Raw genomic sequence first — 115,343 nt, 5'->3', positions numbered from 1 at the left:
GCGGCCACCGGCCTGCCCTGGGTGATGCCCTCGGCGAACATGCCGACCCCGGACACCGCGCTGGTCTACCCCGGCACCGGCCTGTTCGAGGGCACGAACCTGTCGGAGGGCCGCGGCACGACCCGCCCCTTCGAGCTGGTCGGCGCGCCCTACCTCGACGAGCGGTTCGCCGCCGGGCTGAACGCCCTGGACCTGCCGGGGGTACGGTTCCGCGACGCGTGGTTCACCCCGGCCTTCCGCAAGCACGCGGGTGTGGCCGTGCGGGGCGTGCAACTCCACGTGCACGACGCCGGGGCGTTCCGGCCGGTGCTGACGGGGCTCGCGATGCTGCACCTGGCGCGCTCGCTGCACCCGGAGGAGTTCGCCTGGCGGCGCGGTGACGCCGGGCCGGGCGAGGAGACCGGGCAGGGCGAGGGGAACGCCGGGCCGGCCGGGGAGAACGCCCGGCCGTACTTCACCGACCTGCTGTGGGGGTCGGACTCGCTGCGCCGCGTCCTGGACGCCGGGGACGACCCGCGCGGGCTGTGCCCGCCGCCGTGCCACCCGGAGGTCTGGACGGGCGGCGACCCGCTCCTCTACCGCTGATCCCGCGGGTCCGCGGGTCACCGGCCCGCGGACCGCAGATTCCACGGATTCCGCGGATTCCGCGGATTCCGCGAACCGGCGGGGCACCGGCCCCGCCGGCCCGTGACCCGCTGACCCGTGACCCGCCGGCCCGTCGCCCTCACCGGCCCGGACCGGCGCCCCTCGGCGTTCCGGTCCGCGGGCCGCCGGTGTTCGGGCCGTTGACATCCGGCCGTCACCGCAGGGTGCGGCGGTAGAGCCAGAAGACCCGCTCGGCTCGCGCGCCCGCCGCCCGGGAGTAGAACCCCAGCGGTCCCACCCAGCCGATCTGCGCGCTCTCCTGGCCCGCCGCCCGCTGCTCGGCCAGGCAGCGGCGCAGCAGCACCCGGCCGACGCCCAGCCCGCGCGCGGCCGGGGCGGTGCCCATCGGGCCGAACCAGGCGGGCCTGGCGCCCCAGGCGGCGAAGCCGATGATCTCCGAACCGCGCACGGCGTAGTGGCAGCCGCCGGCGTGCTCGGCCTCCCAGGCCCAGTTGTCGTTCCAGTGCTCGCGGACGAAGGCGAGCAGCGCGTCGCGGTCATCGGGGCCGGCCGTGCGGGCCTCGCGGAGCTCGACGCCCGACTCCGCCAGCCGGGCGGCGTCGGCGTCGGTGGACAGGTCGGCGTCGGCGGCCAGACCGGCGGTCATGTTCCAGGCGACGTCGTAGCGCTCGTAGCCCATCCTCTCGGCGAGGGCCGCCGCGGGGGTGTAGCGCACGTCGATCCCGGGCCAGGCGTAGCAGGGCGGGTTGCCCGCGAAGCGGGCCTCGGCCGCCCCCTGTCCGCGCAGCCACTCCTCGGCCGCGGCGACCAGCGCGCGGCCCCGCCCGGCGCCCCGCGCGCGGGGGTGTACGGCCAGCAGGTCGATGTGCCCGGCCGACGGGTCGCGTCCGGAGACGGAGGCGAAGACGACGCCGGTGAGGTCGCCGGTGACCAGTGCGGTCCAGCGGCGTTCCGGCGGCGGCGCGGACAGGCTCGCCACCAGGTCCGGGGCCTCGGCCGCGTCCAGGGTGAGCGCGGCGGCGGCCAGCTCGCCGAGCGCCGCCGCGTCGTCCGGGCCGGCCTCGCGGATCCCGGCCCCGGGGACTCCCCGGGCCTCGCCCGGAACCCCGGGGGCGCCCGCCGGGTTCCCGGCCGCGGACGCGCCGGACGTGCCGGGCACGGCGAACGTGCCGTCGCCTCCCACGGGACTCACCATCGCTCTCACCCTCGCTCGATCGGTGTGGCCACGACGTCGCGGCGCCGAGGGTGGAAGCAGGCGTGCTCCTGCGGGAACTCCTCGTCCCGGCCCAGCACCGGCGGCTCGCTCTCGCAGCGGTCGGTGCGGAACGGGCAGCGCCGGGCGAACAGGCAGCCCGCGTCGTGGTGGCTCTCGTTCAGCGCCTCGGTCGGCACCACCGGCTGCTCGCCCGGCCGCTCCAGGCCGTGCAGCACCGGGATCGCCGACAGCAGCGACTGGGTGTAGGGGTGGACGGGCGCGGAGATGATCGTGTCCACGTTCCCCCGCTCGATGACCTGCCCGCGGTAGATGACGTAGAGCTCGCCGTCGTCGCCGATGTAGCGGGCGGTCGCCACGTCGTGGGTGATGAACAGCACGCTCACGCCGAGCCGCTCGCGCAGGTCCTTCAGCAGCGCGAGGATGCCCAGCCGGAGCGAGACGTCGATCATGGAGACGGCCTCGTCGGCGACGAGCATCTCCGGGTCCACGGTCAGCGCGCGGGCGATGACCACGCGCTGCCGCATGCCGCCGGACAGCTGGTGCGGGTAGCGCGGCAGCACGTAGCCCGGGTCCAGCCCGACCAGCGCCAGCAGCTCCTCGGCGCGCTCGTCGACCCACGAGCGGGGCCGTCCGGTCTGCCCGGCGCGCAGCGACAGCGGCGCGTCCAGCGTCTGGTGGATGGTGCGGGTCGGGTTGAGCGCCGAGTACGGGTCCTGGTGGATCATCTGGATCCGCCGGAAGTGCGGCTGGCGCTTCCGGGGCCGCAGCGACGACATCGGGGTGCCGTCGATGGTGATCTCGCCGGAGTCGTAGGTCTCCAGCCCGGCGATGATGCGGCCCAGCGTCGTCTTGCCGCAGCCGGACTCGCCGATGAACGACACCGCCCCGCCCTTGGGGATGGTGAAGTCGACGCCGCGCAGCGCCCTCACCTCGCGGCCGGCGAGCACGCCGCCGCGCTGTTTGAAGGTCTTGGTGATGTTCTGCCCGGTGATCACGGCTGTTCCCCCCGCGTTCCCTGTACCCCGGCCGGCTCCCCGGCCCCTGCGGACTCCGGCGCGTCCGCGGTCTCCGCCGGATGCGCGGCGTCCGGTACGGCGTCCGCCCCGGCCGTGGCCGTACCCGCCGTGGTGTCCGTGTCCACGCCCGCGTCCGCGGCGGCGACCGCGTGGCAGGCCGTGATCGACGGGCCCCGGACGACGACCGGCGGCTCCTCGGTCTCGCAGACGTCCATGCGCAGCGCGCAGCGCTCCCGGAAGACGCAGCCCCGCGCCGGGACGGTGCCCAGCGTCGGCGGGCGGCCGGGCAGGGCCCGGGCCTCGCCGATGTCACCCAGCAGGCGCGGGATGGCCCGCAGCAGGCCCTGGGTGTAGGGGTGGCGGGGCGCGCTCAGCACGTCCGTGGTGGGACCCTGCTCGACGAGCCGCCCGCCGTACATGACGGCCAGCCGGTCGGCGACCTCGGCGACCACGCCGAGGTCGTGGGTGATGACGAGGGTGGTCAGGCCGCGCTCGGCGTGGACCTCGCGGACGATCCGCAGGATGTTCGCCTGCGTGATCATGTCGAGCGCGGTCGTCGGCTCGTCCAGCACCACCAGGTGGGCGTTGAGCACCAGCGCGAGCATGATGCCGACCCGCTGGCGCATGCCGCCCGACAGCTCGTGCTGGTGGGAGTCGAGGACGCGGGCGCCGTCCATGCCCATCCGGCCCAGCAGGTCCTTGGCGTCCCGGACCAGGCCGCGCAGGTCCTCGATCTCGTGCGAGCGGCCCAGGTCGAGGAGCTGCTTGCCGACGGTCTTGAGCGGGTTGAGGGAGTTCTGGGCGGCCTGGAAGACGTAGCCGATGTGCCGGCCGCGCGCCTTGCGCAGGTCCTCGCCGCTCAGCTTCACCACGTCGCCGAGGCCGTCGATCTCCACGCTGCCGGCGCTGATCCTGCCCGGCGGCTGGACCGCGTTGAGCAGCGAAAGCGCCAGCGTGGACTTGCCGGAGCCGGACTCGCCGACCACGCCGGTGATGGTGCCGGCGGGCAGCTCCAGGTCGATGCCGCGGACCGCGGGCAGCTCCCCGGCGGGCGTCCGGTAGACGACGGTCAGTCCGTCGACGCGCACCCCGGGGGCCTTCATCGCGCTCGCCACATTCGCCGTATTTCCAGCTTTCCCCGCGTTCCCGGTTTTCCCGGCGTTCCTCGCGGCGGTGTTCTCGGTGGTGGGCACCCGGTCACTCCTCACGCAGGCGGGGGTTGAAGATCTCGTCCATCGCGTCGACGACGAGCACGATGCCCAGGGTGAGCAGCAGGATCGCCAGCAGCGGCGCCATGAGGTACGGCAGCGCGGCCGGCGACGACATCGCCCCTCCCCCGAACACCGCGAGGTTGAGCATCACGCCCCAGTTGTTGGCGTCGAACGGCAGCACACCCAGGAAGAACAGGCCGACCTGGGCGTACACCGCGCCGGTGACGGAGATGAGCATGTTCATCGCGATGAAGGGGGCCATGCTGGGCAGCAGCTCGCGGCCGATGATGTGCGTGGTGGACAGCCCGAGGCCGCGGGCGGCCTCGATGAAGCCGCGCTCGCGCAGCGACAGGGTCTGCGAGCGCACCGCCCGCGCCACGCCGCCCCAGCCGAGCAGGCCGAGCACCAGGCCCATCTCGAGGGCGCTGGTGAACTTCCACACCGTGGACAGCACCAGCAGCAGCGGCAGGCCGGGGATGGTGAGCTTCATGTCGGTGATCCGCATGAGCACGGTGTCCCAGCGGCCGCGCCGGAACCCGGCGAACAGCCCGATCGCCGCGCCGAGCACCACCGTGATGACCGCGGTGACCAGGGCGGTCAGCAGGACGTAGCGCGACCCGGTGATGAGCAGCGCGAGCACGTCGGTGCCCTCGAAGTCGGTGCCGAAGGGGTGCTCCCAGCTCGGCGGCGCGTACAGCGCGGCGGTGTCGCGGGGCAGGTGGTCGGGGTAGAACATCGGCCCGAACACGCCCATGAGGGCGAACCCGGCCACGATGACCGCGCCGAGCATGCGGCTGGGCTTGCGCCGCAGTACCCGCCAGACGCCGCGCCAGAAGTTGCGGCGCAGGGCCGCGCGTCCGGTGCCCGGACCGGCGCCGCCCGCGGCGCCGCCGGCCGCCGTGATGGTCTGCGCTGTCATGGGGCCCCCTCGCCGCCGCGCACCCGCGGGTCGATGACGGTGTAGAACAGGTCGGCCATGATGTTCGCGACGATGATCGCCCCGGTGATCAGTAGGAACGCCCCGCCCATCAGGGCGTAGTCACGGTTGGTGATGCTGTCGATGAGCATCAGCCCCAGGCCGGGGTAGTTGAAGATCCGCTCGATGAAGATCGCGCCACCGAACAGCGTGCCCAGCGACAGGGCCAGGATCGTGAACAGCGGCAGGATCGCGTTGCGCGCGATGTAGCGGAAGACGATGCCGCGCTTCATGCCGCGCAGTTCGGCGGCGAGGATGAAGTCGTCGCCGAGTACGGTGACCACGCTCGACTTCATCGCCAGGATCCAGCCGCCGTAGGAGGCCAGCGCGTAGGTCAGCACCGGCAGCGTGGCGTACTCGATCAGCGAGCCGATGTAGCCGGCGTTGAGGCCCGGCTCGTACATGATGTCGGCGGTGCCGCCCGCCGGCAGGATCGGGATCAGCGTCGTGAAGACCGCCATCAGCAGCAGCGCGAGCACGTACTGCGGGACGCCGTGCAGCAGCGACCCGGAGATCGCCAGGGCGTCGCCGAGCCTGCCGGAGCGGCGGACCGCGGCGTAGACGCCGAGGATGACGCCGATCAGGAAGCTCAGCAGCGTGCCGGCCAGCACGGGCAGGATCGTCCACTTCGCCGCGGAGAACAGCACGGTGGACACGCCCACGCCCGGGATGGTGAGCGACTGGCCCAGGTCGAGGCGGAACAGGCCGGTCATGTAGTCCACGTACTGCTGCCACAGGCCGCCCGACGGGGCGAAGCCGTAGAGGACCTCGACGGCCCGCTGCGCGGCCTCGGGGGACATGCCCTGCTCGACCAGCTTCTCGTACTTGGCGGCCATGGGGTCGCCGGGGACGCTGCGGATGACGAAGAAGCTGACCGTGGTGACGATCAGGATCATGACGAGCCCGCGGGCCAGGTGACCCGCGAGCCGTCGAATGAGCACCGTCATGCGTTACTGCTTCTTCTTGACCATGCCGAGCTGGATCCACACGCCGGCGGGCTGGCGGAGCAGGTCACTCTCGTTCTCCGGGAAGCCGGTGAAACGGTTGGTGTTGACGAACTGCGTGTTGACGTAGTCCCAGAGCTGGACCACCGGCAGGTCCTGGTTGGCCGCCTTGGCGAGCTTGCCGACGATGGCCTTCTGCTCGTCACCGGAGACGGTGTTCAGCTGGGCGGTCAGCTCACCGGGATTGATCTTCTCGCCGTCGACCTCGATGGTCTCGGGGCCGCCCATCCAGTTGCCGCTCTTGCCGGCCTCGGCGTGCTTGACCTTGCCACCGAGGATCGACCAGCCGTTGGAGGGACCGTAGAGGCGCTGGAAGATGTTGTACGGCGCGGGCCCGAGTGCGATCAGCCAGAACCCGACGTCGTACTTGCCGGCCGCGAGCTCCTCCAGGTAGATCGGGTAGTCGGCGACGCTCAGGACCTCGGCGTCGATGCCGGCCGCGTTGAGCTGGCTGGTGATCGCCTTGGCGCCGGAGACCCAGTCGGAGAACGGCGCCGGGACGTTGATGGTGAACTTCCACGGCTTGCCGTCGGGCAGCGTCCACTTGCCGCCCTCCTTCTTGAGGCCGGCCTCCTTGAACTCCTCCTCGGCCTTGGCCACGTCCAGCTTGTAGGGCTCCAGCTTGCCGAGCTCGTCGCCGAGCCAGTCGGCGGCGGGCTTCTGGTGGATGCCGGTGGTGGTGACGGCCGGGGTGCCGCCCTCGGGAGAGGCGATCTTGGTGATCTCGTCGCGGTTGATCAGGTAGGCCAGGCCGCGCCGCACGTGGACGTTGTCGTAGGGCTTCTTGGACTGGTTGAACGCCAGGCCCAGCGCCACCGGGGAGAAGCCCTTGACGACGCCGTTGCCGGGCGTGGCGGAGATGCGCTTCATCACGTCGGTGGGCACCGCGGTGAACGGCGCGCTGTCGAGCTTGCCGGCGATGAGGTAGTTCCAGATCTGCTCGTTGCCGGTGTAGTTGAGCAGCTTGACCTGGTCGGGGCCGACGTTCGCGGCGTTGTAGAAGTTCTTGTTCTTGACCAGCAGCGCCTCGCCGGGGTTCATCCGCTCCAGCGTGTAGGGGCCGGCGGAGACGTCCTTGGGCGGGGCGAAGGCGAGGACCTTCTCCGCCAGCGCGGTGATCTCCTCGCGGGCCTTGTCGGCGTCGGCGCCCTCGCCGCGGGCGGCCTTGAGCTTGTCCCAGAAGTCGGCGGGCAGCACGCTCTCCCAGACGTGCTTGGGCACGACCGCACTGTCCATGACGCCGCGCACGAACGTGACGCTGGGGTTCTTCATGTCCTGGGTGATCTTGACGGTCTTGTCGTCGACCACCTCGACCTCGGAGGCCGCGCCGGCCGCGCCCGGGGTGATGGCGAAGGCGGTGCTGCCCTGGGTGTAGGCGAGGGCGATGGAGAACTTGACGTCCTCGGCGGTGACCGGCTTGCCGTCGGACCACTTGTTGTTCGGCTGCAGGTGCAGGGTGATCGAGGAGTTGTCCGGCGCGATCTCCCAGCTCGCCGCGATGCCCGGGTAGAACTGGTTCGGGTCGGTCAGGTGGTTCTTCGTCCAGGCGAGCTTCATGACGTTGTAGCCGGCGAACGCGTTGCCCTTGGGGCTCCACGGGTTGAACGGGCCGTTGACGTCGAGGCCGGGCTTGTTGCCGTCGATCGTGGTGTAGAGGCCACCACCCCCACCGGTGCCGCCGGCGGCGGACTTGTCTCCGGTGTTGCCGCTGCACGCCGTGACGGCGGCGAGGCCGAGCAGTGCCGCTACGGCCGCTAGTCGCTTCATGAACCACTCCGTTGGGGCTTACGTGGCCGGGATAGCCGGGGTTGACCGGACCCTATGGTCGCCCCACGAGGGGCGTCAATAATCTCCAGGCGTTGTGAGAATCCTGTAACTTTCCTTCATTGCCCCTCGGGGGCCCTGGAGAGCCTCTCTCTGGCACGGCGCGCCCGCTCCGGCCGCGCGGGGGACGTCCAGGGAGGCTACCCGCCAACGGGTCAGGAAGCGGCAAAGAGCCCGTCAAGTGCGTGAACGGCCCCGCGGGGCGCGGCATGATGCCCGCTCGTGACCGAGACGGAACGCAGCTCACCGGAAAGGGGCCGGCCGTGGCGCAGAAGGTGATCCTGGTCGACGACCTCGACCACTCCGAGGGCACCGACGTGGCGAGGCGGGAGTTCTCCCTGCTGAACCGGACCTTCGCCATCGACCTGTCCGACGACAACCAGCGGCGGCTGCGCGAGGCCCTCGGCCTGATCGAGAAGGTCCTGGAGAGCTCCCGGGAGGTCAGGCAGGCGTCGCGGGCGCGGCGGCCCGCCGACTCCCCCGTCCGCCTGCGCGGGCACACCACCACCGACGTCCGCGAGTGGGCCCGCGAGCAGGGCCTGGAGGTGCCGGTCCGGGGCCGCGTCCCCGAGGAGGTGCTCGACCGGTTCCTCGCCGCCCACCCCGACGCCGTACCGGACCGGGAGGACACACCGGATCGAGAGGACGCGCCGGAGCGGGCGGCCGGGGTGCCGGGACGGCGGGCCCGGACGGAGCGGGACGAGGCGCCGGAGACGGCGTAGGAACCCGCGCCGGGAACCCGCGCTACGCTCCCTTGGGGGAGGTGAGCGAGCTGGTCACAGGGGTCGGCACGGGTGATGGAGGCGGCCTCGACGTGCGCGAGCTGCGCGACGTCGGGGAGTTCGAGGACGCCGTGCGGCTGTTCGACGCGATCTGGCACCCCGATCCGGGCAACCGGCCGATCACGGCGGAGCTGATGCGGGCGCTGTCGCACGCGGGCAACTACGTCGCGGGCGCCTACGAGGGCGGGCGGCTGACGGGGGCGTCGGTGGCGTTCCTGGCCGCCCCGATCGGCCGTGCGCTGCACTCCCACGTCACCGGCGCCCTCCCCGGCCGCGGCGCCGGCCTCGCGCTGAAGCTGCACCAGCGCGCCTGGGCGCTGGAGCGGGGCCTGGACCGCGTCACCTGGACCTACGACCCGCTGGTGCGCCGCAACGCCCACTTCAACCTCGCCAAGCTCGGCGCCCACGCCGAGGAGTACCTCCCGTCGTTCTACGGGGCCATGGACGACGCGATCAACGCCGGGGACGAGTCGGACCGGCTGCTCGCCGTATGGCACCTTTCGGAGCCGCGCGTGCTGGCCGCCGCGCGGGGCGAACCGTACGTCCCGGAGGTGCCCGCGGACGCGGTGACCGGCCTGACCGTCCTGGACGGCCTGCCGTCGCCGGTCCCGGCCGGGGCCTGGGCCGGGGCCCGTACCGTGCTGGTGGCGGTGCCCGAGGACGTCGAGGCGCTGCGCCGGGCCGACCCGGACGCGGCCCGGGCGTGGCGGCACGCCGTACGGGAGGTGCTGGGCGGGCTGCTGACGGAGGGCGCCCTGGTCACCGGCTTCGACCGCCGGGCCGGCTACGTCGTGGAACGGCCCGGACCGGCGGGACGGTCCGGATCATGAGTGAGAGGAGAGGCGGCGCGGGCCGCACACCATGAAGATCACCGGAATCGAGCTGCGGCGGATCGCGATGCCGCTGGTGGCGCCGTTCCGCACCTCGTTCGGCACGGAGACCGAGCGCGACGTGCTGCTCGTGCGGGTCGTCACCCCCGGCGCCGAGGGCTGGGGCGAGTGCGTGGCCATGTCGGAGCCGCTGTACTCCTCCGAGTACGTGGACGGCGCCGCCGACGCGCTGCGCCGCTTCCTGATCCCCGCCCTGCCCGCGCACGCCGACGCCGAGGCCGTGAACCGGGCGATGGAGCCGTTCAAGGGCCACCGCATGGCCAAGGCCGCCCTGGAGACCGCCGTGCTGGACGCGTCGCTCCGCGCCTCGGGGCGGTCCCTCGGCTCGTTCCTCGGCGCCTCCCGCGACCGGGTGCCCTGCGGCGTGTCGGTCGGCATCATGGACTCGATCCCCGAGCTGCTCGACACCGTGGCGGGCTACCTGGACGAGGGGTACGTCCGGGTCAAGCTGAAGATCCAGCCGGGCTGGGACGTGGAGCCGGTGCGGGCCGTGCGCGAGCGGTTCGGCCCCGACCTGCTCCTGCAGGTCGACGCCAACGCCGCCTACACCCTCGGCGACGCCCCCCGGCTGGCCGCGCTCGACGCCTTCGGCCTGCTGCTCGTCGAGCAGCCGCTGGCCGACGACGACCTGGTGCAGCACGCCCGGCTCGCCCGGCGGATCGCCACCCCGATCTGCCTGGACGAGTCGATCGAGTCGGCCCGGCACGCCGCCGCCGCGATCTCCCTGGGCGCGTGCTCGATCATCAACGTCAAGCCCGGCCGGGTGGGCGGCTACCTGGAGGCCCGCCGCATCCACGACCTGGCCCGCGCCCACGGGGTGACGCTGTGGTGCGGCGGGATGCTGGAGACCGGCGTCGGCCGCGCCGCCAACCTCGCCCTGGCCGCGCTGCCCGGCTTCACCCTGCCGGGCGACACCTCCGCCTCGCGCCGTTACTTCGCCACCGACGTCACCGCCCCGTTCGAGCTGCGCGACGGCCACCTCGACGTCCCCGCCGGCCCCGGCATCGGCGTCGACCCGCTGCCCGGCGTCCTGGACGAGGTCACCGTCTCCACGGAGTGGATCCCGCTCTGACCCGGCGGGGAGCGCCCCGATCCACCCCGGTGCGCTCCCCGGAAGCCCGGCGGGCCCTCACTGCTTCGGCGTGCCGGTGCCCAGGTCGGGGACGAACTGGGTCATGCACCCCATGGGGTCGTCCGCCGTGCCGCAGAGGACCGGCCAGGTGAGGAACGGCCCGTACTTGAGCTGCCGGTTGACCCCCCCGCTGGGGTTGAAGGCGCTGTCCGGGCCGTACTTGCCGTGCGTGCCGAACCTGTCGGCGAAGGGCACCGCCGGGCGGTCCTCGGCCCGGTCCGGCCCGGCCGCCCCGGCCGTGCCGCCCCCCTGCCCGGAGGAGGGGGCCGACTGCGACTGGCTCTGCCTGGACGGAGCCTGCCCGCCGCGCTCCTTCGACGCCCCCATCCTCCCCGGACGGCTGCGGCCCACGGCCTCCCGCCCGGCGAACCGCCCCCGTCCCTTGCCGGTCGCCTCCTCGGAGGTGGACGCGTCCTCGTCCCGCTGGGGCGCGGCGGCCTGCCGCCTCGGTGCGGCGTGCCGCCGCGACGCGTCCTGCCGCTCGGCCGAGGCCCTGCCCCGCCGCTCGGACAGCCTCCCGCCCTGCCGTCCTGGGGCCGCCCTGTCCTGCCGGAACGCGGCGTCGTCCCGCCGGGCGCCGGAGCCGTGCGCGCCGGGGCCCCGGGCGCTCGACCCTCGGCCGCCGGGACCGTGGACGCCGGGATCGTGGGCGCCGGGGGCCCGGACGCCGGCGACCGGTTCCCCGGCCGTGAACCCGGCGGTGTCCGCCCGGCAGACGCCCCCCGGCACGGCGAGGAGGGCGGTGCCCAGGGCGGCGAGCGACAGCTTCGCCATTGTGCCCACCGAAGAACTCATAATTAGTCCTTTCCGGACATTTCATCCTATTAATGCGCCACACATCTTCTAAACCGCCGGTCACCAGATACCCGGCCACTTTCTGCGATAACGAGAAATAGTTAATCGTGGCGTTTGATTTATGGATGGAGCCGGAAATTTACCGGTGGAATCAACGGCGATACCGCGTTGTGGTCGTCGCCCTCCGACGCCCAAGGCCGCGCAACGCGCCGGAAGCGGCCCGCCCAAGCGCGCGACGCGCCGGAAGCGGCCCGCCCGGAACGGCGTGGGACGCGGGAGGGGCGGCTCAGCTCCCGAGCGCGGCGGGAAGCCTCTCCAGCAGGCCCTTGAGGTCGTCGGCGTGCTCCTCCTCCTGGGCGAGGAGATCCTCGAAGACGCGCCGGGTGGTCACGTCCCGGTCGCCGAGCCACTGGACGATCTCGGTGTAGGAGGCGATGGCGACCCGCTCGGCCACCAGGTCCTCTTTGATCATTTCGACGAGGTCGAGGCTCTCGTCGTACTCGGCGTGCGAGCGCAGGGTCAGCGTCTCGGGGTTGAAGTCCGGTTCGCCGCCGAGCTGCACGATGCGCTGGGCGAGACGGTCGGCGTGCTCCTGCTCCTCCGCCGCGTGCTCCAGGAACTCCGCGGCCACCGGCTCCGCGTAGAGCCCGGTGGCGGTGTAGTAGTGCCGCTTGTATCGGAGCACGCAGACCAGTTCCGTGGCCAGCGCCTCGTTGCACACCTGGATCACCCGCGGAAGGTCGGCGCCGTAGGCGGACGTGATCGGCCCCTTGCCGATCTCCTGGCGGGCCCGGGCGCGGATCTCCTTGATGTCGGTGAGAAATTCAGCCATATGCCCCCTCTAACCCATCTCGCCCCTTTTATGCCGGTTTTTGCCATTCTCCCGGAGGCCGCCGATCCGGAACGGCTGCCCGGCCGCCGGCCCTCCCCGCGGAGCCCTCCACGCAGAGCCCTCCACGCTCCCCGGACGGTGTCAGGACCGTTACCGGCGGGCCGGTTCGCCGTACGGCTCCCCGGGTAGTCGCAGACGACCATGGGAACCGCGACGGAAGTGCCGCAGACACGGAGCATGAGCGGCGAGCAGCTGTCGGCCGACCACGCCTGGGTCACCCTGCGCAGGTACGGCCGCTGGCACCTCGTGCGTGACTCCTTCGCCAGGTTCAGGTACGGCGAGGGCATGACCAACTCGCGGGCGCTGGCCTTCCAGATCTGCCTGTCGATCATCCCCGGCGCCATCGCGCTGGTGGGGCTGAGCTCGGTGGTCAACCAGGAGCACCTGGGCGAGGTGCTGGAGCTCACCCTGAGCCGGATCGCACCCGGGGCCGGGGCGGACGCCGTCCGGGACGTGCTCTCCGAAAGCCACCGGCAGGCGGGCCACGCCGGGGGCACCGTGGCGCTGTGGCTCGGCCTGTGCACCGCGCTGGTCTCGCTGACCGGCGCCATGGCCCAGGTGGAGCGGGGCGCCAACCGCATCTACGGCGTGGAGCGCGACCGCCCGTTCCACCGCAAGTACGGCAGGGCCCTGGTGATGGCGCTGACCGCGGGCGCGTTCATGACCGCGGGCTTCGTGGTGATGGTGGGCGGCGGCGCGATCGGCCGGGCGCTCGCCCAGGTCTACGACTGGGGTGGGGCCGAGCTGCGGGCGTTCACGCTGGTGCGCTGGCCGGTCGGGTTCCTGCTGGCGGTGCTGTCGGCGTCGGTGCTGTTCCGCGCCGCGCCGCGGCGCAGGCAGCCGGGCCACACCTGGCTCGCGTTCGGTGCCCTGGTCTCGATCGCCCTGTGGACGGTGTTCACGCTGCTGCTGGCGCTCTACATCGAGGGCAGCGGCACCTTCGGCTCCACCTACGGCCCGCTCACCGCCGTCATGGCGCTGATGCTGTGGTCGTTCCTCAGCTCGATGGCGCTCTTCCTCGGGCTGGCCTTCGCCGCGCAGATGGAGGCGTGCCGGGCCGGGAACGCCCGGCCGACCGAGCCGGACCCCGGGCCCACGGCCGAGGAGGAACGCGAGCCGCTGGTGGGCGCCGCCGGGACCGCCGTGGCGGACACCGTACGGCGGGTCACCGGGCTCCTGCGGGAGACCCCGGAGAGCCCTGAACAGCGCGCGTCCCGAGGTCGGGTCCCGGAGAACCCCGAACGGCGCGCGTCCCGAGGGTGAGATCCCGGAGAGCCCCGAACGGCGCGCGTCCCGGGGGTGAGGCCCCGGGGAGCGGGGCCTCCGGCGCCGCTCAGCCGGGCTCCGCCGGGTCGTCCCCGCGCAGGAGCGACCACACCGCCTGGGAGGTGAGCGGGGTGGCGGTGACCCCGGCGGCGATCTCGGGCACGGCCGCCGCCACCGCGTTGCCGATCGCCGCGGGCGGGCCGATCGTGCCCGCCTCCCCCACCCCCTTCATGCCGCCCGGAGTGATGGGCGAGGGCGTCTGGGTCAGGACGACCTCGATGTTCGGCACCTCCCGCGTCGTCGGCGGGAAGTAGTCGGCGGCCGGCTGCCCGTCGGCGGAGTGGACGACCTCCTCGGTCAGTGCCATGCCGATCCCCTGGGCGATCGCGCCGCGCAGCTGGCCCTCGACGATCGCCGGGTTGACGAGCGTCCCGGAGTCGCCGACCACCCAGTACCCCTCGACCTCGACCGCGCCGGTCTCCACGTCTACGGCCACCGCCGCCGCGTGTGCCCCGTAGGCGTAGGTGTAGCCGGCGGGGTCGTGGGTGACGCGCTCCTCCAGCCCCGGCGGCACGCCCTCGGGCAGATCCCAGCCGCGCCAGGCCGACAGGGCGATCTCGCGCAGGGTCCGGCACGAGGCCGGGTCGCCCTTCACCCGGACGGCCCCGTCGTCGATCTCCAGGTCGTCGCCGGAGACCTCCAGCTGGTGGGCGGCGATGGCGACGATCCGGTCGCGCAGCAGCCGGGCGGCGCGGTTCAGGGCGCCGCCGCCGACCACGAGGGAGCGGCTGGCGATGGAGCCGATCGAGGAGTACGGCGTGGCCGCGGTGTCGCCGAGCACCACCTGGACCCGGTCCAGCGGCACGCCCACTCCGTCCGCGGCGAGCTGGGCGAGCGTCGTCTCGATGCCCTGCCCCATCCCGGCCACCCCGGCGTGCACGACGAGCGAGGCGTCGGGCTCCATCCGCACGATCGCGGTCTCGAACCCGCCCGCGGCCTGGCCCGCGGCCTTGAGGCCCATGGACGGCCCCATGCCGGTGGCCTCCACGTGGCAGGAGAACCCGACGCCGCGCCTGCGCCCGTCACGCGGCGGCCCGACCCGGGCCAGCTCCCGCACCCGGCGCAGGGCGGCCGGGTAGTCGCCGCTGTCGTAGGACTGCCGGGTGCGGGTGGCGGCGGGCAGATCGTCAGGGCCGATCATGTTGCGCAGCCGCAGCTCGACGGGGTCGGCCCCCAGCAGCCGCGCCGCCTCGTCCACCAGCCGCTCCCTGGTCCAGGTCACCTCCGGCTGGCCGAAGCCCCGGTAGGAGCCGGTCGGGGTGGTGGTGGTGACGGCGGCGCGCACCCTCGCGCCGGCCCGCTCGAACCGGTAGGGGCCGGGCAGCATGATGGCCGACACGGCGAGCGGGCTGATCCCGACGTTCGACGGATGGGCGCCCAGGTCGCCGAGGATGTCGCAGTGCAGGGCGACGAACCCGCCGTCGGCGGTGAACGCCAGGCGGCCCCGGTGGACGGCGTCGCGGGCCGCCAGGGTGGCGGACAGGTGCTCGGCGCGCGTCTCCGACCAGCGCACCGGGCGGCCGAGCCGCAGGGCGGCCAGGCAGACGAGCGCCTCGTCGGGGTAGAGGTGCTCCTTCGCGCCGAACCCTCCCCCGATGTCGCAGCCGATCACCCGCACCGCGTTGAGGGGCAGGCCCAGGGCCTCGGCCGCGTGGTCGCGCACGTGGTGCGGGGCCTGGGCGGCGGCCCAGATCGTGAGCGTGCCGTCGGAGGGGTCGGCCGCGATCCCGCGCGGCTCGACCGGGCTCGGCGCGGCCCGGCCCAGGCGGAACGTCATCTCCACGACGTGGTCGGCGGCGGCGATCGCCGCCTCGCAGTCGGTGTCGCCGACCTCGAAGTCGGTCACCAGGTTGGTGCCCCAGGCGGGGTACAGCAGTGGGGCGCCGTCGCGGACGGCGCTCTCCACGCCGACCACGGCGGGCAGTTCCTCGACGGCTAGGCCGATCAGGTCGGCGGCGTCCCGGGCGGCCTCCGGGGTCCGCGCCACGACGACGGCGAGCGGCTGCCCGGCGTAGCGGATCTCCTCGTCCAGCACCGGGTAGGAGGACTCGCGCTGCCCCGGCGCGACCGCCACGCACGGCAGCCGCGCGCCCGCCGCGTCGGCGGGGGTGATGACGCCGAGCACCCCCGCGGCGGAGCGGGCGGCCTCGGTGTCGCATCCGGTGAGCCGCCCGTGGGCGACGGGACTGCGCACGATCACCGCGTGCGCGGCGTCCGGCGGCCCGACGCCGCCGACGTATCTCCCGCGCCCGGTGAGCAGCCGCCCGTCCTCGCGGCGGAGGGCCCGCGCGCCGACGTAGGGGTGATGATCAGCCATGGACCCGATTCTGAGCGCCGCCCGCCCCCTCGCCAAGACCGTCGTGCCGTACGGCGGCGCGGCGGCCCGCACCGCCGGCCGTCAGCCGGCCGGGCTGTCGGTCTGCCGGCCCACCTGCGTGGCCAGCCTCTCCAGGCTCTCGTCGAGGGAGCGGTGGACCTCCTCGGCGGGCGGGGCGTGCTCCTCGTCGAAGAACGACAGGTGGATGGTCACCTCGCTCCCCCCGGCGCCGCTGTCGGCGACCTGGAGCCAGCCGCTGTAGCTGGCGTCGTCGCGGGTGCCCCACTCCAGCCGGAGCTGCTCCGGGACGGCCCGGAACAGGCCGCGGGAGTCCTGGCCGGTGTCGTCCTCGTGCACGGTCACCGCCGGCGGCTCCTCGGCGCGCACGTGCAGTTCGCGGGGCAGCCAGTCGTCGAGCCGGCCCAGGTCGCTCACCTCGTCGAACACGATCTCCGCGGTCGCGGGCATGGTGCGGGAACGCTCGTACTCACTCATCGCAATCGTCACTCCCTGTCACGGAAACGTCGAACGGCCCCTTACCCGTCGTCGGCCCGTCCATCCCTGGACCGTCCGTTCCCGGGGCCTCCGCCCCGTGACGCGCGGAGCGCGACGCGCGGGCGTGTAACGGACGGCGCCGTCGCGGGACGGTACCGGTGCGGGGGGCACGGCGGAGCCGGCGGGATCCGGCGGCTCCGTCCCCGGCCCCCGCGGCACCGGCGGACGCCGTCAGGTGTCGGTTCCGCCGGGTACGGGAATCCTCCTGTCCGGGTCGTTCGCTCTCCGGGAGAACGCCTCGGACGCCGGAGCGGGAGGAGAGGGTCGTGGAGTCCTTCGCGGACGGCGGGCTGCCTCCCGACGACGTGGTGGTGGCGGCGCTGCGGGCCGGGGACGAGGCGATGTTCGCGACGCTGCTGGACACCTGGTCGCGCGGGATGCTGTGGCTGGCCCGCTCCCACGTGTCCACCAACGACTCGGCGCAGGAGGTCGTCCAGGACACCTGGCTGGCGGTCATCCGGGGCATCGACGCCTTCGAGGGCCGCTCGTCGGTCAAGACGTGGGTCTACCGGATCCTGGTCAACACGGCCAGGAAGCGCGGCGTCCGGGAGAACCGCGTGGTCCCGTGGAGCAGCGCGTTCGAGCATGAGGGCCCGACCGTCGAGCCCGCGCGTTTCCAGGGCGCCGACGACCCTTTCCCGGGCTTCTGGAAGGACGTCCCGGCGGCCTGGCCCACCCCCGAGGGCGAGGTCCTGGCCGCCGAGGTGCGCGGCCTGATCACCAAGGCCCTGGCGGAGCTGCCTTCCCGGCAGCGGGTCGTGATCACCCTTCGTGACGTCGAGGGGTGCACCTCCGAGGAGGTGTGCGAGATCCTGGAGATCTCCCCCGCCAACCAGCGGGTCCTGCTGCACCGCGCCCGGGCGGCCGTGCGCGGGCGGCTGGAGGAGTATTTCGAGACGGCGGGACGGTCGGCGTAGTGAAAACGGTTCAGGTTCGAGACGGTGAGGCGGTCGGCGCTGTGAAGCGGTTCAGCTGCGACGAGGTGGTGGAACTCGTCACCGCCTACCTGGAGGGCGACCTCGACGAGACCACCCGGTGCCTGTTCGCCGAGCACCTGTCCGGGTGCGAGGGCTGCGCGCGCTACCTCGGCCAGATCCGCGCCACCGCGGACGCCCTGGGCGCCCTCGGCGCCTCCGGTCCCGGCGCGGGCGGGGAGCCGTCCCGCCCGCCGTCCGACGGGCTTCCGCGGAGCGCGCGGGAGCGGCTGCTGGGGGCCTTCCGCGAGCACCGGCGCTCCTGAGGGCCGCCGCGGCCCCTCCCCCGCCCGGGAAATTCATCGCGCCTCCGGTGTAACGCCCGCGCCCCTGCCGGGTCTGTAGTCCCGTACCCGTCAGGCGGGAGGGGCGGCCGATGAACGGTCTGGTGACCGGGGAGACTCCGATCCGGGACGCCGCGGAGGTGGAGGACTTCGCGCGCCGCTGCTTCGGCGGCGGCCCCGGCGACCGGCTGGGGATAGAGCTGGAGTTCCTGGTCTTCGACCTCGGGAGCCCGGCGCGCCAGGTCCCCCTGGACAGGGTCGCCGCCGCGCTGCCGCCGCTGCCCGGCGGGAGCCGGGTGACGTTCGAGCCGGGCGGGCAGCTGGAGCTTTCCGGGCCGGCGGGCCCGCTGCCGGAGGCCGTCGCCCGGATCGCCGCGGACGTCGACGCGGCGCGCGGGGCGCTGCGGGAGGCCGGCCTGGCGCTGGCCGGGGCGGGCCTCGACCCGGTACGGCCCGCCCGGCGGCAGCTCCGCCTGCCCCGCTACGACGCGATGGCGGCGTTCTTCGGCTCGCCGTACGGGCCGCTGATGATGTGCTCGACCGCGTCCGTCCAGGTGAACGTGGACCTGGGTGAACGGCCCGAGGCGCGCTGGGAGCGGGCGCACCTGCTGGGGCCGGTCCTGACGGCGGCCTTCGCCAACTCGCCGCTGCTGGAGGGCGGGCCGTGCGGGTGGATGTCGGGCCGCCAGGTGGTGTGGGAGCGCCTCGACCCGACGCGGACGGCGCCCGTCCCCCTCCGGGGGGATCCGGTGGCGGCGTGGCGGGACTACCTCCTCGACGCCCGGGTGATGCTCGTGCGCGAGGAGGACGGGGACGGCGAGCGGTACCGCCCGGTCGGCGACGGGTCGTCCCTGCGCGACTGGCTGGCCGCGTCCCGGGCCGCCCCCGCCCGCCCGGCGTCGGTCGTCCCGCCCCGCCCCGCGCCCGGGTCGCCGGGCCCGTCGTACGGCTCGCCGCCGCGCCCTGCCGCCTCCGCGGCCTCCCCGGCGCCCTCGTACGCCGGGCGCGGCCTGCCCGCGCGCCCGCCCACCCTGGCGGACCTGGCCTACCACGCCACCACGGTCTTCCCCCCGGTACGGCCGCGCGGCTGGCTGGAGATCCGCTACCTCGACGCGCAGCACCCGGCGTGGTGGCCGGTGTGCGCGGCGGTGACCCACGCGCTCGTGACGGACGACCTGGCGGCCGGCACGGCGCTGGCCGCGGCGGAGCCGTACGCGGGGAGCTGGGCGCGGGCGGCGCGGCACGGCCTGGCGGACCCCGGGCTGCGCGCGGCGGCCGACGCCTGCTTCCGGGCCGCCCTCGCCGCGCTGCCCCGGCTGGGCGCGCCACCCGCGCTGGTCCGCCGGACGGAGGCGTTCGCCGACCGGTACGTGACGCCCGGCAGGTCCCCGGCCGCGGACCTGCTCGACCTGTTCGGCGCGACCGCCCCGGCGGGCCGGGCGGCGGAGCCGGAGAGGAGCCTGGCGGCCTGGCTGGCCGGCGAGGAGGGGTGGACGTACGCGGCGTGACGACCGGCCCACGGGCGCACGCGAACGGCGCGGGCCGTACCGGGCGGCGCGGGCCACCGTACGGGCGGCACGCGGGACGGACGGTGAGGAGGACGCGGGGTGACGAAGGAGATGAGCGGGTTGGGCAGGATGATCGTTGACGGGACCGACGCGGGCCGCCTCAAGGAGCGGATCGCCGCCGAGCTGATCGCGGTGCGCGGCAGGTCGCTGGCCTACACCGACGCCGAGGACGACCTGCTGGTGCGGCAGCACTCGCCGCTGATGTCGCCGCTGGTGTGGGACCTGGCGCACGTCGGCAACTACGAGGAGCTGTGGGTGCTGCGCGAGGCCGGCGGGATCACCCCGCTGCGGCCGGAGATCGACGACCTGTACGACGCGTTCAGGCATCCGCGCCGGGACCGGCCCTCCCTGCCGATCCTGGGGCCGGCCGAGGCGCGCCGCTACATCGAGGGCGTGCGCGGCCGGGTGCTGGACGTCCTGGACGGCTTCGACCCGGGCGACCCCGACCCGCTGCGCCGCGACGGCTTCGTCTTCGGCCTGGTCATCCAGCACGAGCACCAGCACGACGAGACGATGCTCGCCACCCTCCAGCTCTCCGGCGAGCCGGGCCTGGTGCGCGACGCCGAGCTGCCGCCCGGCCGCCCCGGCGGGCCGGAGGAGGTGTTCGTGCCCGCGGGCCCCTTCCTGATGGGCACCTCCACGCTGCCGTGGGCCTACGACAACGAGCGGCCCGCCCATCCGGTGGACCTGCCCGCCTACTGGATCGACCGGTTCCCCGTCGGCAACGCCGCCTACGCCGCGTTCGTCGAGGACGGCGGCTACGACGACCCGCGGTGGTGGAGCGAGGAGGGCGGGCGCTGGCTGCGCGAGAGCCGGGCCCGCGCGCCGCTGTTCTGGATCAGGGACGGCGATGCCTGGTGGCGCACCCGCTTCGGCCGGACCGAGCCGGTCCCCATGGACGAGCCGGTGCAGCACGTGTGCTGGTACGAGGCCGAGGCGTACGCCCGCTGGGCCGGCAGGAGGCTGCCCACCGAGGCCGAGTGGGAGAAGGCGTGCGGGTGGGACCCGGCGGCCGGGCGGGCGCGGACCTACCCGTGGGGCGACGACGACCCCGGGCCCGGCCGGGCGAACCTGGGGCACCGGGCCGCGCGGCCGGCGCCGCTGGGGGCCTACCCCGCCGGGGCGAGCGCCTACGGCGCCGAGCAGATGGTCGGGGACGTGTGGGAGTGGACCGCCTCGCACTTCCTGCCCTACCCGGGCTTCCGCAGCTTCCCCTACCGGGAGTACAGCGAGGTCTTCTTCGGCCCCGGCCACCGGGTGCTGCGCGGCGGCTCCTGGGCGGCCGACCCGGCGGCGGTCCGCGCCACGTTCCGCAACTGGGACCTGCCGATCCGGCGGCAGATCTTCTCCGGGTTCCGCTGCGCCCGGTCGGCGTCCGCGGAGGAGTCCTGATATGTCGGTACATGTTCGTTGGAGGGGCCCGACCCGCCGGCCCGCGGCCCGGGAGGACGCCTGATGTGCCGGCACGCCGCCTGGCTGGGCGCCCCCCGGTCCCTGGCCTCGCTGATCCACGAGCCCGAGCACGGGCTGCTGCGGCAGTCCTACGCGCCCCGCATGCAGCGCCACGGCCGGGTCAACGCCGACGGTTTCGGCATGGGCTGGTACGACGGGTCCCTTCCCGAACCGGTCCGCTACCGCCGAGCCGTCCCGATGTGGACCGACGCCAACCTGCCCGCCCTGGCCCACGCCGCCCGCTCGGGGTGCCTGCTGGCGGCGGTGCGCACGGCCACCGTGGGCATGCCGATCGAGGAGACCGCGACCGCGCCCTTCACCGACGGCCCGTGGCTGCTCAGCCACAACGGCCGCGTCGCCCGGGACGCGCTGCGGGACCTGGCCGACGACGCGCCGAGCGCCTGCGACTCCGCGTGGGTGGCCGCGGCGGTGTTCGCCCGGCGGCGTGAGGGCCGGCCGCTCGGCGAGTCCCTCGCCGAGGTCGTCGTCCACGCCGGGGCCAAGGACCCCGGCGCCCGCCTGAACCTGCTGGCCTGCGACGGCGCCGCGCTCGCCGCGACCACCTGGGGCGACACGCTCTTCCTGCGCGCGGACCTCCCCGGCCCGGACCTTCCGCCCCCGGGCTCATCGCTCTTGGGCTCGCAGCCCCAGGGCTCCCCGCACGCCGGCGGGGGCGTGCTCGTGGCGAGCGAGCCGCTGGACGACCGGCCGGGCTGGCGGGCCGTACCGGACCGGCACCTCCTCCTCGTCTCCGCCGGCGGCGTGGAGCTCCAGCCGCTGTGACCGCCGTCCCGTCCACCGACCCAGGGAGGTTCCCGTGACAGTCACCCGCCAGGCCGTGGAGCTGATCGATCATCTCGACCGCGGCTACCTGCGCCAGTCCCTCGAACACGACGTCCGCACCGGGCTGACGGCCGCGGCCAAGTGGCTGCCGCCCAAGTGGTTCTACGACGCGGCGGGCAGCGAGCTGTTCTCGCGCATCACCCGGCTGCCGGAGTACTACCCCACGCGCCGCGAGCTGGTCGTCCTGCGCGGGCACGCCGACGAGATCGCCCGGCTGAGCGGCGCCGACACCCTGGTCGAGCTGGGTTCGGGCACCAGCGAGAAGACCGTCCTGCTGCTGGACGCCATGGAACGGGCGGGCGCGCTGCGCGCCTACACGCCGGTGGACGTCGACGCCGTCACGCTGGGCGACGCCGCGCGCCGGCTCGCCGCCCGCTACCCGGGGGTGACCGTGCGGGCGGTGCGCGCCGACTTCGAGCGGCACCTGGCGCTGCTGCCCAGGGCCGGGCGGCGGATGGTGGCCTTCCTCGGCGGCACCGTCGGCAACCTCGACCCGGCGGCGCGCGAGGTGTTCCTCACCGGGCTGCGCGCCACGCTGGCGCCGGGCGACACCCTGCTGCTCGGGGCCGACCTGGTCAAGGACACCGGGAGGCTGGTGCGCGCCTACGACGACGCGGCCGGGGTGACGGCCGCGTTCAACCGCAACGTGCTGCGCGTGCTCAACCGGGAGCTGGGGGCGGACTTCGACCCGGAGGCGTTCGCTCACGTCGCCCTCTACGACGTGCGCAACGACTGGATCGAGATGCGGCTGCGCGCGACCCGGGACATGCGGGTGCGGATCGGCGACCTGGGCCTGTCGGTCCCGTTCACCGCCGGTGAGGAGACCCGCACCGAGATCAGCGCCAAGTTCCGCCCGGACGGCCTGCGCCGGGAGCTGTCCCGGGCCGGGTTCACGGTGATCCGCTTCCTGACCGACCCGGACGGGGACTTCGCCCTGGTGCTGGCGGGGACCTGAGCGGGTCTCGGCCGTCCCTCCGGAGCGGGGAGGCGGCTGGACACATCACCGTCCCGGCGTCCCCCCGCCGGGCGAAACGTCCAGGGTCGGTTGCGTGAGCCCGGCGGAGCGGCACGATGCTGAGATGTGAACGACAGCGATCTCCTCAATCTCGACGGCCGCAGGTTCGTCATGGTCAGCTCGACGGCCAGCGAGGTGGACCCGGCCGGGCCCACCGAGTTCTCCTACCGGGAGTCCGGTGGGGTCATCTGGGGCGACTACACCGGTGACACGGTGGTCCACGGGCGGTTCGTCGGCACCCGGGACGGCGACCGGATCGAAATCTCCTACGTCCACCTGCTCAAGAGCGGGGAGCGCGCCGGCGGGCGCAGCGGCAGCCGCATCGAGCCCCGCGACGGCGGCCGCCTCCGCCTGGTGGAGGAGTTCACGTTCACCGGGGACGACACGGTGCACGTGAGCGTGTGCGACGAGGTCGTCTGACCGGTCAGCCGTCCCGCTGGAGCCGGCCGCGGCCCTCGGCCGCGCCCACGAACCGCATCTTGCCCAGCGGCACCTCGCCCCCCGGGCCCGCGGCGCTCCCGGAGCCCGCGGGCCCGGTGGGCTCCGGGGCCGTACGGCGGGCGGCCCGTCCGCCCGCCCGGTCCCCCGGCAGCACGTAGGGCCGCCGGATCACCTCGTCCAGGATGAAGACCGTCTCGGTCGCCTTGACCGCCGGGATGCCCGCCAGCCGTTCGGTCACCATGGCGTGCACGGCGGCGACGTCGGCCATCCGCACCTGGATCATGGCGTCGTGCTGGCCGGTGGTGATCGCGCAGTACTCCACCTCGGGCATCGCCGCGAGCTCCGCGCGGAACTGGCGCCACATCTGCTGCCGGACGGTCACGAAGATCAGCGCGGTGATGCCCAGCCCCGCGCGGACGTGGTCGATCTCGGCGGTGAACCGCCTGATCGCGCCGTCGGCGCGCAGCGCCTCGAACCGGGTGTAGGCGTTCGCCCGCGAGATGCCGACGCGCTCGGCGAGGGCCGCGACGGAGATCCTGCCGTTCTCCCGCAGCACTTCGAGGATCTTCAGGTGCGTGGCGTCGAGCTCGAGGCCGATGCCGATCCGTCCAGGCTGGGCGCCTCCGCGAGCCGGATTGCTTGATGTTTCGGTCATGCCCGTACCTCTCGGCCGAGATTCGTCTCGGCTTTCCGCCCTGTGCTGGACTTTCTGCCGGACAATACTGGACGATCGGCGACCAAACGTCCATATGGACCAATTTCGGAGGATACAAAATGGCGACCCGTTCTCGGCGCCCGGGGGCGAAGGCGGCCCTGCTGCCGGTGCTGCTCACCGGCGCCCTCGCCCTCGCCGCCTGCTCAGGCGGCGGCTCGTCTTCGGCCCCCGCGTCCGGAGGCGGCGGAGGCGCCGGTTCCAAGACGCTGGTGATCGACACCTCCTTCGACCTGAAGACGGCCGACCCCGGGCGCACCTACGAGCCCACCGGCCTGATCGTCGGCAAGGCGACCTACGAGACCCTGCTCACCTTCGAGGGCTCCGACGTCACCAAGCCGGTGCCGGCCCTCGCGGAGTCGTTCGAGCTGTCCAAGGACGGTAAGACGCTCACCCTGAAGCTCCGCAAGGACGCCACGTTCGCCGACGGCTCCCCGGTGACCGCCGACGACGTCGTCTTCTCCCTGAACCGGGTGCGCGACATGAAGGGCACGCCGTCCTTCCTGCTCGACGGCGTCGAGGTCGCCAAGACCGACGACACGACGGTCACCCTGACCTCGGCGAAGGCCAACGCGGCGCTGCCGTACATCCTGCCCAACCCCGCGCTGGGCATCCTCAACTCCAAGGTCGCCAAGGAGCACGGCGCCACCACCGACCCGGGCGACAAGGCCGAGCAGTACCTCAACTCAGCGTCGGCGGGCTCCGGGCCGTACACCATCGAGTCGTTCAACGTCAGCAGCCAGGTGGTGCTGCGGGCCAACGCGAAGTACTGGGGCCAGGCCAAGCCGGCCTACGACAAGGTCGTGATCCGCAACGTCGAGGCGGCGACCCAGAAGCTCAACATCTCCCGCGGCGACAGCCAGGTCGCGCTGAACCTCTCCGGCGACCAGGTCGCCGGGATCACCGGCGGCCTGCAGGTCACGAGGACGGCGTCGGCCAACGTCATCTTCCTGCTGGCCAACCGGGACCCCTCGGTCAGCAAGGTCACCTCCGATCCCAAGTTCGCCGAGGCCGTCCGCAAGGGCGTCGACTACGCGGGCCTGCTGGAGCTGGCCGGCGAGGGCTCGGTGCAGGCGCCCGGCGTCATCCCGTCGATGCTGCTCGGCGCGCTCCCGCCGGAGGCGGCCGCCGGGCGCGACGTCGAGGGCGCCAAGGCCGCCCTGAAGGAGAGCGGCCTGGTGAACCCGACGGTCAAGCTGGAGTACCCCAGCGAGCTGACCGTCAACGGCCTGTCCTTCCAGCCCTTCGCCGAGCGGATCCAGGCCAACCTCAAGGAGGTCGGCATCACGGTGGACCTGGCCCCCGCGCCGGTCACCACCGCCCTGGACAACTACCGCAACGGCAAGGAGGAGCTGGGCCTGTGGTACTGGGGCCCCGACTACCCCGACCCCAGCGACTACCTGTCGTTCCTGCCCGGCAAGCTGGTGGGCCTGCGGGCCGGATGGAAGGCGGGCGCCGACAAGGAGCTGGAGGCGGCGGGCGACAAGGCCGCCGCCGAGGTCGGCGACGACGCGCGCAAGCAGGCGTACTCCGACATCCAGACGAAGCTGAACGCCTCCGGCCCGTTCATCCCGCTCATCCAGCCCGGCCAGAACATCGTGACGGCCGCCTCCGTCACCGGCCTGAAGTTCAACCCGGTGTGGACCGTCGACGTCGCCGACCTCGGCGTCAAGTAAGGACCGTCAGTGTCGATCAAGCGTCCACCGGCGACGGGTGACGATCCGAAGGCGGCCCGGCGGGAGCCGGGCCGCCGCGGCGCCCGGAGCCCGCTGGCCCGCTTCCTGGTCCGCAGGGTGCTCACCGCGCTGCTGCTGGCGGTGGGCATCACGCTGGTCACCTTCGTGCTGACCAACCTGGTCCCCGGCGACCCCGTCGCGGCCAACCTCGGCCAGCGCGCCCTGGGCGACCCGGCGATCGTCGCCCAGTGGCGGACCGAGCACGGGCTCGACAAGCCCCTCCCCGAGCAGTACCTGCTGCACCTGCGGGGAGTCGTCCAGGGCGACCTCGGGACGAGCCAGCAGAGCCACCGCCCGGTCATGGACGACCTGGCCGATTCGGTGCCGGCCACCCTGGAACTGGCCGGCGCCGCGATTCTGGTCTCCATCGTCGTGGGCGTGGCGTTCGGCGTCGTCGCGGCGCTGCGCCGCGACCGGCTCTCCGACCACGTGCTGCGCGTCCTCAGCCTGTTCGGCATCTCCGTGCCCACGTTCTGGCTGGCGCTGACGGCGTTCTACGTCCTCTTCTACCGGCTGCAGATCGCTCCGGGCAGCGGCCGCATCGACCCGGGCCTGACCCCGCCGCCGCACGTCACCGGCCTCTACACCCTCGACGCCGCCCTCGCGGGCCAGTGGGACGTGTTCTCCTCGGCCGTGGGCCACCTGGCCACCCCGGCGCTGGTGCTCGCCCTGTACACGATCGGCCTGCTGACCCGGTTCACCCGGTCGGCGGTGCTGGAGGTGCTGGGCCAGGACCACGTGCGCGCCGGGCGGGCCAAGGGACTGCCGCCGCGGGTGATCCTGTTCCGCTACGTGCTGCGCCCGGCGCTGGTGCCGGTCATCACGGTCGCGGGCCTGGCCTTCGGCAGCCTGCTGTCCGGCACCGTCCTGGTCGAGGCGATCTTCGCCTGGCCGGGTGTGGGGCAGTACGCCTACAAGAGCGCGACCACCCTGGACCTGCCCGCCGTCATGGGCGTCGGCCTGGTCGTGGGCGGGGTCTACCTCGTCATCAACCTGATCGTCGACGTCCTGTACGGCGTCATCGACCCCCGAGTGAGACTGTCGTGACCCCTTCCCTCCCCGATGCCCTCCCCGGCGCCGTCCCCGACAGTGCCCCCGACGGTGTCCTCGACGGCCGGGACGCCCCGCGGAGGCCGCGGTGAAGCTCCCCCGCGCGTGGCGGCAACCGCTGGCGATCACCGGTGGGGTCATCGCGCTCGCCTGGTTCGTGATCGCGCTGTGCGCCCCGCTGCTGGCCCCGCACGACCCGCTCGCCCAGGAGCTGCCGCGGCTGGCGCCGCCGGGCCCCGGCCACTGGTTCGGCACCGACCAGCTCGGCCGCGACATCCTCAGCAGGGTCATGTACGGCGCGCGTCTGTCGATCCCCCTGACGCTGCTGCTGGTCGCGATGTCGGTGCTGGTGGGCGGCCTCCTAGGCGCCATTTCCGGATATTTCGGCAAATGGGTGGATGAGACGATCATGCGGTTCGCCGACCTCGTCTTCGCCTTCCCCACCGTCATCCTGGCCATGGTCGTCGCCGCCGCGCTCGGCGCGAGCCTCGCCAACGCCGTGCTGGCCGTCCTCGTCGTCGCCTGGCCCGCCTACGCCCGCGTCACCCGCGGCCTGGTGCTGGGCGTACGGCAACGCGAGTTCGTGCTGAGCGGGCGGCTGCTGGGATTCTCCGCCTGGCGCTCCCTGCGCGTGGACGTGCTGCCGAACGTCACCGGGCCGATCCTGGTGCTGGCGACCCTGGACATCGGCACCGCGCTGCTCCTGCTGTCCGGCCTGTCCTTCCTCGGGCTCGGCGCTAAGCCGCCGTCCCCCGAGTGGGGCGCCATGGTCGCCTCCGGCGTGGAGGTCTTCGACAGCTGGTGGGTGGCGGCCTTCCCCGGCCTCGCCATCCTGACGGTGGTGCTCGCCTTCAACTTCCTGGGTGACACGCTGCGCGACGCCCTCGATCCGCGGACCGCCCGGGCCATCAAGGAGCGTGCGCTGTGACTCTCGCGATCTCCGACCTGAAGGTCTCCCTCGGCGGCAAGGAGGTCCTGCGCGGCGTCGACCTCGAACTGCGCGCCGGCCGGGTGCACGGGCTGGCCGGCGAGAGCGGCTCGGGCAAGACGATGACGGGACTGGCCGTCCTCGGCCTGCTCCCGCACGGGGCGCGGGTGAGCGGCCGGATCACCCTGGGCGAGCGTGACCTGCTCGCCATGACCCCCCGGCAGCTCAACGCGGTACGCGGCGGCGAGGTCGCCATGGTCTTCCAGGACCCGGCGACCAGCCTGCACCCGATGCTCACGATCGGCCGCCAGCTCACCGAGCACATGCGCCACCACCTGCGCCTGGACCGGCGGCAGGCGCAGGCCAGAGCCGCCGACCTGCTGCGCCAGGTGCGCATCCCGGGCGCGGAGGAGGCCCTCGGCCGCTACCCGCACCAGTTCTCCGGGGGCATGCGCCAGCGCATCGCGATCGCGGTCGCGCTGGCCTGCTCTCCGAAGGTGCTCATCGCCGACGAGCCGACGACCGCGCTCGACGTGACCGTCCAGGCCGGGATCCTGCGGCTGCTGCGCGGCCTGTGCGACGACCTGGACCTGGCCGTGCTGCTCGTCACCCACGACCTCGGCGTGATGTCCGCGGTCGCCGACGAGGTGAGCGTGATGCGGGACGGCGTGGTCGTGGAGACCGGCCCGCGCGCGCAGGTGCTGCGCGACCCGGCCCACCCCTACACCCGCGCCCTGCTGGACTCGCTACCCGGGGAGACCTCATGACGCTGCTGAGCGTGAACGACCTCGTCGTCGAGCACCGCACCCCCGGCCGCCCCGTGGTGCGCGCCGTGGCCGGAGCCGGCCTGACCGTCGAGGCGGGCGAGGTCGTCGGCCTCGTCGGGGAGTCGGGGTGCGGCAAGTCGACGCTGGCCCGCGCGGTGTGCGGGCTGGCCCCGGTGACCGAGGGGACGATCTCCTTCGACGGCCGTACGGTGACCCCGCTGGGCCTGCGCCGCAGGGACCGGTCGCTGACCGGGATCCAGATGGTCTTCCAGGACCCCTACTCCTCGCTGAACCCGCGGCGGCGGGTGGGCGCGCAGATCGCCGACGGACTGCGCGCGGCGGGCGACACCACGACCACGCCCACCGACATGCTGGAGCGGGTGGGGCTGCCCGGCGACTTCGCCGGCCGCCACCCGCACGAGTTCTCCGGCGGGCAGCGGCAGCGGATCGCGATCGCCCGGGCGCTCGCCGCCCGGCCGTCGCTGCTGATCGGCGACGAGCCCATCTCGGCGCTCGACGCCTCCGCCCAGGCGCAGGTGGCCACGCTCATGCGGGACCTCGCGGTCTCCGCGGGCGCGGGGCTGCTGTTCATCAGCCACGACCTGTCGGTGGTGCGGCTGATCGCCGACCGGATCGCGGTGATGTATCTCGGGAAGATCGTGGAGGTGGGCCGTACCGCTGAGGTCTGGCGCGACCCCCGCCACCCCTACACCCGGGCGCTGCTGGGCGCGATCCCGGCGCCCGACGGCGCGGGGGTGCTGCCGGCGGAGCTGGCCGGGGACGTGCCGGACCCGGCCGACCCGCCGTCCGGCTGCCGGTTCCACCCGCGCTGCCCGGTGGCGATGGACGTCTGCCGGGAACGCGAGCCGGCGTTCGGCCCGGTCGCCTGCTGGCTGCACGAACCCCGATGATCGATGAGGTGCGCCGCAGGATGGCCGAGGAGGGGGTCGACGCCCTGGTGCTGCGCCCCTCCCCCGACTTCCGCTACCTGGGCGGCCTGGACGACGGGTACGACGGGTACCTCGTCCTGACCGGCGAGGGGCCGCCCGCCGCCGCGGCCGGTCCGCGGGAGGCGGCGGCGCTCCTCCCGGCCGCTGTCCGCCGCGTCGGGGTGGACCCCGAGATGCGGGCCCGGGAGCTGTTCTCGTTGCCGGTGGACGCCGAACTGGTGCTGGCGTCGTCCGTGCTCGCCCCGCTGCGGCTCCGCCGGGGACCGGCGGAGGTCGCGGCGACCGGGCGGGCCGCCGCGGCGGCGGACGCGGTGCTGTCCGCGGCCCGCGGGCTGGCGTGGTTCGGCGCCACCGAACGCGCGATGGCGCGGCGGCTGCGGGCCGCGCTGGCCGAGGCCGGGTGCGAGGAGACGCTGTCGGTGCTCGTCGCCGCGGGCGAGCACACCGCGCTGCCCCGGCACGCGGCGTGCGACCGCGTGATCAATCCCGGTGACGCGCTGCTGGTGTCGGTGTGCGGCAGATGGGACGGCCACTGCGCGGAGGTGGCCCGCGTGTTCGCGGTGGCCGAGCCGCCGGAGGACTTCGAGGCGATGTACTCGGTCGTCCTGGCCGCGCAGCGGGCCGCCCTGGACGCGGTACGGCCCGGCGTGACGGCCGCGGAGGTCGGCCGGGCCGTCCGGGAGGTGATCGACGGCAGCGGCTACGGCGAGTACGCCGGGCGGCGGCCGGGGCGCGGTGTGGGCCGCAGCCACGAGGAGAGCCCGTGGCTGGTCCCCGGTGACGGGACGGTGCTCGAACCCGGCACGACGATCTGCCTGGAACCGGCGATCTACCTGCCGGAGCTGTTCGGCGCGCGGGTGGCCGACGTCGTCGTCTGCGCTCCGGAGGGCGGCCGGCGGCTCGGCTCGCTCCCCTGGGAACTGTGCGTCGTCGACCGCTGAGGGACGCCGGACCCGACGGCCGGCGGCTCGGCTCGCTTCCGTGGGAGCTGTGCGTCGTCGACCGTTGAGGGGGCGCCGGGACCGACGGCCGGCGGCTCCGCCGTACGCAGGGGTCCGGACGCCCCGGACCGGACGCCCCGGAGGCGGGGCCCGCGCGGTCCCCGTCAGGCATCGCCGAGGGAGCGGACGGCCGCGACCAGCGGCGCCAGACCGGGCCGCCGCTCCGCGTCGTCGAGGGCCTCGCGCAGCGCGGCGTCCCTGGTCCGCCGGGCCTTCGGAAGGAGGGCGAAGCCGGCCTCGGTGACGTCGGTGTAGATGCCGCGCCGGTCCGTCGCGCAGATGTAGCGGGTGAGCAGGCCCCGCTCCTCCAGCCGGGTGACCAGGCGGGTGGTGGCGCTCTGGCTGAGCACGACCGCCTCGGCGAGCTGGTGCATCTGCAGGTGCCCGCCCTCGCCCGGGTGCTGGCCGCTGAGCAGGTCCAGCACGGACAGCTCCCGCGCGCTCAGCTCGTGCGCCGCCTGCAGGGCGCGCTCCAGGTGAGCCTCGACGCGGCCGTGCAGCACGGACAGGGCGGACCAGCCCCGGGCCGGGCCGTCGGCCGGGCGGTGGGAAGGACCGGTGACCGGACCGGTGACCGGACCGGTGACCGGACCGGTGACCGGACCGGTGACCGGACCGGTGACCGGACCGGTGGACGGACCGGTGGACGGGCCGGTGGACGGCGACGGTGACATGGGCCCCTCCTCGGTGTGCCACCCCAGAGTATCCCTCCCCAGCAACATACCGCGCTTGCATTTATGAGCGTGTGCAATTATTGTCACCGCTTGTAAATCCCAAACGCAACCTTCGGGGACCCTGCCATGCCACTCGCACTCTTGGCGCTGGCCATCGGCGCCTTCGGGATCGGCACCACCGAGTTCGTGATCATGGGGCTGCTCCCCCAGGTCGCCGCGACCTTCGACGTGTCCGTCCCCACCGCCGGCAACCTCGCCACCGGATACGCGCTGGGCGTGGTCGCCGGCGCGCCGCTGATGACCGTCATCGGCACCCGCTTCTCCCGCAAGCGGATGCTGATGGCCCTGATGGGACTGTTCATCGCCGGCAACCTGCTCTCGGCGGCCGCCCCCGGCTTCGGCGCGATGCTCGCCGGGCGGGTGGTCGCCTCGCTCGCCCACGGCGCCTTCTTCGGGATCGGCTCGGTCGTCGCCGCCGGGCTCGTCCCCCCGGAGAGGCGGGCGGGCGCCATCGCCCTGATGTTCACCGGCCTGACCGTCGCCAACGTGGTGGGCGTCCCGCTCGGCACGGCGCTCGGCCAGCACGCCGGCTGGCGGGTCACCTTCGCCGCGGTCGCCGCCCTCGGCGTCCTCGGCCTGGCCGGGGTGGCGGCGCTCGTGCCCGCCGGCCCGCGCCCGGAGCCCGGAGGCGGGCGGATCCGCGGCGAGTTCGCCGCGTTCCGCAACACCCAGGTCCTGCTGGCGATGGGCATGACGGTCCTCGGCTTCAGCGGCGTCTTCGCCGCGATCACCTACATCGCGCCGATGATGACGCAGGCGGCCGGGTACGGCGAGGGCGACGTGAGCTGGCTGCTGGTGCTGTTCGGGATCGGCATGGTCGCGGGCAACCTCGTCGGCGGCCGCTACGCCGACCGCGCCCTGATGCCGCTGCTGTACCTGTCGCTGGGCGGGCTGGCGCTGGTGCTGGCGCTGTTCACCGTCACCGCCCACGACAAGGTGGCCGCCGCCGTCACCCTCGTGCTGATCGGGGGCCTCGGCTTCGCGACCGTCCCGCCGCTGCAGAAACGGATCCTGGACCAGACGGCGGGCGCGCCGACGCTGGCCTCGGCGGTCAACATCGGCGCCTTCAACCTCGGCAACGCGCTGGCGGCCCTGCTCGGCGGGCTCGTCCTGTCGGCCGGCCTCGGCGTCACGGCGCCCAACTGGGTCGGCGCGCTGCTCACCGGTTCGGCCCTCGGCCTGGCGGTGCTCTCCGGCGCGCTGGAGCGCCGGGCCGCCCGCCCGGCCGCCGCCTCGGACCCGGTCCCGATCCCGGCCCCGGCGCACCGCTGAGCATGCCCGCGCCGCCCGCGCGCACCCGCTGTGCTCCCCGCACCCCCCGTCCGCCTCTGACGGGACCGCCGGGGACCGGCCCGGAAAGGACGCCCCGGCGGCCGGTCACCGGCCCGGGGGCGGCGCGCAGGCCGCGGACCGGATCCCGCCGCCCGCCCCGCCCCGCAGCTCCTGCCGGAGCGCACGGGCATGGTGCAGGTAGTCGCGGGCCAACCCGGTACGGCCGGCCGACCGGTGCAGCTCCCCGAGCCGCTGGACCGCGGCGGCCTCCCCGCTGCGGTCGCCGAGCTGCTGGAAGATCTCCAGGGACCGCTGGAGCTGCGCCGAGGCGTGCGACCGGTCGCCGCGGGTCACCTGCAGGCCGCCCAGGTTCTGCAGGGCGTAGGCGCCGCAGTGCCGGTCGCCGAGCTCCTCGAAGATGTCCAGGGCGTACCCCTGGAAGCGCATCGCCTCCTCGGCGTCGGCCGCCAGGTCGTGCAGCCGCCCGAGCTGCATCGACACGCACGCCTCCCGGTGCGGGTCGCCGATCTCCCTGGCCAGCCGCAGCGCCCCGCCCAGCCAGGCCGAGGCCCGGCCCAGGTCGCGCAGGACCAGGCAGACCCGGCCGACGGCCTGCCGGACGTAGGCCTCGCCGCCGCGGTCCTCCAGGGCGGCGAAGATCGCGAGAGCCATCCGGAAGTGGCCGAGCGCCTCGACATGGCGGCCGCGGAAGTGGTCCACCGCCCCCAGCCCGCAGATCGAGACCGCCTCCCCGCGCGCGTCGCCCAGCTCGCGGAAGATCACCCGGGACCGCGCGAACATCTCGCCCGCCTCGGCGTAGCGGTCCTGGTAGAGGCCGACCTGGGCCAGGCCGCGGAGCATGGCGGCCTCCCCGCCGCGGTCACCGGACCGGCGGGCCGCCTCCAGCGCGGCCCGGTGCGTGCTCCGCCACTCGTCGAAGTGGCACCGCAGGTCGAAGTAGGGCACCAGGGCGGCGGCGAGTCCCCAGGCGGCCCCGGCGAGCCCGGCGTCGGCGGCCAGCCGTACGGCCTCCACCAGGGTCTCCCGCTCGGCGTCGAACCACGGCAGCGGGTCGGCCGGCAGGCTCGCGGCGGTCTCGCCGTCCGGCCGCCAGCGGGGCTCGCCCGCCGGGGCCAGGCTGAACAGGGTGGTCGGCAGCCGCGCCATGGCGCTCCCGGCGAGGACGGTCCACCCGTCGAGCACCCGGGCGAGGGCGTCCGTACCACCGGCGCCGCCGGGGCCGCCGGCCAGCTCCCGGGCGCTGCACCGGGCGAGGCCGGGCAGTAGGTAGCGGGGCCGGCCGAGCGCGTCGGTCCCCGCGAGCCGCAGCAGGTTGGCGTCGACGAGGGCGTCGGTGACGTCGTCGGCCCGGTCCCGGCCGAGCACGGCCCCGACCACCCAGCCGGGCAGCGGCCTCGCCCCGAGGAGGCCGAGCGCCCCGAAGGCCCGGGCGGCGTCGCCGGGCAGCGTCCGGTAGCTGCGGTCGAAGCTGCCGCGCACCTCCAGGTCCCCGGCCCGCAGCTCGCCCAGGCGGTTCGCCTCGTCCGCGAGCCGCCGCCGCAGCACGGCCAGCGGCCAGCCGGGCCGCGCGGCCAGCCGGGCCCCGGCGATCCTGACGGCGAGCGGCAGGTGGTCGCAGGCCCGCAGGATCTCCGCGGCGGCCTCCCGCTCCCGGCGCACCCGGTCGGCGCCCGCGATCCTGCCCAGCAGCTCCTCGGCCTCCGCGGGGGTGAGGGCGTCGAGGTCGATCTGCAGCGCCCCGGGCAGCTCGGTGATGCGCCGGCGGCTCGTCACGACGACCGCGCAGCCGCTGCCCGGCAGCAGGGGCCGTACCTGCGCGGCGTCGGCGGCGTCGTCGAGCACCACGAGCGCCGGCCGCCCGGCCAGCAGCGACCGGTACAGCGCGGAGCGCTCGCGGGTGGTGGACGGCAGGCCGGCTCCGCCGGTCCCCAGCGCGCGCAGCGCCTCGGCCAGCAGCTCGCCGGGGTCGGCGGGGGTGGGCGCGGTGCCGCCGAGGTCGAGGTAGAGCTGCCCTCCGGGGTAGGCGCGGCGTACGGCGTGCGCGCAGTGGACGGCCAGCGCCGTCTTGCCGGCTCCCGGCGGACCGGCCACCACCGCGACGGCCGGCGGCCCGTCCGGCGGCCTCCTCTCGCGGGACAGCGCCCGGGTGAGGGCCGAGACGGTCCCGGTCCGGCCGGTGAAGTCCGGGACGTCCGGGGGGAGCTGGCGCGGGACGGTGACCGGCGGGGACGGCGCGGCCTCCGCCGCGGGCCGCCCGGCCAGGATGTCCGCGTGCACCCGTCGCAGTCCGGCGCCCGGCTCGACGCCCAGCTCGGTGACGAGCTGCCGACGGGCCGCGGCGTATGCGTCCAGGGCCTCGGCCTGCCGCCCGGCGGCGTCCAGGGCGAGCATCAGCCGCCCCCAGAGGTCCTCCCGGAAGGGGTGCTCCCTCAGCAGCCCGCGCAGTCCGGCGACCGCCTCGGCGTGCCGCCCGCGCTCCATCCGCAGGACGGTCAGCTCCTCGGAGGCGGAGAGCCGCAGCCCGGCCAGTGACTCCAGCCGGGCGTCCCACAGGGGGCTGCCGGGCAGGTCGGCCAGCGGGGCGCCGCGCCACAGCGCGAGCGCCCGGTCCAGCAGCCCGGCCGGGTCCTCCGCCCGGCCCGCCGCCTCCGGCCCGCCCTCCGTCCCCGATGCCGCGTCCCCGCGGGTCTCCGCGTCTCCCCCGGCCCGCGCCGCCGCCCGCGCCCCGGCCACGAGGTCCTCGAAGAGGAGGACGTCGAGCTGCCCGGCGGGCACCTCGAACAGGTAACCGGACGGCCGGGCCAGGATGCGGGCGCCGCCCGTCGCGCCGAGGACCGCGCGCAGGGAGCTGACGTAGGTGCGGAGGTTGGCCAGGGCCGACCTCGGCCGGCTCAGCGGCCACAGGATCTCGGCCAGGTGGTCCGCGGCGACCGCCCGGTTGGCGTCGAGCAGCAGCGAGGCCAGCAGGATCCGGGACTTCGTGCCCGCGATGCGCAGGGGCCGCCCCGGGGGGCCGACCTCCAGCGGGCCGAGCACCCTGAACGCGGGCCGATCAACCGCCATGACCGCACCTACCTCTCACGGGAGGCGTCGCAACCATTTCACCGGGCCGTATCACCCGGGGCTGACAGGGCTTTATAGGGATTCTGGATGTTTCATATGCGCCGCAGGCCGACGCTGGTCCGCAGCGGGAGCCTTCCGGAAGATCCAACAGACAGTGCATGGCGCCGGTCAAGGCTCTTCACCCCCCGCATCTCGCGGAAAGGATCGATATGAGACTCACAGGAGTGCTCACCACGGGATTCGCCCTGCTGGTCGGGCTCGCGGGCGCGACCGCGGCCGCGCCGGGCGCCGTCGCCGCGACGGGACTCACGGCCGTCACGGCCACCGCGGCCGTCACGGACTACGACCCGGAGCTCGAGGGAGCCGACCCGCCGAACGACCCGTCCGTCGAGCTGCCGCCGACGACGCTGGCGACGCCCAGCTTCCAGATGCCCTTCCCCTGCGGGCAGTCCTGGACCGGCAACTCCAGCGCGAGCAGCGCCCACCAGTCGTGGGAGATCGACTTCAACCGGGGCGGCACCGCCGACGCGGACAAGGGCGACACCGTCGTCGCCGCCGCGGCGGGCACCGTGGTGATCTCCGCCCACCAGGGCTCGACCAACGGCTACGGCAACCTGGTCAAGATCGACCACGGCGGCGGCTGGAGCAGCTACTACGCGCACCTGGACACCCGGTCGGTCAGCGCGGGCGCCACCGTCAGCCAGGGCCAGAAGATCGGCACGGTCGGCAACACCAGCAAGCCGGGCAACAACATCTCGCCCCACCTGCACTACGAGGTGCGCCTCGGCACCAGCTACCCGTCCAACATCCAGAAGGCCGTCTTCAACGGCACCACGTTCGGTTACCCGGCCCAGACGCTGACGTCCAAGAACGGCTGCGGCTCCGGTGGCACCAACCCGTACACCGCGCAGGAGGTCTGCGGCAGCGGCTACAGCGTGATCGACAGCGCCGCCCTCGGCACCGCCGGCACGGTCTACCTGCTCTACAACTCCTCCAACGGCTACAACTGCGTGGCCACCCTCAAGAAGACCTCACTGGGCACGGACACCGCCACCACCGCCTACCTGGAGGTCCAGGGCAAGACCCGCGTCACCGACTCCGGCAGCTACGGCTACTACGCCGGACCGGTACGGGCCGCCGCCGCCGGCCAGTGCGTCAAATGGGGAGGCAAGGCGGGCTCCTCCACCTACGACAGCCCCTTCGAACACTGCGGCTGACGGGCCGGGCCCGAGGGCCTGCCCTCCCCTGAGGGCCTGCCCTCCCTGAGGGCCTGCCCGCCTCCGAGAGCCGGCTCCCCCCGAGGGACGGCCCTCCCTTGAGGGCCGGCCCGAGCCGGGAGCAGGCCCGAGCCGGGAAGCCCGGACCCCGCCGGGAACCGGCGCCGTCTGAGCCCCGGCGGACCCCCGCCCGGAACACCACCGGGACGCCGCGGGGGGCCCGCCGGACGGACCGCCTCCGCCACCCGTGGCCGGAGGCGGTCCTTTCATGTTCCCCGGACCGGGGACACGTCCCGGGCCCGGCGCCACGACCGGCCGGGGGACGCGGCTCAACCCGGAATCGTCCCCCGAGGCGTCCCGATGACACGCCGTGGAGCCCCGTCCACCCAGGGATACACCGAGATCAAATGCGATATCCGGAATATCCCTGGGTTCCGCGCGCGATTGTCAGACGGCATTTCAGATATTTCCGGATATATGGATATTCCGGGTTGTCAGGCGTCGCGGCCGGGGACGCGGCCGTTCTGCAGGGCGTTGGGCGCCGCCCTGGCCACCAGATCCGGGATCACCGCGCCCAGCTCGGCCGGCTCCCAGCGCGATCCCTTGTCCACGCCCGGCCCGGCGTGCCAGCCCTCCGCCACGCTGATCGAACCGCCGCGCACGTTGAAGACGCGGCCGGTGACGCCCGCGGCCTCCGCGCTGGCCAGCCACACGGCCAGCGGGGCGATGTCCTCCGGGTGCAGGTCGCCGAAGCTCTGGGTGGCGCCGACGCCCCTGCCGGGCGCGAGGTTCTCGGTCATCCGGGTCAGCGCGGTGGGGGCGAGGGCGTTGACGGTCACGCCGTACCGGCCCAGTTCCTGGGCGGCGATGACGGTCAGCGCCGCGATGCCCGCCTTGGCGGCGCCGTAGTTGGCCTGCCCGGGGTTGCCGTAGATGCCCGACGAGGACGTGGTGTTGATGACGCGGCCGTGCACGGGCGCGCCCGCCTTGGAACGCTCGCGCCAGTGGGCGGCGGCGTGCCGCAGCGGGGCGAACGTGCCGCGCAGGTGGACCCGGACCACCGCGTCCCACTCGTCGGCGGTCATGTTGACCAGCATCCGGTCGCGCAGGATGCCCGCGTTGTTGACCAGGACGTTCAGGTCGCCGAAGTGCTCGACGGCGGCCCGGACGAGCCTGCCCGCGCCGTCGAAGTCGGAGACGTCCTCGCCGTTGACGATCGCCTCGCCGCCCAGGGCGCGGATCTCCTCGGCGACCTCGTGGGCCGGTCCGGCCGACGCGCCGGCGCCGTCCACCCCGGCGCCGAGGTCGTTGACGACCACCCTGGCGCCCTGGCGGGCGAACTCCAGCGCGTGCCCGCGCCCGATGCCCCGGGCCGCCCCCGTGACGACGACCACCAGTCCCTCGACGATGCCGCTCATCCGTCCTCCTTCGCGGGGACACGCCCCAACCGAATGTCACGATTTCGATATCACATCGGGGTTGCCCGGCAGTATCGGGTCGATCACCGTATCCGCCCTCATATTGATCATCCGTCTTCCCGACGGGAGCGTGCGTACATCGGGGTGTGGCGCGCACACGGGAGGCGGTTGCATGCGGGGGCTGACGCCGTTACCGCTCAGACGCGCCCTCGGCGAGCCGCTCCTGCTGCTCGCCGCCCTGGGTGCGGTCCTGCTCGCCACCACGGCTCTCGCCGGGCTGGCCGGGTACGCCGTCTCGGCGACGGACGCCGGCGTGCGCCGGACGCTGGGGACCGTGCCGGCGGGGACCGCCGCGACCGTGGTGACCGCCCCGGTTCGCGGCGGTTCCTTCCCCGCCACCGACCGGGCGGTGCGCGCCCAGGCCGCGGCGACCTACACCGGCCTGCCGGTCGAGGTGACGCTGAGCGCGCAGTCCGACTCGTACGCGATGCCGGGCCAGGAGCGCAGGAAGCGGCCGGAGCTGCTGCGCTTCGGCGTCCACCGGGGACTGCGGGAGCACGCCCGCCTGGTGCGGGGCTCCTGGCCGGCCGCGGGACGCGACGGGACGGCCGCGGGGCGCGGCGGGACGGTGGAGGCCGCGGTGACCGGGGCGGTGGCGAGCGCCACCGGCTTCTCCGCCGGGGACGTGATCACGGTGGAGGGGCGGCTGGACCACCGGAGGGTACGGGTCCGGATCACCGGCGTGTTCGAGCTGGACGATCCGTACTCCGACCGCTGGGACGGCGAGCCGCTGCTCACCCGGGGTTCCGAGGTCGGCGACTACGTCACCCACGGGCCGCTGATGGTGCCCGAGGAGACGTTCGTCGCCCGGTTCGCGCCGGGTGTCACCGCGCGCTGGCTCGTCGTGCCGGACCTGCGGCCGGTGCCGCGCGAGCGGCTGCTGCCGCTGGCCGCCGGGGCCGGCCGCTTCCAGGAGGCGCTGCGGGCGCGGCCCGGCTGCGAGGACTGCTCGACGGCCACCCGCCTGCCGGACCGGCTGACCCGGCTGGCCACCGCCACCCTGGTGGCCCGGTCCACGATGCTGGTTCCGGTGCTGGAGCTGCTGCTGCTCGCCGCCTACGCGCTGGTGCTGACCGCCCGGCTGCTGGCCGACCACCGGCGGATGGAGACGGCGCTGCTGCGCTCCCGCGGCGCGGGCACCCGATGGCTGGCGCTGGCGGCCGCGGGCGAGGCCCTGCTGGTGACGCTGCCCTGCGCGGTCGTCGCGCCGCTGCTGGCCCCCTGGCTGCTCCGCGCGGCCGGGGCGCTCACCGGCGCCGATGTACGGCCCGGCCCGGAGGCCGGGCCGGTGATCCACACCGTGTCCGCGGCGGTCGCGCTGGGCTGCGCCGTACTGCTCACGCTGCCGGCGCTGCGCGGCGCCCGCCGGACCTACGTGGCCGACCAGGCGGCGCGCGGGCGCGGCGAGCGGTACGGCGCGGCGCAGCGGGCCGGCGCCGACCTGGCGCTGCTCGGCGTGGCCGCGCTCGCGGTCTGGCAGCTCCGCCGCTACGGCTCGACGGTCACCGCCACCGCCGGGGGCGGCCTCGGCATCGACCCGCTGATCGTGGCCGGTCCCGCCGCGGCCCTGCTGTGCGGCGGGCTGCTGGCGCTGCGGGTGATCCCGCCGGTCTCCCGGGTCGCCGAGCGGATCACGGCGCGCCGCACCGGGCTGGCGCCCGCGCTGGGCACCTGGCAGGTGAGCCGCCGGCCGGCCCGCCGCTCGGGGCCCGCGCTGCTGCTGACCATGGCGGTCGCCGTCGGCGTGGTCAGCGTCGCGACCGTCGCCACCTGGCGGGCCTCCCAGCGGGACCAGGCCGGGCACCTGGCCGGCGCCGACCTGCGGGTGGCGTCGCCGCCGAACGGCGTGGCGCTCGGGCCGCTCGGCCGGGCGGCGGCCTACCGGGCGCTGCCCGGCGTGGTGTCGCTCAGCCCGGCCTACCGCGCCGGGAGCGACCTGGCGGGCGAGGAGGTCACGCTGCTGGCGGTGGACGCCGCCGACCTGCCCGGCATGCTCAGGCTGCGCCCCGACCTGTCGGCCGACCCGGTGGCGGCGCTCGCCGCCCGGCTGGCCGCCGCGCGGCCCGACCTGCCGGGGCTGCCGATCCCGGGCCGGCCGGAGCGGCTGACCCTGCGGACCCGGCTGACCGTGGACGACCCGGCCCTGGCCGACGAGTACGGGGCCGTCCCGCTGACGCTGGTGATCGCCGACGCCGAGGGGGTCCGGCACCCGGTGCGGGTCGTCCTCGGACCGGGTGAGAGCCGGCCGACGGCGGACCTGTCGGCCCTTCGCGGCCGCGCCGGCCGGCTGGCCTATCCGCTGACCGTCGCCGCGATCGTCCTGGACGTGCCGCTGCCGGCGACGGGCAGCGGCCTGGAGCTGGCCGTGGAGCGGATCGAGACGGACGCGGGCACGGCGGTGACCCCGCCGCCGGGGACCCGGCTGGCCCACGGCGCCGCGACGGGGTACGCCGCCGAGCGGCGCTACGACACCGGCCGGGGGCTGTTCGCGATCGGGTTCGACGCCCCCGCGCCCCGGGACCCGTACGACGCGCTCGCGCCGCAGCGGGTCACGTTCGTCCCGGTCCGCGCGGCCGTCCCGGACGCCGGCCTGTTCACCGCCGAGGGCTCGCCGCAGGGCCCGTTCCTCGGCCCGCTGCCGGTGGTGGTCACCGCCGACCTGGCCGCCGGGCGGAACCTCACCACCGGGTCGCGGGCCACGGTGACCCTCGACCGGAGGCCCACACTGATCACGGTCGCCGGGATCGTGGCGAAGGTGCCCGGCACGCCGCCGGACCGGCCCGCCGTACTGGTCGACTGGCGGACGATGCAGTCCTGGGACCTGCTGGCGCACCGGGCCCCGCGCCCGCCCGCCGAGTGGTGGCTGGGCACGGGCGGGGCGGACACCTCGGCCGCCGCGGCCGAGCTGGGCCGCCACCGGGAGTGGGACGTGACCGTGGTGGACCTGTCGTCGCTGGCCCGCGGCCTCCGGGACGACCCGCTGGCCGCCGGGCTGCAGGGGGCGCTGGTCCTCGGCTTCCTCGCGGCGCTGGTCTTCGCCGCGCTCGGGTTCGCGGTCGACGCCGCGGTGACGCTCAGGGAGCGGGCCGCCGAGTTCGCCGTGCTGCGCGCGCTCGGCATGGGCTTCCGCCAGGTGCTCGGGCTGCTGCTGGTGGAGCAGGCGTTCCTGATCGGCCTGTCCCTGGCCGCCGGGGCGGCGGTGGCGTTGGCGGTCGCCGCCCTGGTGGTGCCGCACCTGGTGCTGACCGGCCAGGCGACGGCCGTCACCCCGGAGGTGACGCTGGAGATCCCGCCGCTGCCGGCGCTGGCCCTCCTCGCCGGGGTGGCCGCGCTGCTGCTGGTGATCGTCGCCGGGCTGGCCGGCGCGCTGCGCCGCGGGGCGGGCCGCGCCCCGCTGATCGGGGAGGACCGGTGAACCCCTGGCCGCTGGTGCGGGCCCATCGGGGCGTCGCCGCCGTGCTGCTGCTGCTGACGCTCAGCGCCTGCCTGCTGCTCGCCGCCGTCCCGAAGGCCACCCGGTCCGCCTACGACGGAGCGCTGCGCGACCTCGCCGCCACCGCGGCGGCCGGCGTCGGCGACCTGGTGGTGGTCAGCCCCCGCCGGGCCGGCCCGGACGCGCCGGTCACCCGCGGGTCCCTGCTGGCGATGGAGCGGAGCCTGCGGGCCGCCCTGCCCGCCGAGCTGTCCGCCGTGACGGCCCCGCCCGGTTCCGGCTCCGGCCACCATTCCCTGCGCAAGACCCGCGAGCCGATCGCGTCGGTGGACGGGGAGCCCCGCAACTACCAGTACCTCGATCTGGGCTGGCTGTCGGACGCCGCGGCGCGGGTCCGCTACGTCGCCGGCCGGCCGCCGGGCCCGCCCGCGCGGCTCGGCGGCGGGCCGCTGCTGGAGGTGGCGCTGGCCCGCGAGCCCGCCGCGGAGATGCGGCTGGGCGTCGGCGCGACCGTGTTGCTCGGCGGGCCACAGCCGCTGGCGGCCCGGGTCAGCGGCCTGTTCGAGCCGGTGCGGCCGGACGACCGGTACTGGCAGCACAACACCTCCGTGCGGCGGGTGGTGAAGGTCCGCCCGCGGGGGGCGGACGTGGACGACCGGTACGTCACCGGGCTGGTGTCCGACGCGAGCCTGCCGGTGCTGGGCCGGCTGTACGCGAACACGACCTACCGGTGGGTGTTCGACATCGATCGGCCCGCGTTGCGCGCCGCGCGGATCCCGGAGCTGGCCGAGGCGGTGCGGGCGTTCCGCGGCGCCGTGCCGGTCGCGATCCGCGGGTCCTCGCCGGGCGCGCTGGAGACCTCCTTCGACGAGCTGCTGACCGGCTACCTCGGCAGGGTCCGCTCCGCCGACGCCCTGCTGCTCCTCGTCCTCGGCGGGCTGATGGCCGTGGCGCTGGGGGTGATCGCGCTCGCCGTACGGCTGCTGGGCGACCGGACGCGGCCGAGCCTGGCGCTGGCCCGCGCCCGGGGCGCCTCCCTGGCCCGGGTCGCCGCGACGGCCACGGCGGTGACCTCGGCGGCCGCCGTGCCGGGCGCCGCGGCGGGATACGCGCTGTCCTACGCGGTGCCGGGCGAGGTCCCCGCGGTCACGCACCTCGGGCCGCTGTCCGTGGTGGCGGCCGCGGCCCTGTTCGCCGCCGGGCAGGCGGTCGCCGCCCACCGGCTGCCGCTCGGCGAGCGGCGCGCCGACGTCGCGGCCGCGCGGCCCTCGCCCCGGCGGATCGCGGCGGAGGCGGCGGTCGTCGTGGTCGCCCTCATCGGCGCCTACCTGCTGCGCTCGCGCGGGCTCGGAACGGGGACGGGCGGCGCTTCCGGGCCGGGCGGCGGTTCCGCGCCGGGGACGGGTGAAGGGACCGATCCGTTCCCGCTGCTGGCGCCGGCCGGGCTGGCCGTGGCCGCGGCGCTGGTCGTGCTGCGCTGCCACCCGCTGCCGCTCCGCCTGGCCACGCGTCTGGCGGCCCGGACGCGGTCGGCCGTCCCCTTCCTCGGCCTGGCCCTGGCGGCCCGGTCCAGGCCCGTCTCGGCGCTGCCGGTGCTGGTCCTGCTGCCCGCGCTAGCGGTGTCGGTGTTCGGCGCGACGGTCTCCGGCGAGCTGACCGCCACCCAGGAGGCCGCCGCCTGGCAGTGGGCCGGGGCGCCCGCCCGGCTGGACGCCGACCTGCCCTTCTCCCCGGAGACGATCGAGCGGGTCCGGCGCGTGCCGGGGGTGCGGCGGGTCCTGCCCGCGACGCGGACCTCCGTACGCCTGGGCGAGGAGTTCCCGACGGCCACGGTGCTGGCGGTGGACGTCCGCGCCTACCGGGCCGTGCTGCGCGACGCGCCGGTCGTCCTGCCGGACGCGCCGGTGCTGGTCTCGCCGGAGCTGGCGGGCCGCGGCGCGATCGACGCGCCCGGCGTCCCGCCGCGCCTGTCCCCCGGCGGGGTCGTCACCGGCCTGGCGGCTGCGTACGGCAGCGGCCCGCTGATCGTGGTCCCGCCGGGCGGCGCCCTGCCCAACACGCTGCTCGTCGAGGGCGACGGGCTGGACGGCGGGCGGCTGCTGGCGGCGGCGGCCCAGCCCGGGGCCCTGGCGCGGACCTTCGAGGGCGCGCTCGCCGAGATCACCCGGACCCCGCTGACCACGACGTTCCGCCGCGCCCTGGCGGTCGTCACGGCCGCGCTGGCCTGCTACGCGCTGGCCGCCGTGGCCGTCGCCCTGGTGGCCGGCGCGGCCGACCGGGCCGGGGCGCTGTCCCACCTGTGCGCCCTGGGCCTGCCCGAGTCCCAGGCCCGCCGCCTGACCGTGCTGGAGGTCTCCCCGATGATCCTGCTGTCCACCGCGGCCGGGCTGCTGCTCGGCCTGGCCCTGCCCGCCGTGCTCGGGCCGGGCCTCGACCTGCGCGTCTTCACCGGCGACCTCGCCGCGGCCGGCCGGCCGCCCGGCCCGGCCGTGCCGGTCCTGCTGGCCTGCGGAGTGGCCGCGGCGACCGTGCTGGGGGCCTTCCTGCACCCGGTCCCCGGCCGCCGGGGCTCCCTGGGCACGGCGCTGCGGGCGGGTGACCTCGGGTGAGCCTGCCGCGGGAGCCCGCGCTGGCCGATCTGGAGGCGGAGGCCGCCCGGCACCGGCCCGCCTTCGGCCGGGACGCGCACGTGCTGTGCGACAACCTGGTCCGCATCTACAAGACCGAGGGCGTCGAGGTGGTCGCCCTGCAGGGGCTCGACCTGGTGATCGACGCCGGGGAGCTGGTCGCGATCGTCGGGGCCTCCGGCTCGGGCAAGTCGACCCTGCTGAACGTGCTGTCCGGGCTGGACGTGCCGACCGCCGGGGTCGCCCGGGTGGCGGGGGTGGACCTGCTGTCGATGACGGCGCGCGACCGGCTGCGGTACCGGCGCGAGGTGGTCGGCTTCGTCTGGCAGCAGACCACCCGCAACCTGCTGCCGTACCTGACCGCCGCGGAGAACGTCGAGCTGCCGATGCGGCTGGCGGGCGGGCGCCGCCGCCGCGACCGGGCGGCGCGCGCCGGCGAGCTGCTGGAGCTGCTGGGCGTCGCGGACCGCGCGCGGCTGCGGCCCGGGGAGATGTCCGGCGGCGAGCAGCAGCGGACGGCCATCGCCGTCGCCCTGGCCAACGCGCCGAAGGTGATCCTGGCCGACGAGCCGACCGGCGAGCTGGACGGCGAGACGTCCGAGGAGGTGTTCGCCGCGCTGCGCCGGGTCAACCGCGAGCTGGGCGTCACCGCGGTGATCGTCACCCACGACCCGGCGGTCGCCGGGCGGGTGGACCGTACGGTCGGCATCAGGGACGGGCGGACCAGCAGCGAGACGCTCCGGCGGGCGTCCTCCGACGGGCGGATCGTCGCCGAGGAGTACGCGGTGCTCGACCGGGCCGGCCGCCTGCAGCTGCCCCGGGACTTCACGGCCGCGCTGCGCATGGAGCGCCGGGTCCGCCTGGCGCTGGAGCGCGACCACATCGGGGTCTGGCCGCAGGACGCCGAAAGGGAGCCGGGAGGGGCCGCGGACGGGCCGGAGCCGGGTGGAGAAGAGCGAGGGGGCGCCGTGAGCGGGCCGGGGAGGACCGGGGATGGGTGAGCCGCTGGTCGTCGCGGAGGGCCTGCGCAAGGTCTACCGGAGCGGCCCGAAGGAGGTCGTGGCGCTGGACGGGGTGTCCTTCCACGCCGTGCCGGGCGAGCTGGTCGCGATCCGCGGCCGGTCCGGGTCGGGCAAGACCACCCTGCTGAACCTCGTCGGCGGGCTGGATCGGCCGGACGCGGGGCGGGTGACGGTCGCCGGGCACGAGGTCACCGCCCTGCCGGAGGACGGCCTGCGGGTGCTGCGCCGGGACGTGATCGGGCACGTCTTCCAGTCGTTCGGGCTGATCCCGATCCTGTCGGCGGCCGAGAACGTGGGGGTGCCGATGCGGCTGGCCCGGGTCCCGGCGGCCGAGCGCGAGGAGCGCGTCCGGGTACTGCTGTCCCTGGTCGGGCTGGACGGCCACGCGAACCAGCGGCCCCACGAGCTGTCCGGCGGCCAGCGGCAGCGGGTGGCCGTGGCCCGCGCGCTGGCCAACCGGCCCCGTCTGCTGATCGCCGACGAGCCGACCGGCCAGCTCGACTCGCAGACCGGGCGTCAGGTCATGCGGCTGATCCGCGCGCTGGTGGGCAGCGAGGGCGTCACCGCGCTGGTCGCCACGCACGACCCCGGCCTGATCTCGCTGGCCGACCGGGTGCTGGAGCTGCGTGACGGCGTCCTGCACGGTGACGACTCCCGCGGTGACGGCCCGCGCGGCGGCGAGGCCGGAGCCTCCGCCGCCGCGCCCTGACCGGCGGCCCCGTACGCGACGGGGCCGGTCCGGTCCCGTACGCGACGGAGCCGGACCGGTCCCGCGGGTCAGGCGGCCGAGCGGGCGGCCAGCTCGACCGTCGCCCGGCGGGTGACGCCGTTGACGGTGACCGCGACGACGACCTGCCCGGAGCGCAGCGCGGTGAGCGTGCCGGTCTCCGGGTCGAGCACCGCGACGTGCCAGGGCTTGGCGCCGGCGCGGGAGCCGACGTGCAGGTTCGGCGAGCCGGACCAGTCGGCCGAGACGGGGTGGGCGACGGGCACCCGGCGTCCGTCCTGCGTCACGGCCGCCGACACCTCGGCGGGCCGGCCGATCTCCACCGAGGCGGGTGCGGTGAGGGTCAGCTCGTCGACGTGCGGGCGGACCTGCGCGCCGATCCACTGCGGCGCGTCGGTGAACCAGTTGCGCCGCACGTGCTCGGCCTCCTTCTCCGTCACCGGGTCGACGCCCCACAGCGACCAGCCGGTGAAGCCGCCGTCATCGGCGGCGGTGGCCGGGTTCTTGCCGGAGTTGCCGTTGATGAAGTACGGCACGGCGTCGACCCGCGAGGCGTGGAAGGTGCCGACGTGGCCGCCGATGAACGCGGCGCCCTTGCCGGTGACGCGCTGGAAGTCGGCCAGCCAGCCCTCCACCAGCGCGGCCTCCTTGCGGTCGCCGAGCTGGCTGCCCTTGCCGGGCGTCGGGTCGCGCGGCGGCACGTGGAACAGCACGGTCACCGAGCCGATCGAGGGGTCCTTCGCGGCCGCGTCGAGCCGCTCGCGGAACATCGCCATCTGGTCGAACCCGCCGCCGCGCAGGTTCAGGCGCGAGGTGTCGAGGGTGATGAACCGGGTCCCCTTGTGGTCGAAGGAGGCGTGGGTGTCGCCGAAGACGGCTTCGAAGTTGTCGATCTTCCCGCCCATCACCTCGTGGTTGCCGGGCACGTAGCGGTACGGCAGCTCACCGCCGAGCTCCTCGTCCAGGATCCGCTTGGCCAGCGCGAAGTCCTCCGGGGACGCCTCGTCCACGAGGTCGCCGTCGATGACGAGGAAGTCGGGCTTCGCCGCCCTGACCTCGCGCAGGGTGCGGCGGACGTTCGCCACGATGTCGCTGTCGGGGGACCGTCCCACGAACTGCCCGTCGGACATGACGGCGAACCGCCACGGCATGGCGGCCACCGCGGCGCCGCTGCGGACGACCGGGTCGGCGACCTTGGGGGCCGCCGGGGCCGTCACCTCCGGCGTCACCTTGGCGACGAGCCCGTCGACGGTGATCTCGCCCTTGTAGCTGTGGTCGGCCGCGGTCTCGGCGACGTAGAAGCGGCGGAGCTTCAGCGGGTGGTTCACACCCGGCGGGACGGTGAACTCGACGTACTTCCAGCCGGTCCAGGTGAGGTACGGCCCGCGCAGGATCTGCGACTGGCCCTGGGCGTCGTAGAACTCCAGGCTCGGCCACTCCCCGTGCCCGGCCGAGTTGATCCACATGCCGAACGCCTGCGGCTGGCCCGGCACGATGATCTGCGCCGGAGGGCTGGCGTAGGCGGCGCGCGTCGCGGTGGACTGCGTGAAGTCGTAGCTGAGCTTCAGCCCGCCGCCGTCGTGGCCGGGGGCCGCCGACAGCGACCCGGTGGCCCGGGCGGCGGCGAACGTCCAGGAGGCGGCGTCGTCGAAGGCGGCGACCGGGACGTCCTGGTAGCCGACGGTCACCGGCACCGCCGCGCTGATCTTGCCGACGCGTACGGTGACCAGGCCGGAGCCGGTCCCCTTCCTGGCCTTCACGGTGAACAGGCCGTGCTCGGCGGGGGTGACGTCGAACAGGGCGGCGTCGTAGTCGAGGCGCACGTCGGCGGGCTCGACGGGCGCGGAGTTGCCGTTGCGGTCGTAGCCGACCACGCCGAAGGAGCCCGTGGCGCCCTCGCCGGCGAGGCCGACCCGGTCGGCGGTGGCGCCGAGCCGTTCCAGGGGCTGCAGGACGGTGAGCTCGATCTTCCCGGTGGCGCCGCCGCGCGAGGCGGTGACGGTCGTCTGTCCGGGCACCAGGGCATGGAAGACGCCGTCGCGGCCGACGAGCCCGTGCACGGCCGGTGTGGCCCGCCAGGCCGCGTCGCCCTTGGCCGGGCCGTACGTCTCGTCGTAACCGGCGGCGGTGAGCCTGCGGGTGAGGCCGGGGAAGACGCGCTCGGTGCGGCCGCCCGCGACCGGGCCGGTGCCGGGGGCCCTGGCCGGGTCGGCGGCGGTCTCCACCCAGAAGCCCTTGAGCTTCCCGCTGCCCTCGGGGGCGTAGATGGCCAGGCCGTTGGGGACGTGGCGCTCCTCGCCGTCGGAGGGGCTGTTCTCCACCTGGGCGTCGGCGGAGCCGGGCTCGCGGGCGAGCATCGTGGAGGAGCCGCCGCCGTCGAAGTTGATCGCGTCGTGCGCGCCGAGCTCGGTCATCATCCCGGCGAGCTCGTCGAGGGTGACGCCGCGGCTGTCGGCCTGACGGCCGTCCACGGTGAGCAGGTACATCTTCCGGCCGTCGGCGGAGAACCCGACGGCGGTGCGGGGGTGGGCGGCGTTGTCGGAGGAGTGCTGGACGACGCCGTCCTTGACGAGGATCGTGCTGCCGCCGACGGCGGTCCGCACGGCCCGGCCGTCGGAGGCCTTGGGCTGGTACCTGACGTCGACGCGGTCGCCGGGCTTCAGCGCGGCCAGCGCCGCCGCCCCGGCGTCGCGGCCGAGCAGGATCGAGGTGCCGGCCGGGATCGGGCCGCTCCCGGCGGCGGAGCGGACCTCGGCGACGGCGCCGTCGCGCAGCACGACCTCGGTGACCGAGGCGGCGCCCGCGACCGCGCGGCCGCGGTCGTAGGAGCCCCACAGCGGGGTGAACAGGCCGACGCCGCCGGCCTGGATGAGCTGGTTGAACTGGGTCAGGGTGATCGGGGCGCCGCCGTCCGGGGTCGCGGTGCCGTCGAAGTTCATCTGCAGCACGCGGCCGATGCCGTCGGGGGTGATGGCGACGGCGTTGGAGTGGCCGGCGACCGGCGACTGGACCAGCTCACCGTCGCGGACTCCGGCGCCCTGGGCCGCGCCGGAGTTGTTGATGTCGAAGAAGTCGCCGTTGACGGCGGCGACGGCGCGGGTGCGCCGTACCGGGCCGGACAGCGGCTCGGTCTTCGAGACCTCCCCGGAGGAGACGTAGCCGACGCGCGCGCCGCCGGTGAGGTCGGCGGTGATCGCGTCGGCGCGCAGCCAGCCGGCGGCGTCGTAGGTGTCGAAGGAGGTCAGCGTGACGCCCGGCGCGACGGGCCTGGTCTTCCTGTCGGTCTCCAGCCGCTGCGCGCCGGGGGCGACGAGCAGGGTGGAGGTCTCCCGGGCGGAGGAGGCGGGGGCCGCGTCCTCGACGAGGGCGGGCTGCGGTGGCCGGGGGTCGGCCTGGGCGGGTCCGGCGGCGCCGAGCGCCAGCAGGGGGGCGATGAGGGCCACGGCCGTGAGGCGGGGGTGGTGACGTGAACGCACGATCGAACTCAACCGCGTCATGGTTACAAGTTTCAAGTCTACAAAGTGTCATAAAAGAAAATTTCACGATCTCCGCGGCGGCGCGATCGTCCCGGCCCGCCCACGCCGCTCGCCCTTCCCGCCCTCCTTCCCGCCGCTCCGGCTCCCGCGACCTCCCGGCCCCGCACCCCCAGCGCCCCCGGCATCCAGCACCCAGCACCCAGCACCCAGCACCCAGCACCCAGCACCCAGCACCCAGCACCCGAAGATAACCGCATTTGTCATGCCGGAACCGGCTTCACGCCCTTATCTCCACGAAATTCTTCCGTTTCTCAAATCCTTTATGGTGCCAATTTTCCCATCCTCCCTAAAATGCCCCGAAGGCGTTGACGAACGCGCCAAAGCCGCCTCATGTCCCGGAAATCCGGCTGGACGCGGATATCCTCCGGAAGAGCCCGTGATCATCATCCAGGAGGACCGGGAGGTGATCATCGCAGTAACGTCCAGGAAAAGGAGCAGCGCGTGAAACGCTCCATCAAGTTCACGCTATTGACCGCGATAACCGGTATTTCGCTGATATCCCCCGTCACGCCGGCGGTGGGCCGCGCCGTTCCCGCCCAGCCGCCCGCCCCCTCCCCCGAGGACCCGCGCACGTCGGCGGACCGCTTCATCCAGTCGCAGCCGCCCCCCCTGTTCACGGCCCCCACCGACGAGTTCCACCGGCAGGAGGACTTCGTGGGCGCGGGGGGCCTCCACTACATCCCCTACACCCGCACCCATGACGGCCTGCCGGTCTTCGGCGGCGACTTCGTCGTCGTCAGCAACAACAACGGCGGCCTGCTGAGCACCTTCATCGCCCAGCGTCAGCCGCTCACCCTGGACACCACCCCGGAGATCACCCCGGCCCGGGCCGCGGCGATCTCCCGGAGGCAGATCACCGATCCCCACCGGGTCTCCGCCCCGCGACTGCTGGTGCTCGCCCGGGGCTCCGGACGGCTGGCCTACGAGACCGTCGTGACCGGCCGGGACCGCACCCAGGGCTTCGTCTCCACCCGGAGCAGCAGGATCCCGAGCAAGATGCACGTCTTCGTCGACGCCAAGACCGGCGAGGTCATCTTCAAGGACGACGAGGTCAAGACCGAGGACATCGTGCGGCCCTCCTCCGAAGCCCCCGGGACCGCCGGGACCGCCGGGACCACCCGGGAGCCGCGCCGGGCCACACCCGGCGACGGGACGGGCTACTACAACGGCCCGGTCGCCATCGGCACCTCCAAGTCCGGCACGACGTACTCGATGACCGACTCCACCCGCTCGGGCGTCCAGTGCGGCGGTCAGAACGGCTCCGCCTACACCAAGTCCACCGACACCTGGGGCAACGGCTCGGGCACCAGCCTGGAGACCGCCTGCGTGGACGGCCTGTACGCGGTGAACGCCGAGTGGGACATGCTCAGGTCCTGGCTCGGCCGCAACGGCATCAACGGCACCGGCGGCGGCTACCCGGTCCAGGTCGGCCTGGACGACGTCAACGCCTACTGGACCGGCGAGTACGCCAACTTCGGCCACACGCAGGACGGCCGGCGCCAGGTGACGCCGATCGACGTGGTCGCCCACGAGTTCGGGCACGCGATCTTCCAGAACACGCCCGGCGGCGCGATCGGCGACAACGAGAAGGGCGGGCTCAACGAGTCCACCGGCGACATCTACGGCGCGCTGACGGAGTTCTACGCCAACGGGAAGGCGCCCTACGACACACCCGACTTCAGCGTCGGTGAGAAGGCCGACCTCGTCGGGGGCGGCCCGATCCGCTACATGTACAAGCCGTCGCTGATCTCCGGCAACCCCGACTGCTACTCCTCCTCGGTCCCCGGCCTGGAGGTGCACGCCGGGGCCGGGGTGCAGAACCACTGGTTCTACCTCCTCGCCGAGGGCAGCAACCCGACCGACGGTCAGCCGGCCAGCCCGACCTGCAACAACACCACGCTGACCGGCATCGGCATCCAGAAGGCCGGCCAGATCTTCATGAGCGCGCTGAACCGCAAGACCGACACCTGGACCCACCAGCTCGTCCGCAAGGCGACCCTGCAGGCCGCGCTGGAACTGTTCCCCGGCTCCTGCGCCGAGTTCAACGCGGTCAAGGGCGCCTGGGACGCCGTCAGCGTCCCGGCCGCCTCCGGCGAGCCCACCACCTGCACGGGCGGCGGGAGCAGCGGGGGCGGGGGCGGCGTCAGCGACTTCTCGCTGACGCTCAACCCGCAGACGGTGAGCGCGCAGCCCGGGCAGCGGTCGACGGTCGCGGTGACCACGCAGACGACCTCGGGGAGCGCGCAGCGCGTGACGTTCTCGGCCTCCGGCCTGCCGTCGGGCGCGACCGCCTCCTTCGACCCGGCGTCGGTGACCTCCGGCGGCTCGTCCACCATGACGATCACGGTCCCCGCGGGCGTCTCCTCCGGCAGCCACAAGGTGATCGTCACCGGTGACGGCTCGGGGCTGGACCGTACGGCCGCACTCGTCCTGACGGTCGGCGCGGCGGGCGGCATCGTCTTCGACGACACCTTCGAGACCAGCCTGAACTGGACGGCGAACCCGAGCGGCACCGACACCGCCACCGCCGGCCGGTGGGAACGCGGCGTCCCGCAGCCCACCTCCTCCGGTCAGACCCCGCTGCAGCTCACCGCCTTCGCTGGCCGGAACGACCTGGTCACCGGCCGCCTGGCGGGCGCCTCGGCGGGCGACTACGACATCGACGGCGGGACGACCACCGTCCGCTCGCCGGAGATCACGCTGCCGCCCGGGAAGCTGACGCTGACGTTCTCCTGGTATCTCGCCCACCTGGACAACGCCACCGGCGACGACTTCTTCCAGCTCAGGGTCCTGTCCGGGACGTCCAGCACCCTGGTGTTCCGGCGGCTCGGCTCACCGGTCGGCCGCCCCGGCGCCTGGCAGGCCGCGACGATCGACCTGTCCGGCTACGCCGGCAAGCCCGTCCGGCTGCTGTTCGAGGCCGCCGACAACGCGACGCCGAGCCTCATCGAAGCCGCCGTCGACAACGTGCGGATCACCAGATCCTGAACCGGCTCCGTCCCGGCCCGGTCCTCTCCCGCGGGCGAGGACCGGGCCGGGCGGACGGGTGCGGAGACACCCCGCTCCGCGTCCCACGCGGCGGCGCCCTCCGTGAGCCGGCCGTACGGCGGGCGCGGGCGGCCGGTGACCGTGCTCCGATCCCGTCCGGACCGTCACCTGAGAAAAGGAAGCGTGATGAGACGTTCTTTCATCTCCGTGTTCACCGGCCTTCTGGTCGCCCTGTCCACCGCGCCGGCCGCGCCGCCCGCGCCGGCCCTCGCCGATCCGGCTCCGGCCTTCACCGATCCGGCCCCGGGGTCCTCCGCCATCCGGCCCACCGAGGACCAGCCCCTGGTGGCCGCCGATCGCATGATCGACGCCCGGCCCGACGCCCTGCACGCCTCGGAGAAGGACGAGTTCTACCACAAGGAGGTCATCGCCGGCCTGAACAACACCTTCTACGTCCCCTACGAGCGCACCTACAACGGCCTGCCGGTCATCGGCGGCGACTTCGTCGTGGTCACCAACGCCAGCGGCGGGGTGCTGAGCACCTCCGTCTCCCAGACCGAGACGCTGAACCTCTCCACCGTCCCCCGGCTCACCCGCGTCCGGGCCTCCCGGATCGCCCGGGCCCAGCTGCCGCGGGTGACGGCGTCCACCCGCCCGGAGCTGGTGGTGCTGGCCCGCGGCCGCGGGATCCTCGCCTACCGGGTGATCGTCACCGGCCGGAAGGCCAATGTGCCCAGCAAGCTGCGCGTCCTGGTCGACGCCCGCACCGGCGAGGTGCTGGAGAAGTCCGACGAGGTCATGAGCGAGGAACCGGCCGGATCGGCTCCCCGCCGCACCACGGCGCCCGAGCCCGCCCCCTCCCCCGCCCCGGCGTCCACCACGACGCCCGTCCCCATCTCCGGGCTCCCCGCACCCGTCTCGTTCCTCTTCGGGCTGGGGACGAGCTACTACAACGGCCCGGTCAGCATCAACACCAGGCAGCTCAACACGACGTACTCGATGAGCGACGCCGTCCGCTCGGGGGTGAGCTGCGGCGGCCAGAACGGCTCCGTATTCGTCAGCGCCGACAACAGCTGGGGTGACGGCTCGGGCGGCAACCTGGAGACCGCCTGCGTGGACGCCCTGTACGCCATCGGCAAGGAGTGGGACATGCTGGGCGCCTGGCTGGGCCGTAACGGGCTCAACGGCACCGGCGGCGGGTACCCGGCGCGGGTCGGCCTGAACGAGGTCAACGCCTACTGGGCCGGCAACTACGCCAACTTCGGCCGTTCCGCGGACGGCCGGCGCCAGGCCACGTCGCTGGACATCGTGGCCCACGAGTTCGGCCACTCCGTCTTCCAGACCACCCCGGGCGGCTCGACCGGGAGCAACGAGAAGGCGATGCTCAACGAGTCGACCGGCGACATCCTGGCCACGCTGACGAAGTTCTACGCCAACGAGCAGCCGCCCTACGACGTGCCGGACTACGCCATCGGCTCGAAGGCCGACCTGCTGGGCGGCGGCCCGGTCCGCTACCTGTACAAGCCGTCGCTGGTCACCGGCAACCCCGACTGCTACTCCCCCTCGGTGCTCACCCTGGAGCCGCACGCCGGGGCCGGGGTGCAGAACCACTGGTTCTACCTCCTCGCCGAGGGCAGCAACCCGACCAACGGCCAGCCGGTCAGCCCCACCTGCAACGGAGGCCGGGTCACCGGCGTCGGCAACCGGAAGGCCGGGCAGATCTTCATGAGTGCACTGTTGCGCAAGACCGACACCTGGACCCACCAGCTCGTCCGCAGGGCCACCCTGCAGTCCTCGCTGGAACTGTTCCCCGACTCCTGCGTCGAGTTCAACGCGGCCAGGGCCGCCTGGGACGCCGTCGGCGTCCCGGCCGCGCCGGGCGAGCCCTCCGGCTGCGTGTCGGGCAACGACTTCGACCTGTCCATCGACCCGGCGTCGGCCGGCGTGGAGCCGGGACAGGAGGTCACCGCGACGGTCACGACCCGGACCACGGCGGGCGACCCGCAGGCCATGAAGTTCTCGGTCTCCGGGCTGCCGGACGGGACGGCCGTCTCCTTCAGCCCGGAGTCGGTGTCCTCGGGCGAGTCCACGAAGCTGAGCGTCCTGATCCCGGCCGGCGCGCCGCACGGCTCCTACAGCGCGCAGATACTCGCCGACGGGGCCCACCTCGACCGGACGGTCACCTTCACGATCACCGTCGACGGCGGTAGCAACCTCGTCTTCTACGACGACTTCGACACCGACCTGGGCTGGGCGGTGAACCCGAGCGGCACCGACACCGCCACCGCCGGCCGGTGGGAGCGCGACGTCCCGCAGCCCACCTTCTCCGGCCGGGTCCCGCTGCAGCTCGCCGCCTCCGCGGGTCAGTACGACCTGGTCACCGGCCACCTGGCGGGCAACCGGCCGGGAGCCGGCGACGTCGACGGCGGCGTGACCACCATCCGGTCCCGGGAGATCGCCCTGCCGCCCGGCACGCTGACGATGACGTTCGCGTGGTACTTCGCCCACCTGGCCAACTCCAGCGGCAGGGACCACCTGCGGGTCCGGGTGGTCTCCCCGACCCGGGACACCGTGGTGCTCCAGCGGTACGGCGCCGCCACCCTCCGGCCCGGCCGGTGGCAGACCGCGACGGTGAACCTGTCGGACTTCGCCGGGCAGACGGTCCGCATCGTGGTCGAGGCCGCCGACGACATGCCCGACAGCCTCGTCGAGGCCGGGATCGACGACGTGCGGATCACCACGTCCTGACCCGGTACGCCGTGCGGCCCCGGCCTCCTCGGTGAGGCCGGGGCCGCACGGCGTGCGACCTCACCGAGGACGCCGGGGCGGGCCGGATCAGCCGACGGCCCGCAGGGCGTCGACGACGCCGTAGCCGAAGAAGCCGTTGCGGATCGAGGTGCCCTCGCACACCTGGGTCGTGGTGATCTCCCCGCCGCCGATCAGCCGCCGGACGTAGGTGTGGGCGGCCGGGACGGGGCAGGGCCGCCGGGTGGCGGTCGTCCTCAGCCGCCGCTCCACGACGTCCGGGGAAAGGGTCTTGCCGCCGTGCACCGGGTCGGGCACGCCGTACCGGCTGACGATCAGTGCCGCCACGCCGGCGGCGCGCGGGGAGGCCATGGAGGTGCCCTGGAGGTACTCGTAGTAGCCGCAGACGCGGCCCCGGCAGCTGCGCACGACGTCGTCTGCCCGGGGCGAGCCGTCGGGGGCCAGCTCACCCTTCTTCTCGGCAACCGCCCTGGGATAGGCCGCGAGCGTCGCCCTGGTGATGTTCTGGGTCCGGCCCTGCGTGTCGTAGACGTCGCCGCCGGGGGCGGCGAGGTGGACGTAACCGTCACCGTAGTCGGAGTAGTACGCCTTGCGGCCGCTGATGCCGGTGGCCGAGATCGCGATCACGTGGTCCCCCTCGCTCGGCATGGAGAGACAGCCCGGCGAGATGAGCCGGTTGCGGGACCGCTGCCCGGCCACCCGGGCGAAGTCGGGGCTGGCGATGTCGAGGACCTGCTTGGTGTAGTCGCTGGCGCCGTTGCCCACGGCCGAGACCAGGGTGACGTTCCGGTCGTGGGCGTAGTCGAGGGCCCGCTGGACGGCCGTGATGACCGTCCGCTGCTCCTGGCGCTCCTCAGGGGTGTCGGCGGGGTTGTCGGTGCAGTTGAACAGCCAGGGGTCGACGTAGTAGCTCATGTTGACCACGTCGACGCCGTTGTCGGCGGCGTAGGTCAGCGCGTCCACGGTCGGCTGGAGGAAGAAGTAGCCGCTGTCCTGGCCGACCCGCAGGCTGACGATCGACGCGCCGGGCGCCACGCCCGCGATGCCCAGACCGTTGATCGGGGAGGCGATCGAGGACGCCACGTGCGTGCCGTGGCCGTTCTCGTCGACGGTGACCGGGTCGGTGCAGGACTTGTCCGGCTCCTGCTCACACGGGCCGTCGAGCTCCTTGCCGTTGGCGTCGGCCGGCACGTCGACGGTGAAGTTGCGGCTCAGCGTGAAGTTGTAGTTCGCCGCGATGTCGGGGTGGGTGGCGTCCACGCCGGTGTCGAGGACGCCGACCAGCACGTCGTGGGTGCCCCGCGACCGCCGGTAGGAGCCGGTGACGGTCGCGTGGATCTGCCGCATGTCCCACTGCCTGCCGGCCAGCGGCTCGGGCCGGAGGGCGGTCGCGCCGGAGTCCGCGAGATCGGGATCGTCCCCCCGGGCCGTGGCGTACCGGGCCTCCCCGGGACCGGCCTCCCCGGGACCGGCTTCTCCGGCGCCACGGGCGGACGCGGCACGGGGGGCGGAGGAGACGGCGGCGGACAGGAGCCCGCCCGTCCCGCCGGCCCCGGCGCGGCCCTCCCGCCCGGCCCGTCCCGGCCCGGCCGGCTGCGGGACCCGGCCGATGACCACGTCGCGGGCGACGCCCTCGATCCGGGGATCGGCCCGGAGCGCGCCGGCGAATCCGGGAGAGGCCGCGGTGACGGTGGCGACGCCGACGGCGGTGTTCTCCCTGACGACGGCGCCGCCCGCCGCCAGGACGGCCCGCCGGGCGTCGGCGGCGCTCACGCCCCATCGGTACAGGACCACGTACTCGTTCCCGCGCCCCTCCCCGGGCGCCGTGTCCGGCCTCCGCGCCTGCGCCTGGACCGCCAGTGTGGCCGCGGCGAGGGCGGCGGCGGCGATGACGATGACGCGCTTCACGCATACCTCCGTGTCGGGTTCTCCTCCCGCCAATGCGAATTCACCGGCGGGGCGATGCATAGGCCAGGGAATTGCAACCCGGTACGGCAAGGCAAGGACCGGCGGCTTTTCGCGCCGTGTCCGGACGTTAAGCGTGCCGGAGCGTTAACCGCGCCGCCATGTCACCACCAGCATGTTCCTTTTTCGGAAATGTTCCTCTAACGTATGGAATTCCATTGTCCGCATGGGTTCGGAAGCGCGGCCTCGGGCCGGCACGCCGGCCGTACGGCCCCTTTTCCGGGCCGTCCCCGCATCCGGAAGGTGAGAAGTGAGAGCGTTCGTCATCACCGAACCGCGCCGGTGTTCGGTGCTGGACGTCGAGCCGCCGGTCCCGGCGGCCGGCCAGGTCGTCGTGGATGTGGAGCGGGCCGGGTTGTGCGGCACCGACGTCGAGTTCTTCACCGGCGAGATGGCCTACCTCCACCAGGGCCACGCGCGCTACCCGATGCGCGTCGGGCACGAGTGGTGCGGGACCGTCGCCGCCGTGGGCGAGGGCGTGGACGAGCGCTGGATCGGCAGGCGCGTCACCGGCGACACCATGCTCGGCTGCGGCCGGTGCCGCCGCTGCCGCGCGGGGCGGCGGCACGTGTGCGACGCCCGCCACGAGATCGGCATCCGCGGCGGGTGGCCGGGCGCCCTGGCCGAGCAGGTGGCGGTGCCGGTCACGGCGCTGCACCCGCTGCCGGAGGAGGTCGACACGGTGGCCGGCGCCATGGTGGAGCCGGGCGGCAACGCGCTGCGGGCCGTACAGGCGGCGGAGGTGGAGCCGGGTGACCGGGTGCTGGTGGCCGGTCCCGGCGCGATCGGGCTGCTGGCGGCCTCGTTCGCGCTGGCCCAGGGGGCGGAGGTGCACGTCCTGGGTGTCTCGGAGCGGTCGCTGGCGTTCGCCCGCACGCTCGGGGCGCACGGGGCCTGGACGGCCGAGCGGCTGCCCGCCCTGCCGTTCGACGCGGTGATCGACGCCACCACCTCCCCCGGCCTGCCGGCGCGGGCCCTGGAACTGGTGGAGCCGGGCGGGCGGGTGGTCTGCATCGGCCTGGCACCGGACCCCAGCACGATCGACACCCGGACGATGGTGCTCAAGGACGTCACGATGACGGGGGTGCTGAGCGGCTCCGGCGGGCTCGCCGAGACGATCGAGCACTACGCCTGCGGGGAGGTGGACCCGCGCCCGCTGGTGGCCGCCACGGTCGGCCTGGAGGAGGTGGCCGGCGTGCTGGCGGGCTCGCGCCCGGCCGGGGCGGGTCAGGGGCCGAAGATCCACGTCGATCCGCGGCGATGACCGGCGGGGCGCCCGCGGCGGCCACCGGCCTGCCCACCGGCGCCCGCGGCGGTGATCGGAGGGGGCCGGAGGACGTCACAGGTGCAGTGCCCGCTGGGCCGAGCCGCGCCACTCCGCGAACAGGACGGTGGCGTCGTCCTGCAGTTTGCGCTCGTGGTATTCGAGCAGCTGGTGGACGAGGCGGCGCAGGGTCTCGGAGATGGGCAGCCCGGCGGAGTTCTGGCGGACGACGAAGTCGACGAAACGCTCCAGCCCGAACTCCCGCCCCTCGTGGTCGCGGGCCTCGATGATGCCGTCGGTGTAGAACAGCAGCCGGTCGCCGGGCTCCAGCTGCTCCTTGCAGAGGGTCACCGGCAGGCCGAGGTCGAGGCCCATGGGGTGCGCGGGCCGGCAGTCCAGGGTGCCGACCCAGCGGCTGTCCCTGATCAGCACCGGCGGGTGGTGGCCGCGGTTGACCCAGGTCAGCTCACCCGTCGCGGTGTCGAGGTGCGCCAGGATCGCGGTGGCGAACCGTTGGGCCCGGCCGAACTGCTCGACCAGGACCCGCTCGACGTTCTTGCTCGCCTCGACGAGGTCCGCCCCCTGGCGGCGGCTGTTGCGGCAGGCGGAGACCGCGAGGCTGGCGGTGATCCCGGCGGCGGTGTCGTGGCCCATGGCGTCGAAGAGCGCCAGGTGCACGGTGTCGTCGGCGACGGCGTAGTCGAAGGCGTCGCCGCCCACCTCGTAGGCCGGCTCCTGGGCGGCGCTGATCGCCACGTCCTCGTTGGCGAAGGTCTGCAGCGGCATGAGGTTCCACTGCATCTCGGCCGCGACGTTCATCGGGCGGGTGCGCACGAGCCGGGCGTAGGAGTCGCTGTGACCGCGCTTGCTCTCGATGATCAGCGCGATCAGCGACGCGAGGGCCTTGATGTCGGAAAGGGCCTGGTCGTCCGGGGTCCGGGCGCTGACGCGGATGACGCCGAGGCGCTCCGTGCCGTTCAGCAGCGGCACCCACCACCACTCCACGCGACCGTCGTCATCGGTCTTCGGCAGGATCCGCACCTCCTGGAAGGCCCGGCCGGCGAGGGTGGTGTCGACGCGCAGATCCTCCGGCCCGGGACCCTCGTTCCCGGCCGCGTCGAGCCCGCGGCCGGTCAGCAGGCGCAGGACCTCCTTCTGGAGGTCGGCGATGTACATCCGCACGTCGAACAGGCCGGCGTGTGCGGCGTGCTCGTTGACCAGTGAGGGCAGCCTTTCGAGCGCGACCAGGTGGCTGGCGGCCAGCAGGCCGGTCAGCATCCGGGCCGTGTCCCTGGGAGTGTCGGTCATCTGGCTCCCGTCTCGCGTGGACGATCCGCGCGTCCACGGCCTCTTTCCGGGAGGTCGCGGCCCCGCCGGTGGGCGGGTGAACGGAACGCCTGCCGCGAAGCTGCCCCGAAACCAGCAGGCTATGTAAGGTTCCCCTCCACCTGGAAAAATAGCCGAAATCCCGGCCCGCTCCCCCATCGGGGATGCCGTCTCCGGGACGTACGGGAGAGCCGCCCGCGGACGGGACGGCCGGCGCGGTGGAGCGCGCCACCCCGGGACGCGCGGGATGTCCGGGCGCCCGGCCGGCGACCGCGCCGCCGCGGGAGCGGTCCCCGGGACGCGCCCGGCGGCGGCGCGGTCATCGGCCGGGTATCGGGAGGAAAAGATTGCCCTCCCCCGCCGTGCCCGTCACGGCCGCCCCGGCCCCGCTGTGGTCTCGTCGATGACGGAGGGGAAGCCGCCGCGGAGCCATGTCGAGATCGTGTGGAGAGGAAGCCCGGATGACCACGGAGCAGGAGACGGACGTCATCAGCGTGCTGACGCACGACCACCGCGAGGTGGAGGAGATGTTCAGCGAGCTGGAACGGCTGGACGGGGCCGACGCCGAGCGGCGCGGGAAGCTGACCGAGCGGGTCATCACCGAGCTGGTCCGCCACTCGGTCGCCGAGGAGGCATACCTGTACCCGGCCGCGCGCGAGCTGATCCCGGGCGGGGACGAGCTGGCCGACCGGGAGATCGCCGAGCACGCCCAGGCCGAGCGGACGATGAAGGAGCTGGAGGGGACCGATCCCGCCGACCCCCGGCACGTCACCCTGATGGCCCGGCTCATGCGGGAGATCCGCGCGCACATCCAGGAGGAGGAGAACGAGCTCTTTCCCCGGCTGCGCGGCAACGCCTCCGCCTCCCAGCTCGCCGAACTGGGCCACAAGGTCCAGGCGATGAAGAAGATCGCTCCCACCCGGCCGCACCCGGCCGCGCCGGACAGGCCGCCGGTCAACAAGATCATGAACCCGCTCACCGGTCTGGTCGACCGGATGCGCGACGCCCTCACCGGACGCGGCAGGGAATGAGGCGGCCGGGCCCGGCGGACCCCGGCCGGGCCCCATAACACGGAGATAGGGGGTTTTTGGCAGATCCCGCCGAAGCGCTCCGGCCAATACTTTGACAGCACCCCTCACAAGGAGTGCTGATGTTCAGTCGACGTACCCTCCTGACCGGAGCCACCGCCGCCCTGGCCCTCGCGGCCACCCTGTCGCCCACCGCGGCACAGGCCGCCCCCGCACCCCTCCCCCCGGCCGCCATGGACGCCCTCCAGCGCGACCTGGGCATCACCGCCGAGCAGGCCGTGCAGCGGCTGGCCAACGAGTCCCGCGCCATCGGCGTGCAGGCCAACCTGACCAAGGCGCTCGGCGCCAAGTACGCGGGGGCGTGGTTCAACGCCGACGCCTCGCAGTTCCTCGTCGCCACCAGCGACGCCGCCCAGGCCCCCACCATCAAGGCGCAGGGCGCCCAGCCCGTCGTCGTCGGCCGGTCGCTGGCCGACCTCGACGCGATCAAGACCAAGCTCGACCAGGCCCCCGAGGCCGCCAGGGCCAAGGCGGCCCTGTGGTACGTCGACGTCCCGACCAACAGCGTCGTGGTCGAGGCCGCCGACCAGGCCGCCGGTGAGGCCCTCGTCGCCTCGGCCGGCCTGAGCCGGGACGCGGTCCAGGTCAAGGTCAGCGCCGAGCAGCCCAAGACGTTCATGGACCTCATCGGCGGCAGCGCGTACTACATCAACGGCACCAGCCGCTGCAGCATCGGCTTCGCCGTCACCCGGTCGGGCAGCCCCGGCTTCGTCAGCGCGGGCCACTGTGGCCGGACCGGCGCCACCACCACCAACCCGTCCGGCACCTTCGCCGGCTCGTCGTTCCCCGGCAACGACTACTCCTACGTCTCCACCCCGGGTCACAACCCCACGCCGTACGTGCGCGGCTCCGGCGGCTCCCTGGTCACCGTGCGCGGCTCGTCCGTGGCGGCGATCGGCGCCTCGGTCTGCCGCTCCGGCTCCACCACCGGCTGGCACTGCGGCACGATCCAGCAGTACAACTCGACCGTGAACTACGCCCAGGGCACGGTCTACGGCCTGACCCGCACCAACGTGTGCGCCGAGCCCGGCGACTCCGGCGGTTCGTTCATCTCGGGCAACCAGGCCCAGGGCATGACCTCCGGCGGCTCGGGCAACTGCTCCTCCGGCGGCACGACCTACTTCCAGCCCGTCAACGAGGTCCTCAGCGCCTACAGCCTGACCCTCAAGGTCGGCTGACCGTCCTTCTCGACACTCATGACGACGCTGCGCGTCGCGGCTCGGGGGCTCATCACCCGGTGTCTTCCCTCGTCACTCCGCCGCTTCGCGGCTGCGTTCACCGGCACCCCCTCGCAGTCCCCCGTCAGGGCGAGGCTCCCTCGCCCTGACGGGCACCCCCCAACGGCCGAGGAGGCTCCCCAGATGTCCAGGATCATCCGCGCCCTCGCCGCCCTCCTGGTAGGGCTCGCCGCTCTGGTGGCGATCTCGCCCGCCTCGTCCGCGCAGGCGGCCGGGGCCGACGCCGGGCAGGCGGTGGCCGCGCGCGTGCTGCGCTACGACGCCAGCCGGGCCGCCGAGTTCCGCACGGCGGTCGACCAGGCCGCGCAGATCTGGAACTCCAGTGTTTCCAACGTGCGCCTGGTGGCCGGCACCCCCGCGGACTTCGTCGTCCTGGCCGACTACGGATGGCCCCGCACACAGCCGGTCAGCCTGGGCCGGGGGACCATCTGGATGGGCAGGCAGGCCACCGCGGAGGGCCACAACCCGCTGCGCATCGCCGCCCACGAGATCGGTCACATCCTGGGCCTGCCGGACCGGCGCACCGGTCTGTGCACGGACCTGATGTCCGGCGCGAGCGCGGGCACGAGCTGCACCAACCCCTACCCGAACGCGACCGAGAAAGCCCAGGTGGAGCGGAACTTCGCCGGTTTCGCCCCGGCAATCCGCTTCGGCGAGATCTACGTCGACAGCCCCGAGGCCGCCCTGCGGTAACCCATCCGGCTGCGACCCGGCATCCCCTCCAGGCGGCGGCCGGCCCGGACGACCCGTTCGTCCGGGCCGGCCGTTCGCGTGCCCGGCGGGCACCCCTGGCCGCCTTCATAATCGTGTGCGTATACTCGTAGACGAGTATGAAGGCGAGGGCCGGAATGACCAAGCGCCGCAAAGTGAGCAACATGCTCGGCCTGGCCGTGCTCTCGGCGGTCGTCGTCAAGCCGATGCACCCCTACGAGATCGCCTCGGTGCTGCGCGAGCGCGGCAAGGACCGGGACATGAAGATCAAGTGGGGCTCGCTCTACACCGTGGTGCGCAACCTGGAGAAGCACGGCTTCCTCGCCGTGGCCGGGACCGTCCGGGACGGCGCGCACCCCGAACGGACGATCTACCGCATCACCGACGCCGGACGCCGGGAGTACGCCGACTGGACCCGCGAGCTGCTCGCCGAGCCGGATCGGGAGCCGCCGAGGTTCGAGGCCGGGCTTTCGGTGATGGGGGTGATCCACCCGGACGAGGTGGCCGTCCTGCTGCGGCGGCGGCTCGACGCGCTGGAGCGGGAGATCGGCGGCCAGCGGGAGGCGCTGGCCGGATGCGCCGGGGTGCCGCGGCTCTTCATGGTCGAGGCCGAGTTCGACCTGGCCATGCGCGAGGCGGAGGCGACCTGGACCCGCTCGCTGCTGGAGGAGCTCGTCACGGGTTCCTTTCCGGGCCTTCCGGCGTGGCGGGAGTGGCACGAGACGGGCCGGATGCCGGCGGAGATCGCCGCCCTCGCGGAAGGGACCGGTCCGGCCGACCGTCCCGGGAAGGGAGACCCGCCCTAGAGGAACCGGAAGAAGAGGAGACCCGGCGGGGTGGTGCAACACCTCCGCCGGGTCGTCTACCTCGAACCGACGCCCGCGGAACGGAACCCGGCCACGAGGTGGCAACGGCAACGATAGCCGGGTTCTCCGGGGAGCGGTTCGGACACCCCCATCCGAAACCGGAGGAATCATGAAGAAAATCCGTCTCACCCAGACCCAGGCGTGGCAGATGGAGGGCGCGGCGGCACGGTGGTACGCCCGCCAGCGCGCCTCGGCCCCCCAGCTCGCCGCGGTCCGCCGATACGCCGCGCGACTCGCCGAGGGCCTGCCCGCCGGGGCGGCCGTGCTGGAGGTGGCCCCCGGCCCGGGATACCTGGCCGTCGAGCTGGCCGGGCTCGGGTTCGCGGTGACCGCGCTGGACCTCAGCCGCACGTTCGTGGAGATCACCGCCGAGAACGCCCGCCGGGCCGGCGTGCGCGTCGCCGTGCACCATGGCGACGCGGCAGACCCGCCCTTCGCCGACGGGTCCTTCGACCTCGTCGTCTGCCAGGCCGCCTTCAAGAACTTCGGCCGGCCGGTCCGGGTCCTGGACCAGCTGCACCGCGTCCTGCGCGACGGCGGGACGGCGGTGATCCACGACATGAACAGGGACGCCACCTCCGCCGACATCGACGAGGAGGTCGCCCGGATGGGACTCAGCCCGCTGAACGCCCTCCTGACGAAGGTCCCGCTGAGGGGGCTCCGGAACCGCGCCTACTCCCGGGAGCGCTTCGAGGCCCTCGCAGCCGAGAGCGCCTTCGGGACCTGCGATGCCCGGGCCGAGGGAATCGGCCTGGAGATCCGGCTGACCAGAAGCGACATATGGGTATGAATCCCCCTAGAAGCATCGGCCGATCTTTCGGGGGGCATCGATGAGCACAGCGGAAACCGGCAAGAAGGCCCGGGATGTGATGCACCAAGGCTGCGAGTGCGTCGGTGAGCACGAGAACCTGCGCACGGCCGCGCGGATGATGCGCGACATGGGCGTCGGCGCGTTGCCGATCTGCGGCGACGACGACCGGCTCAAGGGGATCCTCACCGACCGCGACATCGTGGTGAAGTGCTGCGCCGAGGGCAAAGACCTCGAACGGACCACGGCCGGCGAATTGGCCCACGGCCTGGTGTGGGTGGACGCCGACACCAGCGTCGAGGAGGCGCTGAGCAAAATGGAGCAGCACCGGATCAAGCGGCTGCCGGTGATCGAGAACCACCGCATCATCGGCATGATCAGCGAGGCCGACCTGGCCAAGGAGCTGCCCGACAGCAAGCTGGCCGAGTTCGTCCACCGCGTCTACGCACGCGCCTGACCGGGCCGCCCGGCAGCCCCAGGGGGATCCCGGCCGGCCGGGATCCCCCTGGGGCCTCTCCTCACAGGGGGCAGACCAGATAAGCCGGAAAGAGGCAACGGCCGGTGCGACGCGGCCCGAGCCACGCCCCTGGCTTGTGGCCGGCGGCATGAGATCGCGCGGCCGCTGAACGTCAGCGGCTCCACGATCCACGAGTACGCTCCCGAGCACGCCACGGGCCGCCCCGCCGTCGAACAGTCGGTGACAGCCCGGAGGGGCCGCGTGTCACCCTCCCCACCAGGCTTTGAGACAGGCCCTGGCGGGGCCGTGACCTTCTCGCCGGCCTCAGCGCAGCGCGCAGAGGGTGGCGTCGGCGAGGTCGAGGAGCCGGGGCGTGATCTCGCTCGGATGGCGATTGATCGCGAGAGTGACCTGGCGGCGACCGTCGGGGCTGGAGGCCGCGATCGTGCGGTAGCCGTTGAAGCCGCCGCCGTGCCCGACCCAGGTGCCCGCGCAGTGCTTCAGCTCGGTCTCGTACAGCCCGAGCCCGGCGTCGGCGCCCGGCCACATGCGCGCCGGATCCGCGGGGACCGTCGTACGCATCTCCTTGAGCTGGGCCGCGGGCAGCAGCCTGCCGCCGAGCAACGCGGCCCAGAAGCGGTTCAGATCGGAGGTCGTCGACACGAGCGCGCCCGCCGCGCCGCCGTAGGTCATGTTCCACTTGGTGGTGTCGTACCGCTTGCCCTCGTCGTAGACGTAACCGTGCGCGTGCCGTCCCGGGATACGCGGGTTGTCGCCCGGCCACCACGTCCCGGTGAGCTTCAGCGGCCTGAGGATCCGCCGCGTGATCTCCGTGCCGATGTCGTTGCCCGTGACCTGCTTCACGATCATGGCCAGGAGGGCGTAGTTGGTGCTCGAATAGTTCCACGGCTTGTCCGACCGCGGTACGCGCAACCCGATCGCGAACAGGTCGTCGGGCTCGAAGTGCTTGAAGCGGTCACGCAAGGCGTCGATCTCGTCCGAGGACGTGTAGTCGCCGAGCCCGCTCGTGTGCCGGAGCAGGTCCCTCACGGTGATCTTCTCGTTCGGGAGGTACCGCGTCAGGGGCGTGTCCAGGCTGATCTTGCCCTCCGCCACGAGCTGGAGCACCACCGTCGCCGTGAACGACTTGGTGATGCTGCCCACCCTGATCCGCTCGTCACCGCGCATCCGTCGGCCCGTGAGGATGTCAGCCACCCCGCTGCCCAGTGACACCTGTCTGCACGCCGGGGAGCTGACCGTCGCGAGGATGCCCGGCGTGTCCCCCGCCTCCACGATCGCGTCGAGCGACCGTTGCAGCGCGCTCGTGTCGCATCCCCGTGTCGCGGCCGACGCCTCCGGCGCCACTCCGGCCGCCGCCGTCCCCACAGCCGCGGCCAGTGCCAGCGCCGCGGCGGCTCTCGTGTTTCTCATGCCCCCAGCTTTCGATGTCCCGCGCGGATCCGCCTCGTGCTTCAGGCCCGACCTGCTCCTCCTGGAGGACCAACGGGTCGCCCCTCGGGCGGAGGCCGTCCGACGGTGACGGGCCCGCCGCCCTCGTCCCGGTACAGCCGACGCTGGATGAGCATTTCTGCGCCAAGGACGATCACGGCACACGGCCCGGGGCCCCGAGGCCACGGCGATCCACAAGGCAGGGACCGTCGCGGTCGGCCGGCGGGGGGTTCAGCGGGAGCCGGGGCGCCGGCCTCAGGTCGAGGACGCCGGCCGGATCGGCCGGGCCTCCGCGAACTCGACCGGCGCGCCGCCTACCGCATACGGTGCTCGTCGGCAGGGCATCCGCCTGGTGGCCCATCGGGGGCGGTCGCGCGGCCTGCCAGGTGGTGTGGGCGGCGCGGCTGATATCCGGTGGATCCGCGTGACGCGTCGTTGGCACAGTAAGCAATATGGTCACACCTGCTGCCCCTTTCGTCCCCGGCCTTGAGCTCGCGAGGACTCTGTACGAGGAGGCGGTGAGGCCGATCCTCGACACCGCCTATCCCGGGCTTCGGTACGCGGCCGCCCGGATCGGCGCGGGGTCCGAGGTCCTGGGATTCGACACCGCGCGCTCGGCCGACCATGACTGGGGACCTCGACTCGAGCTCTTCCTCGCCCCCGAGGACGCGGTACGCCACGGTGGGCGGATCCGCGACCTCCTGGCGCAGCGGTTGCCGAAACAGGTGCGTGGATGGCTCACCCACTTCCGCCGCAGCAGCGATCCACTCGATCCGGTCGGCCATATGGAGCGACTACCCCGGCCGGGAGCGGCACTTGTGCGACGCGTACGAGGTCGTAGGCCGGACGCACAACGCCATCGGGCTCACAGGGCCGGTGGATCCGACCCGCCGGCCCTACCACAGCCGGCCGTTCCTGGTCCTGCATGCCGAACGCTTCGCCCGGGCCCTGCTGGAGACGGTCACCGATCCCCGGTTGCGTGAGCTGCCTCTGACCGGAGGCGTGGACCAGTGGGCCGACAGCACGGACCTTCTGGATCGACAGGACGCCATCAACGCAGCCGTGGACGCCATCGTCTGATCCCGATGCCCCGTTCCCACCGCCGCGCCTTTCGTCGCGGATCCCGCGAAAAATCCCTCCGGTCCCCGCGAGGGGTCCCTCCGCGCGGAGGAGTCGTGCGGTGCGGGACCGGCGTCCGGGGTAAGAGATCTCACATGCCCCTGACGAGCCCCGGGGGCCTTCCCACCGCCGGAGGTGTCCCACGATGACCAAGGGCCGCATCTGCGTGTCCGTGGCCGCCGACGCCCGCCCGGAGCGGGTGTTCTCCGTACTGACCGACTGGCCGCGCCACCGGGAGTGGATGGTCCTCACCCGGGCCCAGGTGACCGGCGGCGACGGCCGGAGCGCCGGGAGCCGCCTGGCGGCCTTCACCGGCGTCGGTCCCCTCGGCTTCCTCGACACCATGGAGATCACCGGGTGGGACCCGCCGCGGACCGTCGCGGTCCGGCACACCGGCGGGCTGGTGCGCGGCACCGGGGTCTTCCGGGTGCTGCCCCGCGGCGGGGGCAGCACGATCGTCTGGGAGGAGGAGCTGGACCTGCCGCTCGGCGCCGTGGGGCGGCTGGGCTGGGTCCTGCTCAGGCCGCTGAACGCGGCGCTGTTCCGGTTCTCGCTGCGCCGCCTGGCCGGGCTCAGCGGCCGGTGACCCGGACGGGCCGCGGCCGCGTGCCCGCCGGAGCGGGCGACCCGCCGTGGAGCGGGCTCGGCCCGCGTCCGCCGGGCTCAGCCGCCGGTGAGGCCGCGGGGCGAGTCGTGGACCGGACCGGGGCCCGGCTCGTCGCGGATCACCTCTCCGTGGATCACCGGGCCGGAGCCGCCCGGACCGCCCTGGCCGCCGGTCCCGCCGAACGGCGAACCCGCGGAGCCCGTACCGAACGGCGCACCCGCGCCGAACGGCGAGCCCGGCCCGAACGGCGAGCCGAGGCCCGGCCCGGCGGCCGACCGGGCGAGGGTGCTGCGGACCCGGCGGGCGAAGAACCAGGCGCCCAGGCGGCGGACCAGCGGCCGGGTGAGGGGCAGGAGGCACATGAGCCCCGCGATGTCGGTGAGGAAGCCCGGGGTGAGCAGCAGCATGCCGCCCGTGACGACCATGGCGCCGTCGGCGAGCTCGCGTTCGGGCATCCGGCCGTCGCGCAGCGCCTCCTGCAGGCCGCGCCACGCCCTGCGACCCTCGCGGCGGACGATCCAGGCGCCGAGAAGGCTGTCCGCCAGCAGGAGGGCCACCGTGGGCCAGCCGCCGATGACCTGCCCCGCCTGGATCAGGACCCAGATCTCCAGGATCGGGACCACCAGGAAAAGCAGGAACAGCACTAAGCGCATCTTTTCCTCAACTCATGTGACAGCCGTACGACTGTGACAACGCGCCGGGGCGTCGCCGCGTTCCACCGTTCTCCCTGACGTTCCCCGATGTCCCCCGGAGGTCATCCCGGGGTTCTCCCGGAGCCCGCGCGGGGGCTCCCGGCGCCCGGGCAACCGGGGCCGATGCCCAGCGTGAGCGGCGCAGACGGCCGGGGCCCGGCGCTCAGCGCGAGCGGCGCAGACGGCCGGGCAGCCCGGCCAGGCCCCACTGCATGATCCGCCAGAACGCCTCGACCATGATGCCCCGGCTCATCTTGCTGACCCCGGCGGTGCGCTCCACGAACACGATGGGCACCTCGGCGACGCGCAGGCCGTGGCGGACCGTGCGCAGCGTCAGGTCCACCTGGAAGCAGTAGCCCTGCGACTCCACGTCGTCCAGGCCGATCTTCTCCAGGGTGGCGGCGCGGTAGGCGCGGAAGCCCGCGGTGGCGTCGCGGACCGGGATGCCGAGCATCATCCGGGCGTAGACGTTGGCGCCGCGCGAGAGGAACTCGCGGGAGGCGGGCCAGTTGACCACCTCGCCGCCGGGCACCCACCGCGAGCCGATCACCAGGTCGGCCCCGCCGGCCAGCCGCTCCAGCAGCTTGGGCAGCTCCTCGGGCTGGTGGGAGCCGTCGGCGTCCATCTCCACCAGGACGTCGAAGCCCTCTGCCATGCCCCAGCGGAACCCCGCGATGTAGGCGGCGCCCAGACCCTGCTTGCCCGGCCGGTGCAGCGCGTGGACGTGGTCGTCGCCGGCCGCCAGCTCGTCGGCGACCGCTCCTGTGCCGTCGGGACTGGCGTCGTCGGCCACCAGGACGTGCGCCTCGGGCACCGCGGCGCGCACCCTGCCCACGATCGCCGGCAGGTTCTCCCGCTCGTTGTAGGTCGGCACGACGACGAGCACCCGGCCCGGCATCCGCTCCATCACGCGTCTCCCACCTGCTGTTCGTCCCTCCCGCCCGCGGAGTGGGCAAGGTTGCGGATCCGGCGCGCCGCGACGGCGGCCATCGCGCCCGTACCCATAAGTATTAAGATCCATTCGGGCAGCGCGCCAGCCCTGGTTGCGATGGTCTGCCCGGTTCTGACCGGCACGGTCAGCACGTCCATCGCGGGGACCAGCTCGCCGGTGCGCCAGACGACCTCGCCGTCCGGTTTCACCAGGGCGGAGATCCCGGTGATCGCCGAGGTCAGCACCGCCCGGTTGTGCTCGACCGCCCGCAGCTGCGACATGGCGAGCTGCTGGGGCGGCAGGTTCGTCAGCGCGTAGGTCGCGTTGTTGGTCTGCACCACCAGCGGGGTGGCCCCGGTCCTGGCGGTGTCGCCGACGACGCCGTCGTAGGCGACCTCGTAGCAGTTGATCGCCCCGACGGTCACCGGCCCGACCCGGAGGTCGCCGTCGCGGGTGCCGGGCACCGACTGCTTGCCGACCAGGGCGGCCCGCTCGAACAGGGCGAACATGAGTTCCTTGAGCGGGGTGTACTCGCCGAACGGGACCAGCTTCTGCTTGTCGTAGTACGCCCCGGGCCCGGTCACCGGGTCCCACACGATGCTGCGGGTCGCCCGGCCGTCCTCGCCGATCCCGACCACCGCGCCGACCAGCACGGGCACCCCGACGTCCTTGACGGCGTCGTCGATCTGGCGGCGGGCGAACTCGCTGCGGTAGGGGTCGATGTCGGTGGAGTTCTCCGGCAGCACGACCAGGTCGGGCTTCGGCATCCGGCCCTCCCGTACGGCGCGGGCCATCTCGTGGAGCATCCGGGTGTGGTTGCCCAGCACCACCGCCGGCTCGTTCCCGAGGGGGTTCATGCCGCGGCCGGGGACGTTGCCCTGGACGACGCCGATCCGGACCGTCCGGCCCTCGTCGCCGTGGCGGGGCACGGCGAACGCCGCGGCCGGCACGGCCAGCGCCCCGGCGAGCGCCAGCGCCAGCGGCGCCCGGCCCCGGCGTCCACCCGGCCCCGGGTCAGCCCCGGGGTCACGCCCCGCCCGCGATGCCCACAGCCGCAGCGCGGCCAGCGCGAGCAGCCCGCCGCACAACGCCACCGCGAAGCCCACCAGCGGGGCCCCTCCGACGGCCGCGTACGGGGTGAAGACCGAGTCCCCCTGGCTGAAGGCCAGCCGTACCCAGGGGAAGCCGCCGAACGGGAACGACCCGCGGGCCTTCTCCATCGCCACCCACAGCGCGGCGCTCCACAGGGGCCACAGGGGCAGCCGGGACACCAGGGCCGATCCGGCGGCCCAGGCCGCGTAGAACAGGCTCTCAATGGCCGTCAGGCCCAGCCAGGCGTCGGTCCCGATCGGGCTCGCCCAGTGCAGCGCGGGCAGCAGGAACACGAGGCCGGTCAGCAGGCCCGGCCACACGGCGCGGCGGGCGCGCAGGCCGTACGAGGCGAGCACGGCGAGCGCCACGCCGAAGGGCGCCAGGAACCACAGCCCGAGCGGCGGGAAGGACAGGAACAGCAGCAGGCCGCCCGCGACGGCCGCCGCGGCGCGGCCGGACACCGGATGCGAGAGGAGCGCGGCCCGCCGGTGGGGGGACTCCCCCGGCGCGGCCGCAGGCGAGGCGGCCGTCTTCTCCTGCACCACGGGCGTGGCTCTCCTTCGGGGCGTCATGCGGGCGTCGTGCGGGCATCGGGCGCCCGGCCCCTCCGACCGGCCCGTCCGGCCCTTTTCCTAGCCCGAACGGTACCGCCCCCGGAGCACGGCGAGGAAACCACGGTCCGGGAAACGTCCCGGGACGAACCCCGGGTCTTCGGAAACGGCAACGGGGTGATCCCCGGGCGGACGGAGGCCCGCGGGATCACCCCGGCGCTTGCGGCGCTCGCACGGGAGCGGGAAGAGAGCCCGGGCCGCCCTTCGGACCGGTTCCGTCCCGTCGGCGGCGGGCGCGGATTGCCGTTGTCTACTGGGTGCCCGGGCCCCTCCTGGGTCCAACCCCCCGCCCGGAAGGGGTGCCCCGCCTCGACGGAACACCGATCCTGCGCCTGGCTGTACGGACGGGGTCTCCCCCGTCACGGGCGCAGGAGGCGGCGATGTCGAAAGGCGGCCAACCGGTCAGTCCCGTGCTGGACTGGGCAGCAAACTACCGACCCCAGCGCAGATGTCAACCGTGTCCCTAACAGCGGAAACATCAAGTTTCCGCAGCTGGGACAGGATCGGCGAGAGCCGTCAATGGTCTCATGTGATCCGATGTACCTCAAGTCGAGAGAGCGCCCCGGGCAGCGGGCCGTCGTGGACGACGCCAAGGCGGCGGGTCGCCCTGGTCAGCGCGACGTAAAGATCGCTGGCCCCGCGTGGCGACTCCCCCAGGATCGCCTCCGGATCCACCACGATGACCGTGTCGAACTCCAGGCCCTTGGCCTCGGCGACGGTCAGGACCGCCGCCGGGGCGTCCAGCGCGGCGGCCCCGGGCGCGGCGACCGCGCCCGGGACCGCCCCGGTGACGAGCTCGCCGTACTTCTCCCGGCCGGTCTCCGGGACGATCACCACCGTGCGGCCCCCCTCGGCGACCTCGGCGGCGACCAGGCCGGGCAGGCGGTCCACCGGGGAGGCCGCCCAGGGCCGGGCGCCGGTCTCGCGGACCGAGGTGGGCGCGCTCAGGCCGGGCCCGACCAGGGCGAGCACCTCCGCCGCCACGGCCATCAGCTCGGCCGGGGTGCGGTAGTTGACCGTGAGGGTCTCCTGCCGCCAGCGCCCGGCGACGTACGGGTCGAGGACGTCGCCCCAGGAGCGGGCGCCCGCCGAGGAGCCCGTCTGCGCCAGGTCGCCGACGATCGTCATCGACCGGCTGGGGACGCGGCGCATCACCATGCGCCAGTCCATCTCCGACAGCTCCTGGGCCTCGTCCACGATGACGTGGCCGAACGCCCAGGTCCGGTCGGCCGCGGCGCGCTCGGCGGTGGTGAGGTACACCTCGTCGGAGAGGTGGCGGGCGGCGAACTTCTCGGCGTCCATGATCTCCGCCAGGCCGGTCAGCTCCAGCACCTCCCTGGCGTAGGTGAGCTGGTGCTGCCGCTCGTCCTGGGCGGCGGCCCGCGCCAGGGCCTGCTCCTCCTCGGCGAACCACGCCCCGGCCCGCAGCACCGCCGGGTCGATGTCGCCGAGCAGCTCGGAGGCCTCGTCCAGCAGCGGCACGTCGGAGGGGGCCCACCAGTCCTCGCCGCGCCGGGGCGGCTCGCGCAGCAGCAGCTCGCGCTCGGCGGCGTCCAGCAGCCCGCCCGCGGCGTACTCCAGCCGCTCGCGCGAGGTGAACAGCCCCACCAGGAGCTGGCGGGGGGTGGTGTAGGGCCACAGCCTGTTCAGCGCGGCCTTGACGGGCCGCTCGGTGCGCAGGTCCTCGCGGATGCCGGCCAGCTCGTCGTCGTCGATCACGCCCTTGCCGAGCTGCTTGGCCATCTGCCGGGCCAGGATGTTGAGCAGGTGGCGGACGAACACCGCGCGGGCCTCGTTGTGCGGCCTGCCCGAGCGGGCCGCCCGGTTGCGCGCCGCCTCCAGGGCCCGGCCGTCGAGCCTGAGGGTGTGGCCGTCGAGGCGGATCTCGACCGGCTTGCGCGGCACCCGCTGCCGCTCCCGTACGGCTCGCGCCACCACCTGGACCATGCGCGCGTCGCCCTTGACCGCGGCGACCTCCGGGCGCTCCCGGACCGTGGGGACGAGCCCGGGGTACAGCTCGGCGACCGTGGACAGCAGCACGTCGGTCTCACCCAGCGAGGGGAGCACCTGGTCGATGTAGCGCATGAAGGTCGAGTTGGGGCCCAGGATGAGCACGCCCCGGCGGGCGAGCCGCTCCCGGTGGGTGTAGAGGAGGTAGGCCGCCCGGTGCAGGGCGACCACCGTCTTGCCGGTGCCGGGACCGCCCTGCACGACCAGCACGCCGTCCAGGTCGGAGCGGATGATGCGGTCCTGCTCGGCCTGGATGGTCGCCACGATGTCGCGCATCCGCCCGGTCCGCCGGGCGCCGAGGGAGGCCAGCAGCGCCGCCTCGCCGTTGAGGGTGGCGACGTCCTCGTCGGTGAGTCCGTCGAGGTCGAGCAGGTCGTCGTCCACCCCGACCACCGTGCGCCCCTTGGTCTGCAGGTGGCGGCGGCGGGTGACGCCCATCGACGCGGCGGGGGTGGCGCCGTAGAACGGCTGGGCCACCGGCGCCCGCCAGTCGATCAGCAGCCGGCGCTGGTCGTCGTCGGCCAGGCCGATGCGCCCGATGTAGAGGGCGGTCTGGTCGGCCTTGTCGAGCCGCCCGAAGCACAGGCCGTTCTCCACGCCCCACAGGCGGCCCAGGCGCTCGGCGTACATCCCGGCGAAGCTGTCGCGCTCGGAGCGGTTCTGGTGCGTGCCGCCGCTCCCACCCTGCGCGAGCACCTCGTCCAACTGGCGCTGGGTGCGCTCGCGGAGCACGTCGAGCCGCTCGTAGAGGGCGGAGACGTATTCCTGCTCCCGAGCGACCTCGTGTTGACGGACGGTCGCCGATCCATTATTGTTGATGCTAATGGGATGCTCCGGGCTCATTTGGCTGTTGTGACAGCCAGCCATCTTAGCAGCCTCGTCGAGGAACCCGCCTCCACACCCCGATCACAGCTTGGTCTCGGCCTCTCCGTCCTCGCCTGATCCCACGCGCTCCCCCGGCTCGCACCTCCCCCGCCGTCCCCGGCCACCGTATGCCCGCAGCATGCCCGCCGTACGCCGCGCCCGTCATGCGGCCCGCTCACGTCTTCCGCCGCGCTCCCGCGCCCGTCGTACGGCCTGCCACGCCTTCCCCGCCGCGCACAGGCGGGAAGGACGCGACGGGCTCCCGCAAGGCTCCGTGAGGCTTCCGTGGGACCCCGCAGGCTTCCGTGAGGCCGGCGGGACTCCGTGGGGCACTCTCCAGGCCCGACGGGGCTCAGCGGGCCCCATGGGGCTCGGCGGGCGGGGTCAGGCGTCCCCGCCGGGCCCACCGCCCGCCGGTTCCGGGGGCCGGTGCTCGTACGGCGTGCTCAGCACGACGGTCGTCCGGGTCGAGACGTTGGCGGCGGTGCGGATCTGGCTGAGCAGCTCCTCCAGCGCGAACGGCGACGCCACCCTGACCTTGAGGATGTAGCTCTCGTCACCGGCGACGCTGTGGCACGCCTCTATCGCGGCCAGGTGGGCCAGCCGGACGGGGGCGTCGTCGGCGGCGGCCGGATCGATCGGCTTGATGGACACGAACGCGGTCAGCGGAAGCCCGATCGCCTCGTAGTCGACCAGCGCGGCATATCCCCGCACCACCCCGCGTTTCTCCAGCCGACGCACCCGCTGGTGCACCGCCGACACCGACAACCCGGTCTCCTTGGCGAGGTCGGTGAAACTCATCCGGCCGTCACTCGCCAGTAATGTCACGATTCGGCGGTCGATCTCCTCCACCCGGTCAACGGTATAGCCACCCGGCGGTCTTCCGCGCCGCCCTCCGGTCACGTCATGGTCCCAACGCCGCCCGCGCCTCAGCCGCTCTCGGCCCGCGTGCCTTCCGCGTTCCCCGGGTCATGCGAGTCGCCGGCTTCCGCCCGTGCCGCCTTCCCGTCCGCCGCAACCCCGGCGGAGGGCTCCGCGGTCTCACCGGGGGACGCCGGAGTCCCGCCGGAAGACGGGGCCGGGACGTCCGTCCGCTCGGCTCCGGCCTCGCCGTCGGAGACGTCGGGAGCGTCCGGGACGTCGGCGACCGGCAGAGTGAGGACGAAACGGGCGCCCTCGGTGTACTCGGTGTCCAGCCAGATCCTGCCCTGGTGCTGCTCGACGATCTTCCGGCAGAGAGCCAGGCCGATCCCGGTGCCCTCGTAGGCGTCCCGGTGGTGCAGCCGCTGGAAGATCACGAAGATCTTGTCGGCGAAGTGGGCCGGGATTCCGATCCCGTTGTCGGTCAGGGAGATCCGCCACTCCCCGTCGCCCCGCTCGGCCTCGATCCGGATGTGCGGCCGTCTGCCGGGGGTGCGGAACTTCAGGGAGTTGCCGATCAGGTTCTGCCAGAGCATCACCAGCTGGGTGCGGTCGCCGACGACCACCGGCAGGTCCCCCACCTCGATCTCGGCGTCCGACTCCTCCACGGCCGCCGCGAGGTTGGCCAGCGCGTGGCCGATCATCTCGTTCAGGCCGGCCGGGGCCGGCTCCTGGCGGACGCGGCCCACGCGGGAGAAGGTGAGCAGCTCGTTGATGAGCACCTGCATGCGCTTGGCGCCGTCGACGGCGAAGTCGATGTAGGTGTTCGCCCTCTCGTCGAGCTGGTCGGCGTAGCGCTGCTGGAGCATCTGGCAGAAGGAGGCGATCTTGCGCAGCGGCTCCTGCAGGTCATGGGAGGCGACGTAGGCGAACTGCTCCAGCTCGGCGTTGGATCGTTTCAGCTCCTCGGCCTGGGCGGCGATCTGCTGCCGGGAGCCGCGGGCCTCCTCCAGCTCGGTGACGATCCGCAGCCGCATCGCCTCCATGTCGCTCGACAGCGCCGCCAGGTCGGCCGGGCCGCCGGTGTCGACGTGATGGGAGAAGTCGCCCCCGGTGACCCGGCGGGACGCCTCGCCCAGGCGCGCCAGGGGGCGGAACACCGCCACCCGCAGCAGCACCGCGACCGTGACGATCATCAGGAGGAAGCCGGCCAGGATGATGAAGAAGGTGGTGTCGCGGGTCGTGCGGGTCCGCTCCAGCTCGGCGCGGGCGCGGTCCCTGGCCGCGCTCCAGGCGGCGTTCTGGTCGTCGAGCGCGCGGCGGACCGCGTCGAAGGCGGCCTTGCTCTCCTCGGCCCGCAGCTGGGACACGGCCGAGGGGCCGCTGCGCCGTACGGCCTCGATCATCGGCTCGGCGTACTCGGAGCGCCACCGCTCGCTCAGCCGCTCGACCGACTCCAGCCGGCCCAGCGCCTTCTCCCCCGGCGCCACCGTCCGCACCTGCGCCGCGGCGGCCCGCTGGGCGCTCAGGCCGTCCTCGTACGGCTGGAGGAACTCCTCCTTGCCGGTGATGGCGAAGCCCCGCAGGCCGGTCTCCTGGTTCAGGAGACTCGTCTGCATGCGCTCGGCCTGGAGCCTGCCCACCGTGATCTGGTCGATGAGCCGGTCGGACGCCTGAGCCGCGGTGCGCAGCACGCTCGCGCCGAACACCGCGGATACGGCGAGCAGCACGGCCATGGCCAGCAGCACGACGTTGAACCATGTCTGCGCGTTCCAGCGGCCATGCCGGGAACGGGCGGCGCGCGCCTGGTCGGAGGTCATGACGTCTCATCTCGGGGATCCGGCCCGCGGGGGCCGGGGAACACAACGGCTGACGAAAGATACCGGAACGGGTGGCCTTCGCCGTACCCGATCCGGACCGGCGGGTTCGGGGGCAGACAGGACGTACCGGCGGCAGGGTGGGAAGCTGGTGCGGTCGCCGCTGTACGACGGCGCACGCGTCCTGTGGAGGTAATGGTGTCCGACGAGTTCGACGTGATCGTGATAGGGGCCGGCCCCGCCGGGGAGAACGTCGCGGCCCGGGCCGTCCGCGGGGGGCTGAGCGCCGCGGTGGTGGAGGAGGACCTCGCCGGCGGGGAGTGCTCCTACTGGGCGTGCGTGCCCAGCAAGGCGCTGCTGCGCCCGGTGGAGCTGGCCGCCGACGTCCGCCGGGTGCCCGGCATGTCCACGGGACCCCTGGACGTCGCCGCGGTGCTCGCCCGCCGCGACGAGGCCGTCTCGCACCTCGACGACGCCGGGCAGGTGAAGTGGATCAAGAGCGTGCCCGCGGAGTTCGTACGGGGCCGGGGGCGGCTGAGCGGACCGCTGCGGGTCGAGGTGACCGCTCCCGGCGGCGCCGTCCGCCTGCTGACCGCCCGGCACGCGGTCGTGCTGGCCACCGGCAGCCGGGCGGCGCTCCCGCCGATCCCCGGTCTGCGGGAGGCGGCCCCCTGGACGAGCCATGAGGTGACCGTCGCCCAGGAGATCCCGAAGCGGCTCGTCGTGGTGGGCGGCGGCGTGGTGGCCTGCGAGATGACGCAGGCCATGCACGGGCTCGGCGCCGAGGAGACGACGATGCTGGTGCGGGGCCGCTCGCTGCTGGACCGGATGGAGCCGTTCGCCGGGAAGCTGCTGCGCGACTCGCTGGCCGACGGCGGCGTCGACGTCCGCTTCGGCGTCGAGGTGACGAAGGTGGAGCGGTCCGTACCGGGTGGCCCGGTGACCGTCCACCTGAGCGAGGGCCCGCCGATCACGGCCGACGAGCTGCTGATGGCCACCGGGCGCCGGCCCGCGACCGGCGACCTCGGCCTCGGCACCGTGGGCCTGCCCGAGAAGGGCCCGGTGGAGGTCGACGACAGCATGCGCGCCACCGGGGTCCCCGAGGGCTGGCTGTACGCGGTGGGCGACGTCAACGGCCGCAACCTTCTCACCCACATGGGCAAGTACCAGGCGCGGGTGTGCGGCGACGTGATCGCGGCGCGGGTCCGGGGCGACCGCGACGACCTGCCGGGGCTGCGCGCCGTAGCCGACTCCCTCGGCGCGCCCCAGGTGGTCTTCACCGACCCGCAGGTCTGCGCGGTCGGCCGGACCGAGGCCGCCGCCCGCTCCGCGGGGTTCGACGTGCGCGTGGTGGAGTACGACCTGGCCTCGGTGACCGGGGCCTACCTGCTCGGCGAGGACTACCGGGGACGGGCGAAGGCGGTGGTGGACGAGCGCCGCCGCGTCCTGCTCGGCGTGACCTTCGTCGGCGCGGGCGTCGCCGAACTGCTGCACTCGGCGACGATCGCGGTGACCGGCGAGGTGCCCCTCGACCGGCTGTGGCACGCCGTACCGTCCTTCCCCACGGTCAGCGAGATCTGGCTCCGCCTCCTGGAGGAATACGGCCTCTGACCCGCAAGAAGCCGCCGGTGCCTGGACCCGCGAGGGGGCGCCGGTGTCTGGACTGAGGAACGAAGGAGCGCAGCGACGAAGTGACGAGGGAAGACACCGGGCAAGAGCCCCCGAGCCGCGACACGCAGTGTCGCCATGAACACCGCGAGGGGGCGCCGGTGTCTGGACCGAGGAACGCAGGAGCGAAGCGACGAAGTGACGAGGGAAGACACCGGACACCAGCCCCCGAGCCGCGACACGCAGTGTCGCAGTGAGTACAACAATGAGGGCAAATTTAGATAAGTTTTGCGATTTTTCTGACACCACCCGCGGGCAACATGCGGAATCACAACCGTAGAGGTGAGGTTCCATGACGCCCGGGGGGGTGAGGCCGTCGCATGGGGACGAGCGATGACGTGGCGGGGTGGCCCGTGCCCCGGGAGTCCGCTCTCCCGGCGTCGGAGCAGCGACATCCCTCCCCCGAGCCTGACTTCCGGGTGCTGGATCGGCGGGAGCGGGCCGTCATCGGCCGGATGCTGGTGGGCCTGACGCTGGGCATGGCCCTCTCCCTGGCCGGTCAGACGGCCGCCGATGCGCTGCCCGCGCATGTCGTGGCCTTCTACGACCCCTACCTGTACGGCGTGCTGGTCCTGGCCATGACGCGTGGCATCTCCCGGCCCGGCTGGGCCCTGCTGATCGGCGGCCTCACCGGGGCGGGCACCGCGGCCGGTCACATGACGGCTCACGCGCTCGACCGCCAGACCCCGCTCGTCCCCGGCGGCACCGAGGGCACGGGGGGCATCGGGGGCATCGGCTGGGAGATGGCGGTGCTGGCCGCCGTGCTGATCGCCTTCGGCCTGACCGGGCATCTCTGCCGCCGTCCCGGCCGGTGCGGCGACCTCGTGGTGGGAGTGCTCAGCGGGCTGCTGCTGGCCCGGTTCACCCAGGAGCTCCGGTCGGCGGAGCTGCTGGACCGCGTGGGCTCCCTTGCGGTTCCGTGGTCGCTCGCGGCCCTGGCGGTCATGGGCCTGGCGTTGCCGGTCATCCTGCGGCCGACCGCGGCGGCGCGGGTCCGCACCGCCGCCGTCACCCTGGTCTGCGCCGTCCTCTGCGTGGTCGTCCTCTCCGCCCTGCCCCTGCCCGGCTGACCGGGAGGGCCGCCGGTGCCTCCGGCGGCCGGGAGGGTCCGGGTTCAGGGCGGTCCGCGGGGACGGGCCCCGGGCTCACGCCATCCGGAAGAGGCCGATCTGAGGAGGCCGGCCCCGAACAGGCCGGCCCGAGGAGGCCGACCTGAGGAGGGGCCCGGCCTTCCCCCGATCAGCCCTTGGCGACGGCCCTGCTGATGACCAGGCGCTGGACCTGGTTGGTGCCCTCGACGATCTGCAGCACCTTCGCCTCGCGCATGTACCGCTCGACCGGGAAGTCCTCGACGTAGCCGTAGCCGCCGAGCACCTGCACCGCGTCGGTGGTGACCTTCATGCACATGTCGGTGGCGAACAGCTTGGCCATGGCGGCCTGCGTGCCGTACGGCCGGCCGGTGTCGCGCAGCCGGGCGGCGTCCAGGTAGAGGGCGCGCGCGGCGGCGATGCCGGTGGCCATGTCGGCGAGCATGAAGCCGATGCCCTGGAAGTCGGCGATCCGCGAGCCGAACTGCCGGCGCTCCCTGGCGTAGGAGGCGGCGGCGTCGAAGGCGGCCTGGGCCACGCCCACCGCGCAGGCGGCGATGCCGAGCCGCCCGCCGTCCAGGGCGGCCATGGCGATGCGGAAGCCCTCGCCCTCGGAGCCGACCAGGGCGTCGGGGCCGAGCCGCGCCGCGTCGAAGCGGACCTGGGCCGTCGGCGAGGACTTCATGCCCATCTTCCGCTCGGGCTCGCCGAACGACAGGCCCGGCGTGCCGGCCGGGACGTGGAAGCAGGAGATGCCGCGGGCTCCGTCGGGCGAGGTGCGGGCCATGAGCGTGTAGAAGTCGGCGGCGCCGCCGTGGGTGATCCACGCCTTGACCCCGTCCACCGTGTAGCCGTCGGCGTCGCGCGCGGCCCGGGTGGTCAGGGCGGCGGCGTCGGAGCCGGAGTGGGGCTCCGACAGGCAGTAGGCGCCCAGCAGCTCGCCGCCGAGCATCTCCGGCAGCAGTTCCGCGCGCTGGGCGTCGGTGCCGTAGGCGGCGATCGGGAAGCACGACAGGGTGTGCACCGACAGGCCGAGGCCGACCGCCAGCCATCCGGCCGCCAGCTCCTCGATCACCTGGAGGTAGACCTCGTACGGCTGCGCCGCGCCGCCGTGCTCCTCGGGGTAGGGCAGCCCGAGGAGGCCGGCGCGGCCCAGGGTGGTGAAGACCTCCCGGGGGAAGCGCCCGGTGGCCTCGTCGGCCGCGGCCCGGGGCGCGACCTCCTTGCCGACGAGGTCGCGGACCAGGTCGATCAGGTCGTGGGCCTCGGCGGTCGGCAGAACACGTTCAACGGTCATATCCGCTCCAGGTCATGGGCGAGAGCGACAAAAAGGGTGACCGGGTTCACCGGCCACCCCGATTGTGACACTTGTTACACGATGACGAGCTCGCGAGGCCGGTGGTTGACCCGCTCGCCACCCTCCTCGGTGCAGACGAGGATGTCCTCGATGCGGGCGCCGTGGGCGCCGGGGAGATAGATGCCCGGCTCGACGGAGAAGGCGAAGCCCGGCGCCATCGGCTCGGCGTTGCCCGCGACGATGTAGGGCTCCTCGTGGGTCTCCAGGCCGATGCCGTGGCCGGTGCGGTGGATGAAGTACTCGCCGTAGCCCTCCTCGGCGATCACCTCCCGCGCGGCGGCGTCGATGGCCTCGCACGCGACGCCGGGCCGTACCGCCCGGCAGGCGGCCTCCTGGGCGCGCTGGAGCACGTCGTAGTACTTGACGAAGTCGGCCGGGGGCTCCCCGACGCAGTAGACCCGGGTGGAGTCGGAGCAGTAGCCGCTGGGCATCTGGCCGCCGATGTCCACCACGACCGGCTCCCCGGGCTGGATGACCCGGTCCGACAGCTCGTGGTGCGGGCTGGCGCCGTTGGGACCGGAGCCGACGATGACGAAGTCGACGGTCGCGTGGCCGGCGGCGACGATCGCCTCGGCGATGTCCCGCCCGACCTCCCGCTCGGTACGGCCGGCCCGCAGGAACTCGGGCACCTGGGCGTGGACGGCGTCGATGGCGGCGCCCGCCTCGCGCAGCGCGGCCACCTCGGCCGGGCTCTTGCGCATGCGCAGCCCCCGCAGGACCGTCCCGGCGAGCACCTGCTCGGCGCCGGGGAGCGCGTCGCGGAAGCGCAGCGACTGCATCGCCCACATGCGGTCGGCCAGGCCGACCCGGGAGACCCCGCCCAGCCGGGCGCCGATCGCCGCGTACGGGTCGTCGGTCTCGTCCCAGGGCACGAACTCGACGCCCAGCCGGGAGGCCGGGGAGTGCTCGGCGGCGGGCAGCTCCAGACGGGGCACCACGAGGAAGGCGTCGCCCTCGGCCGGCAGCACCAGGCAGGTGAGCCGCTCCAGCGGCAGCGCGTCGTAGCCGGTCACGTACCGCAGGTCGGGGCCGGGCGTCAGGAGCAGCGCTCCGAGCCCGGCGGCGGCGGTCGCCCGCTGGGCGTCGGCCAGGCGGGTAACGGGATACAGGTCAGCAGACTCCGTTGTCACATCGCCCAATCTAGTACCGGAAGGACGAACGACGCATCCGGCCCCGGAGCACCAAGGAAAGTGCGGGAAAGCCCGGGAAACCCCACCCGGATCGCGACGACATCACTACACTCCGTTGAAGCACGATCACAATTTGTCAATAGAATGTCCGCAAGACCACACATTTCGAGAGCGAGCTAAATGGTCGGCGTAGTGGGCGGCCACCAGCCCCCCCTCCACCCACGAAACGACCACGTGACCGGTTCCGCCCCGCTGACCGCGACCGACACGACGCGGCGCCCGCGGGGAGAGCTGGACGAGCACCTGGCCGTCGAACACCACCTCCTCAGCGTCCGGCTGGCGCAGGCCGAACGGCTGGGCGATCTCGGCTGGGCCGAATGGAATCTCCAGACCGGGGAGACCATCTGGTCCGACCGGGTGTACGCCATCTTCGGCCGCGATCCCGGCGAGGGGCCCATCCGCCTGGCGGACCTGGCCTCCCACGTCGAGACGGGCGACCGGGCCGGCCTGGACCGCCTGCTGCGGTCCGTCGTGCACCGGGCCGAGCCCGGCGAGACCGAGTTCCGCATCCGCCGCCGGGGCGAGATCCGCAACCTGCGGGCGGCCCTGGACCCCGTGGCGGCCGGCGGGCGCACCGCCGTGCACGGCGTGATCCAGGACGTCACCGGCCACCGCCTGGCCGAACGCGGCATCGCCGAGGCGCGGCGCCGGCTGGGCGAGCTCCTCGGCCGGGCGACCCTGGAGCAGCGGCGGAGCGAGGCCCTCTGCGAGGCACTGCTGCCCGGCCCCGCCTCCTCGCCCGGCCTGCCCGGCGCGCGGATCGAGACGCGCTACCACCCGACCGGCGCCGAGGACGGCCTCGGCGGCGACTGGCACGACGCCGTCCCCCTGCCGGACGGCCGGATCCTGCTGGCCGTCGGCGACGTGTCCGGGCACGGCCTGCCCGCCGCCGCGGAGATGACCGTACTGCGGCACGCGCTGACGGCACTGGCGATGACCGGCGAGCCGGCCGGCCGGCTGCTTTCGTGGCTCAACCACCTGGTGACGCACCGGATGGCCGAGGCCACCGCGACCGCCGTCGCCGGCCACCTCGACCCGGCCACCGGCGTGTTCACCTGGAGCCAGGCCGGGCACCCCGCGCCGGTCCTGGTCCGCGACGGGACGGCCGTCCAGCTCGCCCCGCCCGACGGGGTGCTGCTGGGCGCCACCCTCACCGAGCCGTACGCCTCGGCCGAGATCCGGCTGCGCGAGGACGACCTGCTGCTGCTGTTCACCGACGGCCTCGTGGAGCGGCGCGACCGCGACATCGACGACGGCGTCGCGCTGCTGCTGAAGGCGGCGGCCGGGTTGTCCGGGCTGCGCGGGGCCGGCCTGTCCGCCGGGCTCGACCGGCTGGTCGAGGCGGTCGGCGGCCCCAACCCCGAAGACGACGTCTGCGTGCTGGCGTTCGCCCCGGCCGGTTGAACGACCGCCATGCCCGGGCCGATGCCTCCAAGCGCCCGCCGGCGGCTTCTCCCGTTCCCCGACGACTTAAGGGCATGCTGATGCCATGACGACCAGTCCCGAGAAGCTTCTTCTGCTCGACACCCCCTCTCTTTACTTCCGTGCCTTCTACGGAGTCCCCGAGTCGGTGACCGCGCCGGACGGCATGCCGGTCAACGCCGTCCGCGGGCTCATCGACATGATCGCCATGCTGGTCCGGGAGCACTCCCCCGGCGAACTGGTGGCCTGCATGGACGCCGACTGGCGCCCGGCCTTCCGGGTGGCGGCGATCCCCTCCTACAAGGCGCACCGGCTCGCCGCCGACGGCGGCGAGGAGGTCCCCGACACCCTGGCCCCGCAGGTGCCGGTGATCGAGCGGGTGCTCGACGCCGCCGGCATCGCCCGCGTCGGGGTGCCCGGCTACGAGGCCGACGACGTGATGGGCACGTTCACCGCCCGTGCCCGCGGGCCGGTGGACATCGTCACCGGCGACCGCGACATGTTCCAGCTCGTCGACGACGCCCGCCCCGTCCGCGTCCTGTACACCGCGCGGGGCGTCAAGAACCTCCAGATCGTCGACGAGGCCGCGGTGTCCGCCCGGTACGGCGTGCCGGGCCGCTCCTACGCCGACTTCGCCGTGCTGCGCGGCGACCCCAGCGACGGCCTGCCCGGCGTCGCCGGGATCGGCGACAAGACGGCGGCCGCGCTGATCACCCGGTTCGGCTCGCTGGAGGCGCTGGTCACGGCCCTGGACGACGGCGCGGGCGACCTGCCGGCCGGGCAGCGCGCCAAGCTCGCCGCGGCCCGCGACTACCTGCGCGCCGCCCCCGCGGTGGTCCGGGTGGCGCACGACGCGCCGGTCCCGGAGCTCGACCTGTCCCTGCCCGCCGCGCCGCGCGACCCGGAGGCGCTCGACGCCCTGGCCGAGCGGTACGGCCTGCACGGCCCGCTCAAGCGCCTGTCCGCCGTGCTCTGAGGGCCCGCGCCGCCGTACCGCCGCGCTTTGAGGGCCCACGCCGCCGTACCGCCGCGTGCCGAGGGCCCGCGGCGGCCGTCCCGCCGCGCCCGCTCTCGGTGGGACGGCCGTACGGCGGCCCGGCGGAGACGGGTGCGGTGGGCATCATCGGGGCGCTGCGGGGAAGTCGTGTCCTTCGACCCCGCACCCGAAGGACGTCGAGATGCCAGGATCCACCGCCTCCGGCGCGGCCGCCGGCCCGCGCCGTTCCGCCGGACCCTCGCCGCGCTCCGGTGCGGCCGGCGCGACGGTGAACGATAGGTTGGCCCCCGTGTCCCCCAGAACCATACGGATGCCCGAAGAGTCCCATCCGCGGCTCGACGATGGTTTCGAGCGGATCCGCCGGGAGCTGCAGCTTCCCGAGGAGTTCCCTCTCGCCGTGATCGACGAGGCCGAATGGGTGGCCCAGGCACCCGTCCTACCGGAGCTGGACCGCACCGACCTGCCGTTCATCACCATCGACCCGCCCGGCTCCATGGACCTGGACCAGGCGATGCACCTGGAGGAGCGGCCCGGCGGCTACCGCGTCTGGTACGCCGTCGCCGACGTCGGGGCGTTCGTGCGGCCCGGCGGCGCGATCGACCTGGAGGCCCGTGAGCGCGGCGAGACCGTCTACCTGCCCGACGGGCGGGTGCCGCTGCACCCGCCCGTGCTGTCGGAGGGCGCGGCCAGCCTGCTGCCCGGGGTGACGCGCTCGGCCGCGCTGTGGTGCGTCGATCTCGACTCCGACGGCCGGATCGTGGGCGCCGACGTGACCCGGGCGCTGGTGCGCAGCCGCGAGCGGCTCGACTACGACTACGTGCAGGCCGCGGTGGACACCGGCACCGCCGACGGCACGCTGCGGCTGCTGGCCGAGATCGGCCGGCTCCGCCTCGCCCTGGAGCGCGACCGCGGCGGGATCAGCCTGCCCACACCCGAGCAGGAGATCGTCCCCGACGGGGACGGCTACCGGGTGGAGCTGCGCGCCTCGCTCGACGCCGAGACGTGGAACGCCCAGATCTCGCTGCTGACCGGCATGGCCGCCGCCTCGATGATGCTGGACGCCGAGATCGGCCTGCTGAGGGTGTTGCCGCCCGCGCCGGCCGAGGAGGTCGCCCGGATGCGCCGGGCCGCCGCCGCTCTGGGCGTTTCCTGGCCGGAGGACGCCTCCTACGGCGACGTGGTGCACGGCCTGGATCCGAAGGTCCCCGAGCACGCCGCGTTCCTGCGGGAGTCCACGGTGCTGCTGCGTGGCGCCGGGTACGTCGCCTTCAACGGTGAGCCGCCCCGGCAGGCGGAGCACGCCGCGGTGGCGGCGCCGTACGCGCACGTGACCGCGCCGCTGCGGCGGCTCGTCGACCGCTACGCCACCGAGATCTGCCTGGCGGTCGCCGCGGGCGAGCCGGTGCCGGAGGGGATCCAGGCGATCATGGGCGAGCTGCCGGACATCATGCAGGCCACCGGGCGGCGGGCGGGCGCCGCCGAGCGTGCCTGCGTGGACCTGGTGGAGGCGTTCGTGCTGCGCGACCGGGTGGGGCAGACGTTCGACGCGGTGGTGATCGACGTGGCCGACGACGGGGAGTCCGGCGTGGTCCAGGTCACCGGCCCGGCGGTGGTGGCCCGCTGCGACGGCGAGCGGCTGCCGCTGGGCGAGGCCGTCCGGGTACGGCTGACCCGCGCCGACCCGGCGACCCGGGAGGTCCGGTTCAGCGTGGCGTAGTGACGTGGCCCCGGCGTCACGAAGGCCGCGCCCGGATCACCGGGCGCGGCCTTCGGCCGTGACGGGCCCTCCCGCGGCGGAGCCCCTGCGGGGCCCGCGCGGGCCGCCCGTCCTCGATCAACGCTTGAGGGTCCAGCCGGTGCCGACTCCCATCAGGTGCAGCGCGACGGCGAGCAATCCTGCCAGGGCGAGCGTGGCCGCGGTCACGACGGCGCCGATGGCGACACCGGCGATCTGGAAGATCAGAGCGAGGAGGAACAGGACTGCGGCGATGAGAGCGAACATGGTTACCTCCCTGAGCGGGGGTCCAAAGGGGCCTGATACCGGGATTTCCGTGGCGATCACCCAGGAAACAGGCCCCGGGGCTACTTTCCGCGCACCGGCCGTCACGGGGTATTGACCGAGCGGTCAGTCTGCCGGTTCCGGGGGACCCGGTGGCCGCCGGTTCCCGGCCCGGAGCGGCGCCGCGCCCGGCCCGCGCGGAACCGGGACGCCCGCACCCTGACGCCGTCGGCCCGCACCGGTTCTCGGCGACCCCGCGTCAGCCCACCGAGGAGTAGGCCACCACACCGCGCCGCAGGGCGTCCATCGCCTTGCCCGCCGTCTGCTTGACCTTGCTGTTCGCCGGGGCCGCCTCGGCGATCTGGCCGAGCAGGTCCAGCAGCTGCTTGGTCCAGCGGACGAAGTCGCCCGCGGCCAGCTCGGAGCCGCCGATGCCGTCGCCCAGCACGGCGTCGAGGTTGTGGCCCCGCGCCCAGCGGAACGCCGCCCAGGCGAACCCGGCGTCGGGCTCCCGGAGGAAGGACAGGCCGTGGTCGCCCTCGATGGCCTCCAGCTCGGCCCACAGGCGGATCATGTCGGTCAGCGCCTTCTGCGCCTCGCCCCCGGGGAGCCTGGGCTGGCGGCCCTCGTCGGCCTGCCGGGACTCGAAGACCAGCGCGGAGACGCAGGCGGCCAGCTCGGCCGGGTCGAGGTTCTCCCAGATGCCCGCGCGCAGCGACTCGGCCGTGAGGAGGTCCAGCTCGGTGTAGAGGCGGCCCAGCCGGCGGCCCTCGGCGGTGACGTGCTCGCCTTCGAGGTAGCCGAGCTGGTCGAGCACCCCGCAGACCTTGTCGAAGGTGCGGGCGATGACGTGGGAGCGGCCCTCGACGCGGCGGCGCAGACCGTCCGTCTCGCGCAGCAGCTTGTAGTAGCGCTCGGCCCAGCGGGCGTGGTCCTCGCGCTCGTCGCAGCCGTGGCAGGGATGCCGGCGGATCTCCTTGCGCAGACGCGCGACCTCCTCGTCCTCGGCGGCGTGGTCGCGCACCCTGGGCGGCTTGCCGAAGTCGCGGTCGCCGAGCTTGGCGTGCATCGAGGAGACGAGGTTGGCGCGGTCCTTGGGCGAGCGGGAGTTGAAGCCCTTGGGGATGCGCAGCCGCTCGACCGGCTCCACCGGCATCGGGAAGTCGGCCGGCGACAACTTCTTGACCTGCTTGCCGATGGTCAGCACCAGCGGGGAGGGGCCGTCACCGCGGGAGTTGAGGCCCGGGTCGAGGACGAGCGCCAGGCCGGCCCGCCGCCCGCCGGGGACGCGGATGATGTCGCCGGGTCGCAGCGCCTCCAGCGAGCGCAGCGCCTGCGCCCGGCGGGCGGCGCCGCGCTGCCGCGACAGCTCGGACTCGCGGTCCGACAGCGCCCTGCGCAGCGCGGCGTACTCCTCGAAGTCGCCGAGGTGGCACGTCATCGCCTTGCGGTAGCCCTCCAGCGCCTCCTCGTGGCGGCGGAGCTGCTTGGCGATGCCGACCACGGCCCGGTCGGCCTGGAACTGCGCGAAGGACGACTCCAGCAGGGACCTGGCGCGTTCCCGGCCGACCTGGCCGACCAGGTTGACCGCCATGTTGTAGGAGGGGCGGAAGCTGGAGCGCAGCGGATAGGTCCGGGTGCTGGCCAGGCCCGCGACCTGCAACGGGTCGGTGCCCGGCTGCCACTGGACCACCGCGTGGCCCTCGACGTCGATGCCGCGCCGCCCGGCCCGGCCGGTGAGCTGGGTGTACTCGCCGGGCGTCAGGTCGGCGTGGGTCTCGCCGTTCCACTTGTCGAGCTTCTCGATCACCACCGAGCGGGCGGGCATGTTGATGCCCAGCGCGAGGGTCTCGGTGGCGAAGACGGCCTTGACGAGGTTGCGGGTGAACAACTCCTCGACGACCTCCTTGAAGGTCGGGAGCATGCCCGCGTGGTGGGCGGCCAGGCCGCGTTCCAGGGCGTCGCGCCACTCGAGGTAGCCCAGCACCGCGAGGTCCTCGTCCGGCAGGTGCGCGGTGCGCTCGTCGACGATCTGGCGGATCTCGTGGCGCTCGGCGTCGGTGGTGAGCCGGATGCCGGAGAACACGCACTGGGCGACGGCGGCGTCACAGCCGGCCCGGGAGAAGATGAAGGTGATGGCGGGCAGCAGGCCCTCGGCGTCGAGCCGCTCGATGGCCGCGGCCCGGTCCGGCGGGCCCGGCCTGCGGGGCCGGGAGTAGCCGCGACGGCCCCGGCCGAACGCCTGGCGCTCCTCGTCGCGGGCGATGCGCATCAGGGCGGGGTTGACCTGCGGGCGGCGGCCCTCCTCGTCGGCCACGAACAGGTCGTACAGGCGGTGGCCGACGAGCATGTGCTGCCAGAGCGGGACCGGGCGGTGCTCGTCGACGATGACGCTGGTGTCACCGCGGACCTCTCCCATCCACTCGCCGAACTCCTCGGCGTTGCTGACCGTGGCCGACAGGGCGACCAGCCGCACCGACTCGGGCAGGTGGATGATCACCTCTTCCCAGACCGCGCCGCGGAAGCGGTCGGCGAGGTAGTGCACCTCGTCCATGACGACGAACCCGAGGCCGGTGAGGGTGGAGGACCCGGCGTAGAGCATGTTGCGCAGGACCTCGGTGGTCATCACCACGATGGGGGCGTCGCCGTTGACGCTGTTGTCACCGGTGAGCAGGCCGACGTCGGCGGCGCCGTACCGGCGGACCAGGTCGTTGTACTTCTGGTTGGACAGCGCCTTGATCGGAGTGGTGTAGAAGCACTTGCGGCCCTCGCTCAGGGCCAGGTGGACCGCGAACTCACCCACGACGGTCTTGCCCGAGCCGGTGGGGGCGGCGACCAGGACTCCGTCGCCCGCTTCCAGGGCCCGGCAGGCGTCCAGCTGGAAGTCGTCCAGCTCGAAGTCGTACAGACCGCGGAACGAGGTCAGCGCGGGCCCGCTTTCGGCCTGGCTCTGACGGAAGGCAGCGTAACGTTCCGCTGGGGTCGTCATGCCTCCACCCTACCGACACCGGGTTTCCGGTCGATCCTCCGTGCCCCGCGGCAGGCGCCCTAAGCCAGGACGTTCAGCGCGCCGGGAACGATCTCGCAGGTCAGCGGGATGGGGCCGAGGCGCTCGCCGTCGGCGTAGGCGACGATGCCCGGGGCATCCAGCGTCACCCGCCGGGCGCGGTGGACGGTGACCGCGGGATGGGAGACGTGGGTGCCGCGGTACACCCGGGGAAAGGTCCGCAGGAACTCCCCGCGGGGGACGGCGCCGAGGATCGTCACGTCCAGCAGTCCGTCGTCGGGGACGGCGGCGGGGCACACCCGCATGCCGGCGCCGTAGGAGTCGGTGTTGCCGACCGCGACCAGCATCGCCTCGCGCTCGACCACCTCGCCGTCGAGGTCCAGGCGGAACGGGATGGGCCGGAAGGAGCGCAGTTCCTGGGCCAGCGCGACGACGTACTTGGCCATGCCGGGCGGCCAGGTGAGGCGGTTGGCCCGCTCGTTGACCCGCGAGTCGAAGCCGCAGGCCACCACCCCGGCGAACCACTCGTCCACGCCGGCCCGGGCGGCGTCGACCACCCGGACCCGCCCGCGCAGCACCGTGTCGGCGGCGGCCAGGGGGTCGCGGGTCGGCAGGCCGAGCGCGGCGGCGATGTCGTTGCCGGTCCCGGCCGGGATGACGCCCAGCGGGACGTCGGTGCCGGCGACCGCCTGGACGGCCAGGTGGACCAGGCCGTCGCCGCCGAAGGCGACCAGCGCGCCGGGGGCCTCGGCGACCGCGGTGCAGGCCCGCTCCAGGGCGTCGTCGGCGGACTCGCCGAGGATCACCGAGACCTCGGCGCCGCCGCTCCGGAGCCGGTCGAGCACCGGGGCGAGCAGGCCGCGGGAACGGCCACCCCGGGCGGCGGGGTTGACGAGCAGGGCGATCTCTCCGGGCACAGACCGGAACTTATCCCCTACTTCGCCGGATCGGAATCCGTCGTGTCCGAATCGAGAGGAGAGACCTCGTCCGGCAGGGCGGACGCCTCGTCGTCGGACAGATGGGAGAAGTCATCGCCCTTGGCCGCCGCCCTGCGCTCCCGCAGGTACATGAACCCCTCGGCGAGGGCGAACAGCAGGACCATGGGCAGGGCTAGCGCGATCATGGAGAACGGGTCGGTGCTGGGGGTGGCGATCGCCGCGAAGACGAACATGATGAAGATCACCATGCGGCGGTGGGCGGCCACCGTGGCGCGCGGCAGGACGCCGATCACGTTGAGGAACACCATCAGCAGCGGCAACTCGAAGGAGACGCCGAAGATGATGAGCATCACCAGCGCGTAGGTGAGGTAGTCGTCCATCTCCAGCAGCGGGATGGCGTTGGCCGGGGCGAACCCCAGCAGGATCGACAGCCCCTTGTCCATGATCACGTAGGCCAGCGCGGCGCCCGCGAGGAACAGCGGGATCGCCATGCCCAGGAACGTCGCCGAGTAGCGCTTCTCGTTGCGGTACAGGCCGGGGGTGACGAACGCCCAGATCTGGTAGAGCCAGACCGGGGAGGAGACGACCACCGCGAAGAGCGCGGCGACCTTCAGGTTGACGAAGAACGCCTCGAACACCCCGCGGATGGCGAACGTGCACTCGCCCTTGCGCAGCACCTGCGAGGCGGGCAGGTTGCAGTAGGGCTTCGTGATGAACGCCCAGATCGGGTCGAAGAAGACAAGCCCGATGATGATCCCGGCCACCAGGCCGAGCAACGCGATGATCAGCCGGTTGCGCAGCTCACGGAGATGGTCCATGAGCGGCATGCGCCCCTCGGCCGCGTCCTCGGACGGGACCGACCGGTTCTGCCCCGGCTTGGGCCATTTCAGCAGCGCCATTGACGAATCCCGGTCCGAGAGGGTGATGGTTTGTGCTCATGCAGTATTCATTGCGACACTTCGTGTCGCGGCTCGGGGGCTTAAGCCCGATGTCTTCCCTCGTCACTCCGTCGCTCCGCGACTGCGTTCCTCAGTCCAGACACCGGCGCCCCCTCACGGGCTCACTGCGACACTTCGTGTCGCGGCTCGAGGGCTGGTGTCCGGTGTCTTCCCTCGTCACTCGGTCGCTCCGCGACTGCGTTCCTCAGTCCAGACACCGGCGCCCCCTCACGGGCTCACTGCGACACTCCGTGCCGCGGCTCGGGGGCTCTTGGTCCGGCGTCTTCCCTCGTCACTCGGTCGCTCCGCGACTGCGTTCCTCAGTCCAGACACCGGCGCCCCCTCACGGGCTCACTGCGACACTCCGTGCCGCGGCTCGAGGGCTTAAGCCCGATGTCTTCCCTCGTCGTTCGCTCACTGCGCTCGCTCACTCCTCAGTCCAGACACCGGCGCCCCCTCGCGGCTACTGCGGCTTGGAGGCGGCCTGGGCGCGCAGGCGGGCGGCCTGCTCCTCCAGGGCGCGGGCCTGCTCCTCGACGGACTGCGCGGGCGCCGGGGCGATCTGCTGCGGAGCCGGGGCCGGAGCGGGCTGCTGAGGCTGCGGCTGGACGGTGGCGGCCGGGGCCTCGTCGTCGTCGCGGAGCTTAGAGGTCTCCGCCTTGAAGATGCGCAGCGAACGGCCCAGCCCGCGGGCGGCCTCCGGCAGCTTCTTGGCGCCGAACAGCATCACCAGGATCACCCCGATGATGATCAGCTCAGTGGGTCCCAGACTGCCCATGACACATCCTTACGTGAGCGACGTGCGGTCTCTGCCCCCGATCGTACGCTGCCCGGGTGACAGACTCATCCCCTCGGCGGAGTCCGGCCGGCCGCCGAAAGCCGCGCCTCGGCGGCCCGCTCGGCGAGCAGCGCCCGGGCCGGCTCGATCCGGCGGTGGGCCCGGTCGACCTCCCGGCCCAGCTCACGGGCCGCGACCAGCACGCGAAGGCCGAGTACGGCGAGCACCGTCAGCCCGGCGAGGGCCAGCCCCGCCCCCGCGAAGATCCAGTTCATACCGGCTGATCCTACCGCCGACGGTCAAAGGATAGTTTTGGAATGTTCACTAACTTTATACGCTTTCGTACAGTTTGAGGGCCGACGCGGCGGCCTCCCGGACGCTCGCGGCCAGTGACGCGGGCGACAGCACCCGGCCCGTGTCGCCCAGCCGCAGTGCCAGCCGTACCAGCCAGCCCTGGTCGCGCGCGCGCAGCGCCACCCGCAGCCGGCCCTCGCCGAGCTCGGTGACCTCCTCGCACGGGTAGTACTCGGCGACCCAGCGCCCGGCGGGGGTCAGCTCCAGCTCCACCATCTCGTCGGTGGGAGAGGGCCGGAACACCCCGGGCGTCACCTCGCCCGGCTCGGCCCCGGCCGGCGGGTCGGCGGGCACGTCCAGCACGTCCACGGTGAGCATCCGGTCCAGCCGGAACAGCCGCACCGCCTCGGCGCGGTAACACCAGCCCGACAGGTAGGAGCGGCCGTCCACCATGACCAGCCGCATCGGGTCGACCTCGCGCGGGGTGATCTCGTCGCGGCCGGGCACGTAGTAGCGCAGCGACAGCCGCCGGCGGCGGCGCAGCGCCTCGTTGACCGTGGGCAGCGCGTCCGGGGCGGCGTCCACCTCCACCGCGACCTGGCTGCTGACCACCGCGGCGGCCTCCCCCGCGGCCCGCTCCAGCTTGGCGATGACCCGCGACAGGGCGTCGCGGTCGCCGAACTCCGGCAGCTCGGCGAGCATCCGCAGGGCCACCAGCAGCGCGCTGGCCTCGTCCACGGCGAGCCGCAGCGGCCGGGCGATGGTGTCGGCGTTGTCGATGATGATCTCGCCGCCGTCCCAGGAGACGTCGATCAGGTCGCCCGGGGTGTGGCCGGGCAGCCCGCACATCCACACCAGCTGCAGGTCGTCGATGAGCTGCTTCTCGGTCAGCCCGAAGACCTTCGCCACCTCCGGGACCTGCGCGCCCGGATGCGACATCAGGTAGGGCACCAGGGCCAGCAGCCTGGGCAGTCTGTCGGCCGTGCTCATCGCCCGCTCCGTTCCGCGCCGGCGGCACCGCGCCCGCGCACTCGCCGTTCCCCGTCGAGACCGGTGAGACCGGTGAGGCCCCGCTTCGCCGTACGGCACCGCTCCCGCGCGGCGCGTCCCCGCGCCGTCACGCCAGGGCCCCCTTCAGCCTGCAGATCACCGCGTCGCGGGCGTCCGGCGGCCCGACCACCTCGGCGTCCGCCGCGAAGCCGACCACCCATCCGGCCAGCCGCTCGGGGTCGTTGAAGTCGATCTCCAGCTCGTCCCACCCGCCGGAGGCGGGCCGTACCTGCTTGGCCACCTGGCGCAGCCCCTGGCAGGCGCCCTCGCGGACCCGGATCAGCGCGGTACGCTCCCGGACCGTCAGCGCGTCGCTGTAGCCGACCATCGACTTCAGGTCGACGCCCTCGGGCACCACCACGTCGCCGGGGCGGCCGATCGGGGTGACCGGCCCGGTGATCCGGCTGAGCCGGAAGACCCGCGCGTCGTCGCGGTCGCGGTCGTGGCCCACCATGTACCAGCGGCCGCGCCGGCTGACCACGCCCCACGGCTCCACCGTGCGGGTCAGCACGGTCTGGCTGGAGGCGGCGCGGTAGGGGAAGCGGACCGCGCGCCGGTCGCGCACGGCCTCCCACAGTGCCGGGAACGCCGGGTCCTGGGTGTCGAGCCGCAGTTCAAGGGCGCCGCCGAGCACCCCGCCGGCCTCCTCGGTCTCCACTCCCCCGGCGCGCAGCTTCAGCAGCGCCTTGCCGGCCGCCTCGGCCAGGCTGGCCCGCTGCCACACCTGGGCCGCCAGGCCCACCACGGCCGCCTCGTCGGGCTCCAGGGTGATCTCGGGCAGCTCGTAGCTCTGCCGGACGATCCGGTAGCCCGGATCCTCCTCCCAGGGGTCCTTGTGCACCTCGATCGGGATGCCGATCTCGCGCAGCTCGTTCTTGTCGCGCTCGAACATCCGCTGGAAGGCCTCGTCGTTGTCGGCGTCGTAGCCGGGCACGGCCTGGCGGATGTGGTCGGCGCTGAGCGGCCGCCGAGTGGCCAGCAGGCAGATGACGAGGTTCAGCAGCCGCTCGGTCTTCCGGCGTGACATCGGGCCTCCTTCCTGTCCAAGTGACGCTACTCTTCCCGCGTGATCAGATGGCGCAAGGGAGTGGTCGCGCGGGTCCGGCGCGAGTGGCCGGGAGCGGTGGAACTCGACGTCACCACCGAGGAGGGCGGCGCGCGAGCGCTCGCCTATCCCGCCCTGGTGGGGCGCCCCGAACCCGGCGACACGGTGCTGCTCAACACGACCGCGCTCGCGATGGGCCTCGGTACGGGAGGTTACGCCATGGTGGTGGCGCTTCCCGACAGGTTGCCGCAAGATCCTTCCGGCCCCGGACACCTGGTGAAGGCACGTTACACCCCGTTGCAGGCGACCGTGCTCGGCGTCGACGAGCAGGACTCGCCCTTCCATGATGTGCTGCGCGACGCCGACTCGCTCGACGGCATGCCGGTGATCGTCGCCGACCTGCACTCGGCGCTCCCGGCGATCCTGTGCGGCCTGTACGGCTCGCACCCGCCGCAGCCGCCGTCCGGGGACGCGCGGGACACCGGCGGGGAGCCGCCCTCCCCCGAGGGGGCCGCCGGGCCGGTACGGCCGCCCCGGGTCGTCTACGTGATGCTCGACGGCGGCGCGCTGCCCGCCTGGTTCTCCATGTCGTGCGCGCGGCTGAGGGAGACCGGCTGGCTCGCCGGGACGGTCACGGTCGGCCAGGCGTTCGGCGGCGACATGGAGGCCGTGACGTTGCACACCGGCCTGCTCGCCGCCCGGCACGTCATGGGCGCCGACGTCGCGGTCGTCACCCAGGGGCCGGGCAACCTCGGCACCGGCACCCGGTGGGGCTTCTCCGGCGTCTCGGCCGGCGAGGCGGTCAACGCCGCCGCCGTCCTGGGTGGGCGGCCGGTCGCGGCGCTGCGGGTCAGCGAGGGCGACCTGCGCGAGCGCCACATCGGGGTCTCCCACCACTCGCTGACCGCCTACGGGCGGGTCGCCCTGGCCCCGGCCCAGGTCGCCGTGCCGGAGCTGCCGGGCGAGTTCGGTGAGCGGGTCGCCCGGCAGGCGGAGCCGCTGTCGGCCCGGCACGAGTTGGTACGGGTGCCCGTGGACGGCCTGCGCGAGGCGCTCGCCGGCTGCCCGGTGCGGCTCTCGACGATGGGCCGGGGCCTGGACGAGGACCTGCCCTCCTTCCTGGCGTCGGCCGCCGCCGGTCGCCACGCGGCCACGCTGCCGACCGGGGAGGACACCGGCCCCCTGGCATCCTAGAACGCCGTTCCGCGGATCTCCGCCGTGCCGGGGACCGGCCGGGCGAGGCGGAACCCGGCCGCGCTCCCCGGCCGGCTCCGGGCGGCCGGCGTCGCCGCACCGGCGGATGAGGCCGTCGCGAAGGACTTGCCGATACGGCCGATGCCGCCGGTGGTCTCCGGCCGTTCCCCGGGTGCCGCGATGACGGCCGTCGCGGGCCGGCGGCCGGAGGAGATCGCGTCCTCGATCGGCACGACCCATCGTTGTTCCGGGGGCGCGTCGGGCCGCTGCGGCACCGTCGGGCCATCAGACCGGTGAGCCGCACCGGCTCGGCTCCGGCGGCAGACGTCGCCACCGCGCGGGATCGCCGACGTCCCCGCGTGCGCGATGCCGGCGTGCTTTCGGCGCCTCTCTTGCATTTAAGCACTTCTCTTTGCCCATTTCCGGCAATTCCGTATTCAGTTATGGCGACAGCGGCATAACTTTTGCTTGACCATCGTCATAAGTCGAATTTAGCATCCGCGATATGACCCAGAAATGCCATCGATCAGCAGAAGTTCGTGCTGCGATCGTCGGAACAGGCTTCATGGGACAGGTTCACGCCCGGCCACTCCGGCAAGCCGGTGCCAGGCTTGCCGGAGTGGCCGGGTCTGCGGCCAGAGCGCGGTGGTGATCGCCGACCGGGTCACCCACTCGCCGGCCCCCACCGAGGACGTCGTGACCGCCCGGCTCGCCACGGCCGGCGGCGTGCTCGGGTCGCTCACGGTGAGCCAGGTGGCGCCCGGCCGCAAGAACCGGCTGTTCCTGGAGATCTCCGGCGCCGGAGCCAGCCTCGCCTTCGACCAGGAGCAGCCCGAGCCGCCGTGAGCCGGCGAGCGCTCCCAGGCCCCGCACCCGCAATACGGCGACCGCCGGAAAGGAGGTTCGGCCCCGGCAGACAGGCAGGCGGCGGAAGCCGCCCCGACCAACCGGCCCCACCCGCGCCCGAGGCGCCGAGCACCCGGGCACGCGACCCGTCAGGCACGTTGCGTCAGAAAGAAACCATGATGAATCATCACCCCCCAGCACGGCATCGACCAGGACGAATGGCCGCCGCCCTCGTCCTCCTCTCCGCAGGCCTCACCGCCCTCGTCACCGCGCCCGCCGGACCGGCCGCGGCCGCCGCCCCCGCCGATCCGGCCGCGGCCGCCGCCGACTTCCAGCAGGTCGCCCTCGCCAAGGGCGTGGCGGAGGTCGGCGAGCCGATGACGATCTCGGTGCTGCCCGACCGCTCGGTGCTGCACACCGCGCGCAACGGGACCCTGCGCCGCACCGACGCCGACGGCACGACGTCGGTCATCGCGAACATCCCCGTCTACACGCATGACGAGGAGGGGCTGCAGGGCGTGGCGGCGGACCCGGGCTTCTCCAGCAACCGGTACATCTACCTCTACTACGCGCCGCCCCTGAACACCCCGGCGGGAGACGCGCCGGCCACCGGCACGGCCGCGAACTGGGCCACCTGGGCCGGTGTGAACCGGCTGTCGCGGTTCACCCTCAAGGCCGACTTCACCGTCGACATGGCCAGCCGGGTCGACGTCCTCGACGTGCCCGCCGATCGCGGCATGTGCTGCCACGTCGGCGGCGACATCGACTTCGACTCGGCCGGCAACCTCTACCTGTCGACCGGCGACGACACCAACCCGTTCGACTCGGCCGGCTACTCCCCCATCGACGAGCGGACCGACCGCAACCCGGCCTACGACGCGCAGCGGTCGGCGGGCAACACCAACGACCTGCGCGGCAAGATCCTGCGGATCAAGATGAACGCGAACGGGACGTACTCCATCCCGGCCGGCAACCTGTTCCCGCCGGGCACCGCGAACACGCGGCCGGAGATCTACGCGATGGGCTTCCGCAACCCCTTCCGGATGAGCGTGGACAAGACCACCGGCGTGGTCCACGTCGGCGACTACGGCCCGGACGCGGGCGCCACCAACCCGGACCGCGGGCCGAGCGGGCAGGTGGAGTTCGACCGCGTCACCGGCCCGGGCAACTACGGCTGGCCGTACTGCACCGGTACCAACACCGCCGCCGAGACGTACAACGAGTGGAACTTCGCCACCAACGGCACGGGCCCGAAATACGACTGCGCCGGTGGCCCGGCGAACAACTCGTTCCGCAACACCGGACAGCAGAAGCTGCCGCCGGCCCGCCCGGCGTGGATCCGCTACGGCGGCGACGCGGGGAGCCCGCCCGAGTTCGGCGGCGGCTCGGAGTCGCCGATGGGCGGACCGGTGTACCACTACGACGCGGGCAACCCGTCGGCCGGGAAGTTCCCCAAGACGTTCGACGGCATGCTCTTCGCCGGCGAGTTCGGCCGCGGCTGGATCAAGCCGATCAAGATCAATGCTGACGGCTCCCCGGGCGCGATCGGCGACTTCCCCTGGAACGGCAAGCAGGTCATGGACACGGCCTTCGGCCCGGACGGCGCCCTGTACGTGCTGGACTACGGCACCGGTTACTTCAACGGCGACGCCAACTCGGCGCTCTACCGCTACGACTACGTGGGCGGCGGCAACCGTGCCCCGACCGCCGTCGCCAAGGCGGACAGGACGTCCGGCGCGACGCCGCTCACCGTGACGTTCTCATCGGCCGGCTCGTCGGATCCGGAGGGAGGCGCGCTGAGCCACTCGTGGGCGTTCGGCGACGGCGGCACGTCCACCGCCGCCAACCCCTCGCACACGTACACGGTCAACGGCACCTACACGGCGACCCTGACCGTCCGCGACCCGGAGGGCGCCACCGGCACGGCGAGTGTGCCGATCACCGTGGGCAACACCGCGCCGACGGTGACCATCCGCGAGCCCGCGCCCGGGCGGCTGACCGCCTTCGGTGACGCCGTGCCGTGGAGCGTCACGGTCACCGACCCCGAGGACGGCGCAGTCGACTGCGGCAAGGTCACCATGGCCTACGTGCTCGGCCACGACCAGCACGCGCACCAGATCACCTCGCAGAACGGCTGCTCGGGCACGATCACCATCCCGGTCGACGGTGAGCACGACGACGCGGCCAACATCTTCCCGATCTTCGACGCGTCGTACACCGACAAGGGCGGCCTGACCACCCACGCGCAGAGCATCCTGGCGCCACGGCACCGTCAGGCCGAGCATTTCAAGACCTCCTCCGGCGTCAACCTCATCGGCAAGACCCAGGCCGAGGGCGGCAAGACCGTCGGCGACATCAACAACGGCGACTGGATCGCGTTCGACCCCTACCAGCTGAGCAACGCGACCTCGTTCACCGCGCGGGTCTCCTCCGGCGGCGCGGGCGGCACCCTGCAGTTCCGCACCGGCTCGCCCACCGGCCCGGTCATCGGCTCGGCGACGGTTCCGGTGACCGGCTCGTGGGAGACGTTCACCACGGTCGGCGGCTCCATCACCGGCGCCCCCGCGGGCACCACATCGCTCTACCTCACCTTCGCCGGATCGACGACCGCCGCGCTGTTCGACCTGGACTCCTTCACCCTCGCCACCGGCGGCGGCACGGGTCCGGTGAAGGGTCTGGCCGGCAAGTGCCTCGACGTCGCCGGCGCCAACCCCGCCGACGGAACGAAGATCCAGCTCTACACCTGCAACAACACCACCGCCCAGAACTGGACGGTCTCCGGCCCGCAACTCAAGGCCCTGGGCAAATGCCTCGACGTCGCCGGCGGCGCCACCACCGACGGAACGAAGATCCAGCTCTACACCTGCAACAACACCGCCGCCCAGAACTGGACACCGCAACCCGACGGAACCCTGAAGAACCCCCAGTCCGGCAAATGCCTCGACGTCACCGGCGCCAACCCCGCCGACGCCACCCCGGTCACCCTGTGGACCTGCACCGGCGCACCCAACCAGAAATGGACCCTGCCCTGACCCGCGACACCGGCCACCCGACCTGACCGCAACACCCGGCGCCCGCACCCCCACGCGGGCGCCGGCCCTTCGAAGAGAGGGACCATGCGCAGAATCCTCGCGGGCCTCGGCACCGCCGCCACCCTCGCCGCCTGCATGCTCTACGCCTCACCTCCGGCCGGCGCCGCCGCCGACGCGCCGTACGATGTCCTCGTCTTCTCCAAGACCGCCGGATTCCGGCATGACGCCATCCCCGCCGGAGTCCAGACGATCAAGGATCTGGGGGCGGCCGGCGGGTTCACCGTCACCGCCACCGAGGACGCCGCCGCGTTCACCACCGCCAACCTCGCCAGGTACGAGGCCGTCGTGTTCCTGCTCACCACCGGCGACGTGCTCGACGACGCCCAGCAGAGCGCGTTCGAGTCCTACGTCCGCGGCGGCGGTGGCTACGTGGGCGTGCACTCCGCCGCCGACACCGAATACGACTGGCCCTTCTACGGACAGCTCGTCGGCGCCTGGTTCGCCAGCCACCCGGCCATCCAGCAGGTCGCCTCCAGGACCGAGAACCGGGCCCACCCGGCGACGGCGCACCTGCCGCGGACCTGGACCCGCACCGACGAGCTGTACAACTACCGGACCAACCCGCGTGGCTCCGCCCGCGTCCTGGCCACCCTCGACGAGTCGTCCTACTCCGGCGGCACGATGGGCGCCGACCACCCGATCACCTGGTGCAAGGGCGTCGGCACGGGACGGTCCTTCTACACCGGGTTCGGGCACACCAAGGAGTCCTACGCGCAGGCCGACTTCCGCACCGGACTGCTGGGCGGCATCCGCTACGCGGCCAGGCGCGCGCACGCGGACTGCCGGCCCGAGACCGGTTACGGCACGCTGTACGACGGGTCCACGACCGGCTGGAGGCAGTCCGGGCCCGGCGGCTTCACCGAAGCCGACGCGACGCTCTCCTCGACCGGCGGCATGGGGCTTTTCTGGTACAGCGCCAAGCAGTACACCTCGTACTCCCTCAAGGCCGACTTCCGGCTCACCGGCGACAGCAACTCCGGCATCTTCGTCGGGTTCCCCGACCCCGGCGGCGACCCGGACGTCGCGGTCAACCAGGGGTACGAGATCCAGATCGACGCCACCGACACCCCGGATCGCACCACGGGGGCGATCTACGGTTTCAAGGCCGCCGACATCGCCGCACGCGACGCCGCGCTCAACCCGCCCGGGGAGTGGAACACCTACGAGATCCTCGTCGAGGGTCAGCGGCTCCGGGTCTACCTCAACGGCTCGCTCATCAACGACTTCACCAACTCCGACCCGAACCGCGGCCTCGACGGCTACATCGGCATCCAGAACCACGGCGGCGCCGACCAGGTCGCCTTCCGCAACATCCGCGTCAAGGAGACCTCGGCCACCAACGACGTGACCACGCAGGCCGAGTCCTACAGCTCCGTGAACGGCGCGCAGCCGTTCGCCAAGGCCGGCGCCAACAACGGCCAGACGCTCGGCTACATCGATCCGGGCGACTGGTCCGGCTACGTCGGTGTCGACGTCGGCGGCGCCACCTCGTTCCGCGCCCGCGTCGTCTCGGGCGGGCCCGGCGGCCAGATCCAGATCCGCACCGGCTCCCCGACCGGCGCCGTGCTGGGCACCGTGAACGTGCCGAACACCGGCGGCTGGGACGCCTTCGCGACCGTGAGCACCCCGCTCACCGGTGTCCCCGCCGGCAGCGCCGACGTCTACCTCACCTACACCGGTACCGGCGGCGGCCTCTTCGACGTCGACGACTTCACCTTCGTCAAGTCCGGCGGCTCGCCCACGGGCACGGGTCCGGTGAAGGGTCTGGCCGGCAAGTGCCTCGACGTCGCCGGCGCCAACCCCGCCGACGGAACGAAAGTCCAGCTCTACACCTGCAACAACACCGCCGCCCAGAACTGGACGGTCTCCGGCCCGCAACTCAAGGCCCTGGGCAAATGCCTCGACGTCGCCGGCGGCGCCACCACCGACGGAACGAAGATCCAGCTCTACACCTGCAACAACACCGCCGCCCAGAACTGGACACCGCAACCCGACGGAACCCTGAAGAACCCCCAGTCCGGCAAATGCCTCGACGTCACCGGCGCCAACCCCGCCGACGCCACCCCGGTCACCCTGTGGACCTGCACCGGCGCACCCAACCAGAAATGGACCCTGCCCTGACCCACGGCACCGGCCACCCGACCCGACCGCAACACCCGGCGCCCGCACCCCCACGCGGGCGCCGGGTCCGTTCTTCCCGGGCCGGCCATCGCCCCGGCCCCGGCGGTTCACCCGGGGGATCGCGACCACGCCGAGATCATCGCCGCTCACCGCGGGATTTCAGGCTCTGTCCCGAAAACCCGTGCCGGGGCCGCTCGGGCGGCCCCGGCACGGGGAACGGATCGTGGACGGGTCCGGAAGCGGCCTCAGTAGGCGCCGAGGACGTCCACCGCGAAGACCAGGGTGTCGGTGCCCTTGATCTTGTCGCCGGAGCCCTGCTCGCCGTAGCCGAGGCTCGGCGGGATGCTCAGCAGCACCCGGCTGCCGACCGGGACGCCCACCAGGCCCTGGTCCCAGCCCTTGATGACCTTGCCGGTGCCGATCTGGAACATGATCGGCTGGCCGCCGCGCCCCCAGCTGCTGTCGAACTCGACACCCGAGCCCCAGATCTTGCCGACGTACTGGACCAGGATCGACTGGCCGGCCTTGACCGCCGGGCCCGACCCCTTGATCACCGTCTTGGCGACGAGGTCCTTGGGCGCCTTCTCCTTGGTCTTGGTGTCCAGCTTCGGCGCGGCGTCACCGCCGGGGTTCTCCAGCTTGATGCCCTTGATTCCGGCGTCGGTGGCCTTGCCCTGGACCGCCTTGTCCTTGGGCACGCCCACCACGTCGATCACGAAGACCTGCGACTGCCCGGCGGGGGCCTGCTGCTGCTGCTCGGCGGGCAGCGAGTCCTTGGCGACGACGGACAGGAAGCGGCCGCCGTCCTTGGTCTCGGCGAAGCCCTTGCGGAGGATCTCCGGGACCTGCTCGTTGAGCGTGATCAGCTGCGGCCCGCCCTCGTCATAGGTCGAGCCGATCATCTTGTTGGTCTTGCCGTCCCAGGTGTAGACGGTGAAGTTGGCGACCACGTTCGACCCCTTCTGGGCCGGGGCGCCGGCCGTACCGGGGGTGATCACCTGGTAGGAGGAGGTCTCGGCGACCTTGGCGGGGAAGGCCACGGCCGGCTTGGCGTTGGGCGCGCCGGTGACCTTCAGCGCCGAGACCGCCTCGCCGCTCGGGTTGGCGGAGTTCGCGGTGGCGGTGCCATCACCGGACCCGCAGGCCGCGGCGAACATCAGGGGCAGGGCGGCCAGTACGGCCAGGCTGCGGCGACGCATAGATATCCCTCAGGCAGACGTCAGGTTCGCGTCACACTACTCGCCTTGACATAGGGTCGCGATAAATCATCGGTCGCCTTGCCGAAGCATGACCATCACATTCCGGCGATGAGCTTCTCCACCCTCTCGTCCACGCTGCGGAAGGGATCCTTGCACAGCACGGTGCGCTGCGCCTGGTCGTTGAGCTTCAGATGCACCCAGTCGACGGTGAAGTCACGCCGCTTCTCCTGCGCCCGGCGGATGAACTCCCCGCGCAACCGCGCCCGGGTGGTCTGCGGCGGCACCGACTTGGCCTCGAAGATCTTCAGGTCGCTGGTCACCCGCTCCACCGAGCCGCGCCGCTGCAGCAGGTAGTACAGGCCGCGGCGGCGGTGCACGTCGTGGTAGGCCAGGTCCAGCTGGGCGACCCGGGGGCTCGACAGCGGCAGGTCGTACTTCTCGCGGTACCGCTCGATGAGCTGGTATTTCGTCACCCAGTCGATCTCGCGGGAGACCAGGTCGAGGTTGCCGGTGTCGACGGCGTTGAGGGTGCGCTCCCACAGCTCCAGCACCCGCTCGCTGATCTCGTCACCGCCGCGGCGATCGACGAAGTCGCGGGCCTTGGTGAGGTATTCCTGCTGGATCTCCAGCGAGGACGCCTCCCTGCCGTTGGCCAGCCTGACCCGCCGCCGCCCGGTCATGTCGTGGGAGACCTCCCGGATGGCCCGGATGGGGTTCTCCAGTGACAGGTCGCGCATCACCGTGCCGGCCTCGATCATGCGCAGCACCAGGTCGGTCGCGCCGACCTTGAGCAGCATGGTCGTCTCGCTCATGTTGGAGTCGCCGACGATGACGTGCAGCCGGCGGAACCGCTCGGCGTCGGCGTGCGGCTCGTCGCGGGTGTTGATGATGGGCCGCGAGCGGGTGGTCGCGCTGGAGACGCCCTCCCAGATGTGCTCGGCCCGCTGGGAGACGCAGTAGACGGCGCCCCGGGGAGTCTGCAGCACCTTCCCCGCGCCGCAGATGATCTGCCGGGTGACCAGGAAGGGGATCAGCACGTCGGCCAGGCGGCCGAACTCGCCGTGCCGGCCCACCAGGTAGTTCTCGTGGCAGCCGTAGGAGTTGCCCGCCGAGTCGGTGTTGTTCTTGAAGAGGTAGATGTCGCCGGCGATGCCCTCCTCGCGGAGCCTCTTCTCGGCGTCGACCAGCAGGCCCTCCAGGATGCGCTCCCCCGCCTTGTCGTGGGTGACGAGCTCCACGACGCTGTCGCACTCGGGGGTGGCGTACTCGGGATGGCTGCCGACGTCGAGGTAGAGACGGGCGCCGTTGCGCAGGAAGACGTTGCTCGATCGGCCCCAGGAGACGACGCGGCGGAAAAGGTAACGCGCGACCTCGTCGGGCGACAGCCGCCGCTGTCCCCTGAACGTGCAGGTGACCCCGTATTCGTTCTCAAGTCCGAAGATGCGACGGTCCATTGCCTCACACTATTCGCCGAACCCCTCCCGCGGGAGGGATCAGTGGGGGGTTTTCGGTCCTACGGCTTATGCCCGGCGCGGTGCTCGGCTAAGCACGCGCGGGCCCCGGCCGGGCACACGGATCCCGGCCGGACAGGGGACCTCGGCCCGGCACGCCGCGGCCCGCGCCCGGGGACGTTCCCGGGCGCGGGCCGCGGCGTGGGTCCCCGGCGGCGCGCAGGACCGGCGAGGAGGGGTGAGGAGGTCAGGGGGTGTAGATCTCCTGCAGCTTGACGATCCGGCCGCGGTAGACGGTGATCAGCGCCGGGCGCTGCATCTTCGCGGCCCGCTTCAGCAGCGTCGCGCGGGAGCAGCGCTTGGCGCCCAGGCCGCGCCTGTCGACGGTCATGTTCGCCATCCGCGACGAGCAGCCGAAGGCGCTCAGGTAGACCACGTTCCCGGCCACGGGCGAGCTGTAGGCGGTGGAGTTGCCCTCCGGCGGGCCCTCGAAGTGGCCCTCGGTGTACTTGTCCCGCACCCACTTGATCGGCTCGTACTCGGCCTGCCCGCCGGACACGTGGGTGATCCAGCCGCGCAGGATGCCGTCCTTGCGGGGGCTGATGCGCTTGGTGAAGTCGTGGCCGGGGTCGGACTGGAACGTCGTCCCGAAGATCTTCGGCGCCGGGTAGTGGGGGATCGCGGCCGCCCGGGCGGGGGCCGCCTGGGCGGGGATCACGGCCGCCTGGGCGGGGGCCGTACCGGCGGCGAGGGCGGCGCACAGGGCGGCGGCGGTCAGAACGGATCGTTTCATGACTGCTTCGACCACGGTCCCGCGCCTCCGGTTCACCGAACCGGGATGTGATCCGCGTCACAATGCGCGGGCGCCGCGCCCCCGGCGGGGACGCGGCGCCCGCGGAGCGTGCGGTCAGCCGCCGGAGCCGGTGTCGATCTCCCCCTCGGGAGCGGTGGGCGGCGTCTGGGATCCGCCGTCCTGCGGCGCGGCGGCCTCGGCGGTTCCGGCGTCCACGGCGCCTTCCCCGGCGGACGACCCGGCCAGCAGCGCCTCCAGCCTCGGACCGGCCAGGCGCTGGAACTTGCGGTGCGGCCGGTTGCGGTCGAGCACCGCCACCTCCAGCTGCCCGGCGGGGGGACGCTCGCCGCCCGGCTCGGTCAGCGCGAACAGCGCCGCCTGCAGCGCGTCGGCCAGCGACAGGCCGTCGCGGTAACGCTCCTTGAGCCGGCCCGCGACCGCCTCGGCCTGGCCGCCCATCGCCACCAGGCCGGACTCGTCGAACACCGAGCCGTCGAAGGTGAGGCGGTAGATGTGGTCCTCGTCGGCGGTGTCGCCGACCTCGGCCACCACGAGCTCCACCTCGAACGGCTTCAGCGACTCGGTGAAGATCTGGCCGAGGTTCTGCGCGTAGAGGTTGGCCAGGCCCCGGGCGGTGACGTCCTCCCGGTCGTAGGTGTAGCCGTTGATGTCGGCGTAGCGGATCCCGCCGAGGCGCAGCGCCTCGAACTCGTTGTACCGGCCGACCGCGGCGAAGCCGATCCGGTCGTAGATCTCGCTGATCTTGTGCAGGGCACGGGAGGGGTTGGGGGCGACGAACAGGATGCCGTCCTCGTACTGCAGCACGACGACGCTGCGGCCTCGCGCGATGCCCTTGCGCGCGTAGTCCGCCTTGTCCCGCATCTGCTGCTCGGGCGAGACATATCCAAAGGGTATGGACACCTGCGGTGATCCTCTCGTGTTAACGCAGCGGAGCGGTGGGACCGTCGGGGGAACTCTTCCGGCTCTCCACCATCGCCTCGACGTTCTCGGCGATCTCGTCGTCGCTCAGGCGGCGGTAGCCGTCGGCGGTGAGCACCGCGACGACGGGCCAGATCCTGCGGATGACGTCGGGACCGCCGGTCGCCGAGTCGTCGTCGGCCGCGTCGTAGAGGGCCTGCAGAACCGTCAGCACGGTGTCCTCCGGGCTCGCTCCCTCGCGGTACAGCTTCTTCAGCGAACCCCGCGCGAAGATCGAGCCGGAGCCGATCGCGTGGTGCTGGTGCTGCTCGTACGGCCCGCCGCCCACGTCGTAGCTGAAGATCCGGCCGCTGTCGCCGTTCGGGTCGTAGGCCACGAACAGCGGGACCACGACCAGGCCCTGCATCGCCATCGGCAGGTTGCCGCGGATCATCGTGGCCAGCCGGTTGGCCTTGCCCGCCACCGACAGCGAGCGGCCCTCGCGCTTCTCGTAGTGCTCCAGCTCGACCCGGTAAAGGCGCGCCAGCTCGATGCCGGTGCTCGCCGCGCCGGCGATGCCCATGGCCGAATGGTCGTCCAGGCGGAACACCTTCTCCATGTCACGCTGGGAGATGATGTTGCCCGACGTCGCCCTCCGATCCCCGGCGATCACCACGCCGCCGGCGCAGGTCGCCGCGACGATCGTGGTGGCATGGGGGATCTGGTCGCCGACCGGGGCCGCCAGCGTCTCGTTGCGGCCCGGCAGCAAGTCCGGCGCGTGGGACCTGACGAACTCCGAGAACGAGGAACTCCCGGTGTCGGTAAAGATGTGATTCACCATGCCGGCGGGCAGGTCCCTGTGCGATCCCACGCGACTCCCTCCAAAGGTGCGGTCCCTTATGGCCCGACCTTACTCACGTTGCCGTGCTGTCTGCACTTCCCTCGATCAGCTCAGCGCGAACCACCTGTGTCCCTCCCGTTGAATCTTTACGCCCGTGTAAGCCTGTGTAATCGTCGAGTTGTCGTGACATGCCTTACCTCCCCCTGGAGGTCACGTGAGACCCTTCCATCGGCCTGTCCTGATATCGACCCTGGCAGCCGCCGTGCTCGCCCTCTGCTCCTGCGGTTCCGGCTCCCCCTCCGATGGTGACGTCACCCTGACCATCACGGCCAACGCCATCTCCGGCGGCAAGAACTCGGTCAGCGCCGACTGGATCAAGAACTGGGTGATCCCGCGGTTCGAGGCCGCGCAGAAGCAGGCGGGGCGGGACGTGCGCGTGCTGTTCCAGCCCAACGGCGTGGACGACGAGCAGTACAAGACGAAGGTCGCGCTGGACCTGAAGTCGAGGACCGGCGCCGACGTGATCGACCTCGACGGGATCTGGGTCGGCGAGTTCGCCCAGGCCGGGTACATCAAGCCCCTCGGCGAGGTCGGCGGCGCCGCGGTGGACTCCTGGGACGGCTGGCGGCAGATCCCCGAGGCGGTGCAGGGCCTGGGCGTCTTCGAGGGCAAGAGGTACGGCGTGCCGCAGGGCACCGACGGGCGCATCCTCTACTACAACAAGAGCCTGTTCGCCAAGGCCGGCCTGCCGGAGAAGTGGCAGCCCAGGAGCTGGCAGGAGATCCTCGACGCCGGGACGGCGCTGCGCCGGCTGCCCGGCGTGACGCCGATCCAGATCAACGCCGGCACCGCGATGGGCGAGGCCACCTCGATGCAGGGCGCGCTGCCGCTGCTGGCCGGCACCGGCGCCGAGATCTACGCGAACGGCAAGTGGACCGGGGCCTCCCAGGGCGTCAAGGACGTGCTGGACCTCTACCGGCGGATCTACGCGGGCGGCCTGGGCGACCCCAGGCTGCAGCAGGAGGCCAAGGGCCGCGACAAGTCCTTCGCCGAATTCGCCGCCGGCAAGATCGGTATCCTCGCCGAGGGCGACTACTTCTGGCGCTCGGTGATCGATCCCAAGGCCGGCGTGGCCCCGATGGCCGACCGCGACAAGGTCGTGGGATACGCCAAGATCCCCGCGAGGACGCCCGGCGCGGGGATCCGCGGCCAGGACTTCGTCAGCATGTCCGGCGGCGCCGTACGGGTGCTGAACCCCTTCTCCAGGCATCCTCGTCAGGCGTGGGAGCTGCTGGCGTTCCTGCACTCGGCCGAGGCGGTCAAGGCCGAGCTGGCCGGAGCCGTCCGCGTCACCTCCAGATCCGACGTCAACGACGAGGTCCTCGCCGGCGACCCGCTGCTGAGCTTCGTCTCCCGGGAGATCCTGCCGATCACCGCCTACCGCCCCGGTCTGGCCCTCTACCCCCAGGTGTCGGCCGCCCTGCAGGAGGCCACGGCCGACGTCGTCTCCGGCAGGTCCGTCGAGGAGGCCGCCACCGCCTACCGCACCAAACTGGAACGCCTCTCGGGCAACCCCGCCAACGTCACCAACTAGCTCGGGGCGCCGGTGCCTGGACCGCGAGGGGGCGCCGGTGTCTGGACCGAGGAACGAAGGAGCGAAGCGACGAAGTGACGAGGGAAGACACCGGACCCAAGCCCCCGAGCCGCGACACGCAGTGTTGCCATGAACACAGCGAGGGGGCGCCGGTGTCTGGACCGAGGAACGAAGGAGCGAAGCGACGAAGTGACGAGGGAAGACACCGGACCCAAGCCCCCGAGCCGCGACACGCAGTGTTGCCATGAACACAGCGAGGGGGCGCCGGTGTCTGGACCGAGGAACGAAGGAGCGAAGCGACGAAGTGACGAGGGAAGACACCGGACCCAAGCCCCCGAGCCGCGACACGCAGTGTTGCCATGAACACCGCGAGGGGGCGCCGGTGTCTGGACCGAGGAACGAAGGAGCGAAGCGACGAAGTGACGAGGGAAGACACCGGACCCAAGCCCCCGAGCCGCGACACGCAGTGTTGCCATGAACACCGCGAGGGGGCGCCGGTGTCTGGACCGAGGAACGAAGGAGCGAAGCGACGAAGTGACGAGGGAAGACACCGGACCCAAGCCCCCGAGCCGCGACACGAAGCGTCGCCATGAACACAGCGAGGGGGCGCCGGTGTCTGGACCGAGGAACGAAGGAGCGAAGCGACGAAGTGACGAGGGAAGACACCGGACCCAAGCCCCCGAGCCGCGACACGAAGCGTCGCCATGAACACAGCGAGGGGGCGCCGGTGTCTGGACCGAGGAACGAAGGAGCGAAGCGACGAAGTGACGAGGGAAGACACCGGACCCAAGCCCCCGAGCCGCGACACGAAGCGTCGCCATGAACACAGCGAGGGGGCGCCGGTGTCTGGACCGAGGAACGAAGGAGCGAAGCGACGAAGTGACGAGGGAAGACACCGGACCCAAGCCCCCCGAGCCGCGACACGAAGTGTCGCCATGAACACAGCGAGGGGGCGCCGGTGTCTGGACCGAGGAACGAAGGAGCGAAGCGACGAAGTGACGAGGGAAGACACCGGACCCAAGCCCCCCGAGCCGCGACACGAAGTGTCGCCATGAACACAGCGAGGGGGCGCCGGTGTCTGGACCGAGGAACGAAGGAGCGAAGCGACGAAGTGACGAGGGAAGACACCGGACACCAGCCCCCGAGCCGCGACGCGAAGCGTCGCCATGGACACAACATGAACACAGACGCGGCCGGCCTCGGGAGGAGCCGGGCGGTGGTGTTCGCGTTGCCGGCGCTGGTGCTCATCGGGGTCTTCCTGGTCTTCCCCGCCCTGTGGACCATCTACCTGGGTCTCACCGACTATCGGCTGACCGGCCTGGCGGCGGCGGACCCGCAGGTGGTGGGAACCGCCAACTACACCGCCGCGCTCGGCGACGAGCGGTTCCGCAGTTCCTTCTGGCTGACCGCGCAGTACGTCCTCGGTTCGGCGGTCATCGGGCAGGCGGGGCTCGGCTTCACCCTGGCGTGGACGCTGCGCGGCCGGCGCGGGACCGTACGGCGGGTCGTCGAGGGGCTGGTGCTGCTGTCGTGGATCCTGCCGGGCTCGGTGGTGGCGTTCCTGTGGATCGCGCTGCTGGACCGCGACGGCGGGACCCTCAACGCCCTGCTGGGCACCCCCGGCGCCGCCTGGCTGCTCGACCATCCGATGCTGTCGATCATCGTGTTCAACACCTGGCGGGGTACCGCGTTCTCGATGATGCTCTACTCGGCGGCGCTGGAGAACGTGCCCGTCTCCCACCTGGAGACCGCCCGCCTGGCCGGGGCCTCCACCCTGCAGCGGCTCCGGGACGTGGTGCTGCCCCAGATCAGGGGGCACGTGCTGACCAACGTGCTGCTGACGAGCCTGTGGACGTTCAACGACTTCACGCCGTTCCTGATCACCGCGGGCGGCCCCGAGGGGCGGTCGGAGATCCTGCCGTTCTACGTCTACAACACCGCCCTGCGCGGTGGGCAGCTCGGTTTCGGCGCCGCCGTGTCCTTCCTCATCCTCCTGATCAACCTCGTCTTCGCGCTGGCCTACCTGCGCCTGCTGCGCAACCGCCGGGAGGTGGCCGTGTGAGTCCCGAACCCGCCGGGGACCCCGATGCCCGCCCCGGACCCGCCGGGGGTTCCGAGCCCCGGACCCCGCCCGGCTCCGCCGTACCCGTCGGGCCCGCGCCCGGCCCGCGCTCACCCGTCCGCCACGCGCCCGTACGGCACGCGCTCGGCCGGATCTCCTCGGCCGCCTTCCTCGCCCTCGTCGCCGCCTTCTTCGCGCTGCCGATGCTCTGGCTGGCCTCGGCGCCGTTCGACGCCCACCCCTCCATCACGGTGTCGGTGCCGGAGTTCACGCTGGCCAACTTCCGCGCCATCCTCGCCAACCCCTACGCGGCGGGCTCCATCGTCAACTCCGTCATCCAGGCCGGCGGCGCGGCGGTCCTCGTGGTCGTCCTGGCCGCCCTGGCGGCCTACGCCCTGTCCCGGGTCCGGGTGCCCGGCCGCGACGTCCTGCTGTACGTGCTGCTGCTCCTGTCGTCGGTCGTCACCGGCACCGCCGCGATGGTGCCGATCTTCGAGCTGGCCACCCGGCTCGGCCTGGTCGACACCCATCTCGGCGTCATCCTCGTCGTCTCCGGCGGCCTCCTCCCGGCGGCGATCTTCATCCTCAAGGACTTCATGGACGCCACCCCCACCTCCTACGAGGAGTCGGCGCGGGTCTTCGGCGCCTCGCCGGCGCAGATCCTGCGCCACATCGTGGTCCCCCTCGTCCGGCCCGGCCTGGCGACGGTGGCGGTGTGGGCGGTGGCCAGCGTGTGGGGCGGCTTCCTGATGCAGTACATCCTGCTGCGCGACCCGGACAAGTCGCCCAGCGCGGTCGTGCTGTTCACCCTCTACACCGAGGGCGGCCAGCCCGACCTGCCGTTGATCTCGACCTTCTCCCTGCTCTACTCACTGCCGGTGGTACTGATGTACCTGTTCGTGAGCAGCAGGTACGGCTTCCGCTTCCATGGAGGGATCAAGCAGTGATCTCCGTGCACGGCCTGACCAAGGTGTTCCCCGGCGGCGTCCGGGCTCTCGACTCCCTCGACCTGGAGATCGGCGAGGGCGAGTTCTTCGCACTGCTGGGGCCGTCCGGCTGCGGCAAGACCACGCTGCTACGGACGATCGCCGGCCTGGAGACCCCCACCTCCGGAAGCGTCGTCATCGGCGGGACCGACGTGACCGCGCTGCCGCCCGGCCGCCGCGACGTCGCCATGGTCTTCCAGGACTACGCCCTGTTCCCCCACATGGACGTCACCGACAACATCTCCTACCCGCTGCGGATCAGGAAGGTCCCCCGCGACCGCCGCCGGGCCAGGGCCGCCGAGGTCGCCGGCCGGCTGAGCCTCACCGAGCTGCTCGGCAGGCGCCCCGGGCAGCTGTCGGGCGGCCAGCAGCAGCGGGTGGCGCTCGCCCGGGCCATCGCCTGCCATCCGCGGGCGTTCCTGTTCGACGAGCCGCTGTCCAACCTCGACGCCCGGCTCCGCCTGGAGGCCCGCACCTTCCTCAAGCGCCTGCAGGACGAGCTCGGCGTCACCACCGTGTTCGTCACCCACGACCAGGGCGAGGCGCTCGCCCTGGCCCACCGGATCGCGGTCATGGACGCGGGCCGCGTCGCCCAGGTCGGCACCCCCACCGAGGTGTTCCACCGCCCCGCCACCACCTTCGTCGCCTCCTTCATCGGCTCCACCCCGATGAACCTGCTGCCCGGGCGGATGGGGGACGGCGCGCTGCACGTGGCGGGCGCCGTGCTGCCGGCCCCGGGGGACCCGCCCGGCGGCGGGGACGGCGGGGACGGCGGGGACGGCGGGGAGATCGTGTACGGCGTGCGCCCGGAGTACACCGACCTGTCCACCACGCGGCGCGACGACGGGTTCGCCGGCGAGGTCGCCGTCCTGGAGAACCTCGGCACCGCCACCCTCGTCACCCTGGAGGGCCCCGGCCACCTCGTCCAGGCCGTCGTCCCCGAGGGCCGCGAACCGGCGCTGGGCACGACCGCCTGGGCGGTCCCCCGTCCGGGCCGCGCCCTGCTCTACCGCGACGACGTCCTGGTGGGCCGGGCATGAGGGCGCTGCGCCTGACCGGCCGCTGGAGCCTCGCGGACCGGGTCACCGGCCCGGTCCGCGGTGTGCCGTTCGAGTTGCCCGCCGGGGCCCGCGCCTTCACCGTCCGCCTGGCCTACGATCGCTCCGCCGGTGTGCTGGACCTCGGCTGCGAGGGCCCGGCCGGGTTCCGCGGCTGGTCCGGCGGCGCCCGCTCGGAGTACACCGTCGCCCCCGGCTGGGCCACCCCGGGATACCTGCCCGGCGAGCCCGAGCCCGGCGAGTGGCGCGTCCTGCTGGGCCTGTACCGCGTCCCGCCGGACGGCCTGCCGTACGAGGTGACGGTCATCCCGCACCTCGCCCCGCCCGTCGCGCCGCCCGCCCGCGCCGGGCTGCGGCCCCCGCCACCGCCGCCGCGGGCCCCCGCCGCGGTCCGCCGCGGCCTGCCCGCCCTCGGCGACCTGCGCTGGCTCGCCGGTGACCTGCACACCCACACCGTCCACTCCGACGGCTCGCTCGGCGTCTCCGAGCTCGCCTGCCTGGCCGCCGACCGCGGCCTGGACTTCCTCGCCGTCACCGACCACAACACCGTCAGCCACCACGCGGAGCTGCCCGCCGCCGCGACCTACGCCGCGATCACCCTGGTCCCCGGCCAGGAGGTCACCACCGACCTCGGCCACGCCAACGTCTTCGGCGACGTCGGCTGGATCGACTTCCGCGAATCCCCCGACCGGTGGGCCGAGACGGTCGGCGAGCGCGGCGGGATCATGTCGGTCAACCATCCCGTGGCCGCCGACTGCGCGTGGCGCCACCCCATGCGCACCCCTCCCCCGGCGGTGGAGGCGTGGCACTGGAGCTGGTGGGACCGCACCTGGGGGGCGCCGCTGGCCTGGACGCAGGCGTGGTCGCCCGGGGCCGTGCTGGTCGGCGGCAGCGACTACCACCGGCCCGAGGAGGGCCACCCGCCCGGCGACCCCACCACCTGGGTGCTCGGCCGCGACCCCCTGGACGGGCTGCGCCAGGGCGTCACCGCCGTCTCCGCCACCCCCGACGGCCCCCTGCTGCTGCGCCACGGCGACGACTTCCTCGTCGTCGGCGGCGACGGGCTCGTGCTGTGGGGGCCCGGCACCCGGCGGGTCGTCGTCGGCGACCGGGTCGTCCTGCCGGCCCGGCCGGGGCCGCACCGCCTGGAGACGTACCGCAACGAGGTGATGGCGCTGTGCACGTAGTGAAGGTCGCGCTCGCCGGGCTCGGCGTCGCCGCCCAGGTGATGTACCTGCCGCTGCTGGCCAGGCGGCGGGACCTGTTCGAGGTGACCGACGTGTGCGACCTCGACCCGGCACGGGCCGAGGCCACGGGCCGCCTCACCGGCGCCCGCCCGCACGCCGACCCCCTGGAGATGCTGGGCCGCGGCGGCTTCGACGCGCTGGTCGTGCTCACCGCCGGGTCCCACGGCGCCCTCGTCGCCGCCGCCCTGGAGGCCGGCTTCGCCGTACTGTGCGAGAAGCCCCTCGCCTACAGCCGGGCCGAGGCCGAGGCGCTGCGGGCCGGGCCCCTGCGGGCCGATGAGCGGCTCATGGTCGGCTACATGAAGCAGTACGACCCGGCCGTGCGGCGTGCCGCCGCCCTGCTGGCGGGGAGGGCCGTACGGCACCTCGACGTCACCGTCCTGCACCCCGCCGACGAGGCCCAGCTCGCCTTCGCCCGCGTGCGGCCCTCCCGTCCCGCTCCCGAGGCGCTTGCGCCCTGGCTGCGGGCCGACGAGGCGGCGCTGGACGCCGCGCTCGGCCCGGACGCCCCCGCCGCGGCCCGGTCCCTCTACGCCGGCGTGGTGCTCGGCAGCCTCTGCCACGACCTGGCGCTGCTGCGGACGTTCGGCGGCCCGCCCGTCACCGTCGACCACGCCGCCGCCTGGGACGGCCCCTCCTTGGAGGTCAGCGGGGCGCTGCGCCGGGGCCGCTACGGCCTGCGCTGGCACTACCTGCCCGGCCACCCCGCCTACCGGGAGACCGTCAGCGTCCACCACGAGGACGGCACGCTGGAGCTGGTCTTCCCCTCCCCCTACCTGATGAACGCCCCCACCGTCCTGACCTCCTCCTCCCCGGACGGAGCCGCCGAGGTCAGGGCCGTCCACCGCGACGTGTCCGAGGCGTTCGAGCTGCAGCTGGAGGCGTTCCACGCCCTCGTCACCGAGGGCACGCCCCCGCTCACCGGCCTCGACGGCGCCCTCGCCGACATCGTCGCCGCCCAGCAGATCATCCGGGCGGTCGCCGGGCCGTCCGTCGGAGGTGAGGCACGTGACGCCTGACATCGCGACCGCGCGGACACCATCGGAGGTGAGGCGCGTGACGCCTGGCACCGCGACCGCGCGGACACCGTACGGAGGTGGGAAGCGTGACGCCTGAGACCGCCGGCGTCCCCGGCGTCTCCGCCGCCCCCGGCATCGTGGTCGTCCCGCACACCCACTGGGACCGCGAGTGGTACCTGCCGTTCCAGCGCTTCCGGCTCGGCCTGGTCCGCCTGCTGGACGAGGTCC

91 protein-coding genes (2 of these 91 only partly in view) are annotated in these 115,343 nt (G+C 73.5%); 51 read left to right on the top strand and 40 right to left on the bottom strand.

Features of this window, described 5'->3' with window-relative positions:
• On the top strand, window positions 1-585 hold the 3' end of the coding sequence (locus HDA43_RS32170) for an exo-beta-N-acetylmuramidase NamZ family protein (protein ID WP_179828288.1). It extends 618 nt beyond the left edge of the window; the window shows 585 of its 1,203 coding nt (coding positions 619-1,203); its start codon lies beyond the left edge, outside the window; the stop codon is at window positions 583-585.
• A 214-nt stretch (window positions 586-799) separates the two neighbouring features.
• Here the strand turns inward: HDA43_RS32170 and HDA43_RS32165 are convergent, their stop codons facing one another.
• The 6 genes from HDA43_RS32165 to HDA43_RS32140 are packed head-to-tail and all read right to left on the bottom strand — an operon-like array spanning window position 800 to window position 7,796.
• Complete coding sequence (locus tag HDA43_RS32165; protein WP_179828287.1) at window positions 800-1,801, bottom strand: GNAT family N-acetyltransferase; 1,002 nt, start codon at window positions 1,799-1,801, stop codon at window positions 800-802.
• A 5-nt stretch (window positions 1,802-1,806) separates the two neighbouring features.
• On the bottom strand, window positions 1,807-2,817 hold the full coding sequence (locus HDA43_RS32160; protein WP_179828285.1) for an ABC transporter ATP-binding protein: 1,011 nt from the start codon (window positions 2,815-2,817) through the stop codon (window positions 1,807-1,809).
• Window positions 2,814-4,031: an ABC transporter ATP-binding protein gene (locus HDA43_RS32155; RefSeq protein ID WP_312873650.1), complete on the bottom strand. Its 1,218-nt coding sequence runs from the start codon at window positions 4,029-4,031 to the stop codon at window positions 2,814-2,816. Before HDA43_RS32155 ends, HDA43_RS32160 begins: the two co-directional genes overlap by 4 nt.
• Before the next feature lie 4 nt (window positions 4,032-4,035).
• On the bottom strand, window positions 4,036-4,968 hold the full coding sequence (locus HDA43_RS32150; RefSeq protein WP_246424771.1) for an ABC transporter permease: 933 nt from the start codon (window positions 4,966-4,968) through the stop codon (window positions 4,036-4,038).
• On the bottom strand, window positions 4,965-5,972 hold the full coding sequence (locus HDA43_RS32145; protein WP_179828284.1) for an ABC transporter permease: 1,008 nt from the start codon (window positions 5,970-5,972) through the stop codon (window positions 4,965-4,967). The genes HDA43_RS32150 and HDA43_RS32145 overlap by 4 nt, the downstream gene beginning before the upstream one ends.
• 3 nt (window positions 5,973-5,975) lie before the next feature.
• On the bottom strand, window positions 5,976-7,796 hold the full coding sequence (locus HDA43_RS32140) for an ABC transporter substrate-binding protein (RefSeq protein ID WP_179828283.1): 1,821 nt from the start codon (window positions 7,794-7,796) through the stop codon (window positions 5,976-5,978).
• A gap of 320 nt (window positions 7,797-8,116) precedes the next feature.
• Here HDA43_RS32140 and HDA43_RS36165 point away from each other — a divergent pair, with 320 nt between their 5' ends.
• Genes HDA43_RS36165 through menC form a run of 3 tightly spaced genes read left to right on the top strand, consistent with a single transcriptional unit; the run spans window position 8,117 to window position 10,597 of the window.
• Entirely contained in the window at window positions 8,117-8,575 is a 459-nt protein-coding gene (locus HDA43_RS36165; protein WP_179828282.1) for a histone-like nucleoid-structuring protein Lsr2, read from the top strand.
• A gap of 41 nt (window positions 8,576-8,616) precedes the next feature.
• Window positions 8,617-9,465, top strand: a complete 849-nt coding sequence (locus tag HDA43_RS32130) for a GNAT family N-acetyltransferase (RefSeq protein ID WP_312873649.1) — start codon at window positions 8,617-8,619, stop codon at window positions 9,463-9,465.
• 31 nt (window positions 9,466-9,496) lie between these two features.
• Window positions 9,497-10,597 carry an o-succinylbenzoate synthase gene (gene menC / locus HDA43_RS32125; protein WP_179828281.1) on the top strand — a complete coding sequence of 367 codons (1,101 nt, stop codon included), beginning with the start codon at window positions 9,497-9,499 and terminating at the stop codon, window positions 10,595-10,597.
• A 57-nt stretch (window positions 10,598-10,654) separates the two neighbouring features.
• Here the strand turns inward: menC and HDA43_RS32120 are convergent, their stop codons facing one another.
• Both HDA43_RS32120 and HDA43_RS32115 read right to left on the bottom strand, forming a co-directional pair.
• Window positions 10,655-11,452 carry a hypothetical protein gene (locus HDA43_RS32120; protein WP_179828280.1) on the bottom strand — a complete coding sequence of 266 codons (798 nt, stop codon included), beginning with the start codon at window positions 11,450-11,452 and terminating at the stop codon, window positions 10,655-10,657.
• A gap of 286 nt (window positions 11,453-11,738) precedes the next feature.
• On the bottom strand, window positions 11,739-12,284 hold the full coding sequence (locus HDA43_RS32115) for a ferritin-like domain-containing protein (RefSeq protein WP_179828279.1): 546 nt from the start codon (window positions 12,282-12,284) through the stop codon (window positions 11,739-11,741).
• Between the two features lie 237 nt (window positions 12,285-12,521).
• On the opposite strand from HDA43_RS32115, the gene HDA43_RS32110 reads away from it, so the two are divergent.
• Window positions 12,522-13,607, top strand: a complete 1,086-nt coding sequence (locus HDA43_RS32110) for a YihY/virulence factor BrkB family protein (RefSeq protein WP_246424770.1) — start codon at window positions 12,522-12,524, stop codon at window positions 13,605-13,607.
• A gap of 70 nt (window positions 13,608-13,677) precedes the next feature.
• Here the strand turns inward: HDA43_RS32110 and HDA43_RS32105 are convergent, their stop codons facing one another.
• Window positions 13,678-15,987 (bottom strand): xanthine dehydrogenase family protein molybdopterin-binding subunit, encoded by a 2,310-nt coding sequence (locus HDA43_RS32105; protein WP_179828276.1) that lies wholly within the window; start codon window positions 15,985-15,987, stop codon window positions 13,678-13,680.
• Window positions 15,988-16,068: 81 nt separating this feature from the next.
• Window positions 16,069-16,482, bottom strand: a complete 414-nt coding sequence (locus tag HDA43_RS32100; RefSeq protein WP_179828275.1) for an SRPBCC family protein — start codon at window positions 16,480-16,482, stop codon at window positions 16,069-16,071.
• 326 nt (window positions 16,483-16,808) lie between these two features.
• Here HDA43_RS32100 and HDA43_RS32095 point away from each other — a divergent pair, with 326 nt between their 5' ends.
• The 7 genes from HDA43_RS32095 (at window position 16,809) to HDA43_RS32065 (ending at window position 23,098) form a co-directional block, all read left to right on the top strand.
• Entirely contained in the window at window positions 16,809-17,459 is a 651-nt protein-coding gene (locus HDA43_RS32095) for a sigma-70 family RNA polymerase sigma factor (RefSeq protein WP_312873648.1), read from the top strand.
• Between the two features lie 41 nt (window positions 17,460-17,500).
• Window positions 17,501-17,782, top strand: coding sequence for an anti-sigma factor family protein (locus HDA43_RS32090; RefSeq protein ID WP_179828274.1), 282 nt, complete (start codon window positions 17,501-17,503; stop codon window positions 17,780-17,782).
• A gap of 110 nt (window positions 17,783-17,892) precedes the next feature.
• On the top strand, window positions 17,893-19,308 hold the full coding sequence (locus HDA43_RS32085; protein WP_179828273.1) for a glutamate-cysteine ligase family protein: 1,416 nt from the start codon (window positions 17,893-17,895) through the stop codon (window positions 19,306-19,308).
• A gap of 129 nt (window positions 19,309-19,437) precedes the next feature.
• Complete coding sequence (gene egtB, locus HDA43_RS32080) at window positions 19,438-20,760, top strand: ergothioneine biosynthesis protein EgtB (RefSeq protein ID WP_179828898.1); 1,323 nt, start codon at window positions 19,438-19,440, stop codon at window positions 20,758-20,760.
• Between the two features lie 63 nt (window positions 20,761-20,823).
• Window positions 20,824-21,603 carry an ergothioneine biosynthesis protein EgtC gene (gene egtC, locus HDA43_RS32075; protein WP_179828272.1) on the top strand — a complete coding sequence of 260 codons (780 nt, stop codon included), beginning with the start codon at window positions 20,824-20,826 and terminating at the stop codon, window positions 21,601-21,603.
• Window positions 21,604-21,637: 34 nt separating this feature from the next.
• A complete protein-coding gene (egtD, locus tag HDA43_RS32070) occupies window positions 21,638-22,618 on the top strand; it encodes an L-histidine N(alpha)-methyltransferase (RefSeq protein WP_179828271.1) in 981 nt (326 codons plus the stop codon).
• Between the two features lie 126 nt (window positions 22,619-22,744).
• Window positions 22,745-23,098: an avidin-fold protein gene (locus HDA43_RS32065; RefSeq protein ID WP_312873647.1), complete on the top strand. Its 354-nt coding sequence runs from the start codon at window positions 22,745-22,747 to the stop codon at window positions 23,096-23,098.
• 4 nt (window positions 23,099-23,102) lie between these two features.
• Here the strand turns inward: HDA43_RS32065 and HDA43_RS32060 are convergent, their stop codons facing one another.
• The gene (locus tag HDA43_RS32060; RefSeq protein WP_179828269.1) at window positions 23,103-23,774 is read right to left on the bottom strand and encodes an Lrp/AsnC family transcriptional regulator; all 672 of its coding nucleotides are present in this window, start codon (window positions 23,772-23,774) and stop codon (window positions 23,103-23,105) included.
• A 119-nt stretch (window positions 23,775-23,893) separates the two neighbouring features.
• Between HDA43_RS32060 and HDA43_RS32055 the strand changes: the two genes are divergently transcribed.
• The 6 genes from HDA43_RS32055 (at window position 23,894) to HDA43_RS32030 (ending at window position 30,203) form a co-directional block, all read left to right on the top strand.
• Window positions 23,894-25,507, top strand: a complete 1,614-nt coding sequence (locus HDA43_RS32055) for an ABC transporter substrate-binding protein (RefSeq protein WP_179828267.1) — start codon at window positions 23,894-23,896, stop codon at window positions 25,505-25,507.
• Window positions 25,508-25,516: 9 nt separating this feature from the next.
• Window positions 25,517-26,614 (top strand): ABC transporter permease, encoded by a 1,098-nt coding sequence (locus HDA43_RS32050; protein WP_312873646.1) that lies wholly within the window; start codon window positions 25,517-25,519, stop codon window positions 26,612-26,614.
• Between the two features lie 91 nt (window positions 26,615-26,705).
• Window positions 26,706-27,545 (top strand): ABC transporter permease, encoded by an 840-nt coding sequence (locus tag HDA43_RS32045; protein WP_179828265.1) that lies wholly within the window; start codon window positions 26,706-26,708, stop codon window positions 27,543-27,545.
• Window positions 27,542-28,312, top strand: a complete 771-nt coding sequence (locus tag HDA43_RS32040) for an ABC transporter ATP-binding protein (RefSeq protein WP_179828263.1) — start codon at window positions 27,542-27,544, stop codon at window positions 28,310-28,312. Before HDA43_RS32045 ends, HDA43_RS32040 begins: the two co-directional genes overlap by 4 nt.
• Window positions 28,309-29,223: an ABC transporter ATP-binding protein gene (locus HDA43_RS32035; RefSeq protein ID WP_179828261.1), complete on the top strand. Its 915-nt coding sequence runs from the start codon at window positions 28,309-28,311 to the stop codon at window positions 29,221-29,223. The genes HDA43_RS32040 and HDA43_RS32035 overlap by 4 nt, the downstream gene beginning before the upstream one ends.
• Window positions 29,220-30,203 (top strand): M24 family metallopeptidase, encoded by a 984-nt coding sequence (locus tag HDA43_RS32030; RefSeq protein ID WP_179828259.1) that lies wholly within the window; start codon window positions 29,220-29,222, stop codon window positions 30,201-30,203. The genes HDA43_RS32035 and HDA43_RS32030 overlap by 4 nt, the downstream gene beginning before the upstream one ends.
• A 164-nt stretch (window positions 30,204-30,367) precedes the next feature.
• On the opposite strand, the gene HDA43_RS32025 is transcribed toward HDA43_RS32030, so the two are convergent.
• On the bottom strand, window positions 30,368-30,937 hold the full coding sequence (locus HDA43_RS32025; protein WP_179828257.1) for a MarR family winged helix-turn-helix transcriptional regulator: 570 nt from the start codon (window positions 30,935-30,937) through the stop codon (window positions 30,368-30,370).
• A gap of 126 nt (window positions 30,938-31,063) precedes the next feature.
• Between HDA43_RS32025 and HDA43_RS32020 the strand changes: the two genes are divergently transcribed.
• Entirely contained in the window at window positions 31,064-32,269 is a 1,206-nt protein-coding gene (locus tag HDA43_RS32020) for an MFS transporter (RefSeq protein WP_179828255.1), read from the top strand.
• A 105-nt stretch (window positions 32,270-32,374) separates the two neighbouring features.
• On the opposite strand, the gene HDA43_RS32015 is transcribed toward HDA43_RS32020, so the two are convergent.
• Entirely contained in the window at window positions 32,375-35,353 is a 2,979-nt protein-coding gene (locus HDA43_RS32015; protein WP_179828253.1) for an AfsR/SARP family transcriptional regulator, read from the bottom strand.
• A gap of 209 nt (window positions 35,354-35,562) precedes the next feature.
• Between HDA43_RS32015 and HDA43_RS32010 the strand changes: the two genes are divergently transcribed.
• Complete coding sequence (locus tag HDA43_RS32010) at window positions 35,563-36,570, top strand: M23 family metallopeptidase (RefSeq protein ID WP_179828251.1); 1,008 nt, start codon at window positions 35,563-35,565, stop codon at window positions 36,568-36,570.
• A 494-nt stretch (window positions 36,571-37,064) separates the two neighbouring features.
• Here HDA43_RS32010 and HDA43_RS32005 read toward each other — a convergent pair whose 3' ends face one another.
• Window positions 37,065-37,988 (bottom strand): SDR family oxidoreductase, encoded by a 924-nt coding sequence (locus tag HDA43_RS32005; protein ID WP_179828249.1) that lies wholly within the window; start codon window positions 37,986-37,988, stop codon window positions 37,065-37,067.
• 172 nt (window positions 37,989-38,160) lie between these two features.
• Here HDA43_RS32005 and HDA43_RS32000 point away from each other — a divergent pair, with 172 nt between their 5' ends.
• Genes HDA43_RS32000 through HDA43_RS31985 form a run of 4 tightly spaced genes read left to right on the top strand, consistent with a single transcriptional unit; the run spans window position 38,161 to window position 45,839 of the window.
• Window positions 38,161-41,463, top strand: coding sequence for an FtsX-like permease family protein (locus HDA43_RS32000; protein WP_179828247.1), 3,303 nt, complete (start codon window positions 38,161-38,163; stop codon window positions 41,461-41,463).
• Window positions 41,460-44,090, top strand: a complete 2,631-nt coding sequence (locus HDA43_RS31995) for an FtsX-like permease family protein (RefSeq protein ID WP_179828245.1) — start codon at window positions 41,460-41,462, stop codon at window positions 44,088-44,090. Before HDA43_RS32000 ends, HDA43_RS31995 begins: the two co-directional genes overlap by 4 nt.
• Window positions 44,087-45,109: an ABC transporter ATP-binding protein gene (locus tag HDA43_RS31990; RefSeq protein WP_179828243.1), complete on the top strand. Its 1,023-nt coding sequence runs from the start codon at window positions 44,087-44,089 to the stop codon at window positions 45,107-45,109. Before HDA43_RS31995 ends, HDA43_RS31990 begins: the two co-directional genes overlap by 4 nt.
• Window positions 45,102-45,839: an ABC transporter ATP-binding protein gene (locus HDA43_RS31985; protein ID WP_246424769.1), complete on the top strand. Its 738-nt coding sequence runs from the start codon at window positions 45,102-45,104 to the stop codon at window positions 45,837-45,839. Before HDA43_RS31990 ends, HDA43_RS31985 begins: the two co-directional genes overlap by 8 nt.
• Before the next feature lie 68 nt (window positions 45,840-45,907).
• Here HDA43_RS31985 and HDA43_RS31980 read toward each other — a convergent pair whose 3' ends face one another.
• Entirely contained in the window at window positions 45,908-49,333 is a 3,426-nt protein-coding gene (locus HDA43_RS31980) for a phosphodiester glycosidase family protein (protein ID WP_312873645.1), read from the bottom strand.
• 501 nt (window positions 49,334-49,834) lie between these two features.
• On the opposite strand from HDA43_RS31980, the gene HDA43_RS31975 reads away from it, so the two are divergent.
• Together HDA43_RS31975 and HDA43_RS31970 are read left to right on the top strand one after the other, a co-directional pair.
• Window positions 49,835-52,381: a M4 family metallopeptidase gene (locus HDA43_RS31975; RefSeq protein WP_312873644.1), complete on the top strand. Its 2,547-nt coding sequence runs from the start codon at window positions 49,835-49,837 to the stop codon at window positions 52,379-52,381.
• 186 nt (window positions 52,382-52,567) lie between these two features.
• Complete coding sequence (locus HDA43_RS31970; RefSeq protein WP_179828232.1) at window positions 52,568-55,129, top strand: M4 family metallopeptidase; 2,562 nt, start codon at window positions 52,568-52,570, stop codon at window positions 55,127-55,129.
• Window positions 55,130-55,216: 87 nt separating this feature from the next.
• Here the strand turns inward: HDA43_RS31970 and HDA43_RS31965 are convergent, their stop codons facing one another.
• On the bottom strand, window positions 55,217-57,055 hold the full coding sequence (locus HDA43_RS31965; protein WP_312873643.1) for a S8 family serine peptidase: 1,839 nt from the start codon (window positions 57,053-57,055) through the stop codon (window positions 55,217-55,219).
• A gap of 307 nt (window positions 57,056-57,362) precedes the next feature.
• Between HDA43_RS31965 and HDA43_RS31960 the strand changes: the two genes are divergently transcribed.
• The gene (locus tag HDA43_RS31960) at window positions 57,363-58,376 is read left to right on the top strand and encodes a zinc-dependent alcohol dehydrogenase (protein WP_179828231.1); all 1,014 of its coding nucleotides are present in this window, start codon (window positions 57,363-57,365) and stop codon (window positions 58,374-58,376) included.
• A 75-nt stretch (window positions 58,377-58,451) separates the two neighbouring features.
• Here the strand turns inward: HDA43_RS31960 and HDA43_RS31955 are convergent, their stop codons facing one another.
• Window positions 58,452-59,684 carry a PP2C family protein-serine/threonine phosphatase gene (locus HDA43_RS31955; RefSeq protein WP_246424768.1) on the bottom strand — a complete coding sequence of 411 codons (1,233 nt, stop codon included), beginning with the start codon at window positions 59,682-59,684 and terminating at the stop codon, window positions 58,452-58,454.
• Window positions 59,685-60,163: 479 nt separating this feature from the next.
• On the opposite strand from HDA43_RS31955, the gene HDA43_RS31950 reads away from it, so the two are divergent.
• From HDA43_RS31950 to HDA43_RS31925, 6 genes are all read left to right on the top strand, one after another.
• Window positions 60,164-60,733 carry a hemerythrin domain-containing protein gene (locus HDA43_RS31950; protein WP_179828230.1) on the top strand — a complete coding sequence of 190 codons (570 nt, stop codon included), beginning with the start codon at window positions 60,164-60,166 and terminating at the stop codon, window positions 60,731-60,733.
• 119 nt (window positions 60,734-60,852) lie between these two features.
• Window positions 60,853-61,968, top strand: coding sequence for a S1 family peptidase (locus HDA43_RS31945; protein WP_179828229.1), 1,116 nt, complete (start codon window positions 60,853-60,855; stop codon window positions 61,966-61,968).
• Between the two features lie 183 nt (window positions 61,969-62,151).
• Window positions 62,152-62,721 (top strand): snapalysin family zinc-dependent metalloprotease, encoded by a 570-nt coding sequence (locus HDA43_RS31940; protein WP_179828227.1) that lies wholly within the window; start codon window positions 62,152-62,154, stop codon window positions 62,719-62,721.
• Window positions 62,722-62,876: 155 nt separating this feature from the next.
• On the top strand, window positions 62,877-63,545 hold the full coding sequence (locus HDA43_RS31935) for a PadR family transcriptional regulator (RefSeq protein WP_179828225.1): 669 nt from the start codon (window positions 62,877-62,879) through the stop codon (window positions 63,543-63,545).
• Between the two features lie 169 nt (window positions 63,546-63,714).
• Window positions 63,715-64,395, top strand: a complete 681-nt coding sequence (locus tag HDA43_RS31930; protein ID WP_179828223.1) for a class I SAM-dependent methyltransferase — start codon at window positions 63,715-63,717, stop codon at window positions 64,393-64,395.
• Between the two features lie 40 nt (window positions 64,396-64,435).
• Complete coding sequence (locus HDA43_RS31925; RefSeq protein WP_179828221.1) at window positions 64,436-64,870, top strand: CBS domain-containing protein; 435 nt, start codon at window positions 64,436-64,438, stop codon at window positions 64,868-64,870.
• Window positions 64,871-65,194: 324 nt separating this feature from the next.
• Here the strand turns inward: HDA43_RS31925 and HDA43_RS31920 are convergent, their stop codons facing one another.
• A complete protein-coding gene (locus HDA43_RS31920; protein ID WP_179828218.1) occupies window positions 65,195-66,301 on the bottom strand; it encodes a serine hydrolase domain-containing protein in 1,107 nt (368 codons plus the stop codon).
• Window positions 66,302-67,135: 834 nt separating this feature from the next.
• On the opposite strand from HDA43_RS31920, the gene HDA43_RS35580 reads away from it, so the two are divergent.
• Complete coding sequence (locus HDA43_RS35580; RefSeq protein WP_246424767.1) at window positions 67,136-67,399, top strand: hypothetical protein; 264 nt, start codon at window positions 67,136-67,138, stop codon at window positions 67,397-67,399.
• A 184-nt stretch (window positions 67,400-67,583) separates the two neighbouring features.
• On the top strand, window positions 67,584-68,024 hold the full coding sequence (locus tag HDA43_RS31910; protein ID WP_179828216.1) for an SRPBCC family protein: 441 nt from the start codon (window positions 67,584-67,586) through the stop codon (window positions 68,022-68,024).
• Window positions 68,025-68,101: 77 nt separating this feature from the next.
• On the opposite strand, the gene HDA43_RS31905 is transcribed toward HDA43_RS31910, so the two are convergent.
• The 6 genes from HDA43_RS31905 to HDA43_RS31880 form a co-directional block, all read right to left on the bottom strand.
• On the bottom strand, window positions 68,102-68,698 hold the full coding sequence (locus HDA43_RS31905; RefSeq protein WP_179828214.1) for an FxsA family protein: 597 nt from the start codon (window positions 68,696-68,698) through the stop codon (window positions 68,102-68,104).
• Between the two features lie 202 nt (window positions 68,699-68,900).
• The gene (locus tag HDA43_RS31900; protein WP_179828212.1) at window positions 68,901-69,644 is read right to left on the bottom strand and encodes a polyprenol monophosphomannose synthase; all 744 of its coding nucleotides are present in this window, start codon (window positions 69,642-69,644) and stop codon (window positions 68,901-68,903) included.
• Window positions 69,644-71,305, bottom strand: a complete 1,662-nt coding sequence (lnt, locus tag HDA43_RS31895) for an apolipoprotein N-acyltransferase (RefSeq protein WP_312873642.1) — start codon at window positions 71,303-71,305, stop codon at window positions 69,644-69,646. The genes HDA43_RS31900 and lnt overlap by 1 nt, the downstream gene beginning before the upstream one ends.
• Window positions 71,306-71,896: 591 nt before the next feature.
• The gene (locus HDA43_RS31890) at window positions 71,897-74,224 is read right to left on the bottom strand and encodes a HelD family protein (protein WP_179828208.1); all 2,328 of its coding nucleotides are present in this window, start codon (window positions 74,222-74,224) and stop codon (window positions 71,897-71,899) included.
• 405 nt (window positions 74,225-74,629) lie between these two features.
• Window positions 74,630-75,097: an Lrp/AsnC family transcriptional regulator gene (locus tag HDA43_RS31885; protein ID WP_179828206.1), complete on the bottom strand. Its 468-nt coding sequence runs from the start codon at window positions 75,095-75,097 to the stop codon at window positions 74,630-74,632.
• A 77-nt stretch (window positions 75,098-75,174) separates the two neighbouring features.
• Window positions 75,175-76,926, bottom strand: a complete 1,752-nt coding sequence (locus HDA43_RS31880; protein WP_179828204.1) for a sensor histidine kinase — start codon at window positions 76,924-76,926, stop codon at window positions 75,175-75,177.
• Between the two features lie 195 nt (window positions 76,927-77,121).
• Here HDA43_RS31880 and HDA43_RS31875 point away from each other — a divergent pair, with 195 nt between their 5' ends.
• Complete coding sequence (locus HDA43_RS31875) at window positions 77,122-78,534, top strand: dihydrolipoyl dehydrogenase family protein (protein ID WP_312873641.1); 1,413 nt, start codon at window positions 77,122-77,124, stop codon at window positions 78,532-78,534.
• A gap of 377 nt (window positions 78,535-78,911) precedes the next feature.
• Window positions 78,912-79,661 (top strand): hypothetical protein, encoded by a 750-nt coding sequence (locus HDA43_RS31870; protein ID WP_179828200.1) that lies wholly within the window; start codon window positions 78,912-78,914, stop codon window positions 79,659-79,661.
• 169 nt (window positions 79,662-79,830) lie between these two features.
• Here HDA43_RS31870 and HDA43_RS31865 read toward each other — a convergent pair whose 3' ends face one another.
• Window positions 79,831-80,976 carry an acyl-CoA dehydrogenase family protein gene (locus tag HDA43_RS31865; RefSeq protein ID WP_179828198.1) on the bottom strand — a complete coding sequence of 382 codons (1,146 nt, stop codon included), beginning with the start codon at window positions 80,974-80,976 and terminating at the stop codon, window positions 79,831-79,833.
• A gap of 74 nt (window positions 80,977-81,050) precedes the next feature.
• Window positions 81,051-82,166 carry a M24 family metallopeptidase gene (locus HDA43_RS31860; RefSeq protein WP_179828196.1) on the bottom strand — a complete coding sequence of 372 codons (1,116 nt, stop codon included), beginning with the start codon at window positions 82,164-82,166 and terminating at the stop codon, window positions 81,051-81,053.
• Between the two features lie 234 nt (window positions 82,167-82,400).
• Between HDA43_RS31860 and HDA43_RS31855 the strand changes: the two genes are divergently transcribed.
• The 3 genes from HDA43_RS31855 (at window position 82,401) to HDA43_RS31845 (ending at window position 86,362) form a co-directional block, all read left to right on the top strand.
• Entirely contained in the window at window positions 82,401-83,630 is a 1,230-nt protein-coding gene (locus tag HDA43_RS31855) for a PP2C family protein-serine/threonine phosphatase (protein WP_312873640.1), read from the top strand.
• Window positions 83,631-83,715: 85 nt separating this feature from the next.
• On the top strand, window positions 83,716-84,624 hold the full coding sequence (locus tag HDA43_RS31850; RefSeq protein WP_179828192.1) for a 5'-3' exonuclease: 909 nt from the start codon (window positions 83,716-83,718) through the stop codon (window positions 84,622-84,624).
• Window positions 84,625-84,955: 331 nt separating this feature from the next.
• Window positions 84,956-86,362 (top strand): RNB domain-containing ribonuclease, encoded by a 1,407-nt coding sequence (locus HDA43_RS31845; RefSeq protein ID WP_179828190.1) that lies wholly within the window; start codon window positions 84,956-84,958, stop codon window positions 86,360-86,362.
• Between the two features lie 117 nt (window positions 86,363-86,479).
• On the opposite strand, the gene HDA43_RS31840 is transcribed toward HDA43_RS31845, so the two are convergent.
• The 8 genes from HDA43_RS31840 to HDA43_RS31805 form a co-directional block, all read right to left on the bottom strand.
• A complete protein-coding gene (locus tag HDA43_RS31840; protein WP_179828188.1) occupies window positions 86,480-86,647 on the bottom strand; it encodes a hypothetical protein in 168 nt (55 codons plus the stop codon).
• A 256-nt stretch (window positions 86,648-86,903) separates the two neighbouring features.
• On the bottom strand, window positions 86,904-89,633 hold the full coding sequence (locus HDA43_RS31835; RefSeq protein ID WP_179828186.1) for a DEAD/DEAH box helicase: 2,730 nt from the start codon (window positions 89,631-89,633) through the stop codon (window positions 86,904-86,906).
• A 59-nt stretch (window positions 89,634-89,692) separates the two neighbouring features.
• A complete protein-coding gene (locus tag HDA43_RS31830; protein ID WP_179828184.1) occupies window positions 89,693-90,568 on the bottom strand; it encodes a diacylglycerol kinase in 876 nt (291 codons plus the stop codon).
• Between the two features lie 17 nt (window positions 90,569-90,585).
• Window positions 90,586-91,488, bottom strand: a complete 903-nt coding sequence (gene tatC, locus HDA43_RS31825; RefSeq protein ID WP_179828181.1) for a twin-arginine translocase subunit TatC — start codon at window positions 91,486-91,488, stop codon at window positions 90,586-90,588.
• 502 nt (window positions 91,489-91,990) lie between these two features.
• Window positions 91,991-92,305: a Sec-independent protein translocase subunit TatA gene (tatA, locus tag HDA43_RS31820; protein WP_179828180.1), complete on the bottom strand. Its 315-nt coding sequence runs from the start codon at window positions 92,303-92,305 to the stop codon at window positions 91,991-91,993.
• Between the two features lie 65 nt (window positions 92,306-92,370).
• Window positions 92,371-92,580, bottom strand: a complete 210-nt coding sequence (locus HDA43_RS31815; protein WP_179828178.1) for a hypothetical protein — start codon at window positions 92,578-92,580, stop codon at window positions 92,371-92,373.
• Window positions 92,581-92,635: 55 nt separating this feature from the next.
• A complete protein-coding gene (locus tag HDA43_RS31810; protein ID WP_179828176.1) occupies window positions 92,636-93,589 on the bottom strand; it encodes a helix-turn-helix transcriptional regulator in 954 nt (317 codons plus the stop codon).
• A 127-nt stretch (window positions 93,590-93,716) separates the two neighbouring features.
• Window positions 93,717-94,676: a helix-turn-helix transcriptional regulator gene (locus tag HDA43_RS31805; protein ID WP_179828174.1), complete on the bottom strand. Its 960-nt coding sequence runs from the start codon at window positions 94,674-94,676 to the stop codon at window positions 93,717-93,719.
• A gap of 39 nt (window positions 94,677-94,715) precedes the next feature.
• Between HDA43_RS31805 and HDA43_RS31800 the strand changes: the two genes are divergently transcribed.
• On the top strand, window positions 94,716-95,888 hold the full coding sequence (locus HDA43_RS31800; protein WP_179828172.1) for a DUF3866 family protein: 1,173 nt from the start codon (window positions 94,716-94,718) through the stop codon (window positions 95,886-95,888).
• Here the strand turns inward: HDA43_RS31800 and HDA43_RS31795 are convergent.
• Complete coding sequence (locus HDA43_RS31795; RefSeq protein ID WP_179828169.1) at window positions 95,885-96,121, bottom strand: hypothetical protein; 237 nt, start codon at window positions 96,119-96,121, stop codon at window positions 95,885-95,887. The two genes, HDA43_RS31800 and HDA43_RS31795, sit on opposite strands and share 4 nt — an antisense overlap.
• Before the next feature lie 415 nt (window positions 96,122-96,536).
• On the opposite strand from HDA43_RS31795, the gene HDA43_RS31790 reads away from it, so the two are divergent.
• From HDA43_RS31790 to HDA43_RS31780, 3 genes are all read left to right on the top strand, one after another.
• Complete coding sequence (locus tag HDA43_RS31790; protein WP_179828167.1) at window positions 96,537-96,734, top strand: hypothetical protein; 198 nt, start codon at window positions 96,537-96,539, stop codon at window positions 96,732-96,734.
• Window positions 96,735-96,952: 218 nt separating this feature from the next.
• Complete coding sequence (locus HDA43_RS31785; RefSeq protein WP_246424765.1) at window positions 96,953-99,766, top strand: carbohydrate-binding protein; 2,814 nt, start codon at window positions 96,953-96,955, stop codon at window positions 99,764-99,766.
• A gap of 84 nt (window positions 99,767-99,850) precedes the next feature.
• On the top strand, window positions 99,851-101,947 hold the full coding sequence (locus tag HDA43_RS31780; protein ID WP_179828163.1) for a ThuA domain-containing protein: 2,097 nt from the start codon (window positions 99,851-99,853) through the stop codon (window positions 101,945-101,947).
• Window positions 101,948-102,192: 245 nt separating this feature from the next.
• Here HDA43_RS31780 and HDA43_RS31775 read toward each other — a convergent pair whose 3' ends face one another.
• The 5 genes from HDA43_RS31775 to prcB all read right to left on the bottom strand — a co-directional run bounded on the left by HDA43_RS31775 (window position 102,193) and on the right by prcB (window position 107,149).
• Entirely contained in the window at window positions 102,193-103,146 is a 954-nt protein-coding gene (locus tag HDA43_RS31775) for an FKBP-type peptidyl-prolyl cis-trans isomerase (RefSeq protein ID WP_179828161.1), read from the bottom strand.
• A gap of 95 nt (window positions 103,147-103,241) precedes the next feature.
• The gene (gene pafA, locus HDA43_RS31770; protein ID WP_179828159.1) at window positions 103,242-104,600 is read right to left on the bottom strand and encodes a Pup--protein ligase; all 1,359 of its coding nucleotides are present in this window, start codon (window positions 104,598-104,600) and stop codon (window positions 103,242-103,244) included.
• A gap of 244 nt (window positions 104,601-104,844) precedes the next feature.
• Entirely contained in the window at window positions 104,845-105,390 is a 546-nt protein-coding gene (locus tag HDA43_RS31765; protein WP_179828157.1) for a hypothetical protein, read from the bottom strand.
• A gap of 114 nt (window positions 105,391-105,504) precedes the next feature.
• The gene (gene prcA, locus HDA43_RS31760) at window positions 105,505-106,311 is read right to left on the bottom strand and encodes a proteasome subunit alpha (RefSeq protein ID WP_179828155.1); all 807 of its coding nucleotides are present in this window, start codon (window positions 106,309-106,311) and stop codon (window positions 105,505-105,507) included.
• 19 nt (window positions 106,312-106,330) lie between these two features.
• Window positions 106,331-107,149, bottom strand: a complete 819-nt coding sequence (prcB, locus tag HDA43_RS31755) for a proteasome subunit beta (RefSeq protein WP_179828885.1) — start codon at window positions 107,147-107,149, stop codon at window positions 106,331-106,333.
• A 214-nt stretch (window positions 107,150-107,363) separates the two neighbouring features.
• On the opposite strand from prcB, the gene HDA43_RS31750 reads away from it, so the two are divergent.
• The 7 genes from HDA43_RS31750 to HDA43_RS35575 form a co-directional block, all read left to right on the top strand.
• A complete protein-coding gene (locus HDA43_RS31750) occupies window positions 107,364-108,743 on the top strand; it encodes an extracellular solute-binding protein (protein WP_179828153.1) in 1,380 nt (459 codons plus the stop codon).
• A 1,177-nt stretch (window positions 108,744-109,920) separates the two neighbouring features.
• Entirely contained in the window at window positions 109,921-110,805 is an 885-nt protein-coding gene (locus HDA43_RS31745) for a carbohydrate ABC transporter permease (RefSeq protein ID WP_179828151.1), read from the top strand.
• Window positions 110,802-111,752, top strand: coding sequence for a carbohydrate ABC transporter permease (locus HDA43_RS31740; RefSeq protein ID WP_312873639.1), 951 nt, complete (start codon window positions 110,802-110,804; stop codon window positions 111,750-111,752). The genes HDA43_RS31745 and HDA43_RS31740 overlap by 4 nt, the downstream gene beginning before the upstream one ends.
• Window positions 111,749-112,831 carry an ABC transporter ATP-binding protein gene (locus HDA43_RS31735; protein ID WP_179828149.1) on the top strand — a complete coding sequence of 361 codons (1,083 nt, stop codon included), beginning with the start codon at window positions 111,749-111,751 and terminating at the stop codon, window positions 112,829-112,831. Before HDA43_RS31740 ends, HDA43_RS31735 begins: the two co-directional genes overlap by 4 nt.
• The gene (locus tag HDA43_RS31730) at window positions 112,828-114,036 is read left to right on the top strand and encodes a CehA/McbA family metallohydrolase (protein WP_179828147.1); all 1,209 of its coding nucleotides are present in this window, start codon (window positions 112,828-112,830) and stop codon (window positions 114,034-114,036) included. Before HDA43_RS31735 ends, HDA43_RS31730 begins: the two co-directional genes overlap by 4 nt.
• The gene (locus tag HDA43_RS31725; protein ID WP_312873638.1) at window positions 114,027-115,115 is read left to right on the top strand and encodes a Gfo/Idh/MocA family protein; all 1,089 of its coding nucleotides are present in this window, start codon (window positions 114,027-114,029) and stop codon (window positions 115,113-115,115) included. Before HDA43_RS31730 ends, HDA43_RS31725 begins: the two co-directional genes overlap by 10 nt.
• An 86-nt stretch (window positions 115,116-115,201) precedes the next feature.
• On the top strand, window positions 115,202-115,343 hold the 5' end (the start) of the coding sequence (locus HDA43_RS35575; protein ID WP_312873637.1) for a glycoside hydrolase family 38 N-terminal domain-containing protein. Its footprint extends 2,957 nt past the window's final position; only the first 142 of its 3,099 coding nucleotides appear in the window; it begins with the start codon at window positions 115,202-115,204; its stop codon lies off the right edge, out of view.

The organism is Streptosporangium sandarakinum (genome assembly GCF_013409935.1).
Lineage (GTDB): Bacteria > Actinomycetota > Actinomycetes > Streptosporangiales > Streptosporangiaceae > Streptosporangium > Streptosporangium nondiastaticum.
Note: the sequence above shows the minus strand (reverse complement) of the source record. Positions and strands in the feature narration are given on the sequence as shown.

Coding starts and splice junctions, on each gene's coding strand:
- HDA43_RS32165 (WP_179828287.1), bottom strand. CDS start 1,801: ATGGTGAGTCCCGTGGGAGGCGACGGCACGTTCGCCGTGCCCGGCACG.
- HDA43_RS32150 (WP_246424771.1), bottom strand. CDS start 4,968: ATGACAGCGCAGACCATCACGGCGGCCGGCGGCGCCGCGGGCGGCGCC.
- HDA43_RS32145 (WP_179828284.1), bottom strand. CDS start 5,972: ATGACGGTGCTCATTCGACGGCTCGCGGGTCACCTGGCCCGCGGGCTC.
- HDA43_RS32140 (WP_179828283.1), bottom strand. CDS start 7,796: ATGAAGCGACTAGCGGCCGTAGCGGCACTGCTCGGCCTCGCCGCCGTC.
- menC (WP_179828281.1), top strand. CDS start 9,497: ATGAAGATCACCGGAATCGAGCTGCGGCGGATCGCGATGCCGCTGGTG.
- HDA43_RS32120 (WP_179828280.1), bottom strand. CDS start 11,452: ATGAGTTCTTCGGTGGGCACAATGGCGAAGCTGTCGCTCGCCGCCCTG.
- HDA43_RS32115 (WP_179828279.1), bottom strand. CDS start 12,284: ATGGCTGAATTTCTCACCGACATCAAGGAGATCCGCGCCCGGGCCCGC.
- HDA43_RS32110 (WP_246424770.1), top strand. CDS start 12,522: ATGAGCGGCGAGCAGCTGTCGGCCGACCACGCCTGGGTCACCCTGCGC.
- HDA43_RS32105 (WP_179828276.1), bottom strand. CDS start 15,987: ATGGCTGATCATCACCCCTACGTCGGCGCGCGGGCCCTCCGCCGCGAG.
- HDA43_RS32100 (WP_179828275.1), bottom strand. CDS start 16,482: ATGAGTGAGTACGAGCGTTCCCGCACCATGCCCGCGACCGCGGAGATC.
- HDA43_RS32085 (WP_179828273.1), top strand. CDS start 17,893: ATGAACGGTCTGGTGACCGGGGAGACTCCGATCCGGGACGCCGCGGAG.
- egtB (WP_179828898.1), top strand. CDS start 19,438: ATGATCGTTGACGGGACCGACGCGGGCCGCCTCAAGGAGCGGATCGCC.
- egtC (WP_179828272.1), top strand. CDS start 20,824: ATGTGCCGGCACGCCGCCTGGCTGGGCGCCCCCCGGTCCCTGGCCTCG.
- HDA43_RS32060 (WP_179828269.1), bottom strand. CDS start 23,774: ATGACCGAAACATCAAGCAATCCGGCTCGCGGAGGCGCCCAGCCTGGA.
- HDA43_RS32055 (WP_179828267.1), top strand. CDS start 23,894: ATGGCGACCCGTTCTCGGCGCCCGGGGGCGAAGGCGGCCCTGCTGCCG.
- HDA43_RS32035 (WP_179828261.1), top strand. CDS start 28,309: ATGACGCTGCTGAGCGTGAACGACCTCGTCGTCGAGCACCGCACCCCC.
- HDA43_RS32030 (WP_179828259.1), top strand. CDS start 29,220: ATGATCGATGAGGTGCGCCGCAGGATGGCCGAGGAGGGGGTCGACGCC.
- HDA43_RS32025 (WP_179828257.1), bottom strand. CDS start 30,937: ATGTCACCGTCGCCGTCCACCGGCCCGTCCACCGGTCCGTCCACCGGT.
- HDA43_RS32020 (WP_179828255.1), top strand. CDS start 31,064: ATGCCACTCGCACTCTTGGCGCTGGCCATCGGCGCCTTCGGGATCGGC.
- HDA43_RS32015 (WP_179828253.1), bottom strand. CDS start 35,353: ATGGCGGTTGATCGGCCCGCGTTCAGGGTGCTCGGCCCGCTGGAGGTC.
- HDA43_RS32010 (WP_179828251.1), top strand. CDS start 35,563: ATGAGACTCACAGGAGTGCTCACCACGGGATTCGCCCTGCTGGTCGGG.
- HDA43_RS32005 (WP_179828249.1), bottom strand. CDS start 37,988: ATGAGCGGCATCGTCGAGGGACTGGTGGTCGTCGTCACGGGGGCGGCC.
- HDA43_RS32000 (WP_179828247.1), top strand. CDS start 38,161: ATGCGGGGGCTGACGCCGTTACCGCTCAGACGCGCCCTCGGCGAGCCG.
- HDA43_RS31985 (WP_246424769.1), top strand. CDS start 45,102: ATGGGTGAGCCGCTGGTCGTCGCGGAGGGCCTGCGCAAGGTCTACCGG.
- HDA43_RS31970 (WP_179828232.1), top strand. CDS start 52,568: ATGAGACGTTCTTTCATCTCCGTGTTCACCGGCCTTCTGGTCGCCCTG.
- HDA43_RS31955 (WP_246424768.1), bottom strand. CDS start 59,684: ATGACCGACACTCCCAGGGACACGGCCCGGATGCTGACCGGCCTGCTG.
- HDA43_RS31950 (WP_179828230.1), top strand. CDS start 60,164: ATGACCACGGAGCAGGAGACGGACGTCATCAGCGTGCTGACGCACGAC.
- HDA43_RS31945 (WP_179828229.1), top strand. CDS start 60,853: ATGTTCAGTCGACGTACCCTCCTGACCGGAGCCACCGCCGCCCTGGCC.
- HDA43_RS31940 (WP_179828227.1), top strand. CDS start 62,152: ATGTCCAGGATCATCCGCGCCCTCGCCGCCCTCCTGGTAGGGCTCGCC.
- HDA43_RS31935 (WP_179828225.1), top strand. CDS start 62,877: ATGACCAAGCGCCGCAAAGTGAGCAACATGCTCGGCCTGGCCGTGCTC.
- HDA43_RS31930 (WP_179828223.1), top strand. CDS start 63,715: ATGAAGAAAATCCGTCTCACCCAGACCCAGGCGTGGCAGATGGAGGGC.
- HDA43_RS31925 (WP_179828221.1), top strand. CDS start 64,436: ATGAGCACAGCGGAAACCGGCAAGAAGGCCCGGGATGTGATGCACCAA.
- HDA43_RS31920 (WP_179828218.1), bottom strand. CDS start 66,301: ATGAGAAACACGAGAGCCGCCGCGGCGCTGGCACTGGCCGCGGCTGTG.
- HDA43_RS31910 (WP_179828216.1), top strand. CDS start 67,584: ATGACCAAGGGCCGCATCTGCGTGTCCGTGGCCGCCGACGCCCGCCCG.
- HDA43_RS31905 (WP_179828214.1), bottom strand. CDS start 68,698: ATGCGCTTAGTGCTGTTCCTGCTTTTCCTGGTGGTCCCGATCCTGGAG.
- HDA43_RS31900 (WP_179828212.1), bottom strand. CDS start 69,644: ATGGAGCGGATGCCGGGCCGGGTGCTCGTCGTCGTGCCGACCTACAAC.
- HDA43_RS31890 (WP_179828208.1), bottom strand. CDS start 74,224: ATGAGCCCGGAGCATCCCATTAGCATCAACAATAATGGATCGGCGACC.
- HDA43_RS31880 (WP_179828204.1), bottom strand. CDS start 76,926: ATGACCTCCGACCAGGCGCGCGCCGCCCGTTCCCGGCATGGCCGCTGG.
- HDA43_RS31870 (WP_179828200.1), top strand. CDS start 78,912: ATGGGGACGAGCGATGACGTGGCGGGGTGGCCCGTGCCCCGGGAGTCC.
- HDA43_RS31865 (WP_179828198.1), bottom strand. CDS start 80,976: ATGACCGTTGAACGTGTTCTGCCGACCGCCGAGGCCCACGACCTGATC.
- HDA43_RS31850 (WP_179828192.1), top strand. CDS start 83,716: ATGACGACCAGTCCCGAGAAGCTTCTTCTGCTCGACACCCCCTCTCTT.
- HDA43_RS31845 (WP_179828190.1), top strand. CDS start 84,956: ATGCCCGAAGAGTCCCATCCGCGGCTCGACGATGGTTTCGAGCGGATC.
- HDA43_RS31840 (WP_179828188.1), bottom strand. CDS start 86,647: ATGTTCGCTCTCATCGCCGCAGTCCTGTTCCTCCTCGCTCTGATCTTC.
- HDA43_RS31835 (WP_179828186.1), bottom strand. CDS start 89,633: ATGACGACCCCAGCGGAACGTTACGCTGCCTTCCGTCAGAGCCAGGCC.
- tatC (WP_179828181.1), bottom strand. CDS start 91,488: ATGGCGCTGCTGAAATGGCCCAAGCCGGGGCAGAACCGGTCGGTCCCG.
- tatA (WP_179828180.1), bottom strand. CDS start 92,305: ATGGGCAGTCTGGGACCCACTGAGCTGATCATCATCGGGGTGATCCTG.
- HDA43_RS31815 (WP_179828178.1), bottom strand. CDS start 92,580: ATGAACTGGATCTTCGCGGGGGCGGGGCTGGCCCTCGCCGGGCTGACG.
- HDA43_RS31810 (WP_179828176.1), bottom strand. CDS start 93,589: ATGAGCACGGCCGACAGACTGCCCAGGCTGCTGGCCCTGGTGCCCTAC.
- HDA43_RS31805 (WP_179828174.1), bottom strand. CDS start 94,676: ATGTCACGCCGGAAGACCGAGCGGCTGCTGAACCTCGTCATCTGCCTG.
- HDA43_RS31785 (WP_246424765.1), top strand. CDS start 96,953: ATGGCCGCCGCCCTCGTCCTCCTCTCCGCAGGCCTCACCGCCCTCGTC.
- HDA43_RS31780 (WP_179828163.1), top strand. CDS start 99,851: ATGCGCAGAATCCTCGCGGGCCTCGGCACCGCCGCCACCCTCGCCGCC.
- HDA43_RS31775 (WP_179828161.1), bottom strand. CDS start 103,146: ATGCGTCGCCGCAGCCTGGCCGTACTGGCCGCCCTGCCCCTGATGTTC.
- pafA (WP_179828159.1), bottom strand. CDS start 104,600: ATGGACCGTCGCATCTTCGGACTTGAGAACGAATACGGGGTCACCTGC.
- HDA43_RS31765 (WP_179828157.1), bottom strand. CDS start 105,390: ATGAAACGATCCGTTCTGACCGCCGCCGCCCTGTGCGCCGCCCTCGCC.
- prcB (WP_179828885.1), bottom strand. CDS start 107,149: ATGGTGAATCACATCTTTACCGACACCGGGAGTTCCTCGTTCTCGGAG.
- HDA43_RS31745 (WP_179828151.1), top strand. CDS start 109,921: ATGAACACAGACGCGGCCGGCCTCGGGAGGAGCCGGGCGGTGGTGTTC.
- HDA43_RS31730 (WP_179828147.1), top strand. CDS start 112,828: ATGAGGGCGCTGCGCCTGACCGGCCGCTGGAGCCTCGCGGACCGGGTC.